The organism is Lelliottia nimipressuralis (assembly GCF_004115925.1).
GTDB lineage: Bacteria > Pseudomonadota > Gammaproteobacteria > Enterobacterales > Enterobacteriaceae > Enterobacter > Enterobacter nimipressuralis.
The window spans coordinates 288,358-401,943 of sequence record NZ_SDDX01000001.1 but is presented as its reverse complement, the minus strand read 5'-3'; the positions used below and the strand labels follow the sequence as shown (position 1 = coordinate 401,943).

Genomic DNA, 113,586 nt, shown 5'->3' with positions numbered 1-113,586 from the left:
AGCGGACGTGGCTTTGCGCGATACGCATCAGCATCGCGCCCGGCTCGTAGGTTTCGCGGGCAATCTGCGTATCGCTGGTCACGATGGATAAGGCGCGCGTGGTAGGAATACCAAGCGCATGCATCGCTTCTGAGGCGAGACTTTCGCGGATCGTCGAGCGCAACACCGCGCGTCCGTCGCCCATGCGGGAATATGGCGTGAGTCCGGCCCCTTTCAGGTGCCAGTCGACGGTCTGGCCGTTCGCAAGCTGCTGTTCACCCAGCAGAATGCCGCGACCGTCGCCGAGCTGACCGGCCCAGACGCCAAACTGATGACCGCTGTAGACCTGTGCCAAAGGCTGCATGCCTGGAAGCAGCGCTTCGCCGCCCCAGACGCCAGCGCCGGTCGCGGGCTGGAATAGCGATGGCGGAATGCCTAACTCGCTGGCAAGGCTGTCGTTATGCCAGATGAGCCGGGCGTTGGTCAGCGGCGTTGGATTAAGTGCGGTGTAGAAATCTGGCAGTTCATCGTGCCAGTGAGCAGTAAAAGACAGGGTCATAAGTCCTCCTGCCTCTAGTGTAGAGGGTTTACCCGTGCTTAAACACGGGCGAATGGCAGGGTTATCGTTGAACGAGCGTGGTGACCTGACTCGCGGGGACTGCAGACCACAAATTCCCCTGCATGGCACTAAAACGGAAAGGCATCACCCGTCGCAGAACCTCTTCATCATCCACTCCCGCGATCATCACCGACAGGCAGTACGGCGAGATCTGTGCAAGGATCGCGCGCATAAATGGCTCGAAGGAAAACTCCGCGACACGCTGCTGGATAAACCCTTTATCCAGCGCAACACGGGTAAACAGCCCGTCAAAAATGGCTTTATTCGACGCGGCACCGGCGCCGTAGTCGGCCAGCACCATCGGGAAATGGATCGCCATTCTTGCCAGCATAAGATCATCTTTGCCGTTATTTAAACCGGGATAATTCTCATTAACCGTGAACTCAAGAAAAGGATAACGATCTAATATTGCCCCGGCATTTCGGTCCGTTAAAAGATACTCACTAATGACCGGCGTAATATTTATCCATGCAATAAGCTGATGCTGCACAAAAAAAAGTTTGCAGGAATCCAGCAGGTCGAGTTTCTCTTTAAACAGCGTTAACTCGTCTTCTGCAGTGAGATGAGGCTTCACCAGCTCAGTGGGGATGCGGACGTCAGACCCCACGCTAACAAAGTTAGCCAGGATCTCTAAACCCTGTAGCTCCCCTGCGATATTGCGCGCCGGGAGTAATAACAGTTCAGATTGATAAGGATTATTCAGGGTGACAATCATAGAGCCTGCCCCGCGTTAACGACGATATCTTGCATCCTGGAGCAACGGCTAAAACAATTCAACTTTATTGATTTTAATAGAGTTAATTTCATTCTTTCCTTTTATATTTTAAGATTTTTCCCTCAATCTAAAAATAATCTTATCCTGGATATCAAATAATATCCAGTATTCACGAATTCAGGGACTTACAGAATTAATTAATGTTACGTAATGTATCAAAACAGCAATGAGTCAGAAAACAGCGCGACTTAACCAAAATCGCGCTTAAGAAAGAAGAGAGTGCGGCTATATACGGCGCGCCTGCCAGAAGTTTTTCCGCCAGTAAACATTATCTAAGGAAGACCTCATCACACCGCGACTGGTCGAGGCGTGAATAAACTGGTTGTCGGTATCATAAATGCCAACATGTAAGCCAGTTTCTCCCGACCCCGTTTTAAAGAATACCAGGTCACCGGGAAGCAGATCGTCTTTGTCTATTTCAGTGCCAATTTTAGCCTGCGTGCGTGTATCGCGCGGGAGTTGCAGATCGAATTTATCGCGGAATGTCATCAGCACAAAGCCAGAGCAATCCACCCCGCCCCGGCTCATGCCGCCATAGCGATAGGGTGTCCCGCGCCAGTTTTGCAACTGATCGTTCAGGTTGGCTATCACGGTTATTGAATCCGATAACCGTGGATTAGGGGGTGGCGCACGATGGCTACTGCATCCTGCAAGTAATAACATGCCCACGATCAGAAACCAGAATCGCATTTCCAGACGAATCCTCTGCTTTTTTTGTCCTCTCCGTAATTTAGCCTGTGATTACACAACCTTGCAAGAAACGCTTATTCCTGGACGGTAGAAATCAACATTCTGTGCCCTTCGATGTCCAGCCGACGGAAAGGCATCCCGTATGCTGTCGCCAGATTGGGCGGTGTAAGCACGGTGTCACGCGGGCCGCTGGCGAGCAGTTTTCCGCGCGCCAAAAGCCAAACGCGATGGGCGTGACGCAGCGTATGGTTCAGGTCATGGCTGCTCATCACCACGGCAATGCCCTTGCCAGACAGCAGGCTGAGCTGCTTATCCAGCGCCGCCTGCTGGGCGACGTCCAGACTGCTCATCGGCTCATCCAGCAGCAGCAGACTACCGTGCGGGTTTCCCGCCGGATGGATTTGCAGGATCACCGCTGCAAGCCGCACGCGCTGCCACTCCCCGCCGGAAAGCTGGTTGACGTTGCGCGTAAGCTTATCAGTCAGCCCAAGCGCTCCGGTGAGGTCATCCATAAGTGATGACGAGGATTTATCATGCTGATGCAGCGCGAGATAGTGCCAGACAGGCATGGCGAAGGGCGGCGTTTGCTGTTGCACCAGATAACTTCGCCGGTGCGCCAGCGACACAGGCGACCATTCATGAAGAGAATGCCCGTGTAAAATGATATCGCCCTCGCCTGACGTCAACCCGGCCATCCGCGCGAGCAATGTGCTTTTCCCGGCACCGTTTGGCCCCACGAGGTGCACGATCTCACCCGCGTGGATTTCCGCGCTGACCGGTTCCAGTCTTCCCTTCTCCGCGACGCCCGCGAGCTGCATCAGCTGAGTCATTACTTCGCTAGCGCCAGTTTAATGGACTCCATGACGATCGGATCTTCCGGCGTCATATCTGGTGCAAAGCGCTGCACCACCTGACCATCGCGGCCAATCAGGAATTTTTCGAAGTTCCACAAAATATCGTCTGGATAGAGCGGAGCGCGCCCTTTGCTCGCCATCCGCTCGTAGAAACCGCTGCCTTCCGGCGCGACGGCAGCAGGCGCTGCGGCGACCAGTTTTTCATACAGCGGATGGCGGTTTTCGCCGTTGACGTCGATTTTGCTGAACAGCGGGAACGTTACGCCATAAGTGGTGCTGCAAAAGGTTTTGATCTCGTCTTCGCTGCCCGGCTCCTGACCCAGGAACTGGTTGCAGGGGAATCCGAGGACCACAAATCCGTCTTTTTCCCAGGCTTTCTGGATGTTCTCCAGCTGTTCGTACTGCGGCGTCAGACCACATTTCGAGGCGACGTTGACCACCAGCAGAACCTTACCTTTGTAACTTTCAAGCGTCGTGTTTTCGCCATCAATGGTCGTGACTTCGGTATTCAAAATATCGTACTGCATAGCGTCCCCTTAGATTGTCTTACGGTTGGGCGGATCTAACGTCCGGCCTTTAATAGTAGCCAGATAAATACGGGCGCGCCCAGTGTTGCGGTCACGACCCCGATCGGCAGCTCGGCGGCACTCATGGCCAGGCGGGCAATAATATCGGCAATCAGCAGCGTTGCCGCGCCTGCGATGGCGGCGGCGGGCAGTAAAGTACGATGATCGGTAATCCCACCGAGGCGCAGCATATGGGGAATCACCAGGCCAATAAAACCTATGGCCCCGGCCAGCGCGACGCTGACACCAACCATCCAGCCGATAGCGACCACCAGCACATTGCGCCACAGGCCGATCGACAGGCCCAGCTGGCGGGCAGAGATCTCACCCAGCGCCAGCATGTTTAGCGGTTTCGCCTGGAAAGCGGCCCACAGTATCGCCGGAAACAGCAGCGCCATCAGCCAGCCCTGTCGCCAGTCCACGCCGCCAAAACCGCCCATCATCCAGTACATCAGCTGGCGCAGATCGAATGAGGTGGAGAAATAGACCGCCCAGGTCATTAAGGCGCTGCAGATAATCCCCAGCGCGACGCCGGCCAGCAGGAGACGGCTGGTCGATAAATGCCGTCTGGCGAAGCGCAGTAAAATCACGGTGATAAGCAGCGCACCGGCGATGGCGCTAAGGCTCACGCCCCAGCCAGAAAGACTTCCACTGCCCAGCATCGTAGCGGCGATAAGGCCGACGCCTGCGCCATTGGAGACGCCGAGCAGCCCCGGTTCCGCCAGTGGGTTTTCAAATAAGGCCTGCATGATGGTGCCACACAGCGCCAGCGCCGCACCAACCAGCACGACGGCTACCGTACGCGGCAGGCGAATTTGCCAGACAAACAGTTTGCCCTGATCGCTCAACCAGTGTTCTGGCCCGATCCACTGCTCTCCGGCGCACAGACTCACGGCAAAAATGGCGAGCAGAATTGTCATCAGTGCCAGCAGCCAGCGCAGATCGGAACGGTGTTGTTGACGGGCAAAATCGAGCATGGGTTCGGTTTTCGTGTGAGTGATGGTATTGATTTTACGGTGGGTATGCCTTCGCGCAAAGAAAAAAGGCCGCGATTGCGGCCTTTTTGGGTTAGTTCATATTACTCTGCTTTGGGCGTTGCGTTTTCGACACGGCTTTTTAACTTCTGGCCGGGTCTGAAGGTCACCACGCGGCGGGCTGTAATGGGAATATCTTCCCCCGTCTTCGGGTTACGACCCGGACGTTGGTTTTTGTCTCGCAAATCAAAATTGCCAAAACCGGAGAGTTTTACCTGCTCACCATTTTCCAGAGCACGACGGATCTCTTCGAAAAATAGCTCTACCAGCTCTTTGGCATCCCGTTTGCTAAGCCCAAGCTTATCAAACAGATATTCTGACATTTCAGCTTTTGTAAGCGCCATAGGTTCAATCCCTCAATGATGCCTGGAATCGCTCTTTTAATGCCTCTACACATCTGGCAACGGTAGCGGCAATCTCCTCTTCTTCGAGTGTACGGCTGGTATCCTGAAGGATAAGGCTAATAGCGAGGCTCTTAGAACCTTCTGCTACGCCCTTGCCGCGGTACACGTCAAATAAGTTTACGCCAACTACCTGATTTACGCCAACTTTCTTACATTCGGCCAAAATATCTGCTGCGGGCACATTTTCAGCGACCACAACGGCGATATCGCGGCGGTTCGCCGGGAAGCGCGAAACGTCCTGAGCCTGAGGAACCACGCGGTCTGCGACCTTGTTCCACTCCAGCTCAAACACCATGGTGCGGCCATTCAAGTCCAGTTTGCGTTCCAGCTCAGGATGAACAACACCAACGAAACCAACGCGTTCACCGTGTAAATAAATGGCAGCGCTCTGGCCCGGATGCAGGGCTGGAATGGCTTCTGCGCGGAACTCAATTTCAGAAAGTTTACCGGTCAGTTCGAGAACTGACTCCAGATCGCCTTTCACATCGTAGTAATCAACGCTGTTTTTGGTCAGATCCCAGTGCTCTTCATAGCGGTTGCCGCAGATAGCGCCAGCCAGCATCAGATCCTGACGGATACCGAGATTTGCCTGGGTATCAGGCACAAAGCGCAGACCGGTTTCGAAGATACGTACGCGGCTCTGCTGACGGTTCTGGTTATACACGATGGTGCCAAGCAGACCGGTCCACAGAGAGAGGCGCATCGCGGACATTTCGCTGGAGATCGGGCTTGGCAGAATCAGGGCTTCCTGACCTGGGTGGATCAGCTGCTGCAGTTTCGGATCCACGAAGCTGTAGGTGATCACTTCCTGATAGCCTTTGTCATTCAGCATGGTTTTCACACGCTTCAGGGACAGGTTGGCTTCGCGATGGGTGCCCATCATCAGGCCGGCCTGTACAGGCTCGTCAGGGATGTTGTTGTAGCCGTAAATACGAGCCACTTCTTCCACCAGGTCTTCTTCGATTTCCATATCGAAACGCCAGCTTGGTGCAACGGCCTGCCACTGGTCCTGGCCTTCGGTAACCTCACAGCCCAGACGGCGCAGGATATCACTCACCTGCGCATCCGCAATGTGATGGCCAATCAGACGATCCAGCTTGCTACGACGCAGCGTGATAGTCGCACGCTGAGGCAGCGCAGACTCATTGGTCACATCAATCACTGGACCCGCTTCACCGCCGCAGATATCGATCAGCAGGCGAGTGGCACGTTCCATCGCTTTGTACTGCAGTGCCGGATCAACACCGCGCTCGTAGCGGTGAGAGGCGTCCGTATGCAGACCGTGGCGACGCGCGCGGCCGGTAATGGACAGCGGGCTGAAGAATGCACACTCCAGCAGAACATTTTGCGTATCGTCGTTAACGCCAGAGTGCTCGCCACCGAAGATGCCGCCCATGGCCAGCGCTTTGGTGTGGTCGGCAATGACCAGCGTATCGGCATTCAGTTTGGCTTCGCTGCCGTCCAGCAGAACCAGCGTTTCACCCTCTTTCGCCATACGCACGACGATCCCGCCTTCGATACGATCTTTATCGAATGCGTGCATCGGCTGGCCGAGTTCAAGCAGAACGTAGTTAGTCACGTCAACCACCGCATCGATAGAACGAATTCCGCAGCGACGCAGTTTTTCTTTCATCCACAGCGGGGTTGGCGCTTTGACGTTGATGCCTTTAACCACACGGCCAAGGTAGCGCGGGCAGGCGTCAGCAGCTTCGACCTGAATCGGCAGCGTGTCGGTGATGGTTGCCGCAACGGGTGCGATGTCCGGCACGTTCAGTTCGGTCTGGTTCAACACCGCAACGTCGCGCGCCACGCCGATAATCCCTAAGCAATCGGCACGGTTTGGCGTCACGCTGATTTCGATGGTGTTGTCATCCAGCTTCAGGTATTCGCGGATGTCAGTGCCAATCGGGGCATCAACGGGCAGTTCGATAATACCGTTGTGATCGTCGGAAATACCCAGCTCGGAAAACGAGCACAGCATGCCTTCTGACGGCTCGCCGCGCAGTTTGGCTGCTTTAATTTTGAAATCGCCCGGCAGAACCGCGCCGACAGTGGCGACAGCCACTTTCAGACCTTGTCGGCAGTTTGGTGCGCCGCAGACGATATCCAACAGACGCTCGCCGCCAACGTTCACTTTTGTCACGCGCAGTTTGTCGGCGTTAGGGTGCTGGCCGCACTCGACCACTTCACCGACAACCACGCCGTTGAATGCGCCGGAAACCGGCTCAACGCCGTCCACTTCAAGGCCAGCCATGGTGATTTGGTTAGAGAGCGCTTCGCTGTCGAGCGTGGTGTTCACCCATTCGCGTAACCACAGTTCACTGAATTTCATTGTTCTGTCCTGCCCTTATTTAAACTGTTTGAGGAAACGCAGATCGTTTTCGAAGAATGCGCGCAAATCGGTCACGCCGTAACGCAGCATAGTCAGACGCTCCATGCCCATACCGAAGGCGAAGCCGGAATAGACTTCCGGATCGATACCCACGTTACGCAGGACGTTTGGATGCACCATGCCGCAGCCAAGCACTTCGAGCCATTTGCCGTTTTTCCCCATCACGTCCACTTCCGCAGAAGGTTCGGTGAACGGGAAGTAGGACGGACGGAAACGAATCTGCAGATCTTCTTCAAAGAAGTTACGCAGGAAGTCGTGCAGCGTGCCTTTCAGGTTGGTAAAGCTGATGTTCTTATCAACGATCAAGCCTTCCATCTGATGGAACATCGGGGTGTGCGTCTGGTCGTAATCGTTACGATAGACGCGGCCCGGCGCGATGATGCGGATCGGCGGCTCTTGCTCTTTCATCGTGCGGATCTGCACGCCAGAGGTCTGGGTGCGCAGCAGACGGGTGGCATCAAACCAGAAAGTGTCGTGGTCAGCACGTGCCGGATGATGGCCAGGAATGTTCAGGGCATCGAAGTTATGGTAGTCATCTTCGATTTCCGGGCCAGTCGCCACGGTAAAGCCGAGCTCACCGAAGAAACTTTCAATGCGGTCGATGGTGCGCGTGACCGGGTGCAGACCACCATTCTCAATGCGACGACCCGGCAGGGAGACGTCAATGGTCTCTTCGGCCAGACGGGCATTCAGCGCGGCGCTTTCTAAATCGTATTTGCGCGCATTCAGTGCCTGTTGAACCTGCTCTTTGGCTTCGTTAATCACCGCACCCGCTGCCGGGCGCTCTTCTGGCGGCAATTCACGCAGGGTGGTCATTTGCAGGGTCAGATGCCCTTTCTTGCCCAGATATTCGACGCGGACATTGTCTAATGCGGCAACATCTGAGGCCTGATTAATGGCTGCCGTTGCACTGGCAACCAGCTCTGCGAGATGTGACATGGTTTTCCTCGTTATGTGGCGATATTCATAAGCGGTAGAAACAAAAAAAGCCTCCATCAGGAGGCTTTCTGGCGCTGTTTTTCGTTTCATCTTTCACGCGCAAGCCCCCTGAATTCAGGTGCTAAAGTAAAAGAAGAAGCGGAAAATAGCAGCATTCATGCTTGCGTTACCTTATGTGTTCATTCATCCCGAAGGGGGTGGAAATGAAAGAGGGAGCAAAGCCCCCTCTCTCAACTGGCTTATGCCAGTGCTGCTTTCGCTTTTTCGACCAGAGCGGTGAACGCTAATTTGTCGAATACTGCGATGTCAGCCAGGATCTTACGGTCGATTTCAACAGAGGCTTTTTTCAGGCCGTTGATGAATTTGCTGTAAGAAATACCGTTCTGACGTGCTGCTGCGTTGATACGCGCAATCCACAGTTGACGGAACTGACGCTTACGTTGACGACGGTCACGGTAAGCATACTGACCAGCTTTGATAACAGCCTGGAAGGCAACGCGGTATACGCGAGAACGCGCACCGTAGTAGCCTTTAGCTTGTTTCAAAATTTTCTTGTGACGTGCACGGGCAACTACACCACGTTTTACGCGAGCCATATGTGCTCTCCTGTATCTATTCTAAGTTAAAAAAGGTTAATAAACGTTTACGACTTATGCGTACGGCAGGCACGCGATTACCAGGCCCAGATCGCCTTTGGAAACCATGGCTTTAGGACGCAGGTGACGTTTACGCTTGGTAGCTTTTTTAGTCAGAATGTGACGCAGGTTAGCGTGCTTGTGCTTAAAACCACCTTTACCGGTTTTTTTGAAGCGCTTAGCAGCACCGCGTACGGTCTTAATTTTTGGCATTTTAATAACTTCCACTTCGCATTGTTAATAAACGAAACATAGGCGAACAAAACCTGCGAAGCCCGTAGGCTCCACAGGAATTGCTACTTGAAGGCCTTACTGTTTCTTCTTAGGAGCGAGCACCATGATCATCTGGCGGCCTTCGATCTTCGATGGGAAGGATTCGACCACTGCCAGTTCACTCAGATCGTCACGGACGCGATTAAGCACTTCCATACCGATCTGCTGGTGAGCCATCTCACGACCGCGGAAACGCAGCGTGATCTTAGCTTTATCACCCTCTTCCAGAAAGCGTACCAGGCTGCGGAGTTTTACCTGGTAATCGCCATCGTCGGTGCCAGGTCGGAATTTGATTTCCTTAACCTGAATAACTTTTTGCTTTTTCTTCTGTTCCTTAGAAGACTTGCTCTTTTCATAGAGGAATTTGCCGTAATCCATGATACGACAAACTGGCGGCTCGGCGTTAGGGCTGATTTCGACCAAGTCTACTCCGGATTCTTCAGCTTTTTCCAGAGCTTCTCTCAGACTCACAATACCAAGCTGCTCGCCTTCCAGACCTGTTAAGCGAACTTCTTGCGCGCGAATTTCGCTGTTGATACGATTCGGGCGCGCCGTTTGAACTCGTTTTCCGCCTTTAATACCTTATTCCTCCAGTTGTTGAAGACTGCGGCTGCGAATCTCTTGTCGCAGCTTCTCAATCACTTCACTTACGTCCAGGCTACCCAGGTCTTTACCACGGCGGGTGCGAACGGCAACTTTGCCTGCTTCCACCTCTTTATCACCACAGACCAACATGTAAGGTACCCGACGTAAAGTGTGCTCGCGGATTTTAAAGCCAATCTTCTCATTTCTCAAGTCCGCTTTTACGCGAATGCCCGCATTTTGCAGTTTCTGCGTCAATTCTTTAACGTAATCGGCCTGAGAATCGGTGATATTCATGACCACGACCTGCACCGGCGCGAGCCAGGTTGGGAAGAAGCCTGCAAACTCTTCAGTCAGAATGCCGATAAAGCGTTCGATAGACCCAAGAATTGCACGGTGAATCATTACCGGCACCTGACGCTCGTTGTCTTCGCCCACATAGGAGGCGCTTAAACGCTGCGGCAAGGAGAAGTCCAGCTGGACTGTTCCGCACTGCCATGCGCGATCGAGGCAGTCATACAGTGTAAATTCAATTTTCGGACCGTAGAATGCGCCTTCACCCACCTGATACTCAAACGGGATATTGTTCTCTTCCAGCGCAACTGCCAGATCCGCCTCTGCACGATCCCAGGTCTCGTCGCTACCGATACGTTTTTCCGGACGAGTTGAGAGCTTGACGACGATTTTCTCGAAGCCAAAGGTGCTATACATATCGTAGACCATACGAATACAGGCGTTGACTTCATCACGCACCTGATCTTCGGTACAGAAAATATGCGCATCATCCTGAGTAAAGCCACGAACACGCATCAGTCCATGCAGTGCGCCTGATGGCTCATTACGATGGCAGCTACCGAACTCCGCCATACGCAGCGGCAGATCGCGGTAGGATTTCAGACCCTGGTTGAAGATCTGAACGTGGCCCGGGCAGTTCATTGGCTTGATGCAGTATTCACGGTTCTCAGAAGAGGTGGTGAACATCGCATCTTTGTAGTTGTCCCAGTGGCCTGTTTTTTCCCACAGTACACGGTCCATCATGAACGGGCCTTTCACTTCCTGATACTGGTACTCTTTCAGCTTGGAGCGCACGAAAGTTTCCAGTTCACGGAAGATAGTCCAGCCGTCGTTATGCCAGAAGACCATACCCGGCGCTTCTTCCTGCATATGATACAGGTCGAGCTGCTTACCGATTTTACGGTGGTCGCGTTTTGCGGCCTCTTCCAGACGCTGCAGGTAGGCGCTCAGGGCTTTCTTATCTGCCCACGCGGTACCATAAATACGCTGCAACATTTTGTTGTTGCTGTCGCCGCGCCAGTAAGCGCCAGCGGTTTTCATCAGTTTGAAGTGATGACAGAAACGCATGTTCGGCACGTGCGGTCCACGGCACATGTCGACGTATTCTTCGTGATGATACAAGCCAGGCTTGTCATCATGCGCGATGTTCTCATCAAGAATAGAAACTTTATAGTTCTCGCCACGCTTCACGAAGGTTTCACGCGCTTCGTGCCAGCTGACTTTTTTCTTGATGACATCGTAGTTAGTCTCGGCGAGCTCGTGCATACGTTTTTCGAGCGCGTCGATATCTTCCTGGGTCAGGGTGTGGTCAAGGTCAACGTCATAATAGAAGCCGTTGTCGATCACCGGGCCGATCGCCATTTTGGTGTTTGGCCAGAGCTGTTTGATGGCATGGCCTAACAGGTGCGCACAAGAGTGACGAATGATCTCAAGACCTTCATCGTTCTTCGCGGTAATGATGGAGAGCTGAGCGTCGTTTTCAATCAGATCGGAGGCATCAACCAGTTCACCATTAACACGGCCAGCGATGGTCGCTTTTGCGAGTCCAGGACCAATGTCCAGGGCAACATCCATCGGGCTAACGGCGTGGTCGTAATGGCGTTGGCTGCCATCAGGAAGAGTAATTACAGGCATTTTATATCCTTATTTGCAGTGATGCCCCACACATAAGAGCATATACAAAGAAAATAATCGTATTTTATCAATAGATTGCGAAACCATCTAACCAACAATCGTCAAATTGGCTCGCAGTCTGGAACAGTGACGAATCAGACAAAGGCTGATTTACGTTCTGCACCCTGATGGTAACACTAAAAAAAGGGTGAATGCACCCTCTGCGACCAGATTGATGTCTCTCATACATTTGTATGAGTTTTAGGGGGTAGCGCTCGCAATCCCATTTTGCTGAGCTAATCTTGAACTGGTCCTGACAACGTAAGGGGCGTTACATGAATGTTTCCAGTAGAACTGTAGTGGTACTGAATATTGTTTCAGCAGCGGCGCTGGTCATGATCCTGGCTGATAAGTTTCACTGGTTTTGACCCCCAAGGCTGACACTGCATAACAGCTTTTGATAGACTCACGTTATCAACTGACGAGGGAACGGGTTATGCCAACAAAACGCTTTGCACAAAAACACTGGAAAATGGTGGTGGTATTAATCGCCATCTGCGGTGCGATGCTTTTATTACGCTGGGCAGCAATGATCTGGGGCGTGTAGCGTGCTGGGGTATTAATTCACGTTAGTGACGTGTAGTGAGTAACATGCAGTGGTGCGGCATTTATTAATATGACAGCAATATTGTCCATTCGCCTGTAAGCGCTGTTTCCGACATAAAATAATTTTCAGGTTCGCATAATGCGAAAAACCGGTACATCTTCATCCGGTTTTTTCACTGCTGGCGTGATCCAATAATATTAAGACCACTCACCCGCAACCAGTTTGTGCACATCAAAGGCGTCATTCATTGACTGACCGGTAGACTGAGAGCCCGGCGCGATGTTAGAACCCGCTTCAACATCAGAAGCGCGGGTGATACCGATTTGGTTGGTGGTGTCACTGGCAGGTTGGGTTACTGAATCAGCAGCAAATACACCAAATGACAGTGCGGAGAGCACCATTGCTGCTGCAGCATTTTTGATTTTATTCATAATGATTCTTCTCTATATCTGAATTAATGCAGTACAACGTGAGGCAATTAATGCCTGTATCCACAGTGTAGATCTGGATCACACTTTTGCCTAGTCAATTTATTTATCAAATCGTGTCAAATAAATTGAATGTATATCGCTGAGGGGAATTATGAAGAAATTATGGAGAATAACGCTGAGGTATTAATTTAAAACGCTGTTCAATATTTAATAGCACGCTTTGTTAAAATAAAAATACGGGCCGATAATATATCGGCCCGCGAATATTACATTTTATAGCCTAAAGAAACGGTCGTTCTGCGATCGGTATGTTCTGGTGCGGAAGCCGGTGGCTCCGAGTTCCAGGTCACGTTGTACGCCACTTTTAAACCAAAGTGTTCGTTGATCGCCACGTTCAGCGCGGTTTCAGAGTTCAGTGTCGTATCATCAGCACCAAACACGGAGACGCCCTGGGTAAATTTGGCGTTATCGGTGAACTGCCAGGCATAGGTGCCGGATGCATAACCCAGCGGCTGCGTTTTGGTATCGCCGTCAGTGTACTCGTCGTAACGTACACCCGGACCGAATTCAAAACGGAAGCTGTGGACCGGGCCATTCAGGAACTGACGACCATAACCCGCAGTGAAGACGTCACGCTGGCGATAGCCATTGTAGCGGTCAGTTAACCAGCTTGCCTGGCCGAAAAGATAGTCATAATCCGTCATGTTGTAACGGCTACGGCCACCCACTGCATATTTCTCAGAGGAGCGCTCGTCATTAGATGAGGTGTTACTGGCGTTACCCCACAGGGACCAGGCGGTGGTATTGCCGTACCAGGTCATCGTGGTGTCTGCGGTCAGGGAGGAGCTTTTAGTGTTACCTGATTGCGCCAGATAGCCAGCGTTAAGGTTACCTTCAAACGGTTTCTGCGCAGTGGATGGGTCATCCATGACAGTAAAAACGGTATCGTCAGCGGCTGCGTACATCGAGGCAAACACGCCACCCGCCAGCATCAATGCGGCAGGTACTGTCTTCAAGAGCTTCATTTATAAAGGAGTCCGTACAACAAAAAAAGAGACCATCACGGTCTCGGAAACTTTCTTGAGGATCAATGACAAGGCATCCATAGAAAGGTAACAAATTATAAAAAGGCTCATATAACATAGCAATGATTTCTTATTTCATTTTTTGAATAAGAACGATCTCAAATCGTTAATTAATTCATATTAAAAACGCACATAACGTCTAAACATTTATATTTAAAATCATACTGTTATTTACTTTCCCTTCTCGCCTTTTGTGCCATGCTTACCTGAGCCAATGCTAAAAGGAGGTCACAATGGTCAAGATTTATACACTGACGCTCTCCCCTTCCCTCGACAGCGCCACCCTCACGCCGCAGATTTATCCTGAAGGTAAACTCCGCTGTAGCACCCCCGTCTTCGAGCCTGGCGGCGGGGGTATTAATGTGGCGCGCGCCATTACCCATCTTGGTGGTCAAGCCACAGCGATCTTCCCGGCGGGCGGTGCTACCGGTGAACATCTGGTGGCGCTGCTGGCGGATGAACAGGTGGCCGTCGATACCGTCGACGCAAAAGACTGGACGCGCCAGAACCTGCATGTCCACGTCGAATCCAGCGGCGAGCAGTACCGTTTCGTCATGCCCGGCGCCATGCTCGATGACGATGAATTCCGTCAGCTGGAACAGAAAGTGCTCGCCATTGAAAGCGGTGCCCTGCTGGTGATTAGCGGCAGCCTGCCCCCTGGCGTGCAATGTGAAAAACTGACCCAGCTGATTCGCGCGGCGAAAGACAAAGGCTTGCGCTGCATCGTCGACAGTTCGGGCGATGCGCTGACTGCCGCTCTGGAATCCGGCGGTCTGGAACTGATCAAACCGAACCAAAAAGAGTTGAGCGCGCTGGTCAAGCGCCCGTTAACGCAGCCCGATGATGTTCGCTCCGCCGCCCAGGAGCTGGTGCGCAGCGGGAAAGCGCATCGCGTGGTGGTCTCATTGGGGCCGCAGGGTGCCCTCGCCGTCGATGAAACCGGTTCGGTGCAGGTCGTTCCACCGCCGATGAAAAGCCAGAGCACCGTGGGTGCCGGTGACAGTATGGTCGGTGCGATGACCTTAAAACTGGCGCAAGGCGCATCGCTGCTGGAGATGACGCGCTACGGCGTCGCGGCGGGTAGCGCGGCCACCATTAATCACGGCACGCGCCTGTGCTCCCTCGAAGACACGCAAAAAATCGTGAATTACCTCTCCCAGAGCTAAAAATGGCTTCCCTCCATAACGGAGGGAAGCGCATTAAGTCGCCAAACTGGCGCGATCGGCTATGCTAAGAAAACTTTCAAGATAACAAAGAGGTGAAATATGAGCAGTGGTGACATCACCCGCTACGTCGTGACCATCAAATTTCATGAAGACTCGCTGACCGAACTCAACGAGATCAATAACCACCTGACGCGTGGCGGCTTCCTGCTGACGCTGACGGATGACGAAGGCAACGTCCACGATCTGGGCACGAATACATTCGGGCTGATCAGTCCCCTCAGCGTTGATGAAGTGAAAGCGCTGGCAAGTGGTCTGATTGAGAGTGCGATCGGTAAACAAGCAGACATTGACGTGAAAACCTGGGAAGAGTGGCAAAAAAGAGAACAATAAATGCCCTAAAGTGATCCTGACGGCTCAGGTGTGCGTTAGCTCGTATTATTGAACAGCGTTTATGCGCTAACTTTATGATCTGGCGGACAACATGGGAGAATCATCATGTGGCAGGCTATCAGTCATCTTTTAAACGAGCAACTGGGCGACGGGGAGATCGAGCAGCGTAACGAGCTGCCAGGCGGTGAGATCCACGCTGCATGGCATCTGCGCTTCGCGGGACGCGATTTCTTCGTGAAATGTGATGAACGGGAATTGCTTCCCATCTTCACCGCCGAAGCCGATCAGCTGGAATTACTGTCGCGCAGCAAAACCGTCTCCGTGCCTCAGGTCTGGGCGCTGGGCAGCGATCGCGATTACAGCTTTCTGGTGATGGATTATCTCCCTGCCCGTCCGCTGGACGCGCACAACGCCTTTTTATTAGGTCAACAGATTGCCCGCCTGCATCAGTGGAGCGATCAGCCACAGTTTGGTCTCGATTTTGACAACGACCTGTCGACGACCCCTCAGCCCAACGCCTGGCAGCGTCGCTGGTCCACTTTCTTTGCCGAGCAGCGTATCGGTTGGCAGCTGGAGCTTGCGGCGGAGAAAGGGCTAGAGTTTGGCAATATTGATGCGATTGTGGAGCATGTCCAGCAGCGCCTGGCTTCTCACCAGCCGCAACCGTCGCTGTTGCATGGCGATCTGTGGTCAGAAAACTGTGCGCTGGGGCCGAACGGGCCTTATATCTTTGATCCTGCCTGCTACTGGGGCGACCGCGAATGCGATCTGGCTATGCTGCCGCTGCATCCGGAACAGCCTCCGCAAATCTACGACGGCTATCAGTCCGTTTCGCCCCTGCCGTCAGGCTTCCTCGAAAGACAGCCTCTTTATCAGCTCTATACCCTGCTGAACCGTGCAATTCTGTTTGGCGGTGAACATCTGGTGAATGCGCAACGAGCGCTGGAGCGTGTTTTAGCGGCGTAGCAGCGTATACGGGTGGCCAAGGCCACCCGCAGCGCGTTACAGAAAACCGAGTAACGAGAAGAAGAAGTAACCGCAGACGATGATAATCACCGGCAGTACGTACAGCGGGAAAATCTGCAGCAAAATGGTGTGATGCGGAACCACGATTCGCGATTCAATCTGCTCGCGGGTCAGCCCTTCAGTGCCCTTCGCCTGTTCCAGTATCAGCTGATCTTCCACCCCTTCACGCAGAAAACGCGTCTGACGGCTCATTCGCGCGCCGGAGGCCTGCAGGGCGAGCGCGATAAAGATCAGCGCAAAGATTATCCAGAACGCGATGTTCAGGCTTTGGTGAAAATTGGGCGTCGGCGAGTTGTACCAGAAGAAGTTAAGAAATGGCGTGTTAAAGCGCATCATCTCAATCATAACATGAGCAAAATCAAGCATAACCGCATTGATACCTGCCTGCTTTTCGCTGTGCTCATACATGAATTTCAGCACGGAGATTAGCGTGGAAATCACCGCCGGAATAAAAATTACCCATCCGGCAATACGTTTTAGCACCGCGATGCGTCCAGCTTGTTGATACGTCATCAGTTCCCCTTCAGTAAGACGCTCACTTAGAGCCTAAGTTTACCTTCTGCTTACGAATTTCGCCCGTTCTTTAAGGCCAATTATGCTAAATTGCTGCTTAACTTTAGAGTGACTTTATGCTGAAAACGTATGAATGGAGATAGCGTTATGACGACCCCGCGCCAGATTGTTGCTGCCATTTTCGATATGGATGGATTGTTAATCGATTCCGAACCGCTCTGGGATCGTGCTGAACTGGATGTTATGGCCAGCATTGGCGTGGATATTAGCCGCCGTAACGAGCTGCCGGATACGCTGGGGCTGCGCATTGATATGGTTGTTGAACTGTGGTTTGCCCACCAGCCGTGGAATGGCCCAAGCCGTCAGGACGTCACCGACCGCATTATCACCCGCGCCATTGCCCTCGTTGAAGAGAGCCGCCCCCTGCTGCCGGGCGCGCGCGAAGCTGTCGCATTATGTAAAGCTCAGGGGCTGAAAGTGGGCCTGGCGTCCGCATCACCGCTGCACATGCTGGAAAAAGTGCTGGAGATGTTCGACCTGCGCGACAGCTTCGACGCGCTGGCCTCGGCGGAAAAACTGCCGTACAGCAAGCCCCATCCGCAGGTTTATATGGACTGCGCTGCAAAACTGGGCGTCGACACACTCGCGTGCGTGGCGCTGGAAGATTCCGTTAACGGCATGATTGCCTCGAAAGCAGCCCGTATGCGCTCCATCGTGGTCCCTGCCGAAGAAGGCCAGCACGATCCACGCTTTGCACTGGCGGACGTCAAACTGGCCACCCTTGCCGATTTGACCGCAGAGCATCTGCGCGGGTAATCCCTTAGGTTCGGGCAACGCCCTGTTGCCCGAAAACATGACCACCATAATATTTTTGAAACATCATTTCATTTTTATTTGTAATTCCTGCCAGCGGCTCCTATTCTTATCTTCAGAACGACAATAACCCTACACTCTGAGGTTGATATGATACTGGATGCCTTTAATCTGGCGGGAAAAGTGGCCATCGTCACTGGCTGCGATACCGGTTTAGGCCAGGGAATGACGCTGGGACTGGCGCAGGCGGGATGTGACATCGTGGGGGTGAACCGTAAAATCCCCGAAGAGACCGCAGAAAAAGTCAAAGCCCTGGGCCGCCGCTTTATGGCGATTCAGGCCGATCTAAGCCAGCAGGACGCGATTGAAACGATTGTGACAAAAGCGGTCGCCGAAATGGGCCGTGTCGATATTCTGGTCAACAATGCCGGAACCATCCGCCGGGAAGATGCGCTGTCATTCAGCGAAAAAAACTGGGATGACGTGATGAATCTGAACCTGAAATCGGTCTTTTTCCTCTCTCAGGCGGTTGCGCGTCAGTTTATTGCTCAGGGCGAAGGCGGCAAAATTGTGAATATCGCCTCGATGCTCTCCTTCCAGGGCGGGATCCGCGTCCCGTCTTATACCGCTTCAAAAAGCGGTATATTAGGGGTTACGCGCCTGCTGGCAAACGAGTGGGCCGCGCACGGGATCAATGTCAATGCGATTGCGCCGGGGTACATGGCGACCAACAATACTCAAGAGTTGCGTGACGACGACAAGCGCAGTAAAGAGATTCTGGATCGTATTCCTGCTGCGCGCTGGGGAAATCCTGAAGACCTGCAAGGCCCGGTGGTTTTCCTTGCCTCAAAAGCCTCTGACTATATCAATGGCTATACGCTCGCCGTCGATGGGGGCTGGCTGGCGCGCTAGCGCCAGTTTGTGACAAAGAGTTACACCGTAACCTCTTCCGCCTACTGTACAAAAACCCTATACTGTATGAATTGACAGTTTCGTGGGTTTTATCATGACGGCGGAAGGCCACCTCCTTTTTTCTATTGCCTGCGCAGTGTTTGCTAAAAACGCTGAGCTTACCCCTGTTCTGGCACAGGGCGACTGGTGGCATATTGTTCCTTCTGCGGTCCTCACCTGTTTACTGCCAGATATTGATCATCCCAAGTCGTTTCTCGGCCAGCGCCTGAAATGGATCGCCAAACCCATCGCCAGAGCCTTCGGTCATCGCGGGTTCACCCACAGCCTGCTGGCAGTCTTTATTCTGCTGACCTTTTTCTATCTTAAGATCCCTGAAAGCTGGATTGTTCCCGCCGACGCGATTCAGGGGATGGTGCTCGGCTACCTAAGCCATATTCTGGCCGATATGTTAACCCCCGCCGGCGTTCCGCTGCTCTGGCCCTGCCGCTGGCGTTTCCGTTTTCCGATTCTGGCCCCGCAAAAAGGCAACCAGCTGGAGCGCGTCTTGTGCATGGCGCTCTTCGCCTATTCCGTCTGGATGCCTCAGACCCTGCCCGAAAATGGTGCAGTTCGCTGGTCGTCACACATGATCAATTCCCTGCAATTTCAGTTCAATCGCTTTATTCATCACCAGATTGAACAATAAACAGACAAAATAGTTGCATTTGTCATAATCCATTCCATTTGGATATAAGCGCCACATCACACTTCTGATAATCTTGCGCCAACATGATCGGAATATACCGGTCGGATTATAAATCAGGAGAACGGGGATGAATTTTCCACTTATCGCGAACATTGTGGTGTTCGTTGTCTTGCTATTGCTGCTGGCGCAGACGCGTCACAAGCAGTGGAGCCTGGCAAAAAAAGTACTCGTCGGTCTGGGAATGGGTGTGGTATTTGGTCTGGCACTGCAGGCGATCTACGGCTCTGATAACCCGGTTCTGAAAGATTCTATTCAGTGGTTTAACGTGGTCGGTAACGGCTATGTACAGCTGCTGCAAATGATCGTCATGCCGCTGGTCTTCGCCTCTATTCTGAGCGCGGTTGCTCGTCTGCATAACGCCTCTCAGCTGGGTAAAATCAGCTTCCTGACCATTGGCACTCTGCTGTTCACCACGCTTATTTCCGCGCTGGTCGGTGTGCTGGTCACCAATCTGTTTGGCCTGACCGCAGAAGGTCTGGTACAGGGCACCGCGGAAACCGCGCGCCTGGCCGCTATTCAGACCAACTACGCCGGTAAAGTGGCCGATCTGAGCGTGCCTCAGCTGCTGCTCTCCTTCGTGCCGAAAAACCCGTTTGCCGACCTGACAGGCGCAAACCCGACGTCCATTATTAGCGTCGTGATTTTTGCTGCCTTCCTGGGTGTGGCCGCGCTGAAACTGCTGAAAGACGATGCGCCAAAGGGCCAGCGCGTACTGACCGCCATCGACACTCTGCAGAGCTGGGTGATGAAGCTGGTGCGTCTGGTTATGCAGCTAACGCCGTACGGTGTGCTGGCTCTGATGACCAAAGTGGTTGCCGGTTCTAACCTGCAGGACATCATCAAACTGGGCAGCTTCGTGGTCGCTTCTTACCTCGGCCTGATGATCATGTTTGTCGTCCACGGCATTCTGCTGGGTGTGAACGGTGTTAGCCCACTGAAATTCTTCCGCAAAGTGTGGCCGGTGCTGACGTTTGCCTTCACCAGCCGCTCCAGCGCCGCGTCTATTCCGCTGAACGTTGAAGCGCAGACCCGTCGTCTGGGTGTACCAGAATCAATCGCGAGCTTCTCCGCCTCTTTCGGCGCGACCATTGGTCAGAACGGCTGTGCGGGTCTGTACCCGGCAATGCTGGCAGTCATGGTTGCTCCTACCGTCGGGATTAACCCGCTCGACCCAATGTGGATTGCGACCCTGGTCGGTATTGTCACCGTAAGCTCCGCTGGTGTGGCCGGTGTTGGCGGTGGTGCTACCTTCGCCGCGCTGATCGTGCTGCCTGCGATGGGCCTGCCGGTGACGCTGGTCGCACTGCTGATCTCCGTCGAACCGCTGATCGACATGGGCCGTACCGCGCTCAACGTCAATGGTTCTATGACTGCCGGAACGCTCACCAGCCAGTGGCTGAAGCAGACCGACAAAGCTGTCCTCGATAGCGATGAGAACGCCGAACTGGCGCATCGTTAATCGTTTACCGCACCCAATAAAAAAACCGCCTCTGGCGGTTTTTTTTATCTCTGCGTTTACTCAATATCCCCATCCTGGCGGATTTGCATGGCCCAGCGCTGGGCCGATTCCGGAACCGTAAACGTCGGGGAACGGCGAAAATGCTCCCCCATCAGGACAAAGGCCACGTATTTTCCCCGCAGCTGCCAGACGTCGCGAAAACCATCCACTTTCAGGGCATGGTCTGGCGGCGCTGGTTCGACGCGGGGTACGTAGCTGATGACACGACGGTTTTGTTGACGAAATGGTTTCATAAGCACTGGTTCACTAAAGCAAATTCTGGAAGCAGGAAATTCCTATCATAGCCGATTCCCCCCTGACGCGTCGCGCTTTGGATGCGGTATGCCCGCTCTCGCGGTGCCTTTAACCCGAAAAGTCTCAGTCTGGCAGGTTGTTTGTCACATTGTTCTATAGTTAATGGGGCTTTTCGCCACAACGACCGTATTTCAGCAATGAAACCCAGGAGACGAGTGCAATGTCGCATCAAAAAGACAAGACCGATAAACATCATCAGTCACCGATCCACGGCGACGAAGAATCAAAACCCGGTATGGACTCGCTGGCCCCGGAAGATGGCTCCCATCGCCCTTCGCCGTCGCCGTCAGCCCCAGGAGAGCAACCTACCGCGCCGGGTAGCCTCAAATCCCCGGATACGGGCAACGAAAAACTGCATTCACTGGAGCCGCATCGCAAAGGCGGCGAGAGTTTCCCGCTCACCACCAATCAGGGCGTGCGCATCGCCGATGACCAGAACTCCCTGCGTGCAGGAAGCCGTGGCCCGACGCTACTGGAAGATTTTATCCTGCGGGAGAAAATCACCCACTTTGACCACGAGCGTATCCCGGAACGTATTGTTCACGCCCGCGGTTCTGCCGCCCATGGCTATTTCCAGCCCTACAAAGACCTGAGCGATATTACCAAAGCGGATTTCCTCTCCGACCCGGATAAAGTGACCCCGGTCTTCGTGCGATTCTCCACGGTACAGGGCGGCGCTGGTTCAGCCGACACCGTGCGCGATATCCGTGGTTTCGCCACCAAATTCTATACGGAAGAAGGTATTTTTGACCTTGTCGGCAACAATACCCCGGTGTTCTTCATTCAGGACGCCCACAAGTTCCCGGACTTCGTCCATGCGGTCAAACCTGAGCCGCACTGGGCTATTCCGCAGGGGCAAAGTGCCCACGACACCTTCTGGGACTATGTTTCGCTCCAGCCGGAAACCCTGCACAACGTGATCTGGGCGATGTCCGATCGTGGTATTCCCCGCAGCTACCGCACCATGGAAGGCTTCGGCATTCACACCTTCCGCCTGATTAACGCCGAAGGCAAAGCAACGTTCGTGCGTTTCCACTGGAAGCCGGTAGCGGGTAAAGCCTCTCTAGTGTGGGACGAAGCGCAAAAGCTGACCGGGCGCGATCCCGATTTCCATCGTCGTGAACTGTGGGAAGCCATCGAAGCGGGCGATTTCCCGGAATACGAACTGGGGTTACAGCTGATTCCGGAAGAGGATGAATTCAAGTTTGATTTTGATCTGCTCGACCCTACCAAACTGATCCCCGAAGAATTGGTGCCCGTGCAGCTGGTGGGCAAAATGGTGCTCAACCGCAATCCAGATAACTTCTTTGCGGAAAACGAACAGGTGGCGTTCCATCCAGGGCATATCGTCCCAGGGCTGGATTTCACCAACGATCCTCTGCTGCAGGGGCGTTTGTTCTCCTATACCGATACGCAAATCAGCCGTCTCGGTGGGCCGAACTTCCACGAAATTCCGATTAACCGCCCGACCTGTCCGTACCATAACTTCCAGCGCGACGGGATGCACCGCCAGGATATCGACACCAACCCGGCGAACTATGAACCGAACTCGATCAACGATAACTGGCCGCGCGAAACCCCGCCAGGGCCAAAACGCGGTGGCTTCGAGTCCTATCAGGAGCGCGTGGAAGGGACCAAAATCCGCGAGCGCAGTCCATCGTTTGCCGAGTATTACGCCCATCCTCGCCTGTTCTGGAACAGTCAGACGCCCGTTGAGCAGGAACATATCATCGGCAGCTTTAGCTTTGAGTTAAGCAAAGTGGTGCGTGAATACATTCGTGAACGGGTGGTCGATCACCTGGCGCATATCGACATTAAGCTCGCCCAGGGCGTGGCGGATAATTTAGGGCTAACCCTCACCGATGAGCAGCGCAATACGGCGCCGCCGAAAGAGGTTAACGGCCTGAAAAAAGATGCCTCCCTGAGTCTTTATGCCGTGCCGGGCGGAACAATTAAGGGCCGCGTGGTGGCGGTACTGCTTAACGACAAACCCATCGCCAAAGATGTGCTGGCGATCCTGAAAGCGTTGAAGTCGAAAGGCGTGCACGCGAAACTGCTCTACTCTCGCATGGGCGAAGTGAAGGCTGACGATGGCTCTGTCCTGCCCATCGCCGCGACGTTCGCCGGATCACCGTCCCTCACCGTGGATGCAGTGATTGTGCCGGGCGGCGACATTAAGAGCCTGCTCACCAATGGCGATGCGGCCTACTATCTGCTGGAGGCTTATAAACACCTGAAACCAGTCGCGCTGGCGGGCGATGCGCGTCAGTTTAAATCGCTGCTGAAAGTGGCAGAAAAAGGTGAAGAAGGGATTGTCGAAGGCGATAAAGTCGGCGCACCGTTTATGGATCAGCTGTTCGATCTGATGGCGGCGCACCGGGTGTGGTCACGAAGCGCTAAAATTTCAGCGATTCCGGCATAACAAACCACCGGGTAGGCTGATGCCTACCCGGCTATTTTTACAAATCGCTAAACGTCCCTAAACGATACCCACGTTCCGCAATCGCATACTTCAGCGAGGGCGACGTCAGCACGTCCAGTTCCGCCAGACGCGGCCAGCAATAGGCGCTTTTGCGCACCGTATTATCGACAAACGCCGGATGCGCCATGATCTCCAGCGAACGTTCACCGCGCGAAGCCGAGCCATCCAGTACCTGCAACAGCAGCGCTTCGCTGATCGCATCGCCATAAAACTCGCTGCTGAAACCCTCGGTAGTCGGCGCACGGCCGAGCGGCAAATCGTGCAGGGCCAGCACCTGACGGTCCACACGCATCGCCACGCCCTTACGCGCCGCAAATTCGGCTACCAGCGGGAAAATCGCCGGGATCATATGCACATGATGATGGCTGTCGAGATGCGTCGGTTCGCGGCCAAAGAGATCGACGAAGCGATTGAACTGACAATCCAGTTCGCGGGCGATTTCGTCGAGCGGCAGCGCCCCCTGCTCTGCCATCTCCCAAATCCATTTCCCCAGCACCCCGTCGCGCGTTAGCCCCGGCATGGGTGAGAGCGGCATCCCGAGCGTCAGCACGAAATGCATCCCTACGCCCAGCTTCGGCAGATCGCGGCTTAACGCTGCGGCATGTTCAATCGCCTCGCCGTTGACCAGCGCGGTGGTCGATGTGACCACCCCGTGGCGACAGGCTTCGATGATGCCGTAGTTTTGCCCTTTGGAGAGTCCAAAATCATCGGCATTCACGATCAACAGATTTTCCATCTCTGTTCCTCTCAGCGTTGTTTAAGCTTCTCAGCCGTGGCCGCAAAGTTTGGCAGCCATTTTTCATGGGCGAGAATCATTTCGCGGGCCAGGGATTCTGCGTCGCGGTCGGAGTGGACCAGCGGACTCAGGTTCAGGGCCAGCAACACGTCGTTAAATTCCCCGCTTAGCGCCGCATGGCTGGCTGCGATTTCGAAACCTTTGATGGTGTGAATCAGGCCCATCACTTTGTCGTCGAAATGGGTGATGCGAGAGTGCGGTTTCGCCCCGTCGCGCCCAAGAATACAGGTCATTTCAACCGCCCAGTCTGCCGGGATGTTGTCGATATGCCCGTGGTGCGGCACGTTCACGTAATGCTCAGCCTGTTTGTCATTGTAGATGGCGTTAATGACTTCACAGGCCGCATCGGAGTAATACGCCCCGCCGCGCTGCTCAAGCTCTTTCGGTTTGACGTTAAGATGAGGATCTTTATACAAATCAAAGAGCTGTTTTTCGACTTTCTGCACGACCTGCGCGCGAGCCCCGCCTTTATAATACTCGCCCATTTCGATGGCCAGCATCTCTTTCTGCTTGAAGTAGTAGAGCAGATACGAGCACGGCAGCAAATTCAGGGAGCGAATCAGCCCTTCGCTGAATGGCAGATCGAAGATGTTTTTCACCGAGCCGGCGGTCAGTCGGCCCGAGGCCACGCCGTCCAGCAGTTCGGCAAAGCGTGACTCTCCGTTGACGATCACATCTTTGATAAAGACCATGTGGTTCAGGCCGAAAAGATCGATGGAGAGATCGTCGCTGTCGGTCAATTTCAGCACATCGCGGATAAACATTTTCATGCCAATCGGAATGTTGCACACGCCGATGAAACGTTTGAATCCGGTGTGGCGATAGACCGCTTCCGTGACCATCCCGGCCGGGTTGGTAAAGTTGATCACCCACGCCTGCGGGCAGATCTCTTCCACATCTTTGATGATGTCAAAAATCACCGGAATGGTGCGCAGGCCTTTAAACAGACCGCCCGCACCGTTGGTTTCCTGCCCCAGATAACCGTGGCTCAGCGGAATACGCTCATCCAGTTCGCGGGCTTTCAGCTGGCCAACGCGCAGCTGGGTGGTGACGAAGTCGGCATCTTTCAGCGCCTGACGACGATCTAACGTTTTATGTACGGTTAACGGGACACCGGCTTTCTGCACCATGCGCTGGCACAGCTCGAAAATAATATCGAGCTTCTCCTGCCCTTCTTCCACATCCACCAGCCATAATTCGCTGACCGGCAGTTCATGATAACGTTTCAGAAAACCTTCGAGCAATTCTGGGGTATAACTGCTGCCGCCGCCGATGGTTACGACTTTCAATTTCTTTTGCATAATATCTCCCTTAGCGTATCAGGTTAACCGCCTGCAAAGTATAGCGTGGCATTCCCGCTATTTTGGGCAAGCGTTTAAGTCAATATTCCTGGCGAGTTAATTCGCCGTGAGTCAATTAATTATTCATTACCGTCAAATTTTTACGGTAGCTGTTAGGCGTGAATGAAGTGAATTTCTTAAAGGTTTTAATAAACAGGCTCGGGCTACTGTAACCCGATTCATAAGCAATATCGGTGACCGAATAGTTGGTTATTTCCAGCTGTTTTTTGGCGAAATTAATACGAATACCGTTAATGATTTGCACCGGTGTTTTTTGGTAATAACGCTGGGTGGCGCGGGTGAGATATTCCTGCGATTTACCCGACAGGGCAATCATGTTCTCCAGCGCATTATCGCCAAACTGATGTTTGTCGTGCATTAACTCTACGGTAGTCCGCAGCCACTGCGGGATATCATCGATCACCTGCTGCTCATCGCGATGGTGGCGCAGGCGGTTCATCACATAAAACGTGACCGTTTCAATAAACTCATCGAATTCGCTGTCCCGGAAGTTCAGCGAGGCGATAACCGTTTCGATCCAGGTCATAAACTCGTTTTTAATGCGATACACCTGCGATGCCACGAAGCAGAACGGCACCAGGGGTAAGTAGTGTTTCTCGAAGAAACGTCTGCTCACACCGACGTTCAGAATGCGCGTCGCCCCGAATTCATAAAAGCTCTGGTGATACGACCCCATCGGCAGAAACACAAAGTCGCCGCGCTCCAGCAGCACACGCTTGCCGTTGATCTCCTGGTAGTAGCGCCCGGTCAGAACAATTGTGAACTCGTAGTAGTCATGCTGATGCAGACCGCTCACGCTTTCCGTTTTGTTGTAGATAACCACGTGAAAATTCTTGCCGTTAAACAGTTGCTGCTCAAGTGCGGTTTTAATTTCCATCGTGTTTACCTCCGGCGGCCTGACTTATTGCATCTTCTCGTGAAGCTCAATGAGCTCAGCCACCAGCTCGCGAGCCAGCATTGAGGTCATCAAATGATCCTGGGCGTGAACCAGCACCAAACTCACCTTCATTTTACCTTCTCCCTGGTCGCCTTCAATCAGCTTAGTTTGTACCAGGTGTGCTTCGTTCAACGCCGTGCGCGACTGATCCATCATGCGTTTCGCTGCGGCGAAATCGCCCTGCTTGGCTTGTTTGAGTGCGCCGTACGCCAGGCTGCGTGCCTGTCCGGAGTTAATGATAAGCCCCATCACTACTTCTTCAAGATCGTTCTCAACGGCCTCGTCTGCCACGATAGTATCCAAATCAAACATCATTTCTCTCCTTTTACAGGCGCGGGTTTCCCCGCGCCGGACCTCTTAGAATTTCAGTGCGTTAGCGATGTCTTCTTCGCTTTCTTGCTCATCAATGACCGCCTGAGCCTTGTTCGACACCGCCACGAATGGCAGGTAAACCAGCGTCGATACACCCAGGTTGAACAGTGCCACGCAGAGTGCGGCGATGCTGCCGTTACTGTTGAAGAAGGCGCCAAGACCGGTTGGCATCGTCCACGGTGCCAGGTTCGTTACCGGCGGGATAATACCCATCGAGTAAGCAGCCAGCGTAATAGCGGCCAGAATCGGCTGAATCAGCACGAACGGGATAAACATGACCGGGTTCATGATGATTGGTAAACCAAACAGAATCGGTTCGTTAATCTGGAAGATACCTGATGGCAGTGCCAGTTTCGCTACCTGACGATGATCCGCGCGGCGTGAGCCGATGAAGATAGCGATAATCAAACCGAGCGTCGCCCCTGAACCACCCAGCAGGATGTAGGAATCCAGCATCGGTTTCGCCCAGAAGTGGAACTCTTTACCGGCGGCAATCGCCGCTTCTACAGAGCCGTACTGGTTATACAGTGCGATGTTTTCCAGCGCCCATGGGGTCATGATGCCGTTATCCAGCGCGGTGAGCGCCAGTGAGCCGTGCACACCGAAGAACCACAGCAGGGAGTTAAAGATAACGTAAGCCCAGCCCACTACGCTGCCCATTGATGCCAGCGGCGTGGAGATAGAGTCCATGATGATCTGGTGGAAGTTGCTGCCGTGGTTGGCCAGCAGCCAGGAGAGCACACCGAAAATGGACAGGATCAGGAAGCCTGGGATTAACGCCGAGAAAGAACGCGATACGGAAGACGGCACGCTATCTGGCAGGGTAATGACCCAGTTGCGACGAATCACGAAGGTGAACATTTCCGCCACGATCAGGCCAATCACCATCCCGGAAATAATGTTCTGACCGCCCAGCCAGTTTGCACCGACGGCATAGGCTTCACCAACGCTGTAAGGTGTCACAGTCATAAAGGCCGCCACAGCCAACAGACCGGCTGCCATTGGGTCGACTTTACGCTCTTCCGCTAACGCTGAACCAATGAAAAAAGGCGCCATCAGCGACATAATGCCCAACGTACCGTTGTACACGTTGCCGCCGATGGCTTTAAAGCCATTCAGGGTTTCAATGGTGGAAGCGTCTAACCGAATGCCCATAGAATAGAAAAACGAGCCTTCGCCAAAACTTAAAAAGACGTTATTAATTAATACGAACATGGCACCGGCCAGGGTCAACGGCATTAATTTAATAAAGCCATTTTTAATCGCATTAATGTGGGGCTGCTTTCCTATTTTAACAGCAAAAGGAAGGAGTACCTTTTCAAGAGAGCTAATAACTTGACTCATAGAAATTACCCTTAAATGCCGCAACAAATATTGCGGCGTAAGTGTGTGAAATAACTCTTTGACGGGAAAAATTTAAATTTAAATTTTAATTAGCGGCAGCTTTTTTAATTGAGGCGACTGCAGCTTTAAGTACACCTAAACCATCAATTTTGCCGTACAGCACAGAATCGATCACTTCTACAGGTTTGTTCGGTAATAAACGCTGGATTTCTGGCAACATATACGCAATCTGTGGACCCAGTAAAATCACGTCCGCGGCCTGACCTTTTTCGCCTGCCAGCGTTTCGGGAAACGCTTCGATAACGACAGGAACTTCATACTTTTCTGCCTGCGCACGCATCTTGGAAACCAGTAGTGACGTTGACATGCCCGCAGAGCAGAACAGGTAGATATGTTTCTTTTCCATAGCAACTTCCCTCTTGTATGACCCTCACCATCGCCCTTCAGCCCGCTGATGAGTGTTACTTTTGTTTGTCATTGAATGGAGTATACGGCAAGGCATAGGGAGCGGATAATTCAGCACGAGTCACAATTGTCTCTCCTTGACCTGTCGTTTTGACTGCCCTCACAGTTTAGGCAAATAATTCGCGCAAAGAAATAAGATTATTGCAGGCATAAAAAAACCGGCACATTGGCCGGTTTGTTACATCGCTCAGGCAAGCAGGTTATTGCGCCTTAGGTGCCTGCGGGTCGGTGTCGTACTCAGCACAGGTCTGATAACCTGAATTGATCACGTGTCCTGTATCGTCCAGAGCCACAAAGTAGGTCTCTGCTTTACCATCACGTTGACCCAGAATATAGGTCTGGCAGGTCCCACGTGCGTGGATCATAGTGACTTCGGAAGAAGGTTTGCCAGCCACCTGCGCTACCTGCGCACGGCTCATCCCTTTCTTCACATCTTTAACTACCGGCTGTGTGAACTGATCGGTTGTACGATCGTAAGCTGTACAGCCCGCCAGCATAGTCAATACCGCCGCTGCACTTAAAATTCCCGCTACATTCTTGTTCATTTTCCGTCCTCTTGTTTATCAGCGTGTTATCTAAGCATGGGATAAAAAATTCGATTCTTCAACTTTGTCTGCGAAGCGGGATGTTTTTCGGAAAATTCTAATAAAACAACGATAACCTGCTAAATCGTCGCAATTTGCCGCACTCGAAACTGTGATCCTTGTCGTTTTACGCCCAAAGGGTTAGTTTTAACGGATACTCATTCTGCTTCGTTTTTGCTAATGGAGGGCGTAATGGCTCTGCAACAAGAGATTATTCATGCGCTTGGCGTAACGCCTGCGATAGATGCTCATCAAGAAATCCGCCGCAGCGTCGATTTTTTGAAATCCTATCTGAAAACGTATCCGTTCCTGAAGTCACTGGTTCTTGGCATCAGCGGCGGTCAGGACTCCACCCTGACCGGCAAACTGTGCCAGCAGGCGATCTCAGAATTACGTCAGGAAACGGGTGACGACGCGCTGCAGTTTATCGCCGTGCGCCTGCCTTATGGCGTCCAGGCCGACGAGCAGGATTGCCAGGATGCAATCTCCTTTATCCAGCCCGATCGCGTGCTCACCGTGAACATCAAAGGCGCGGTATTAGCCAGCGAACAGGCGCTGCGCGAGGCCGGCATTGAGCTGAGCGATTTCATTCGCGGCAACGAAAAAGCCCGCGAGCGCATGAAAGCCCAGTACAGCATCGCCGGAATGACCAAAGGCGTGGTGGTCGGCACCGATCATGCGGCGGAAGCGGTCACCGGTTTCTTCACCAAATACGGCGACGGCGGTACCGATATCAACCCGATTTTCCGCCTCAATAAACGCCAGGGTAAGCAACTTCTTGCCGCGCTGGGCTGCCCGGAGCACCTCTATAAGAAAGCGCCGACCGCCGATCTGGAAGACGATCGTCCTTCCCTGCCAGATGAAGCGGCGCTGGGAGTGACGTATGACAATATCGACGATTATCTGGAAGGCAAAACGCTCGATGAGAGTATCGCCCGCACTATTGAAGGCTGGTATCTGAAAACCGAGCACAAGCGACGCACGCCGATTACCATCTTCGACGACTTCTGGAAACGCTGATTCCCCAAGCGCATTGCCGGGTGGCGCTACGCTTACCCGGCTGTTTTTATCCCTGCGATGGCCGTAAGCCCTACGCACACAGCCCGCCAGACGAAGCCGCCTCTTTTTTAACCACTCACTCTTTGCTACACTGTATGCCTGAACAGTATCAGGAGTCTTTTGTGAGCAGGCGTCAATCTGCCCCGCGTCTTGAATTTGAAGCGGGGGCTATCTACGAATATCCCGAACATCTTCGCCCCTGGCTGGAGGCTCTGCCGAAACAGCCTGGCGTCTATTTCTTTCATGGCGAAAGCGAAGCGATGCCGCTCTATATCGGTAAAAGCGTCAATATCCGCAGCCGGGTGTTATCGCATTTACGCACGCCCGACGAGGCCGCGATGCTGCGCCAGTCGCGGCGCATCACCTGGACGCAAACCGCCGGGGAGCTGGGCGCGCTGCTGCTCGAAGCCCGGTTGATCAAAGAACAGCAGCCGCTGTTCAATAAACGTCTGCGCCGCAACCGCCAGCTGTGCTCGCTGCAAATCACCGACGGCAAACCGCAGGTGGTTTACGCCCGTGAGATTGATTTCTCCCACGCGCCGAATTTATACGGCCTGTTTGCCAACCGCCGCGCGGCGTTGCAGGCGCTGCAATCTCTCGCTGATGCAGAGAAACTTTGCTACGGGTTATTAGGCCTGGAGTCGCTTACGCGCGGGCGCGCCTGTTTTCGTTCCGCGCTGAAGCGCTGCGCCGGGGCGTGCTGCGGCAAGGAGAGTGTGGAAGATCATCAGATGAGATTAAAGGCCGGGCTGGCGGCGATCAGCGTGACCTGCTGGCCGTGGCAAGGCGCCATTGCGCTGAAAGAGACCAGCAACACCATCACCCACTACCACATTATTCACAACTGGCTGTGGCTGGGGGCCGTCGACACGTTAAACGACGCCGCGGCCCTGCTGCGCACGCCTGCCGGGTTTGATCAGGACGGCTACAAAATTCTCTGTAAGCCGCTGCTCTCCGGGCAGTATGAAATCATTGAACTTAGTGACCCGGCAGCCACGTAATCTCACTGAACAGCAGCGTTCCTTCTGATTCCAGTAAGCGCAGGGTGTGAATGCCATCCTGCCAGCTGGCGCCCTGATCGGCGGTGAGGAATTTGTCACCCAACTGCCAGGCACCGCTCAGAACGAACACCACACCGCCGCGCGAGGCGAAGGTGGTAAAGGTACGATCCGCCACCCGCACGTTGGCCTTGCAGCGATCGCGCTTCGTCATGATATTGAAATCCATCGACATCTGCCCTTCCGTGAGCTTCGCCTTCACCGGATGGTCGCCCGCAAAACTGAATGGCTGATGACGCTTCAGGGTATGACAAAAGGTCTGGCCCGCATCGAGGGTCACTTCGCCGCCCTCAATCAGGGTAATCACCCGATCGACGCCCGGAAAGAGAGAGAATTCGCCGTTGCTGGCGATAGAAGCAATACTGGCGCGCCAGTGAAAATCACGGGTCGCAGTGGGAAAGCAACAAATCTCACGGGTTTCACCCGCCCCATTACGCCAGAGATTCACCGGCATTTTGCGGATATCAAAAAACTCCATCACCACTCCTGAAAGGCGCAATCGCACCAGAGCGACAATATCAATAGCGTCGCTGTCTTGATTGTTATCGTTAGGTAATCACAGACGTATTATCGGCAGCAATGCAAAGGGGCCTTAGGCTCATGGTGAAAAAAACTCTAACGCCCTGACTCTGTTAAGCATTCTCTGAACCGACTACAGGAGCATACCGTGATGGCAGCGCGAGACAAGAGGGTGTGAAAGAAAAAACCGCCGGACCTGTCCACAGCGAATGCGCTTTTGTGAACAGGTTTCCGGCGGTCTTAATATGTTGTGCTGTTATTCAGCAGGCGGAGCCATTTTACCTTCTGGCGCCGGACGTTCTGTCAGACGCTTCTCAAAATTGGCATTAAATTGCTTTTTCTGTTCCGGGGTCAGAATGTTGTAGATCTTGTTCTGAGTTTCCATGCGGGCCAGCATACCGGCTTTGTGCTGCTCGGCCATTTTGTCGATCTGCGCTTCGGCTTTCGCTTTATCGAAGCTGTCGCTGGCAATGATGTCATGCATTGCGCGGCGTTCTTCCAGTGGCGGACGTTTCATCTGGTCGCGCTGGCTTTTCATGATGTCACGCACCTGCTGTTTCTGTGCATCCGTCAGGTTCAGATCTTTAAACATCATGTCGTGATGCATACCCGGCTTGCCTTTGTGATGCATCATTTTGCCTTCAGCAGGTGCAGCGGTCGTGGTCGCGGTATCCGCAGCGAACGCCATGCTGGTAGCGCCCAGAGCCAGGGTAGAAGCAACAAACAGTGCAGTTAATTTACGCATAATTGTTTTCCTTACTTTCAGTTATTCTTCGGCGCTATGCCGTGTTGACGAGATTAACTTTACGGGGTTTATCGTCAATTAGTCAGAGCAACGGTAAAACAATGAAAGTGTAAAAAACAATTTATAACCAAATGTGGAGGAATTAAGGATAAAGCGTGGAGAGTTGAAACAAAAATATTCAATTGGCTGATTTTAAAGAGATTGTGAAAGAGTATAGCGAACTGGAGATTAATAATAAAGCAGGTATCCAGGAATAATCTGTAAACTTTACGCGATCGCCATAATAGATAATTTCCCGCCCCCCTGTCAGACGCGGGAAATTATGCCTCAGCCTATTTTTTCCAGCATCAATCCCGCCCGCAAACCAAAGGCCACAGACGGATTGGGGAACAGCACGTACTCCGTCGTTTTCTGCACCTCGTAGCGCTCATCGCCATCTTCTGCCAGCAAAATCCCCTGGCGGAACGGCGTGAAGTTTAGGGTATGCGCCGCCATGTGCAGCCGGAACGCGTCGCTGCGACGGGTGATTTGCTGCACCACCCGATAGCGCTCAACCACTTCAGCATGCGGCTCAGGCTCAACGCCCGCGAGCAGCGCCCGCAGCGCCAGATGCGTTGGGGCAAATCGCGTCAGATCGTTATGGCCAAACGGCAGCGCTTTGCCCAGTTCCAGCGTGCAGGCCAGCGCGCCGAAATGCTCACAGGTGAAATGAGTAAAGGTTCCGCCCGGCGACTGATGGAACACCAGCGCTTCGAGTCCTGCATCGCCCAGCCATTGCAGGAACCGTTCATCCCAGGGCTGCTCGCGCTGGGGCAACACGCCAAAGCGCACGTGATACGACGCCCGAATAGCAGTGTGCAGATCCAGATGCCAGCGTTCCGGGCCGGCTGCCGCGTAGAACTCCCTTACGGCGTTTTCCAGCACCGGCACGCGTGCCGTCTCCTCACAGGGTGCAAACTGCGCCGCGCGACCGCCAAACATCCGGTTGATATCACTCTCCAGATAGCGTTTGTTTTGCGCCAGCGCCGCAGGGTTCCCGAGCACCACCAGCACACGGCAGCGCAGGGGGATATCCCCGTGAAACAGCGCGCGGGTAAGCAGATCGACAATCTCCACCGGCGCGGTTTCGTTGCCGTGAACACCTGCCGAGAGCACCACCGCGCGGCCGCTCTCTTCAAACGGGGTCAGTTCCAGCAGCCCGCGCCCATGCCATTTCCAGTGAAACGACGCCCCTTCACCCTCTTTTTCAGCGGGCGTTTCATCGGCCAGCGTCAGCGCCAGTAAATTCTCCATGCTCTCTCCTTAGCGCTGGAACGGATAAACCGAACCGAGCTGCAGGATCGTGGTCAGGGCATCCAGCGCCTCGCGCCCTTCGCGCAGCAGCTGCGGATCGACCAGATCCGCCTGCGTCAGCTGGTCGCGGTAATAGCGGTCCACCCAGTTGTTCAGCGTGTTAAACAGCGCGTCATTCATCATTACTGCGGGGTTTACTGCCTGCATCTCTGCCTGTGTCAGGACGACGCGCAGACGTAAACAGGCTGGTCCTCCGCCGTTGGCCATACTTTCACGCAGATCGAAAACCTTCAGCTCACTGATGGGATTATCGGCCTTGACCAGCTCGCTCAGATAGCGCCATACACCCTGATGGTTGTGCGACTCTTGCGGCAGCACCAGCATCATGCTGCCATCCTCACGGCTCAACAGCTGGCTGTTAAAGAGATAGGTTTCCACCGCATCCTGCACGCTCACAGCGTGCGTCGGGACCTGAATCGGCGTAAAGCCCGGAACGCGCTCCGCAAGATTTGCCAGCAATTTATCCTGCTGAGCAAACGCCTGTTCATGACAGAACAGCACCTGACGGTTCGACACGGCGATCACGTCATTGTGGAACACACCCTGATCGATCACCTGAGGATTCTGCTGGGCAAACACCACCTGCCCCGGATTCACCTGATTGAGACGCGCCACCGCCTGGCTTGCCGCCAGCGTCTGCCGCGCCGGGTAGCGCACGGGGGCATGGTGACCGCTTTCGTCGCGGCCATAGATAAACAGCTGCGTTGCCGGGTCGCCATAATTGCCGCCCAGACGGTTATGGTTGGCCGCCCCTTCATCGCCAAACATGGCGACCTGCGGCAGTGCCTCATGGACGCTAAAACGTTCCGCATCGCTGAAAATGGCGCGCAGCACGCGCTCGGTGGTCACCGCCTCCGTCGCGCGATGGAATTTGTTATTGAGGTTGGCGACGGTGAGATGCACTTTGCCATCCAGGGTATCCGCTGAGGGCGCGACGGTGGCCGCGTTAGCGACCCACATCGACGACGCCGAACTGGCCGCCGACAGCAGATGCGGCACCTGAGTACCGGCTTTTTCCACCACCTGTTCATCGCTGCCGCTAAACCCAAGCTGGCGCAGGACCTCGACGTTCGGGCGCTCCTGCGGCGGGATCACCGCCTGCGGGAAACCGGCATCGGCCAGGGCTTTCATCTTTTGCAGCCCCTGCTTCGCCGCAAGCTTTGGGTTCGACACCTGGAAGCGGTGTTTCGTCGAGGCTTCGTTACCAAACGACAGCCCGGCATAGTGGTGGGTCAGTCCCACCAGCCCATCAAAGTTGACCTCACGCGCTTTCATGGCCATCCCCTTTGCTAAAATCAAGCCCCGGATTGAGGGTTTCTGGCAGAGTCAGCGCAGAGGTTTCGAGGCTCGCCATCGGCCAAGCGCAGTAATCTGCCGCATACCAGGCGCTGGCGCGATGGTTGCCGGAGGCGCCCACGCCGCCAAACGGCGCAGTGCTCGCCGCACCGGTCAGGGGTTTATTCCAGTTCACAATTCCGGCGCGCGCTTCAATCAGCAGCGTGTCGAATTTCTCGCGATCCGGTGAAATCAGGCCGCTCGACAGGCCATAGCGCGTATTGTTCGCAAGCGAAATCGCGCTGTCGAAATCGTCATAGCGCCAGACGCACAGCAGCGGCCCAAAGGTCTCTTCATCCGGCACATCGCTCGCCGCGCTCATTTCCACAATCCCCGGGGTCAGTAGCGACGTGCCTGGCTGGATAAGCTTTGGCTCGAGCAGGCTTTTCCCGCCGCGCGCCACGTGATCGCGCCAGGCGTTGACCACGTTCTGCGCCGCCTGTTCGGAGATCAGGCCGCCGATAAACGGCTGCGGCTCGGCGTCCCACGCATCAGGTTTTAGCCGCGCGCTCACTTCCACTAAGCGCGCCAGAAACGCATCGCCCTGCGCGCCGCGTTTAACCAGCAGACGGCGCGCACAGGTGCAGCGCTGCCCGGCGGTGACAAACGCCGACTGGATAGCCAGATGCACGGCGGCGTCGATATCATCAGGATCTTCAACGATCAGCGGATTATTGCCGCCCATTTCCAGTGCCAGAATTTTTTCCGGCTGGCCCGCCAGCTGGCGATGCAGCTGATAGCCGGTCCCCGCGCTGCCGGTAAACAGCAGCCCGTCGATATCGCTCAGCGCGCTCAGCGCCTGACCGGTTTCACGCCCGCCCTGCACCAGGTTCAGCACGCCCGGCGGCAGACCCGCCTGTTCCCACAGTTTGACCACCGCTTCGCCACTCCAGGGCGCCAGCTCGCTGGGTTTGAAGATCACGGCGTTTCCCGCCAGCAACGCAGGCACAATGTGGCCATTCGGCAGATGGCCGGGGAAATTATAGGGGCCGAAGACTGCCAGCACGCCGTGCGGGCGATGGCGCAGAGTGGCCGAACCGTCGGCCATCTCCGTGTGCTGCTCGCCGGTGCGGGTGTGATACGCCTTCACCGAAATCGCGATTTTGTTGATCATCGCCGTGATTTCCGTCGCCGCTTCCCAGCGCGGTTTGCCGGTTTCACGGGCGATAATGCTGGTCAGCTCGACTTTATTGGCCTCCAGCAGTGACGCGAATTTCTCAACGACCGCCTGACGCAGGCTAAACGGCTGTTTGGCCCACGCCGGGAACGCAGCGCGTGCGGCTTTGCAGGCCTGTTCCACCTGCGCGGCGCTGGCATCTGACCCCGTCCACAGCGCCTCTTTACCCACCGGGTTGGTTTTCACGCGGCGTTCGCCTTCACCCGTCACCCAGTCGCCATTAATCCATAAACTCATGCTGTTTTCTCCTCGGGGCAGAGTCGCACCAGGCGCACTGTGTCGCCTGCGCTACATTTCAGGGCATCAAGCTGGGCTGCGGTCAGCACCAGTCGTTCACATTTTGGATTCGCGTGCACCAGCATGGCGCGAAAATGGTCGTATTGTTCATTCGCCACCAGGCAGGCTGGTAATTCGCCTGGCGCAGGCTGCCCTTCGGCGACCGTCACCAGACGGCTTTTACGGATGGCGCGAACGCGATCGATATCGCACTCCAGCGTCGGGCCACCGTCAAAAATATCGACATAGTTCCGATAGCGGAAACCCTCTTTCTCCAGCACCGCGCGCGCGGGTGCCGTCTGCGGATGGACTTCGCCAATCACCGCCTGCGCTTCGGGGGTGAGGAAATGGGTGTAGATCGGATGTTTCGGCATCAGCTCGGCGATAAACGCCTTCTGCCCGGTGCCGCACAGATAGTCCGCGCGGCTGAACTCCATCGAGAAGAAGCGCTCGCCGAGGCTTTCCCAGAACGGGGAGTAGCCGGTTTCGTCAATCACGCCGCGCATCTCCGCCACCACTTTTTCATTAAAGCGGTCGCGGAAGGCAGCCATAAACATAAAGCGCGATTTAGAGAGCAGATAACCGTTGCCCTCTTTGCGCCAGGCCGGGTCGAGAAACAGGGTGCAGAGTTCGCTGCTGCCGGTGTGATCGTTGCTCAGTGAAAGCGTCGGCAGCGCGTTATAAATATTCAGCTCTTTCGACGCGTGAACCAGCGTCCCCACGCGATAGTTGTACCAGGGTTCATTCAGGCCGACCGCCACTTCAATGGCGCAGATCCCGGCCACGGTTCCTGTATCCGTCTCTTCCAGAACAAAGACGTATCCCTGTTCGCTTTTCGGTACCGTCCCTTGCCAGGTATGGATGGCGCGCTCGATGCGCGCCGACAGCGTTTTTTCGTCGGCAGGAAGCGAGGTCAGCCCGCCTCCCGTCTTACCGGCAAGCTGCATAAGCCCGGCGAGATCGCCGCGCTCTACGGGACGGATGACCATCATGATGACACCCCGGATTTCACCTGTTCACAGGCCACCGCAAAGCGGTCCAGGCCGGTGGTGATCTCTTCTTCACTGACAATCAGCGCCGGGGCAAAACGCACCACGTTCGCGCCTGCGATCAGCACCATCACGCCCGCTTTTGCTGCTTCCTGTGAAATAAGTTTAGCTTTTCCGGCAAATTCAGCGGTCAGTTCGCAGCCAATTAACAGCCCCAGCCCACGAATGTCTTTGAACATGCCGACCTTGCTGTTGATGGCATTCAGGCGCTCAACAAACCAGTCGTGACGCTGCTTCACGCCGTTTAACACCGCTGGCGTATTGATGATATCCAGCACCTGGCCCGCCACTGCGGATGCCAGCGGGTTACCGCCGTAAGTAGTGCCGTGGGTGCCGACGACCATCACGCTGGCACATTTATCGGTGGTGAGCAGCGCACCAATCGGGAAGCCACCGCCCAGCGCTTTCGCCGTCGACAGCACATCCGGCGTGACGCCGTAGTGCATGTAGGCGTAAAGCTCGCCCGTACGGCCAACGCCCGTTTGCACTTCATCAAAAATCAGCAGCGCGTTGTGCTGATCGCACAGCTCGCGAAGCCCCTGCAGGAATGCTTTATCTGCCGGAACCACACCGCCCTCGCCCTGCATCGGCTCGACGATCACCGCACAGGTGTCGTCATTAATCAGCGCTTTGGCAGACTGCAGATCGTTAAACACCGCGTGACGAATGTCCGGCGGTAACGGGGCAAAATCCTGGGAGTAAGCGGGCTGCCCACCGGCGCTGACGGTAAACAGCGTGCGACCGTGGAAGGCATTTTTGAACGCCACGATCCCGCTTTTCTGCGCGCCGAAATGGTCGTGGGCATATTTGCGCGCCAGCTTCAGGGCCGCTTCGTTGGCCTCAGCACCGGAGTTACAGAAGAAAATTTTCTCGGCAAAGGTCGCGTCGATCAGCTTTTTCGCCAGACGCAGCGCAGGCTCGTTGGTGTAGCCGTTACCGGTATGCCAGAACTTCGCCGCCTGATCGTTGAGGGTCTGACGCAGCGCCGGGTGTGCGTGCCCCAGCGCGTTCACGGCAATACCGCCCGCAAAATCAATATACTCTTTACCCTGCTGATCCCACAGGCGTGAGCCTTCCCCGCGTACCGGAATAAAAGCCGCCGGAGCGTAAACCGGCATCATCCATTCATCAAAATTTTCACGCGTAATTGACAGAGACATAGCGACCTCATCCGGTAAATAATAAGTTGTTTAAATGTTAAATATTTGAGTGTTTGCACTGTGAATGTAGATTGCAGAGTTCGTGCCAGCCAGCGATAAAAATGCATAAACGGATTGCCGGGACAGAATATCAATGAGTTAGGATATGGAGTTATTCACTGTTAATGCATATTAAGTGAATATTTTTACGATAAGCGGCGGTTCGCGGGACGAAAACGAGAAATATTATTCACAAGCAAAATATAATTCTGGAATTGTGATCGCTCGCGAAATTTATTGACCGTTTACGCCCCTTTTGAGGGCAAGGCGCGTCGAAATGGTGCAAAAATTGCACCGTCGGCAGGATCTGTTGCAGTTATTGGTCTAACCCGGTAACAGGCGGCGCAAATTCTGCTACCATCCATGCACTATTCACCTTGCACTGGCAGCGACTATGAAATTTGTCTCTTTTAATATCAACGGCCTGCGCGCCCGCCCTCACCAACTGGAAGCCATTGTTGAACAACATCAACCTGACGTGATCGGCCTGCAGGAGACAAAAGTTCACGACGATATGTTCCCGCTGGAAGACGTTGCGAAGCTGGGTTACAACGTCTTTTATCACGGTCAGAAAGGCCATTACGGCGTGGCGCTGTTAACCAAAGAGACGCCTGTCTCGGTCCGCCGCGGCTTCCCTGGCGATGACGGTGAAGCACAGCGCCGCATTATCATGGCCGAGATCCCGTCCCCGCTGGGTAATATCACCGTTATTAATGGCTACTTCCCGCAGGGCGAAAGCCGCGACCACCCGACCAAATTCCCGGCAAAAGCGAAGTTCTATCAGGATCTGCAGGATTACCTGAACACCGAGCTGAACAAAGAAAATCCGGTATTGATCATGGGCGACGTGAATATCAGCCCGACGGACCTGGATATTGGCATTGGCGAAGACAACCGCAAGCGCTGGCTGCGCACCGGTAAATGCTCCTTCCTGCCGGAAGAGCGCGAGTGGATGGATCGCCTGATGAGTTGGGGCCTGGTAGACACCTTCCGCACCGCCAACCCGGAGACACAGGATCGCTTCTCATGGTTTGATTACCGCTCAAAAGGCTTCGACGATAACCGTGGCCTGCGCATCGACCTGCTGTTGGCAAGCCAGCCTCTGGCCGAGCGCTGCATCGAAACCGGGATCGACTACGATATTCGCAGCATGGAAAAACCGTCCGATCACGCGCCGGTCTGGGCGAAATTCAAGCTGTAAGTGCCGGTGAACGCGTCAAAAATCCTCTTCCTGTGCGCCCTGTTGGGCGCATTTGCTTTGCTCATCACGCAACTGCCGCCGGAATTTCTCTCCCTGGATGCGATCCGCGCCCATCGGCTGATGCTGCTGGATAACGTCGACCGCGCCCCGGTGCAAAGTGCCGCGCTCTATTTCGCCCTGTATGTGCTGATTTCCGCCTTTTCGATTCCTGGTGCGGCGCTGTTAACGCTGCTTGGCGGCGCGTTATTCAGCTTCTGGGAGGGGATGGTGCTGGTCTCTTTTGCCTCGACGCTGGGGGCGACACTGGCGATGCTCGCCAGCCGCTATGTGCTGCGCGACTGGGTGCAACGCCGCTTTGCGAAACCGATGCAGACGGTGAATGAAGGGGTGAAACGCGATGGCGCGTTTTACCTTTTTGCCCTGCGCCTGATGCCGGTGTTCCCGTTTTTTCTGGTTAATCTGCTCTGCGGGCTGACCTCTCTCGGCGTGGCGCGTTACTGGTGGGTGAGCCAGCTGGCGATGCTGCCGGCGACGGTGGTTTTCCTCAACGCCGGGCGCGAACTGGGGCAACTGACCTCTCTGCGCGATATTCTGTCGCCGGGAGTGCTGATCGCCTTTACACTGTTAGGGTTATTGCCGCTGATCGCTCGCTGGCTGTTTTCTCGCTTCACCCCTTCATCTCATTAACAGGGAGGCATTATGCGCCGTGTGCGTTATTGCGTGTTTCTGACCGGGCTGCTGCTGGCAACCCCCGTGCTCGCCGCCAGCGACTGGCAAACCGTTCAACAGGAAGCCAAAGGGCAGACCGTCTGGTTTAACGCCTGGGGTGGCGATCCGGCGGTGAATCGATATCTCGACTGGGTAAGCGATGAGATGAAAACTCACTACGCCATTACCCTCAACATCGTGCATCTGGCGGATGCCGCCGATGCGGTCAAACGTATCCAGACGGAATCCCGCGCCGGGCGGACCACCAAAGGTTCGGTCGATTTATTGTGGGTCAACGGCGAGAACTTCCGCACGCTGAAACAGGCGAATCTGCTGCAAAGCGGCTGGGCGCAAATGCTCCCCAACTGGCGGTATGTCGATACCACCAAACCGGTGACTGAGGATTTTGCCATCGCCACCGACGGCGCCGAATCTCCGTGGGGCGCAGCACAACTGACGTTTATCTCGCGACAGACTTTGCTGCCTGAGCCACTGCGCGATCCTTCCGCCCTGCTCGGGTACGCGAAACAGCATCCCGGTAAAGTGACCTATCCGCGCCCGCCCGATTTTACTGGCACCGCGTTTCTGGAACAGCTGTTACTTAACCTGACGACTACACCCGATGCGCTAAAAACCGCGCCCGATCCCCATACATTTGACGCGGTAACCGCCCCTCTGTGGCGCTATCTCGACCAGCTTCATCCCCTGCTCTGGCGCGAAGGCAAAGATTTCCCGCCGTCACCGGCACGAATGGATGCCCTGCTCGCCAGCGGCAATCTGAATCTCTCCCTGACCTTTAACCCGGCGCATGCCCGGCAGAAGGTGGTCAGCGGCGAGTTACCTGCTGACAGCATAAGCTTCGGCTTTGCCAGCGGAATGATTGGCAATGTTCATTTCGTGGCGATTCCTGCCAACAGCAGCGCCAGCGCCGGAGCAAAAGTGGTGGCGAATTTCCTGCTGTCACCACCCGCGCAACGTCGCAAAGCCGATCCGAAAATCTGGGGCGATCCGAGCGTGCTGGACCCGCAAAAACTGCCCGCTGAGCAGGCTCACGCCCTGCGCCAGTTTATCCCGGTCGGTTTACCCGCCATGCTGCCTGAGCCGCACGCGGCGTGGGTGAATGCTCTGGAGCAGGAATGGCTGCGTCGCTACGGCACCCGCTAGGCTGGCTGGTGTGGCTGGCAATGGCGGCCATTTACGCGCCGCTGTTTCCCGCCACCGCCATGCTCCTGTCCCCTGCATTTTCTGCCGCCGGGTGGCAATCCCTGTTTCGCGATCCGCAGCTGCCGCAGGCGCTGATCGCCACCCTGGTTTCAACGACCCTCGCCACCCTCGGTTCGCTTTTTATTGCGCTTTGTATCCTGTCTGCCCTCTGGCCCGGCAAGCGCTGGCAGCAGATGAATGGCCGCCTGCCATGGTTACTCGCCGTGCCGCATGTCGCCTTCGCCACCAGCGTGCTGCTGCTTTTTGCCGAAGGCGGTGCCGTTTATCAGCTTTGTAGCGCCTGTTCGCCAGTGCTTGATCCCTATGGAATAGGCCTTGGTGCGACAATGGCGGTGAAAGAGAGTGCCTTCGTGCTGTGGGCGATTTACGCATTGCTACCGGAAAAGACCCTGGCGCAGAAAATGGTGGTGCTGCAAAGCCTCGGTTATTCCCGCATTCAGGGGCTGTTCTGGCTGGTTCTGCCGACCATTGCCCCGGCACTGGGCGCAGTGATGTTGGCGGTGGTGGCCTGGTCCCTGTCGGTGGTGGATATCGCCATCATTCTCGGGCCGGGTAATCCGCCGACACTGGCAGTGCTGGCCTGGCAGTGGCTGAGCCAGGGCGATGCGGAGCAGCAAATCAAAGGCACGCTGCTGTGTCTGGTTTTGCTGCTCCTGCTGGCATTGTTTGCCGCGGTGGGCTTTGCGCTCTGGAAAGCCTGGCGACGCACGCTGCCAGCCACGTCCGGTCACCGCAACAACGCCGGTCCGCCCGTCACGGGAACGGCACTTGGCTGGCTGCTGCCGCTCTGTGGGCTGCTGTGTGCCGGAGCGCTGCTCCTGCTGGCGCAGTACCGCGAATTTGATCTCGCGCCGTTTCACGCCAGCCTCTCGTTTGCTCTGTTTTCCGCCCTGATTGCACTGGCGATTATTTTGCTCTGGCTGGAGTGGGGTCCGTCACGCGGAGCGCTCTGGCTGTGGCTGCCGCTGGCATTGCCCGCCCTGCCTCTCGTCGCCGGGCAATACCGTCTGGCGCTCGCGCTGGGCTTTGACGGCGGCTTTCTGGCGGTGCTGTGGGGGCATCTGCTGTGGGTAGTGCCCTGGACGCTGCTGGTGCTGCAGCCGGCCTGGCGCAGGCTCGATCCGCGCCTGCTCCTGATCGCTAAAACCCTCGGGCTGTCGCGCAGTCAGCTGTTTTTTAAAATCAAATGCCCGCTGCTGGTGCGCCCGATCCTGATTGCTTTTGCCACCGGATTTTCCGTGAGCATGGCGCAGTATCTGCCGACGCTGTGGCTCGGCGCCGGACGATTTGCCACGCTGACCACCGAAGCGGTGGCCCTTAGCAGCGGCGGCAGCAGCGCTATTCTGGCGAGCCAGGCCTTATGGCTTCTGGCGCTTACCGCCGCCGCATTTGGACTGGCGGCCGGTTTATCGCGGCTCGCTGGCTACTATCGACAGGGGTTACGGTAATGTTGACGGTCAAAAATCTCACCCTCGAACCACTGCTGCGCAATGCCAATTTCAGCGTTGCGCGCGGGGAAATTCTGACGCTGATGGGCCCCTCCGGCAGCGGAAAATCGACCCTTTTTGCCTGGCTGGTGGGCGCCCTCTCCACCGATTTTCACGCTCATGGCGAGCTGTGGCTTGGCGATCAGCGGCTCGATACGCGCCCGGTTGAAAAACGGGAGATCGGCATTTTGTTCCAGGACGCGCTCTTGTTCGATCACTTTAGCGTCGGACAGAACCTGATGCTGGCGCTTCCCGCGCAGATCCGCACGGCGCGGCGCGAGCGGGTTGAACAGGCGCTTGCCAGCGCCGGTCTGGCCGGGTTTTATGCCAGCGATCCGGCCACGCTGTCGGGAGGTGAACGCAGTCGCGTCAGTTTGCTGCGCGCCCTGCTGGCGCAGCCGCGCGCGCTATTGCTGGATGAGCCTTTTAGTCGTCTGGATAAATCCCTGCGCGTGACGTTTCGGGAGTGGGTATTCGCTGAGGTTCGTGCCCTGAATATTCCGGTAGTGCTGGTCACGCACGATGAAGAGGACATTCCGGCGGGCGGACGTGTGATTCAGCTGTCCGACTGGCATTAAACCCTGTGCTAACGCAAGGAATTCTGTTTAGGGGGAGACGAAAATGACGCACCTTTTATATGATGTCAGGTTTTTCGATGAAACGTGTTTCTCAACTGACCGCGCTGGCGCTCTGTCTTGCCAGTGTTTCTCCTTTTGCCGCTAATATGGCCCCTTCTCTGACGCTTGCACAGCTGCAACAGCAGCACGGCGCGGTGATCGATACCCGCGCCAGCGCATTTTTTAACGGCTGGCCGCAAACCCTGTCTGGCACCTCCGGGCATGAGCCCGCCGCACTGAATCTGTCAGCCAGCTGGCTGAAGGTGATGAGCGATGAGCAGCTCAGCGACTGGGCAAAACAGCATAACCTCACCCCGACAACCGCTATCGCCCTGTACGGCAGCGATACCGACAACCAGGCCGTGAAAGCGCGCCTTGCCAAAGCCGGTTATTCACACATTTCAGTGCTTGGCGATGCGCTGCAAAGTGCCGATCGTCTGCAACGTCTTCCTCATTTCGAGCAACTGGTCTATCCCGAATGGCTGCACCAGCTGATGCAGGGCAAAAAGGTCGCGGCGGCGCCTGCGGGCGATTATAAAATTATCGAAGCCGCCTGGGGCGCACCGAAATTTTATCTGCTGAATCACATTCCGGGCGCGGGTTATATCGATACTAACGACGTCGAAAGCGAGCCGCTGTGGAATAAAGTCTCCGACGACAAACTGAAAGCGCTGCTGGCAAAACAGGGCATTCGCCACGACACCACCGTGATCCTCTACGGTCGCGACGTCTATGCGGCGGCGCGCGTCGCGCAGATCATGCTCTACGCGGGTGTGAAAGATGTGCGTCTGCTGGATGGCGGCTGGAAAACCTGGTCCGACGCCGGTCTGCCGGTCGAGCGCGGATTGCCTGTGAAAGAGACGCCAGCGAATGATTTCGGCGCACCGATCCCAGGGCAGCCGCAGCTGATGGTAGATATGGAACAGGCGCGCGGGATGTTGCATCGCCAGGATGCCTCGCTGGTGAGTATTCGTTCCTGGCCGGAATTTACCGGCGAAACCAGCGGCTACAGCTACATCAAGCCAAAAGGTGAAATCGCAGGCGCGCGCTGGGGCCATGCGGGCAGCGATGCGACGCATATGGAAGATTTCCACAACCCGGACGGCACCATGCGCAGCGCCGAGGATATCGCTGCGATGTGGAAAGCGTGGAACATCCTGCCGGATCAGCACGTCGCCTTTTACTGCGGCACCGGCTGGCGCGCGTCAGAAACCTTTATGTACGCCCGCGCCATGGGCTGGAAAAACGTCTCGGTTTACGACGGCGGCTGGTACGAGTGGAGCAGCCATCCACAAAATCCGATCACCACGGGTCCGCTGACGCCGGAAAGCACGCTTTAAGATTTCAGGGTTTTCAGCGTCTGATACCCGCTCCAGATACGCGTTGTGGTGGTGAGCCAGCACAACGCGCCAAAGATCCAGGCGAACAGCGCAAAGTGCGCCGGGAACAGGCAGCAGAGCATAAACAGCGCGATGGTCTCCGTCCCCTCCGTTAATCCCCCGATGTAATAAAACGACTTATGCGCATAGCCTGGGTTGTCGATATTGTGTTTCGCCGCCAGCGCCGCAAACGCCAGAAAACTGCTCCCGGTACCGATAAACGCAAACAGCAGCCAGGCGGCGGCGAGTGCGTTTTCCATTGGTGCCGCCAGCGCAAAGCCAAAAGGGACCAGGGCATAGAACAGAAAATCGAGGGCGATATCGAGAAAACCGCCCGCGTCCGTCAGGCCGCGACGCCGCGCCAGTGCGCCATCCAGCCCGTCGAACAGGCGGTTCAGCACAATCGCGACCAGCGCCGCCGGGTACCAGCCGAGGGCCAGAAACGGCAGCGCCAGCACGCCGAGGGCAAAGCCCGCAAGCGTTACGCCATCCGGCGTGATAAATGGCTTATCGATGACTGCCACCAGGCGGTTAAGCGCAGGTTTAACGCGTGGATGCAGATGTCTGTCAAGCATGAGGCTGACCTTTGAAGGCGTCACAAAGCCCCTGTGACGGGATCTCCAGCGCAGCGTTAAAACGCGCCGAGAGATTCTGAAACGCAATCAGGGCCGTCATTTCGGTAATGGTTTCGTCGTTGTAAAAGCGCTTTAGTTCGGATTTTATCGCTTCCGTCACCTGCGGCGGCGTGGCCGTCGTCGCCTCGGCATAGTCCAGCGCAGCACGCTCTTCTGCCGTGAATAACGTGGATGTACGCCACTCGCTGACCGCCTGGACTTTATCCAGCGCGCCGCAGCGCTCGGCGAGGCGCAGGCTGTTAGCGTCGATACAAAATGCGCAGTGGCAGAGCTGCGAAATGCGGGTCATCAGCAGTGCGCGCAGGGCCGGGTTCAGGCGCGCCTTTTTTCTCTCCAGGAAACCGACAAACAGCGCGACCAGCCAGAAAAGACGCGGCATTCTTCCCCACCAGCGGGTGGGATTGAGCACCACGCCAAAGTGTTTTTTCTGCATGGCGGCGATGGGTTTCAGACTGGCGGGAAGGGATTCTACGGGCTGGACCCAGGCGGATGTTTCTTTCACCGGACTCTCCTGATGGCTGGACTCTTTGAAAGGCGACGATAATATGTCGTTTTTCAACTGTAATTATTGACGACCATGCTGAAAACTCTCGAGGTTGTTGCCGCTATTCTTGAAAAGGATGGCAAAATTCTCCTCGCGCAGCGCCCCGCGCAGGCCGATCAAGCGGGAATGTGGGAGTTCGCCGGAGGTAAAGTCGAAGCCGGTGAGACGCAGCCCGAGGCGCTGATCCGCGAGCTGCGCGAAGAGCTGGGGATTGAGGCACTCCCTGTGCAGTATGTTGCCAGCCACCAGCGCGAAGTGTCCGGGCGGCTGATTCATCTCCACGCCTGGCACGTTCCGTCCTTTAGCGGCGACGTGGTCGCGCACTATCACAGCCGTCTGGTGTGGTGTACGCCGCAGGAGGCGTTCGCCTATGATTTAGCGCCCGCCGATATTCCCCTGCTGGAAGCCTTTATCCTTTTACGCGACGCCACACCAGCGGGTTCGTGCTGATGGTTTTTTCATCACGCTGACACTGCAGCAACACGCCGTCGGCCTTCACCACCGCACCTTCCGAATAGTTTTGATCCTGATAGATGCAGCACTGATTGCAGGGCTGCGCACGCTGACCGCCGGAGCTGAACACCTCTGGCGGCACATTGACCTCCACGTCCGGGCGAATACGATCAGCCTGGGCCCCTGCGGATAACAGAGCAAACAGAGCGGTTACTAGGTAGCGGTTCATAAAGATTCCTTTTATCTGCTGATCATGACTATACACAAAATCATTCAAGTTGCATCAAGCCAGCAAACCTGAGCATACCCAGGGCTGACTCGTGTAGGTGCCTGAAGGATGATCTGTATATAACGGTTGTTTGCCGCTGAATCTTTAGCGCATCATCGTTTTTAGTTATGACACAAGGCCGCTGATTAATTTCACTTTCCCGGTAAATTTTCCCTTGCCACGCAAAGCGGTACGGGTGGTATAGTCGAAAACGACCACAAATCACCCACACAACACACAAAATTAAAAAAATCGTCATAAGAGGCTCTTATCGCTATGGAACAGACACGCTCTCTGGAATCATTTCTTACCCATGTTCAACAACGCGACCCGCATCAGAGCGAGTTTGCACAGGCCGTTCGTGAAGTCATGACCACCCTGTGGCCATTCCTCGAAGAAAACCCGCGTTACCGTCAGATGTCTCTGCTCGAGCGTCTGGTTGAACCTGAACGTGTGATTCAGTTCCGCGTGGTCTGGGTCGATGACAAAAATCAGGTGCAGGTGAACCGCGCGTGGCGCGTACAGTTCAACTCCGCCATCGGCCCGTTCAAAGGCGGAATGCGTTTCCACCCTTCCGTGAACCTGTCGATCCTGAAGTTCCTCGGCTTTGAGCAGACCTTCAAAAACGCCCTCACCACCTTGCCGATGGGCGGTGGCAAAGGCGGCAGCGATTTTGATCCGAAAGGCAAAAGCGAAGGCGAAGTGATGCGTTTCTGCCAGGCGCTGATGACGGAGCTGTATCGTCACCTCGGCCCTGATACGGACGTGCCAGCGGGCGATATTGGCGTGGGCGGGCGCGAAGTGGGCTTTATGGCCGGGATGATGAAAAAACTGTCCAACAACAGCGCCTGCGTGTTTACCGGCAAAGGGCTGTCCTTTGGCGGGAGTTTGATTCGCCCGGAAGCGACGGGTTACGGGCTGGTGTACTTCACTGAAGCGATGCTCAAACGCCACGGTCTGAGCTTTGAAGGGATGCGCGTGGCGGTGTCCGGCTCCGGTAACGTCGCGCAGTATGCCATTGAAAAAGCGATGCAGTTTGGTGCGCGCGTGGTGACAGCTTCCGACTCCAGCGGCACGGTGGTGGATGAAGCCGGTTTCACGGCGGAAAAACTGGCGCGTCTGTGCGAAATTAAAGCCAGCCGCGACGGTCGCGTCGCCGATTACGCCCGCGAGTTTGGCCTGACCTATCTGGAAGGCAAGCAGCCGTGGTCGGTGCCAGTAGACATCGCCCTGCCGTGCGCCACGCAGAACGAACTGGATGTGGACGCCGCCCGCACGCTTATCAAAAACGGCGTGAAAGCTGTGGCGGAAGGCGCGAATATGCCGACGACCATCGAAGCGACCGATCTGTTCCTGGAAGCCGGTGTGCTGTTTGCGCCAGGTAAAGCGGCTAACGCCGGTGGCGTGGCGACGTCTGGCCTGGAGATGGCGCAGAACGCCGCGCGTATGGGCTGGAAAGCTGAAAAAGTGGACGCCCGTCTGCACCACATCATGCTGGATATTCACCACGCCTGCGTGGAGTACGGCGGAGAAGCGGAGCAGACAAACTACGTGCGCGGCGCGAATATCGCCGGGTTTGTGAAGGTCGCGGATGCAATGATCGGGCAAGGGGTGATTTAAACCGTTACTGGCCTGGTTGATAAAAGTAAAACGGCAACAGAGTTGCCGTTTTTTATATCTTCGCCCGCGTCTTGTGAGAGGGCGTCAGGCCGCACTCTTCTTCTTAAACTTTTTCTTCGCATCCCCACCGCCCGGCGCCACCATTCCTCTGAAGGATTTCACCGGCGTATTGCGCGCCTGATTGATCAGCTCAAACAGCGTACCAACCAGCGGCTGCATAAAGTCCTGATAGCGGCACTGCTTCTCGCTGATTTGGGTCAGGATAGATTCCCAGTGCGCCGTCATATCCGGTCGCGCAGCCAGCTCAGGCAGCGAGTGAATCAGCGCCCGGCCCGGATCCGTCGAGTGGATATAGCGCCCTTTTTTGACCAGGAAACCGCGCTTGAACAGCAGCTCAATAATCCCCGCGCGCGTCGCTTCTGTACCCAATCCGTCGGTCGCTCGAAGGATCTTTTTCAGATCTTTATCCTGCACAAAGCGGGCAATCCCGGTCATGGCAGAGAGCAGCGTGGCGTCCGTAAAGTGGCGCGGCGGCTGCGTTTGTCGCTCAATCACTTCGCCCTTTTCGCACAGCAGTTCGTCATCTTTTGCAACCACGGGCAGCGGCGTGCCGTCGTTCTCTTCATCGCGCTCTTTATTGCCGAGCAGCGTGCGCCAGCCCGCTTCCGCCAGAAAACGCGCTTTGGCGACGAACTTACCTTTGGCGATCTCCAGCTCAATCACGCATTTGCGGAACACTGCGTCCGGGCAAAATTGCATCAGATACTGGCGCGCCACGAGGTTATAGACCTTCGCTTCGTTCTCGCTCAGATTGACATTGCTGGCGCGCGCCGTCGGGATAATCGCGTGGTGCGCGTCGACTTTTTTATCATCCCAGCAGCGGTTGCGCGTTTCCGGGTTCACGGCCGGTTGCGGGAGCAGGTCTGGGGCGTGAACGCCGATGGCATTCAGCACCGCATGTCGCCCGGCGAAATGCTCTTCCGGCAGGTAGCGGCTGTCTGAACGCGGATAGGTAATCAGCTTGTGGGTTTCGTACAGCTTCTGGCAGATATCGAGCACGTTCTGCGCGCTCATACCAAAGCGCTTAGCCGCTTCAATCTGTAACGACGACAGCGAAAACGGCAGCGGCGCGGGTTCTGATTCCCGTTTATCGTTATAGCTGGTGACCATCGCTGGCTGGCCGCTGATGCGGTTGACCACGTGATCCGCCAGCGGACGATGCAGCAACCGCCCCTCTTCGTCCTGGTAAGATTCACAGGCGTCGCTCGGCTGCCAGGTCGCAGTAAAACGTTCATCCTTCGGGGTGACGATATGCGCTTTAACCTCGAAGAAATCTTTGGCGACGAAGTTTTCGATCTCTTCGTCGCGACGCACAACCAGGCCCAGCACCGGCGTCTGAACGCGCCCGACGGAGAGCACGCCCTGATACCCGGCGTTACGCCCGAGAATGGTGTAGGCGCGCGTCATGTTGATGCCATACAGCCAGTCGGCGCGGGCACGCGCCAGGGCAGACACGCACAGCGGGATGAACTCACTGTTGGCGCGCAGACGCGTAATGGCGCGCTCCACCGCCTGCGGGTTAAGATCGTTAATCAGACACCGCTGCACCTGCTGACGCTTTTCCGGCGCCAGCTCAAGGTAATCGAGCACTTCGTCCACCAGCAGTTGCCCTTCCCTGTCCGGGTCACCCGCGTGAACTACTTCTTGCGCGTCATGCAGAAAACGTTTGATGACGTTGAGCTGTTTGGTGACCGAAGGACGTGGCTGCAGTTTCCACTTCTCCGGCACGATCGGCAGATCGTTGAGATTCCAGCGCGCATAGCGGCTGTCGTAGACATCCGGCTGCGCTTGTTCCAGCAGGTGACCGATACACCAGGTGACCACCTGCCCGTTACCGCATTCGATAAAGCCGTCGCCCTTGCGATGCGGTTTGGGCAGCACATCGGCAATGGCTCGGGCGAGACTCGGCTTTTCCGCAATAAACAAACGCATCGAATTAACGTATCTCAATCATCGGACGGCCGCCGCGCGCGCTGACCAGCTCGCCGATGGCGCTCAGGGTAATGCCAAACTCCGCGGCGGTGGCTTTGACATCGGCTTCCGCTTCAGGCGTGACCGCCAGCAGGAGGCCGCCGGAGGTTTGCGGATCGCACAGCAGATCGCGCCACTCCGTCGGCATATCGCCCATCAGATGACCGTAGCTGGCAAAGTTACGCTGCGTACCGCCCGGCACCGCCCCCTGTGCGATGTACTCTTCCACGCCCGGCAGTTTTGGAATGTCCTGATACCAGAGCTGTGCCTGCACGCCCGCGCCCTGGCAAACTTCGCTCAAGTGGCCGAGCAGGCCAAAACCGGTGACGTCGGTCATCGCTTTTACGCCGTCGATATTCGCGAACGCCGCACCCGCCAGGTTCATCTGACACATCACGTCGGTGGCAAGACCGATATGCTCGGGCTTGAGCAGGGATTTTTTCTCAGCGGTGGTGAGCACGCCAATGCCCAACGGCTTGGTAAGGAACAGTTTGCACCCTTCCTGCGCGGTGCTGTTGCGCTTCACGCGTTCGGTCGGTACGACGCCGGTGACGGCGAGGCCGAAGATCGGTTCCGGCGCATCAATAGAGTGCCCACCCGCCAGAGCGATCCCCGCCTGCTGGCAGGCAAAGCGGCCGCCCTCGATGACGTCGCGGGCAATTTCCGGCGCCAGGGTGTTGATCGGCCAGCCGAGAATAGCAATCGCCATGATCGGTTTACCGCCCATCGCGAAGATGTCGCTGATGGCGTTGGTCGCCGCGATGCGCCCGAAATCAAACGGGTTATCGACAATCGGCATAAAGAAGTCGGTGGTGCTGATAATGCTGGTGCCGTTTCCTAAATCGTATACCGCTGCATCGTCACGCGTTTCGTTGCCGACAAGCAGGTTCGGGTCGACAAACTTCGCCTGTTCGCTGTGCAGAATGGTTTCCAGCACTTTGGGAGAAATTTTACAACCGCAACCCGCTCCGTGGCTGTATTGCGTTAAACGAATGGTTTGCTCGCTCATGGACATCTCCTGTCATTGCAATCGCGCTATGGTAGCGCTCATTCCGTGATGAGGTAAGTATGACTGTCTGAATTATGCGACGCTTGCTCATAATCCAGACAGTTTAGTGCGATTATCAGAAACGGGTGACGAACGGGGCGGTATCGGGTGCTGTAATGGTGGTCGAGGCTTTCAGCTGCGGCGTACCTAAGTAGAGGAAGCCAACGATTTTATCGTGCTGGGCGCAGGAGAGCCCTTCGCGCACCACCGGGCTGTCGGTCAGCGGGCCGGTGCGCCAGATGCCGTTAAAGCCCTGAGCCACAGCCGCCATTTGCATCGCCATCACCGCGCAGCCTGCAGACATCTCCTGCTCCCAGACCGGCACTTTATGTTCCGGCTGACATTTCGCCACCACCGCAATGATCATCGGCGCGCGAAACGGCGCATTGCGCGCTTTATCAATCGCTTTTTCATCCTGCTCGGCGGCCATCGCCCCATTCTCAAGCAAGGTGCTGAAACGGTCGCGCCCTTCGCCTTCAATAATAAAGAAGTGCCACGGCGAGAGCGTACCGTGATCCGGGGCGCGCATACCGGCGCGCAGAATGTTTTCCAGCTGTTCGCCCGCAGGCGCAGGTTCCGCCAGGCGAGAAGCGCTACGACGGTTAACAAGCAGTTCAAGTGCGTCCATTGATTCACTCCTGTCTTCAAATTTGCTCACAAAATTAACACGACAGCAGAATTTGTTACAGCGCAGTGGGCGATTCCTGCTGACAAGTGACGGTTGGGTCATTACGATAACCCCACATTGCCGTCCAGTCGCGACGGAAACGGTCATTATCTGGTTTGGGAGAATACATGCGAACCCTTTGGCGAATTTTTGCCGGTTTCTTTAAATGGACGTGGCGGTTGCTCAATTTTGTCCGCGAACTGGTGATGAATATCTTCTTCATCTTCCTGATTCTGGTGTGTGTGGGCCTGTGGATGCACATCAGCAGCAGTAACCAGGCGCAGCATTCCGAGCGCGGCGCGCTGCTGCTCGACATCACCGGTGTGATTGTCGATAAGCCGTCCACCAGCAATCGTCTGGGCGTGATTGGCCGCCAGCTGCTTGGCTCCACCTCCGATCGTATGCAGGAAAACTCCCTGTTTGATATCGTCGACGCTATTCGTCAGGCGAAAGACGATCGCAATATTACCGGCATCGTGCTGGACCTGAAAAACTTCGCCGGGGGCGATCAGCCGTCGATGCAGTACATCGGTAAAGCGCTGCGTGAATTCCGCGACAGCGGTAAACCGGTGATTGCCGTGGGCGACAGCTACAGCCAGGGGCAATATTATCTGGCGAGCTTTGCCAACAAGATTTGGCTCTCCCCGCAGGGTACCGTCGATCTGCACGGTTTTGCCACCAACGGGCTGTACTACAAATCGCTGCTGGATAAGCTGAAAGTGAGCACGCACGTGTTCCGCGTCGGTACCTATAAATCGGCCGTTGAGCCGTTTATTCGCGATGATATGTCCCCTGCCGCCCGTGAAGCGGACAGCCGCTGGATCGGCGAGCTGTGGCAGAACTATCTGGCTACCGTGGCCGCGAACCGTCAGATCACCCCTGAGCAGGTCTTCCCGGGCGCACAGGCGATGCTGGATGGCCTGACTAAAGTCGGCGGCGATACGGCGAAATATGCGCTCGATAACAAGCTGGTCGACACCCTCGGCTCCAGCGCAGAGATCGAAAAAGCGCTGACCAAACAGTTTGGCTGGAGCAAAGAAGACAAGAACTACAGCGCCATCAGCCTCTACGATTACACGCCGAAAAAACCGAACGAGACGGGTGACAGCGTGGCCGTGGTCTTTGCCAACGGCGCGATCATGGACGGTGAAGAGACGCCGGGGAATGTGGGCGGTGACACGACCGCGTCGCAGATCCGCGATGCGCGTCTGGACCCGAAAGTGAAAGCCATTGTCCTGCGCGTCAACAGCCCTGGCGGCAGCGTCAGCGCCTCGGAAGTGATCCGTGCGGAACTGGCCGCTGCGCGTGCTGCAGGCAAACCGGTGGTGGTGTCGATGGGCGGTATGGCGGCATCCGGTGGTTACTGGATCTCCACACCAGCGAACTACATCGTGGCAAACCCGAGTACGTTAACCGGCTCTATCGGTATCTTCGGCGTTATTAATACCGTTGAAAACAGCCTTGATTATCTGGGTGTGCATACGGATGGCGTTGCGACGTCACCGCTGGCGGATGTGGCCGTGACCAAATCCCTGCCACCGGAAGTGTCGCAGATGATGCAGCTCAGCATTGAGAACGGTTATAAGCGCTTTATCACACTGGTGGCGGATTCCCGTAAATCCACGCCGGAGCAGGTGGATAAAATCGCGCAGGGCCATGTGTGGACCGGCCAGGACGCGAAGAACAATGGGCTGGTCGACAGCCTGGGCGACTTCGATGACGCCGTCGCGAAAGCCGCCGAACTGGCAAAACTGAAACAGTGGCACATTGCGTATTATCAGGATGAGCCGACGTTTGTGGATATGATGATGAACAGCATGTCCGGCTCAGTGCGCGCGATGCTGCCTGCTGCAATTCAGGCCTATCTGCCTGCGCCAGTGGCGAGCGCGGCAAGCGTCGTAAAAGCCGAGAGCGATAAGCTCGCCGCCTTTAACGATCCGCAAAACCGTTACGCGTTCTGCCTCACCTGCGCTAACGTTCGCTAAAAACCCTGTCCCCTCTTCTCGCGAAGGGGGGATTTTTCTTTGAAGCACAAGAACACACTATCATGCAGAAGAAATCGATTTATGTGGCGTATACCGGCGGGACCATCGGTATGCAGCGCTCTGAAAATGGCTATATTCCCGTCTCCGGCCATCTCCAGCGCCAGCTCGCGCTGATGCCCGAGTTCCACCGCCAGGAGATGCCAGACTTCACCATTCACGAGTACGATCCGCTGATGGACTCCTCAGATATGACGCCGGAAGACTGGCAGCATATCGCAGAAGATATCAAAGCCCATTACGACGAGTACGATGGCTTTGTGATCCTGCACGGCACCGACACCATGGCGTTTACGGCCTCTGCGCTCTCCTTCATGCTGGAGAACCTCGGCAAGCCGGTGATCGTGACCGGCTCGCAGATCCCGCTGGCGGAGCTGCGCTCCGACGGGCAGATCAATCTGCTCAACTCCCTGTATGTCGCCGCCAATTACCCGATCAATGAAGTGTCGCTGTTCTTCAACAACCGACTTTATCGCGGGAACCGCACCACCAAAGCGCACGCCGACGGTTTTGATGCCTTTGCGTCGCCAAACCTCCAGCCGCTGCTGGAGGCGGGTATCCATATTCGTCGTCTGGGCACACCACCGGCACCGCACACGGCGGGCGAGCTGATTGTTCACCCGATCACCCCACAGCCGATTGGCGTGGTGACGATTTATCCGGGGATTTCTGCCGACGTGGTGCGCAACTTCCTGCGCCAGCCGGTGAAAGCGCTGATCCTGCGTTCCTACGGCGTGGGCAATGCGCCGCAGAACGGCGAGTTCCTGAAAGAGCTACAGGAAGCGAGCGATCGCGGCATTCTGGTGGTTAACCTCACCCAGTGCATGTCAGGAAAAGTGAATATGGGGGGATATGCCACGGGCAACGCGCTGGCGCATGCCGGGGTGATCAGCGGGTTCGATATGACGGTCGAGGCCACCCTGACTAAACTTCATTACTTACTCAGTCAGGATCTGGACGTGCAATCGATGCGTACCGCGATGATGCAAAACCTGCGCGGCGAACTGACGCCGGACGAATAAGGAGAGTGTTATGAAGCAACGTGCCCTGCTGCTGGTCGATCTGCAAAATGATTTTTGCGCCGGTGGCGCGCTGGCGGTGGCCGGTGGCGATAGCACCGTGGATGTTGCCAATACGCTGATTGCGTGGTGTAAAGCACGCGGTGAGGCGGTGGTGGCAAGCCAGGACTGGCATCCGGCGGATCACGGCAGCTTTGCCAGCCAGCACAATGTCGAGCCGTTTACCCAGGGCGAGCTGGACGGTCTGGCGCAAACCTTTTGGCCCGATCACTGCATTCAGCAGACCGAAGGGGCCGAACTGCATCCGCTGCTGAATCAAGCGGCCATCGATGCGGTGTTTCATAAAGGCGAAAATCCGAATATCGACAGCTACAGCGCCTTTTTCGACAACGGCCATCGACAGAAAACCGCGCTCGATGAGTGGCTACGCCATCATGAGATCGGCGAGCTGATCGTGATGGGGCTGGCGACGGATTACTGTGTGAAGTTCACCGTCCTCGATGCGCTAAAACTGGGGTATAACGTCAGCGTCATCACCGATGGCTGTCGCGGCGTGAATATTCAGGCGCAGGATAGCGCGCTGGCGTTTATGGAGATGTCGACGGCTGGTGCGACGCTGTACACCCTCTCCGACTGGCAAGAGACGCAGGCGTAAGCGCGGTTCCCATTTTTTATCTTATTCAGGAGGGCCACTCTTATGGCTTTTATCCCAAAAAACTATGCCCGGCTTGAAGTCGGTTACCGTGAAAAGGCACTGAAGCTTTTTCCGTGGGTATGCGGTCGCTGTAGCCGCGAATTTGTCTATTCCAACCTGCGTGAGCTGACGGTTCACCATATCGATCACGATCACTCCAATAACCCGGAAGACGGCAGCAACTGGGAGATGTTATGCCTGTTCTGCCACGATCATGAGCATTCCAAATACACGGAAGCCGACCTGTACGGTTCCACCGTCGTCGCGGGTGAAGATGCGCAGAAGAGCGTCGGGGAAGCGAAATACAACCCGTTTGCCAATCTGAAAGCGATGATTGATAAGAAGTAATCCTGCACTGATGGCCGGGCATGACAACGCTGCCCGGCCAAATTTCCTACGCCTCACCGTTTCCCACGCCTCACGATAGCTTTAGTCGCCCTTTACGCTTTCGGACAGTTACGCGCTGCGTTTCCTGCCGTTAACAGCCTTTTGTTTCCCGTATAACAAAAATTCAACCTCTCTCGCAGTTTCAGCGAAGCGGCACTGCTATCCTCATTTGGCTATTTTTTGTCACATCCCTGATGTGACGTACTTTTTTTTAGTCAAAGAGGATACGTTATGAAGCTATTGCCTGTGATGGCAGCCTTACCCCTGCTCTGCGCTCCAGCCCTTTTTGCGGCTGACCTGATGTCCGTCGGCTACTTCAACGGTGGCGGCGATGTCACTGCCGGGCCGGGAGGTGACATTGATAAGCTGGATGTTCGCCAGATTACCCATCTCAACTACTCGTTTGGTCTTATCTATAACAACGAAGCGGGTGAAACAAACGCCGCGCTGAAAGACGCCAGTAAGCTGCACCAAATCTGGCTCTCGCCGAAGGTAACCGCCGATCTGCATAAAATCCCTGAACTGCGTAAGCAAAACCCACAGCTTAAAGTCTTGCTCTCTGTTGGTGGCTGGGGCGCGCGCGGATTCTCCGGCGCAGCGGATAGTAAAGAGAGCCGCGCCGTGTTTATTCGCTCCGTGCAGGAGATCGTCACGACCTACGGACTTGATGGCATCGATCTCGACTGGGAGTACCCGGTGAACGGTGCGTGGGGTCTGGTGGATAAGCAGCCCGCCGATAAAGACAACTTCACCGCCCTGCTGAAGGAGATCCGCGAAGCGCTGCCGAAAGAGAAGCTGGTGACTGTCGCCCTGGGGGCAAATGCGGAAAGCCCTAAAAGCTGGGTCGACGTCAAAGCGATCGCGCCATATCTGAACTACATCAATCTGATGACCTACGATATGGCCTACGGCACGCAGTATTTTAACTCGAATTTGTATGACTCCACTAAGTGGCCGACTGTGGCCGCAGCGGACAAATACAGTGCTGATTTTGTAGTCAACAACTACCTCGCTGCCGGGCTGAAACCTGAGCAGATGAATTTAGGGATTGGTTTTTACGGGCGCGTGCCAAAACGCAGCGTGGAGCCTGGAATCGACTGGACAAAAGCAGATGCTGAGAAAAATCCGGTGACACAGCCGTACTTCGGTGCTCAGGAGATCGGATTGTTCAAGGCGTTGGGCTATGACCTCACCAAAGATACCTACGTGAAGTACAACGATATTGTCAGCAAGCTGATTAACGATCCGCAGAAACGCTTTACCGAGCACTGGGACGATCAGGCGAAAGTGCCGTGGCTGTCGGTGAAATCGGCGGAGGGCAAGGAACTGTTCGCTCTGTCGTACGAAAACCCGCGTTCGGTCGACCTGAAGGCGCAGTACATCAAAGAGAAAGGTCTGGGTGGCGCGATGTTCTGGGAGTATGGCGCGGACGACCACAACCAGCTGGCGAAGCAGTTAGCGACGTCGTTAGGGATTAAGCACTAACCCCATTGCCGGGCAGCGTTGGCGCTTGCCCGGCCTGTGGTTACTGCATTTTCATCGTCGCAATCGGTTTTGGCGTGATGCCAAAGTCTTCCTTCAGCTCGCGCTTACTCTTCATCACCATCTGGCCTTTCGTGTCGATGGTCATGTGCTGTGCGTCGCTGTTATTGCGCGCCTGCCACAGCATCACCAGCTGCAGGCTGTTCTCTTTTTGCTCTGCCGTGAGCGCCACGCCATCCGGCCATTTCCCCAGTTCTACGGCTGTCACCAGACGCTGATACACGTCCGGCGTCATACTGTTAATCATGTCATCAATATTCATGAGAAATCCGCTGTGATGGAATAATTTGCTGAATCGGTTTTTCAACCTTTGGTCTGGTCGCCATTTTCGTCATCAGAGAAGCTCATCGACGCCGAATTTACACAGAAACGCTCACCCGTAGGCTGTGGTCCATCCGGGAAAACGTGTCCGAGATGAGCATCGCAGTTTCCGCAGCGGATTTCTGTGCGCTGCATACCGTGTGAAGAGTCCGTTAAATAGCGGATGGCCTCGTCGCTGACAGGCTCGTAAAAGCTCGGCCAGCCGCAGCCAGAATCATATTTTGACTGGGAATTAAACAGCGGTGCATCGCATACCAGACAGTGATAGACGCCATCGCGCTTATTGTGCAGCAAACGCCCGGTGAATGGGGGTTCAGTTCCGTGGTTCTGCGTCACGTAGAACTGCATTTCTGTTAGATTTTTTTTGAGTTCGTCAGGGTTACGTTGATTCGACATATGCTCAGATCTCGCTGTAGAAACAGATACCTTTCATCGCGAATTCTAACAAAACATTAACACTGAAGTGTGAACTTTTGTTCTAAACTTATGCGTTGCGGTACGGCAGTCAGGCAATTGTGATCTTGCTCACATATTTATCCTGATAGCCCTTTAAAATCCCGGGCGCAGCCCCCATGTGGTTGCTAGCTCAAAGGGAAAGTGAGGCTGTCAGTCGCACAAAGGTTATGCGCAGGATTGATTTGTCGCAATGATTGACACGATTCCGCTTGACGCTGCGTAAGGTTTTTGTAATTTTACAGGCAACCTTTTATTCACTAACAAATAGCTGGTGGAATATATGACTATCAAAGTAGGTATCAACGGTTTTGGCCGTATCGGCCGTATTGTTTTCCGTGCTGCTCAGGAACGTTCTGACATCGAAATCGTTGGTATCAACGATCTGTTGGACGCTGAATACATGGCGTACATGCTGAAGTACGACTCAACTCACGGTCGTTTCAATGGCACCGTTGAAGTGAAAGACGGCCACCTGGTTGTTAACGGCAAAACCATCCGTGTTACTGCTGAAAAAGATCCAGCTAACCTGAAGTGGAACGAAATCGGTGTTGATGTTGTTGCTGAAGCAACGGGTATCTTCCTGACCGACGAAACTGCGCGTAAACACATCACCGCTGGTGCGAAGAAAGTTGTTCTGACTGGTCCTTCCAAAGACAACACGCCTATGTTTGTTAAAGGCGCTAACTTTGACAAATACGAAGGACAGGACATCGTTTCTAACGCATCCTGCACCACCAACTGCCTGGCTCCGCTGGCAAAAGTTATCAACGACAACTTCGGCATCATCGAAGGTCTGATGACCACTGTTCACGCGACCACCGCAACTCAGAAAACCGTTGATGGCCCGTCTCACAAAGACTGGCGCGGCGGCCGCGGCGCAGCTCAGAACATCATCCCATCCTCTACCGGTGCTGCTAAAGCAGTAGGTAAAGTACTGCCAGAACTGAATGGCAAACTGACTGGTATGGCGTTCCGCGTTCCAACTCCAAACGTATCCGTTGTTGACCTGACCGTTCGTCTGGAAAAAGCAGCGTCTTACGAAGAAATCAAGAAAGCTATCAAAGCCGCTTCTGAAGGCGCAATGAAAGGCGTTCTGGGTTACACCGAAGACGACGTTGTTTCTACCGACTTCAACGGCGAAGTGTGCACTTCTGTGTTCGATGCTAAAGCAGGTATCGCACTGAACGACAACTTCGTGAAACTGGTTTCCTGGTACGACAACGAAACTGGCTACTCTAACAAAGTACTGGACCTGATCGCTCACATCTCCAAATAAGTTGAGATGAGATACTGATCCAAAAAGGCGACCTCGGTCGCCTTTTTTTATGCTTAAAGACAGAGGATTGCGTAATGATTCACAAAATTTTTGCACTTCCAGTAGTCGAACAACTTACCCCTGTACTCTCCCGCCGCCAGATTGATGGCGCGGATATTATTGTCGTCGATCACCCGCGCGTGAAAGCCTCTGTGGCCCTCAATGGCGCCCACCTGCTCTCGTGGAAACCAGAAGGCGAAGAAGAAGGCCTGTGGCTGAGCGCAGCGACCTCTTTCAAGAAAGGGGCGGCGATTCGCGGTGGCGTACCTATCTGCTGGCCGTGGTTCGGCCCTGCCGCTGAAGCAGGCCTGCCAGCGCACGGTTTTGCCCGTAACCAACAGTGGACGCTGAAAGCGCACAACGAAGATGATAACGGCGCCGTGCTGACCTTCGAACTGCAAAGCAACGACGAAACCCGCGCGCTGTGGCCGCATGACTTCACGCTGTATGCCCGCTTCAAACTGGGTCAAACCTGTGAAATTGAGCTGGAAGCACACGGTGAGTTTGAAACCACCTCTGCCCTGCACACCTATTTCAACGTCGGTGACATTGCGGATGTGAAAGTGAGCGGCTTTGGCGATCGCTTTATCGATAAAGTGGATAACGCGAAAGAAGGTAAACTGAGCGACGGTGTGCAGACCTTCCCGGATCGTACCGACCGCGTCTATCTGAACCCGGAAGCCTGCAGCGTGATCCACGATGCGGCGCTCAACCGTGGTATTGAAGTGGTTCACCACCATCACAGCAATGTGGTGGGCTGGAACCCAGGCCCGGCGCTCTCTGTGAGCATGGCTGATGTACCGGACGACGGGTATAAAACCTTTGTCTGCGTCGAAACCGCGTGCGTCACCGCACCGCAGAAAACCAGCGCGGATAAACCATCCCGCCTGGGTCAGACCATCAAAATCGTTAAACGCTAATCCCGTATCCCCTCTCTGCCCAGAGAGGGGAAATTTCGTTACACCACCTCCAGTGCTGTTTTACGTCCCGGCGCCGGAAACGCCGCATCCAGCCGCGCAAGTTCTTCAGCCGAAAGCGTTAACGCCAACGCGCCTGCATTCTCTTTCACATGTTCAATCGACGCCGCTTTTGGAATAGCGATAACACCCTGATGGCTAATCACCCACGCCAGAAGCACCTGTGCGGCGCTGGCATGATGATGTTGCGCGATGTCATTCACGGCGGGATGATTGAGCAGGCCAGAGCGTAACCGTCCGGCTTGCGCCAGCGGGCAATAGGCCATCACCGGCATCAACTGCTGCTGACACCAGGGAAGCAGATCGTATTCAATGCCACGCGAGGCCAGATGATAAAGCACCTGATTGGTGGCACACTCCGCACCGCCGTCGACGCCCCACAGCTCCTGCATATCGTCATGGTCGAAATTGGACACACCCCAGCGGCCAATTTTGCCCTGCTGTTGCAATGTCTGCATCAGCTCAACGGTCTCGTCCAGACCGTAGTTTCCGCGCCAGTGCAGTAGGTAAAGGTCGATGTAGTCGGTGCCGAGACGACGGAGGCTGGCCTCGCAGGCCGCTATCCCCTTTTTCCCGCCCGCATTCCACGGATAGATCTTGGAGACCAGAAAGACGCGATCGCGCTGGCCGTTGATCGCCTCGCCCACCACCTCCTCGGCTCGGCCATCTGCATACATTTCGGCGGTGTCGATGAGCGTCAGCCCCATATCGATGCCCACTCGCAGTGCAGCCACTTCGTTTTGCCGCTGACCGGAGTTTTCCCCCATATACCAGGTTCCCTGCCCCATCGCCGGCAAGGTAAAACGGTCAGCAAAAGTCACGGTTTTATCTGACATGTTTCTCTCCTGTTTTTCCGCACCACCATAAAGCAAACGGGGCGCAAGCGCCCCGTTGTCATGCACAGAATGCACCGTAAAAGTGCACAATCAGAAGCTGTAGGTCACGCCCGCAGAGAACAGACCGGCCCAGGATTTATCAACCATTGGGCTGTCTTTCACTTCATCGCTAAGACGGGTGTAACGGGTAGAGGCGTACAGGTTCCAGTCGCTGGCAAACTTGTAGCTTGCGGTCAGTTCCAGGTACGGGTTCCAGCCATCATCCGCGTCATAGCTGCTCAGGCCACTACGTTTAGACTCTTTATGGGACACCCCATAATAGTAGTCATTGTAGTTTTCGCTGCTGTACTCCACACCGATACCCGGCGTCAGCGTGATGCCACCGTTGGTGTAGCGGTACAACCAGGCCAGATCCCAGATAAACCCGTTGCTGTTGTCCAGCGTATCGCCCGCAAGCGCAGTGCGCAGGAAGCCATACTGGGTGTTGTGAACATAGGAAAGCCCCGCCATCACGCTGCTTCTTCGTTTATCGAGCTGACGCAGCGCACGGCTGTCACTGTCACCCGGTTTGAAGTGCATCGGGTTGTAGTACGCCATAATGGAGAGCTTATCTGTGTTGTCATTCCACAGGTAGTAACCACCACCCAGGCCGCGGAACCAGAAGTTATCGCCTTCATAAGTGATCACTGGCACCGGATAAACGTCGCGATCGTACTGTTTATACGGGCTGTTGATAACGCCGACGCCTGCGCCAACGGACCACTGTTCGGCCGCGTGAGCGGTGCTAACGGACGTGGCGACAAGTACGCCCAATGCCAGAAGTTTGAGTTTGGTCACAATCCATTCTTTCCTGTAGTCAAATAATCAGCGAGTGAAGTGTAACCGCCCTGCCCACACATCCCAAAATTTTTTGCCCGCTAATGAGTTTAATTAACCGATTATTTTCATCATTTAAGATGACGGGAGGCTTTCATTTATGTGACGAGGCAGTGAAAGTCGACGTTTTATCCTGAATCTCGCCGCAGATTTTTTGGATGAGTTATTGATATGTCATTGAAATTAGATTCTGGAGGCATGCAAGTTTTGCAAATGCCATCTACGCTTAATTTTAGGAAGATGAATTGCTGTACGCCCGGCGGTTGAGAGCGCAAGACCTGGCACACGGGTTGCTGCTCTGGTACTGAGGTGCGGGGGTGAAGACGCTTCCAGGAGCCTCCACTATTCATACGAACGGCTCTTTTCCTGTGCTAAAAAACGAAAGGACGGCATGCCATGAATATATTCGATCACTATCGCCAGCGCTATGAAGCTGCCAAGGACGAAGAGTTCACACTGCAGGAGTTTCTTGCTGTCTGTAAGCAAGATCGCAGTGCCTATGCCAATGCGGCAGAACGGCTATTGATGGCTATCGGTGAGCCAAACATGGTCGACACTGCCCTCGAACCACGGCTCTCCCGTCTCTTTTCGAATCGTGTGGTTGCACGATACCCCGCTTTTGAAGAATTTTATGGCATGGAAGACGCCATCGAGCAGATTGTTTCGTACCTGAAACACGCGGCTCAGGGTCTGGAAGAGAAGAAACAGATCCTTTACTTATTAGGCCCGGTCGGTGGCGGTAAATCGTCCCTGGCAGAGCGCCTGAAATCACTGATGCAGCGCGTGCCGATCTATGTTCTTAGCGCCAACGGAGAACGCAGCCCGGTTAACGATCATCCGCTGTGCCTGTTCAATCCGCAGGAAGATGCCCAAATTCTGGACAAAGAGTTTGGCATTCCGAACCGCTATCTCGGCACGATCATGTCGCCGTGGGCGGCGAAGCGCCTGCATGAGTTTGGCGGCGACATCACCAAATTCCGCGTGGTAAAAGTCTGGCCGTCCATTTTGCAGCAGATTGCGATTGCCAAGACCGAGCCGGGCGATGAGAACAACCAGGATATCTCCGCGCTGGTCGGTAAGGTCGATATCCGTAAACTGGAACACCACGCGCAAAACGATCCGGATGCCTATGGCTATTCCGGCGCGCTGTGCCGTGCCAACCAGGGTGTGATGGAGTTCGTCGAGATGTTTAAAGCGCCAATCAAGGTGCTGCATCCGCTGCTGACCGCCACCCAGGAAGGGAACTACAACGGCACGGAAGGTATTTCCGCCCTGCCGTTTAACGGGATCATTCTGGCACACTCGAACGAATCAGAGTGGGTCACCTTCCGTAATAACAAAAACAACGAGGCGTTCCTTGACCGTGTGTACATCGTCAAAGTGCCTTATTGCCTGCGGATCTCCGAAGAGATCAAAATTTACGAAAAACTGCTTAACAACAGTGAGCTGGTGCATGCCCCTTGCGCGCCGGGAACCCTGGAAACGCTGTCGCGCTTCTCGATTCTCTCGCGTCTGAAAGAGCCAGAAAACTCCAGCATCTATTCGAAGATGCGCGTCTACGATGGCGAAAGCCTGAAAGATACCGATCCGAAAGCGAAGTCCTATCAGGAGTATCGCGATTACGCCGGTGTCGACGAAGGGATGAACGGCTTGTCCACGCGTTTCGCGTTTAAAATCCTCTCCCGCGTGTTCAACTTCGATCACGCCGAAGTGGCGGCCAACCCGGTACATCTGTTCTACGTTCTGGAGCAGCAGATTGAGCGCGAGCAGTTCCCGCAGGATCTGGCGGAACGGTATCTTGAGTTCCTCAAAGGCTATCTGATTCCGAAATACGCCGAGTTTATCGGCAAAGAGATCCAGACCGCCTACCTTGAATCCTATTCCGAATACGGGCAGAACATTTTCGACCGTTATGTCACCTATGCGGACTTCTGGATCCAGGATCAGGAATACCGCGACCCGGATACCGGCCAGCTGTTTGACCGTGAATCCCTGAACGCGGAACTGGAAAAAATTGAGAAGCCGGCCGGGATCAGTAATCCGAAAGACTTCCGTAACGAGATCGTGAACTTCGTGCTGCGCGCCAGAGCGCATAACAGCGGACGTAATCCGAACTGGACCAGCTACGAAAAACTGCGCACGGTTATTGAGAAGAAAATGTTCTCGAATACCGAAGAGCTGTTGCCGGTCATTTCGTTTAATGCCAAAACCTCAACTGACGAGCAGAAAAAGCACGACGATTTTGTCGATCGCATGATGGAGAAAGGCTATACCCGCAAGCAGGTTCGTCTGCTGTGCGAATGGTATTTGCGCGTACGTAAATCGTCTTAACAAAAGTGCCCGGTGGCTTCTCGCCATCGGGCCGACAACGACAACCTTCCGTTAGCCGAATAAGCGCAGCGCATCCGGCAAACAGGGAGTGCAAAAGTTGGCAATGCAGTACGGGGGGCATATGACCTGGTTTATTGACCGGCGTCTTAACGGCAAAAACAAGAGCACGGTGAACCGCCAGCGCTTCTTGCGCCGTTATAAAGCGCAAATTAAACAGTCGATCTCCGAGGCCATCAACAAACGTTCGGTGACCGATGTGGATAGCGGCGAGTCCGTCTCTATCCCGACGGATGATATTAGCGAACCGATGTTCCATCAGGGACGGGGCGGCTTGCGCCATCGCGTACACCCAGGTAACGACCATTTCGTCCAGAACGATCGCATTGAACGCCCGCAGGGCGGCGGCGGTGGTTCAGGAAGCGGTCAGGGGCAAGCAAGTCAGGACGGTGAAGGCCAGGATGAGTTCGTCTTCCAGATTTCCAAAGATGAGTATCTCGATCTGCTGTTCGAGGATTTGGCGCTGCCAAACCTGAAAAAAAATCAGCACCGTCAGCTTAACGAGTACAAAACCCACCGCGCCGGTTATACCGCCAACGGCGTTCCGGCGAATATTAGCGTAGTGCGTTCCCTGCAAAACTCGCTGGCCCGACGCACCGCGATGACGGCGGGTAAACGTCGTGAACTGCGCGAGCTGGAGGTCAGCCTTAAGACCGTTGAAAACAGCGAGCCTGCGCAACTGCTGGAGGAAGAACGGCTGCGCAAAGAGATTGCCGAACTACGGGCAAAAATCGAGCGTGTGCCGTTTATTGACACCTTTGACTTGCGTTACAAGAACTACGAGAAACGTCCGGAACCTTCCAGCCAGGCGGTAATGTTCTGCCTGATGGACGTCTCCGGCTCGATGGATCAAGCCACCAAGGATATGGCGAAGCGCTTTTATATTCTGCTCTACCTGTTCCTGAGCAGAACCTATAAGAACGTGGATGTCGTCTATATCCGCCACCATACGCAGGCCAAAGAGGTGGATGAGCACGAGTTCTTCTACTCTCAGGAAACCGGCGGGACCATTGTCTCCAGCGCCCTGAAGCTGATGGATGAAGTGGTGAAAGAGCGCTACGACCCGGCGCAGTGGAATATTTATGCCGCGCAGGCGTCCGATGGCGATAACTGGGCGGATGACTCCCCGCTCTGTCACGAAATTCTGGCGAAGAAAATTTTGCCGGTGGTGCGGTATTACAGCTACATCGAAATTACCCGTCGCGCGCATCAAACGCTCTGGCGGGAATATGAACACCTGCAGGCGATGTTCGATAACTTTGCCATGCAGCATATCCGCGATCAGGATGATATTTATCCGGTCTTCCGCGAACTGTTCCACACGCAAAGTACCAGTAATGCATAAACAAACAGCCAGCGCCCAAACGCTGGCTGTTTTATTTACTGACTCACATTAATACAGTCGAGGGTTTTACCCCTCGGCATAATGCACACCATTATTCCCGAGATAAGCGTCCTATCCGCCCTCTCACTCATGCATAGCCTGTTAAATGTCCGTATCTATCATGTCCCTCGTAAATATCAAGCAGACGTAAAAATAGCCCCACGCGTGAGCATTATCGGTTTCTTGAAATTAATGCTCTTAAAATACACTGTGCTAATGTAGTCGCACGACTTAACAACCCGAGGGAAATAACAATCATGTCAGACGAGATAAAAGGTACTGCCACCCACCAGCAGCTGATCGCACTGTTATCTGACCAGGGCGCGCAATATCGCGTGGTGGAACATGCGGCGGTAGGAAAATGCGAAGCGGTGAGCGAGATTCGCGGCACGGCGCTTGGCCAGGGGGCGAAAGCGCTGGTGTGTAAAGTTAAGGGTAACGGGGTGAAAAAACATGTGCTGGCGATTCTGGCGGCGGATCAGCAGGCCGATTTGAGTCAATTAGCCAGCCATTTTGGCGGCAGCAAAGCTTCGCTTGCAAGCCCGGCAGAAGTGGACGTTTTAACCGCCTGCGTCTTCGGGGCAATTCCCCCGTTCAGCTTTCATCCGGACCTGACGCTGGTTGCCGATCCCTTGCTGTTCGAGCGTTACGATGAGATTGCCTTTAACGCCGGTCTGCTGGAAAAATCGGTCATTATGAATACCCATGACTACCTGCGCATCGCCCAGCCTGAGCTGGTGGCGTTTCGTCGCGCCTGAGTTTCCCGGCTGGCAGTTCTGTCAGCCGCGTTTTTCCAGAAACATCACTGAGGCCACCAGTATTATCGCAATGGTAAAAAACGACGACGAGATAATCAGCGTTTCAACAAACATGTGATCGTTCATGTTGATTCCCCTTTTGCTACGTTTGTCCCTTTTTAATCCCCACAGATGACAATGATATGACAGATTCAGGTCAGCCCGATGAATACGATTAAGCTGAAACGATTCTGGTGAAAATAATCCCTTCGCGATAAATACAACCCACATCACAATAATTTGTTACCGGTATCACGAAAAAGGATTTCCATAAGTCCATTGCCAAATCTCGTAATTGTTAACCCCACCTGCCTGCTTAACACTGCATACAAGAACACCCTCAAATAAACCTTACACTGGCAAGGTGAATAACATGAGCAATACAATTTCCCGTAAAGAGAAAATCAGTTATGGGTTAGGTGATATGGCGAGCCATATTGGGCTGGATAACGTTATTATCTTTCTGACCTTTTATTATACGGACGTCGTCGGTCTGCCCGCCGCCTTTGTCGGAACCATGTTTCTGCTGGCAAGAACGGCAGATGCGATTATCGATCCGGCGATGGGCTATATTGCCGATCGCACCCGCACCCGCTGGGGTAAATTCCGCCCGTGGATGCTGTGGCTGGCCCTGCCGTTTGGTGCCAGCTGTCTGCTCACTTATGCCGTCCCGGAGTCGCTGGATCTGCACGGCAAAATGATTTTTGCCACCATCAGCTACACGGTGATGATGCTGATGTATACCGCCATTAATATCCCCTATTGCTCAATGGGCGCGGTGATTACCCCGGACAACGAAGCGCGTATTTCCCTGCAATCGTATCGCTTTTTCCTCGCCACCCTCGGCGGTGCGTTATCCACCTTCTTTATGATGCCCCTGGCCGAATTTCTCGGCGGCGACGATAAATTACTCGGCTATCGCTGGGCGATGGCAATAATGGCGACGATTGCGGTCATTATGTTCTGGATCTGTTTTGCTAATACCCGCGAGCGTATTAACGCGCCTGCGACGCACAATAATTATCTGGCTGAATTACGCGATTTATTGCGTAACGATCAGTGGCGCGTGGTTGCCGTTCTGGTATTAACCAATATTGGTTTTGGGGTTATTCGTCTAGGGGCGATGATGTATTTCGTCACCTATTATCTCGGCAGCGCCAGCTATTTTATGTGGATGCTCGGCGCGCATATTCTCGGTAAAGCGGCGGGCAGCGCGCTGGCAAAACGCCTGACGCGCAACTACAGCAAAGTACAGATGTTTGGCTACTGCGCGGTGCTGGCGGGCGTGCTGAGTATCGCCCTGTTCTTCGCGCCGAAAATGGTCGTCGTACTGGTGCCCCTCACCTTCATTATCTCCACCCTTTATCAGGCCACCACCACCTTAATGTGGGTGATGATGGCTGACGTCGCCGATTACGGCGAATGGAAACAGGGCAAACGCATGGACGGCGTGATCTTCTCGACCTTCCTCGCTGTGCTCAAACTGGGAATGGCCATCAGCGGTGCCATCGTCGGCTGGACGCTGGGCTTCAGCGGCTATGTGGCTAACGCGCCGGAGCAAACCTCCACCGCCATGTACTGCATCATCGCCCTCTTTACCGTGGTGCCGGGCATTCTCTCCCTGTGCGCATTTGCCACCCTGCGCTGGTATAAGCTCGACGACCGCACCATGCAATCCATCAACCTTGCCAAACACAGTCTTTCGTAAAAGGACGCATTAACCATGAGTGAACTCATTCAACATACCAATAGTATCGAGTGGCGCTTTGAGCGGCAGATCCTGCGCATCGAACCGTGGGGTAAAAACAGCCTGCGCGTGAGAGCCACCTGCTCACCGGACTTCAGCGAAGCGTTACAGGCTCTCCTGCCAGCTGCTCCTTGCACCGCGGAGATCACCGCGGAAAACGAAAGCCTGACGCTGCGCAACGGCAACATCACCGCCACCCTGAATCTGAAAGGCCAGTTGGCATTCTATAACCAGCGCGGTGAGCTGCTGCTGGAGGAGATGTGGCGTCAACGCTCAACGGTGGGGATTGGTGCCAGCGAAAAGAGCCAGGATAAATACGTCAGCGCCCTGAAACTCGACGGACGCGAATTCAAACCGCTGGCGGGCGGCAAGTATCAGCTCACCGTGCGCTTTGAATCACGCCCTGAGGAGCGGATTTACGGTATGGGTCAGTATCAGCAGCCCTGGCTGGATCTCAAAGGCTGTACCCTCGAACTGGCCCAGCGCAACTCTCAGGCCAGCGTGCCTTTTATGCAGTCGAATCTGGGCTACGGCGTGCTGTGGAATAATCCGGCGATTGGGGAGGTCAGCTTTGCCAAAAACCAGACCGAATGGCGCGCCCGCGTCACCGGGGAGATGGACTACTGGATCACCGCAGGCGACAGCATTGCGGAGATCACCCGCCAGTATGTCACCGCCACCGGCACTCCGCCGCCTGCCCCGGCCTTTATCAGCGGCCTGTGGCAGTGCAAATTGCGCTACCGCACCCAGCAGGAGGTGCTGGAAGTGGCGCGCGAATATCGCCGTCGCAACCTGCCGCTCGCTGTGATGGTGATTGATTTCTTCCACTGGCCGAATCAGGGCACCTGGTGTTTCGACCCGGTCGACTGGCCCGACCCCAAAGCGATGGTGGACGAACTCACTGAGATGGACATCGAGCTGATGGTCTCCGTCTGGCCGACCGTTGAAGCGCGCAGCCCACTGTTCCCGCAGATGAAAGCCAAAGGCTGGCTGGTCAGCAGCGAGCGCGGCGTGCAGGTGAATCTCGACTTTATGGGCAACACCACCTTTTTCGACGCGACCCATCCGCAGGCGCGTGAATTTGTCTGGGAGACCGTTAAGAAAAACTACTACGATCTGGGCATCAAACTGTTCTGGCTGGATGAAGCCGAGCCGGAGTACCGCGCCTACGATTTTGATAATTATCGCTATCACGCCGGCCCGGTGCTGGAGGTGGGCAACCGCTATCCGCGCGATTTTGCGCAGGGCTTCTACGACGGCTTAACCGCTAACGGCGAGCGCGATATCGTCAATCTGGTGCGGTGTTCCTGGGCGGGCAGCCAGCGCTATGGCGTGTTGGCGTGGTCCGGCGATGTGCATTCATCCTTCCACGCGTTTCGCAACCAGCTGGCCGCCGGGCTGAATATGGGGCTGGCGGGCATTCCATGGTGGACCACGGACATCGGTGGATTCCAGGGCGGAAACGTCAACGATCCGGCATTCCACGAGCTGCTGATTCGCTGGTTCCAGTGGGCGGTCTTCTGTCCGGTACTGCGCATGCACGGCTATCGTGAGCCGCAAATCCAGCCGCCAGAGCGCTATCGCGACGGCATTCCTCTGTGCAACAGCGGCTCGCCCAACGAGCTGTGGAGCTACGGCGAAGCGAACTTCGCTATCATGCAGCACTGGCTGTCAGTGCGTGAAAAACTGCGCCCGTACATTGATGCTCTGTATGAGAATGCCCATCAGCACGGCGACCCGCTGATGCGCCCCCTGTTCTGGCACTATCCGCAGGAAAAACAGAGCTGGGAGACGGAAGATCAGTATCTGTTCGGTGAAGATCTGCTGGTAGCCCCCGTGATGCACGCCGGGCAGCGCCAGCGTGACGTCTGGCTTCCCGCTGGAAATCACTGGATCGCTTTAAACGGTGAGCGATATCGCGGCGGCGAACGCGTGACGGTCGACGCGGCGCTGGAGACGATTCCGGTGTTTATTCGCGACGGTAGCCCGCTGGTGAAGGTGTTAGTGAGCTAGCCTCGGGCAGCTGCCCAAAAATGGGGGATTTGTCGATAAAAGCCTGTTTACGCTCGCCTTTGCGGGTAAAGTAAGCAGGCTTACTTTTTTCTGGCAAGGATACCCCTCATGTTTGACCCTACCCTGCTGATCCTGCTGGCGCTGGCTGCGCTGGGCTTTGTCAGCCACAACACCACGGTGGCCATTTCGATCCTGGTGTTAATTATCGTACGCGTAACGCCGCTCAACACTTTCTTCCCGTGGATAGAAAAACAGGGCCTGAGCATCGGGATCATCATTCTGACCATCGGTGTGATGGCTCCCATCGCCAGCGGTACGCTACCGGCCTCGACACTTCTACACTCCTTTGTGAACTGGAAATCGCTGGTGGCTATCGCCGTGGGGGTGTTCGTCTCCTGGCTCGGCGGGCGCGGGGTAACGCTGATGAGTTCGCAACCCTCTCTCGTCGCCGGTCTGCTGGTCGGGACGGTGCTCGGCGTGGCGCTGTTCCGCGGCGTGCCGGTCGGCCCGCTGATCGCCGCCGGGCTGGTGTCCCTGTTTATTGGGAAGTCGTAGACAGGCTGGCGATATAGCGTGCGGGGGTCTGCCCCAACCCTTTTTTGAACATCGTAATAAACGCGGTGGTGGAGTCATATCCCAGTGACTGCGCCGCCTGCTGGACCGATTTGCCGCCGATCAACAGCTGTAGCGCGACGATTAACTGCAGCTGATGACGCCAGCGGCGAAAACTCAGGCCCGTCTCCTTCACCACCAACCGCGCCAGATTGCGCTCGCTCATGGCAAAGTGGCTCGCCCACTGGGCCAGCGTCTGCCACTCGGCGGGTTGCTCAGCCATGGTTTCGCTCATCATGCGGATTTTAGGGTGCGGCGAAACCGGCAGCTGGAGCTGCTCCTGCGGCTGCTGCGGGACTTCATCAAACAGCACATCAACCAGCCGGGAGGTGGACGGGAGCAACAGCTGCTCGCGGGTTTTGCTCGCCAGCGTCAGGATCAGTTCGCGCACCAGCGGGGAGATTTTTAGCGTACAGCAGCGTTCCGGAAGCGTCACCGCGCCCGGCTCAATAAACAGAAAACAGAGCTGCGCACCGGGCGTGGCTTTGTTGCTGTGAGGGATTTGGCCTGGGATCCACACCGCGTACTGCGGGGGCACCATCCACATGGCGTTTTCCACTTCGCAGGTGATGGCCCCGCGCAGGGCAAGGATCAGCTGACCTTTACGGTGCTGGTGGCGCGGAATGCGCTGTTCGTCTTCCACCACGCGGATGCGAAACGCCACGGCCGCATCGTGCTGACTGTCGGGATCGTAGCCGTCAAGTCCGAGACCTTGCATAAAGTTGTCCGATATTAGCGATAAAGTGTCATTTTAGCTTGATTTAAACAGGGTGGAAAACGGGTATTGTGTGCCCTCGTTACGTTGTCAGAGAAAACCATGACTACTGCTATTCCCTCTTCCGGCAAAGATCGCCTGCTGTTGATTGCCGGTATTTTGATGATTGCCACCACTTTGCGCGTCACCTTTACCGGTGCGGCGCCTTTACTGGACATGATTCGTCACGACTACGGCCTGACGACTGCCCAGACTGGCCTGCTGACCACTCTGCCGCTGCTGGCATTTGCGCTGATTTCCCCTCTCGCCGCCGGTGTGGCGCGGAAGATCGGCATGGAGCGCAGCCTGTTTTTCGCCATGCTGCTCATCTGCGCGGGCATTGGCCTTCGTTCGCTGCCCTCCGCTGCGCTGCTGTTTATCGGCACCGGGGTGATCGGCTGCGGAATTGCGCTGGGTAACGTTCTGCTCCCCGGCCTCATTAAGCGTGATTTTCCAGGCCAGGTGGCAAAGCTTACCGGTGCCTACTCCCTGACCATGGGCGCGGCGGCGGCGCTGGGTTCAGCGATGATCGTACCGCTGGCCCTGAGCGGCGCGGGCTGGCACGGCGCGCTGCTGATGCTGATGGTGTTCCCGCTGTTAGCCACGCTTCTGTGGCTGCCCCAGTGGCGACAAAAACATACCGCCTCCTTAAGCAATGCGCGGGCGCTGCACAACCGTGGCATCTGGCGCTCGGCTCTGGCCTGGCAGGTGACGCTGTTTCTCGGCATTAACTCGCTGATTTACTATGTGATTATCGGCTGGCTACCGGCGATTTTGCTCAGCCACGGCTACAGCGAAACCGAGGCCGGATCGATGCACGGTTTGCTGCAGCTGGCGACCGCAGCGCCGGGGCTTGCCGTGCCGCTGCTGCTGCATAAACTGAAAGACCAGCGCGGTATCGCCGGGTTATCGGCACTGATGTGCGCGGTGAGTCTCGCCGGGTTCTGGTTTGTGCCGGATCAGGCCGTGCTCTGGACGATTGTCTATGGATTTGGTTCCGGCGCGACGATGATTCTGGGCCTGACCTTTATCGGACTGCGTGCCAGCTCGGCGCACCAGGCGGCGGCACTTTCCGGAATGGCGCAGTCGGTCGGGTATCTGCTGGCGGCCTGTGGTCCACCGCTGATGGGGAAAATTCACGACACCGCCGGTGACTGGCGAATCCCGCTTATCGCCTGTGCGCTGGCTGGCGTGGTGATGGCGGTCTGCGGTGTGCTTGCCGGGCGCGACCGCGAGATCACGCCCCACTGAGTTTGACGGCAGGCCGAATGGCCTGCCCGTTTAGCTGCGAGCGGCGTGCAGCATGGCCTGTACCAGCGGTACAGGACGCCCCGCCAGCGCACCGCGCTCGTGCTGGAACAGCGTGGCGACGAAGAACGGATGCGTTACCAGTTCTACCGCGCGGATCTCGCCTTGTTCATCCCAGCCCGTTACGCGCATATCGCCGCTTTCCAGCTCTTTCGCGAACGCCGGAGAAACGCCGTAGTTGCAGTGATACCCCTCTTCGATCTCTTCCCGGCCATAGGCTTTAGCGATAATCGTGTTAGCACGAAGTTCGATGGTGTCGGTTTTCTCCACCAGCGAGCAGGTCAGAGGGGCAATCACCATTCTGCCGTCGGTATCGGTTTCCGCATGCGCCGCATCGCTCCAGCCCAGCACGTTTCGCGCATATTCAATAAGCGCATGCTGGAACCCGCCGCAGGTTCCTAGAAACGGAATACTATTTTCACGCGCAAAACGCGCAGCAATAAACGCCCCGTCGACATTTTTATATGGACTTGCCGGTACCAGCCAGATCGCGTCGTAGCCCACTAAATCTTCCGGGCTGGTCAGCTCGGTGGTGGCGATCCAGTCGTAATCCGCCGTTAAATCCAGCACGGCCGCCGCATCATCGATGGATAACGGAATGGCCTGGTGAGCAATGACATCAGGGTTGTAGTCACCAACAAGTGCAATGCGAAGTGTGTCTTTTACCGGGGAGAGTTCCATGAGAGGTTCCATATGCCAAAGAATTATCAGATAACATAAGGAACCTCAGCCTACCGATCTTTTGCAGGGTTCACAATACCTTAAATTGGAGGGGCAAAAATTCAGGTGGTATAGTGATAGCGTATTATCCCCCCTTATTTCGGGTAGTCTGAAACCTCATGAAAACCAAAATTCTGGTCAGCGCGTGTCTGATGGGCCACAAGGTTCGCTATAACGGCAGCGAGAAAGCGGCTATTTCTGACACCCTCAGGCGCTGGCAGCAAGAACAACGACTGGTGACGCACTGCCCGGAGCTGGCAGCAGGATTGTCGATCCCGCGTTTACCCGCAGAGATTGTGGCAGGCGGCGGGAATGAGGTGATGGCGGGCCGCGCGCGCATTCTGGAAAGTGACGGTCGCGATGTGACTGCGCATTATCAGCTTGCCGCCTGGCTTGCGCTACGTGCAGCCCAGGAGGGGAACTGCCGCGCCGCCCTGCTGACCGACGGCAGCCCTACCTGCGGCAGCGAGCTGATTTACGACGGCAGCTTTCGCGGGCAAAAACGCGCAGGGTTGGGCGTCGCCGCTGCGTTGTTACGTGAACACGGTATTCAGGTATTTTCCGATAACCAGCTTGCTGAGCTGATCGCCTGGGTTGAGGAGAGAGACAATGATTCAGTGTAAACGGGTGTATGACGCACCAGCCGAAAACGATGGCTATCGCATTCTGGTCGACCGGCTCTGGCCGCGCGGCATCAAGAAAGAGGCGCTGGCTTTTGATGAGTGGTGCAAAGCCCTGACGCCCTCCGGCGAATTACGCAAAGCCTTTCACAGCGAAACCATTGATTTCGCCGCTTTTCGCGAGGCCTATCTGCAGGAGCTGGCGCAGCATCAGGACGAAGGGCAACGCGTGGCTGCCCTGGCGAAAAACCAGAACCTGACGCTGCTCTACGGCGCGAAGAACACCCGGCAGAACCACGCCCTGGTCCTGGCCGACTGGCTGCGCCAGTTAGCTGAAGGTTAATTCGTCGAGGATATGTGACGCATCATCAGGCGTCAGCGGCAGCAGATGCTCCGGGCGCACAAAGGCAAAACCATGCTGATTGTCAACGGCATAAACATCGCCGGTGACCAGCCACAGGGCGCGATCGGCGCTGGCAGGCAGCTCGGTCATCACGCCGTTAACGGGGTTCAGGAAACGCAGGCCGGGCTTGCAGAGCGCAAAAAGCTCTACGGATTTGCCGATATTGCGCCGCCCGGCGGCGGTGCGGGCGCCGATGACCATACACAGGCTGCCCGGTTTTAACTGAAACATACTTCTCTCGCGGTCTCTGTTATCAGCCACAAGGACTGAGATAATTCTTAAAGAGAAGTGTATCGCAGTCGCTCCTGCCCTGTCACGCAGCAGGCGTTGGGTGATCGCGGCGGAACAACTCCCACTCATCAATCACTTCGCCGCCCGGCAGTTTGCACTCGGTGCGCACGCCCTGCGGACTTTGTACCGGAACGCGCTCTCCGCCCTTCTTCACACAGTACACGGCAGCAGGATTAGCCATACCGATTTGCGGAGGTTTCGGCGCGTCAGGTGGGGTCGAACAGGCGGCCAATGGCAGAGCCATCGCCAGCAGCAGGTATCGCATGGGGTTGTCCTTTCTGTTTACAAAGTCTAAAGCGTACCGGGACTTCGCCGTTTTCTCCATGATTTCTCCATTAAACCTGCACTTTTTCACCCTATAGTGGCTGCGTTCTCAATGACCAGAGAACATCATTCCGTAATCAAGATGTCTTTGCCCCGCACGCCTGTGCGGGGCTTTTTTTCGCCTGCCCTACCACGCGTACCGCGACAATATATAAAATTTCCTGTATTCGTGTTTTACTATGCCCCAGCCGAAAAATTCAGCACAACATGCAGTTACTGGCGTCTTCTGCATGGGAGTTTACCCACGTCATGTCGGATATTATTCTTGCCCGTGTTTCAGAAACCCTTGCAACAGAACAATCCCTTGAAAGCCTGGTTCGACAGCTCCTGGAAATGCTGGAGATTGTCACCGAGATGGAGTCGACCTATCTGACGAAAGTCGATATCAATGCGCGTTTGCAGCATATACTTTACGCCCGCAATAGTAAGCAGATGCAGATCCCAGAAGGGCTGAGCGTGCCGTGGGGCGATACGCTGTGTAAGCGCGCCATCGATAGCAACTCTTTTTTCAGTAATGAGGTCGCGGAACGCTGGGCCGACTGCGACGCCGCCAAAGCGCTGGGCATCACGACCTACGTGAGTATTCCTATTCATCTGGCTGATGGGTCGTTGTACGGCACCCTCTGTGCGGCCAGCACGCAAAAACAGACCTTAAGCGACCGGGCCGAGCAGGTCCTGCAGCTTTTTGCCGGGCTGATTGCGCAGTACATTCAAAAAGAGTCGCTGGTTATCCAGCTTCGCGAGGCGAACGCGGCGCTGATCGCGCATTCTTATACGGATGCGTTAACCGGTTTACCCAACCGCCGGGCGATTTTTGATAATCTCAATACCCTGTTCTCGCTGGCGCGCCACCTCAAACGCAATGCCATCATCGCCTACATCGATCTTGATGATTTTAAGCTCATCAACGATCGCTACGGCCATGAAACGGGCGATCAGTTTTTGGTTGAGGTCGGTAAACGATTGATCGACGGCCAAACCGAAGACGACATCGTCGGGCGGCTCGGCGGCGATGAGTTTTTAGTGGCCTGCCTGAGTAAGGGTGAAAAAGCGGTCGATAACGCGCAAATCAATATTCTGCGCACGCAGCTTGGCGCGTCGATTGCCGGAGAGTACTGGCTTGGAAACGTACACCTGGTCTACCCTGGCGCGAGCCTGGGCGTGGTGGCAGTGGATCCTGCCAGTACCGATGCTGACAGCGCGTTGCGCGCGGCGGATACGGCCATGTACCTGGATAAAAAAGGCAAAAGCAAAACACGCTTTCTCCCGGATGAGTAACCCCGTACACTCTGCGGGCAAGGAAACCTTAGAGGTGATGTGATGAGGATCGGAATTGTTTTCCCGGTCGTTATTTTTATAACGGCAGTGGTTTTTTTAACGTGGTTTTTTGTCGGCGGTTACGCCGCGCCGGGGGCATAAATGCGTAAGACAACCATCATTATGTTGATCGTCGCGGTCGTGGCGGTGGCGGGTACCCAGCTCGGCTGGTGGTGATCCCGAAAACTAAAAAGGCTGCCCTTTGGCAGCCTTTTTTGATGGTGAACGCTGTTAGCTTTTGATTTTTCTGTAGATAAACAGAACTACCAGCGCACCCACTACCGCAACAGCAAAGCTGCCGATATTGAAGCCATCGACTTTACCAAAACCGAACAGGGTGCTGATCCAGCCGCCGACCACGGCGCCCACGACCCCCAGTATTACTGTCACGAAGAACCCACCGCCATCTTTGCCCGGCATGATCCACTTCGCCAGAATCCCCGCAATAAGCCCAAAGATAATCCAGGATAAAATTCCCATAGCTTTCCTCTCTGTATGGTTTTTTGTCATTAAATCAACGACACAGAAAAGGATAGCACAGGATCACCAAAATGATATTTGTGATAGGGATCACGCTGCCTGTTTGCACAATTTATCAGCACTTAAAAAAATCACGCACCACACAAAAGATGGGGTTGCAACTTCAGTTGAGAAAGATTATCTTTCTCAATACTGAATAGTTGAGCAAATCACTCAGGTATTCAGTACGACATTGCTCACATTGCTTCCAGTATTTCTTGCCCACTTTTTAGTGGGCTTTTTTTTGCGCCGTTGCCCTCCTCACCTGGGATACGCATCCGGATCATCAAGTTTAAATATCGCGTTTCCCCTCAGAAAAAACAGTAAACATCATATTTTGGTTTTGGACTGATTTTGATGTTTCTCTCAATCAAGCCCCTTTTACCCCTGCCGATAACCCTTCCAACATTGATGGTATTTCGTTACAGGTTATAAAGGGGTTTACTGTGAAAAATATTAAAATCAGAGTCGGGCTGTTGATCGTTCTGACGACTTTTACGCTTATGCTCATTCTTTCCAGCGGGCTGGGACTCTATTTCCTCCACCGCAGCAATAATGATATTCAGACATTGAGTTATAACGCCGGAGAACAGAAAGCGCTCAACAACGTGCGTAATGCCATTTTGCGCGCGCGGGTGATTATTGATTCAGCCTCGCAAGCGAAAACCCACGGCGACGATATTGATGAGCCGGCGATTCAGGCCAGTATCCGCAAAGAGATGCAGACCGCCGCTGAGCAATTCCAGCTGTTTGTGCAAATCCCGGGGCTTTCCACCATTCATCCGGAAGTGGGTGCAAGAATGAAAGACCGTTACGACCAGCAAATAGCCGTCATTGCTCACAACTCCGGCCTGCTGATTAATATTAATGATCCGCAGGAACTGAAACTGGCGCTCGCGAAATATCTCGACACCACCCTGCAGGTGCGTCAGGCCTGGGATGATGAATATCACTCTTATATTGATACCACGCAGCGTAATCTGGATGGCGTCATTAGTTACAGCAACAGTTCTTATCAATTTGCCCTGTATGTGATGATCGCCTTGCTGATTCTTGCCGCCGTGTTGTTCTTTGTTATCAACGCCTGGATGCGGAAAATGTTAATCCTGCCGCTGCAGGAAGTGGCTGAGCATTTTGAATTTATCGGTAAAGGCGATCTGACCGGAGATATCCACGTCGCTAACAATAATGAAATTGGCTTGCTGTTCGCCTCCTTACAAACCATGCAGGCTGAACTGAACTCGACGGTGGTCTCTATCCGTCAGGGCGTTGAGTCCATCAATATTGGCACGCAGGAGATTTCATCCGGCAACAACGACCTTTCTCGTCGTACCGAAGAGCAGGCCGCAGCCGTTGTGGAAACCGCGGCGAGCATGGAACAGATCACCTCCACGGTGAAAATGAATACCGATAATGCCCTTGAGGCGGCACAGATGGTGCAAAACGCCGCCGGAATTGCCAACGAAGGCGAAGAGCAGATGCGGGGCATGATGAAAAAGATGGACGCCATCAGTCAGAGCGCTCAGAAGATGGTTGAGATCATCAGCGTTATCGACAGCATTGCCTTCCAGACCAACATTCTGGCCCTGAACGCCGCCGTAGAAGCGGCGCGTGCAGGCCAGTCCGGGCGCGGTTTCGCCGTAGTCGCAGGCGAAGTCAGAAACCTCGCCCGTCGCTGTACGGACTCTGCAAAAGAGATCACCACGCTCATCAACGAATCGCGCCTGTATATTGAAGAAGGGGCTGAACTGGCCAATAAAACCAGCCAGACCATGCTGGATATCAGCGGAGCCGTCAGTAAGGTCAATGTGATGATGGAAAACATCGCGCTGGCGTCGGAAGAGCAAAGCCGTGGGGTGGAGCAAATTCGTATCGCAATCACCCAGATGGATCACGTCACGCAACAAAACGCCGCGTTAGTGGAAGAAGTGGCGACCACCGCGTCGGGGGTCAACGAGCAGGCAAACTTGCTGTCACACTCAGTGTCGCTTTTCAAAGTGAAAGAGGTTTACTAAGACGGGCTGTCCGGGAGCGGAAGCTCCCGGATCCAGCAAGAGACATCATGATGGATGATACGATGAGCAGAATATTGAAGCTCAGTGATGGTGAATTTCGCCATTGCTGTGCTTAGGCCCTATTCGTCCTGCTTCAATTAAGATTTCCTCAATTAACTCCTCAAGACACTCTCGCCCGTGATGATCGCAGACCAGGTGTACCTGTCGGGAAATCTCGTCAGTATTCATACCATCGCATAATGCCGATTTCAGCATTATCGATGCCCACCGTTTGGCTTCAGAATGAGTCAGCATAACCCCTCCCGATATCGGTTACCTGTTTAAGCGTAGCTAGCCGGGAGTGATTCACCAGGGTTTTTGATCAGTAAAATGCAACACGTTTTTACAGAGGGGTGGATGCTCTTGACCACCTTCCTGCATCAAACATATGCGCACGACGCCGCATCGCTTTCACCGCCTGAGATTTTCGTGTTTTGCTGATCCCTAATTTGCTGTTCTCTTCAGCATATCTGTTGCGCGGCAAACGTAATGCAATTAATATCCGACCGGATGTTTAAATAAATAGGGTGAATGATGGGACGCAGAAAAGAGATCAGTACCGACAGCATTCTCGATGCGGCGGAAGCGGTAATGGCCCGAATCGGCGTGGCTAACCTGACGATTGACGCCGTCGCGCATCAGGCAGGGATTAGCAAGGCCAGCGTGTTGTACGTGCATAAAACCAAACAGGCGCTGCTGGAAGCGCTGGTGACACGCGCAATGAAGCGTGATGACAGCATTCATCAGGACGCGGAGTTGCAGTTGGGGGACATCGACAGCTTAGCGCTAAAAGGCCGTATTGAGGTCGCTAAAACGCCACCGCCAGAGGAGTTCCGGCCGGTCGCGTTAAACCTCAGTTCTGCGCTGATTCTGAATCCTGAACTGCGAAAAACCATGCAACAGCATCAGGATGACGTTATTCAACGCATCATTACGACCTCTGCCCAGCCTCGCGGTGCGCTATTGGCCTATCTGGCGCTTGAAGGTTTTAAGTTTCTCGATTTTCTCGATTTCCATAAATGGACCGACGTAGAACGGGCGCAAATCCTCGAGGAACTCAGCTGGCTCGCGGAACAAAATGTACCTTCTTCGCCACACCCGGAGACTTCAGATGACTAAACATCCGCACGATTTAAATGCCGCCATGGCCCAACGCCGAGTATTCGTCACCGGCGGCAGTGGTTTTGTCGGCAGAAACATCATTCGCCATTATCTCGAAGCGGGGGCAGATGTCCGGGCGCTGGCCAGAAGCGAGGCTGCAGCCGAAATCATTCGCCACGTGGGTGGAGCGCCAGTCTACGGTTCATTGTGCGAAACAGACCTGGTGGATTCCCTCACGGGTTGCGACCTTCTCATTCACGCGGCTGCCGATACGTCACATGGATATGAATCGGCAGAACAATGGCAGGTCAACGTTGAAGGGACCGAAAAGCTGTTTACGGCAGCACGCCAGGCGGGCGTTACGCGAGCTGTACACATCAGTACCGAGTCGGTTTTATTGACTGGTGCGCCGCTGCAAATGGCCTCTGAGACACATCCCCTGCCACAAAAATTTGCCGGGGCGTATAGCCGAAGTAAAGCAGCCGCCGAGCAGGCAGCCTTTGCGCAGGCAAATGAAAATTTCTGCGTCAGCGTGGTGCGCCCACGATTTGTCTGGGGAAAAGGCGACACTACCGCTCTGCCACAGCTTGTCGCGGCGGCCTCCTCCGGGAAATTTGCCTGGATAGACGGCGGCAACTACCTGACTTCAACGACCCACATTGATAATCTCTGCGATGGCATCAGCCGTACAGCCGAATACGGCAAAAGCGGAGAGGTGTATTTCCTCACCGACGGTGAACCTCATATTTTTCGTGATTTCGTCAGCCAACTGCTCGCCACTCAGGGCATAACGGCTCCGGATAAGCGCGTTCCGCGCAGTCTGGTCAGGATACTTGCCCATTTGGGGGACGGCTTATTCCGCCTCACCAGGGGCCGTGTTACCAGCCCGTTAAATCTGCAAACCTACGCCACCTCTGCCGTTGAAGTGACCCTCGACATTAGCAAAGCGCGAAGGGAGCTGGGTTATAACCCTCAGATTACGTTGCATGAGGGAATGATGAAGCTGGATTCCATATAACAGGCCAGCCCCTCATCGGATCGTTCGTCCACCCGTGAAAGCGTTTTTGCGCTCAGCACCATGGAGTGGTGCTGCCCGCCCTGCCTTGGCCGTTATAAGAAAAAATCATGATCTCTTTTGATAATGAATGTTGGTAACCGTGTTAATTCGAAAAAAAACGGGAGCCCATCGGCTCCCGCTTTCTTTTAACCCAGAATCTGGATTACATGTTCGCGATAATCGCGTCGCCAAACTCTGAACATTTCAGCAGTTTAGCGCCTTCCATCAGACGTTCGAAGTCATAGGTGACGGTTTTGGCGTTAATCGCGCCTTCCATACCTTTAACGATCAGGTCTGCGGCTTCGAACCATTCCATATGACGCAGCATCATTTCTGCGGAAAGGATGATGGAACCTGGGTTCACTTTATCCTGGCCTGCATACTTAGGTGCTGTACCGTGGGTTGCTTCGAACAGTGCGCACTCGTCACCGATGTTTGCGCCTGGGGCGATACCGATACCGCCAACCTGGGCTGCCAGGGCGTCGGAGATGTAGTCACCGTTCAGGTTCATACAAGCGATTACGTCGTATTCAGCTGGACGCAGCAGGATCTGCTGCAGGAACGCATCGGCGATCACGTCTTTGACCACGATCTCTTTGCCGGTATTTGGGTTTTTGATTTTCACCCATGGGCCGCCGTCGATCAGCTCACCGCCGAACTCTTCACGCGCTAACTGGTAACCCCAGTCTTTGAAAGCGCCTTCGGTGAACTTCATGATGTTGCCTTTGTGAACCAGGGTCACGGAATCACGATCGTTGGTGATAGCGTATTCGATGGCTGCACGAACCAGGCGTTTAGTGCCTTCTTCGGAGCACGGCTTGATACCGATACCGCAATGTTCAGGGAAACGAATCTTCGTTACGCCCATCTCATCACGCAGGAATTTGATCACTTTTTCAGCTTCGGCGCTGTCGGCTTTCCACTCGATACCCGCATAGATGTCTTCGGAGTTTTCACGGAAGATAACCATGTTGGTCAGTTCAGGGTGTTTCACCGGGCTTGGCGTGCCTGCGTAGTAGCGCACCGGGCGCAGACAGACGTACAGGTCAAGCTGCTGGCGCAGTGCCACGTTCAGGGAACGAATACCGCCACCGACCGGGGTAGTCAGCGGGCCTTTGATGGCAACGCGGTAATCACGAATCAGGTCCAGCGTTTCTTCTGGCAGCCAGACATCCTGGCCATACAGTTGGGTAGATTTTTCGCCGGTATAGATTTCCATCCAGGAAATTTTCCGCTCGCCCTTATAGGCTTTCTGCACGGCGGCATCCACCACTTTAATCATGGCTGGCGTCACATCCACACCGATACCATCACCTTCAATGAAAGGAATGATTGGGTTGTGAGGGATGTTCAGTTTGCCATCTTGTAGGGTGATCTTCTTACCTTCCGCCGGAACGACTACTTTGCTTTCCATTAACCTCTCCTTCGAGCGCTTCTGGTTTTTTGTTAATGAGTTGTAATATGCGACCTCATACTACTCGAATATCTGGCTCGCGCCAATCACTCATGAATTTCCGTTATAATGCGTGAATACATTCATTCTGAAAACACTATGAACAAAACTTCTTTTAGAAATCACCAAGTTGAACGATTCAGCACCCGACGCAACGCCAAAAAAAAGCCTGACACTGGACCGAAGCGGCTGGTTATCTTCAATAAACCCTATGATGTTCTGCCGCAGTTCACAGACGAGGCGGGACGCAGCACGCTAAAAGATTACATCCCGTTACAAGGAATTTATGCCGCAGGCCGTCTGGACCGCGACAGCGAAGGGCTGCTGGTGCTCACCAATGACGGTCAGCTCCAGGCGCAGCTGACTCAGCCAGGCAAACGTACCGGCAAAATTTACTACGTGCAGGTAGAAGGCGAGCCGACGCAGGACGCGGTAGAGGCTCTGCGCAATGGCGTTACGCTCAATGATGGTCCCACTCTGCCCGCAGGCGTCGAACGGGTCGAGGAACCGCAGTGGTTGTGGCCGCGCAATCCGCCCGTTCGCGAGCGCAAAACTATCCCCACCAGCTGGTTGAAAATCACCTTATACGAAGGACGGAATCGACAGGTGCGACGCATGACGGCGCATGTCGGTTTTCCAACCTTACGTCTGATACGCTATGCGATGGGTTCCCTGACGCTCGACACGCTGGCGTCCGGTGAGTGGCGAGAGATCCCGATCGATTCAATCTAAGGAGAACAGATGTTTAAACCACACGTTACCGTCGCCTGCGTAGTTCACGCCGAAGGAAAATTTCTGGTCGTAGAAGAGACCATCAACGGCAAAGCGCTGTGGAACCAGCCTGCAGGCCATCTCGAAGCCGACGAAACCCTGGTGCAGGCCGCCCGCCGTGAGCTGTGGGAAGAGACCGGCATTCATGCCGAGCCGCAGCACTTTGTTCGTCTGCATCAGTGGATCGCCCCCGATCGCACCCCCTTCCTGCGCTTTTTGTTCGTCGTCGAACTTAACGAAATGTGCGCCACTGAGCCGCACGACGACGACATCGATCGCTGCCTGTGGGTCACTGCTGAGGAGATCCTGAATGCCCCAAACCTGCGCTCACCGCTGGTTGCCGAAAGTATTCGTTGTTACCAGTCCGGCAGCCGCTTGCCGCTTGAGGTGATCGCGGAATTTAACTGGCCGTTTACAGAGGGTGCCAACACCGGGGGCGCGTGATAGAATACGCCGCCTTTAAGTTCAATGTCGTGAGTATTCCATGTCAGATAACAGCCAGAAAAAAGTAATCGTCGGCATGTCCGGCGGTGTCGATTCCTCCGTTTCCGCCTACCTGTTGCAACAGCAGGGTTATAAGGTGGAAGGCCTGTTCATGAAGAACTGGGAGGAAGATGATGGCGAGGAATATTGCACGGCTGCGGCGGATCTTGCGGATGCGCAGGCCGTGTGCGACAAACTCGGCATTGAGCTGCATACCGTAAACTTTGCTGCAGAGTACTGGGACAACGTGTTCGAACTCTTCCTCGAAGAGTACAAAGCGGGCCGCACTCCGAACCCGGATATCCTCTGCAACAAAGAGATCAAATTCAAAGCGTTCCTCGAATTCGCCGCCGAAGATCTGGGCGCGGACTTTATCGCGACCGGCCACTACGTGCGTCGTGCCGATGTGGATGGCAAAAGCCAGCTGCTGCGCGGTCTCGACGGTAACAAAGATCAGAGCTACTTCCTCTACACCTTGGGCCACGAGCAGATTGCGCAAAGCCTGTTCCCGGTCGGTGAACTGGAAAAACCGGAAGTGCGTAAAATCGCTGAAGACCTGGATCTGATTACCGCGAAGAAAAAAGACTCTACCGGCATCTGCTTTATCGGCGAACGTAAATTCCGCGAATTCCTCGGCCGCTATCTGCCTGCGCAGCCGGGCAAAATTATCACCGTTGACGGCGATGACGTCGGCGAGCATCAGGGTCTGATGTATCACACCCTCGGCCAGCGTAAAGGGCTGGGCATCGGCGGCACCAAGGATGGCAGCGAAGAGCCGTGGTACGTGGTCGATAAAGACGTTGAAAACAATATTCTGGTTGTGGCTCAGGGGCACGAACATCCGCGTCTGATGTCCGTCGGCCTTATTGCCCAGCAGCTGCACTGGGTCGATCGCGAACCGTTCACCGGCACCCTGCGCTGCACGGTGAAAACCCGCTATCGTCAGACTGATATCCCTTGCACCGTAACGGCTATTGATAACGAACGCATCGAAGTGCGTTTCGACGAGCCTGTCTCTGCCGTTACGCCTGGCCAGTCCGCCGTCTTCTACAGCGGCGAAATCTGCCTCGGCGGCGGGATCATTGAACAGCGTCTACCGCTGGCCGCTGTTTAAACCGATTGCACACCAAAAGGAGCCTGTGTGGCGAAGAATTATTATGACATCACCCTGGCACTGGCAGGAATTTGCCAGTCAGCCCGTCTGGTGCAACAGCTGGCGCATCAGGGTCATTGCGATGCTGACGCGCTGCATGTTTCGCTCAACAGCGTTATCGACCTTAACCCCGGCTCTACGCTCGGTGTGTTCGGTGGCAGTGAAACGAATCTTCGCCTCGGTCTCGAAACCCTGCTCGGCGTGCTCAATGCCAGCAACCGCCAGGGGCTGAATGCAGAACTGACCCGCTACACGTTGAGCCTGATGGTGCTGGAGCGTAAGCTGAACAGCGCGAAAGGTGCAATGGATACGCTCGGCAACCGCATTGCCGGGCTGCAGCGTCAGCTCGACCATTTTGATTTGCAGTCCGAAACCCTGCTGAGTGCGATGGCCGCGATTTATGTCGATGTCATCAGCCCACTTGGGCCACGCATCCAGGTCACCGGCTCCCCTGCCGTGCTGCAAAGCCCGCAGGTACAGGCGAAAGTTCGCGCCTCGCTGCTGGCCGGGATTCGTGCCGCCGTGCTGTGGCAACAGGTTGGCGGTGGCCGACTGCAGTTAATGTTCTCTCGTAATCGCCTGACGACTCAGGCAAAACAAATTCTTGCTCATTGTTAACCTCCCGGAGTTGCGAATTATGGAATTATCCTCACTGACCGCCGTTTCCCCTGTCGATGGACGTTACGGCGATAAAGTCAGCGCGCTGCGCGGGATCTTCAGCGAATATGGTCTGCTGAAGTTCCGTGTACAGGTTGAAGTGCGCTGGCTGCAAAAGTTAGCTACCCAGGCAGCAATCAAGGAAGTTCCTGCTTTTGACGCCCAGGCAAACGATTACCTTGATAAAATCGTCGCGGAGTTCAGCGAAGAAGACGCGGCGCGTATTAAAACTATCGAGCGCACCACCAACCACGACGTAAAAGCGGTTGAATACTTCCTGAAAGAGAAAGTAGAAAGCGTTCCAGCGCTGCACGCGGTGTCTGAGTTCATCCACTTCGCCTGCACCTCAGAAGATATCAACAACCTGTCTCACGCGCTGATGCTCTCTACCGCGCGCCAGGACGTGGTGCTGCCTTACTGGCGCAAAATCATCGACGCGGTGAAAGACCTGGCCGTGCAGTACCGTGATATTCCACTGCTCTCCCGTACCCACGGTCAGCCAGCCACACCGTCGACGATGGGTAAAGAGATGGCAAACGTGGCCTACCGCATGGAGCGCCAGTATCGTCAGCTGGAGCAGGTTGAGATCCTCGGTAAAATCAACGGCGCGGTCGGCAACTACAACGCCCACATCGCCGCGTATCCTGAAGTGGACTGGCACCAGTTCAGCGAAGAGTTCGTGACCTCTCTGGGCATTCAGTGGAACCCGTACACCACCCAGATCGAGCCGCACGACTACATCGCCGAGCTGTTTGACTGCATCGCGCGCTTCAATACCATCCTGATCGACTTCGATCGCGATGTGTGGGGCTACGTGGCGCTGAACCACTTCAAACAGAAAACCATCGCGGGCGAAATCGGCTCTTCCACCATGCCGCATAAAGTGAACCCGATTGACTTCGAAAACTCCGAAGGCAACCTGGGTCTGGCGAACGCCCTGCTGCAACACATGGCGAGCAAACTGCCGGTCTCCCGCTGGCAGCGTGACCTGACGGACTCCACCGTGCTGCGTAACCTCGGCGTCGGCATCGGCTATGCGCTGATCGCCTACCAGTCCACCCTGAAAGGTGTGAGCAAACTGGAAGTGAACCGTGACCGTCTGCTGGACGAACTGGATCACAACTGGGAAGTGCTGGCAGAGCCGATTCAGACCGTGATGCGTCGTTACGGCATTGAAAAACCTTACGAAAAACTGAAAGAGCTGACCCGCGGCAAGCGCGTGGACGCCGAAGGCATGAAGCAGTTTATCGACGGTCTGGATGTGCCAGAAGAAGAGAAAACGCGTCTGAAAGCAATGACGCCGGCGAACTACATCGGTCGCGCCATTGCTATGGTTGATGAGCTGAAGTAATTCCCCTCACCCTCTTTCCGCCCGGAAAGAGGGTTCCTTCCTCTGCGGTTTACTCAATGTTTATCCCCAAAACAACATAATCAGCGTTAAACTATTCATACCATTAATTTTAGGGAGAAGAGATGATGCGCGTATTGGTTGTTGAGGATAATGCATTGCTACGTCATCACCTGAAAGTTCAGCTTCAGGAAATGGGGCATCAGGTCGACGACGCGGAAGACGCAAAAGAGGCGGATTATTATCTCAATGAGCACCTGCCCGATATTGCCATCGTCGATCTGGGCCTGCCGGACGAAGATGGTCTGTCGCTGATCCGCCGCTGGCGCAGCCATGATGTCTCCCTCCCGGTGCTGGTCTTAACCGCCCGCGAAGGCTGGCAGGACAAGGTCGAAGTGCTCAGCGCGGGCGCCGACGATTACGTGACCAAGCCGTTCCATATCGAAGAAGTGTCTGCCCGTATGCAGGCCCTGATGCGCCGTAACAGCGGTCTGGCGTCACAGGTAATCTCTCTTCCTCCGTTCCAGGTCGATCTCTCGCGTCGCGAATTCTCCATCAACGATGAAGTCATTAAGCTGACGGCGTTTGAATACACCATTATGGAAACGCTGATCCGCAACAGCGGTAAAGTAGTGAGCAAAGATTCTTTAATGCTCCAGCTCTATCCTGACGCCGAACTGCGCGAGAGCCACACCATTGATGTGCTGATGGGCCGTTTACGTAAAAAAATCCAGGCGCAATATCCGCAGGATGTCATCACCACGGTCAGGGGTCAGGGATACCTGTTTGAACTACGCTAAATGAAGAAAATCCTTCGCCATTTACTGCCGCTGTCGCTGCGGGTCCGCTTTTTACTGGCTACCGCCGCGGTGGTGCTGATCCTCTCCCTCGCCTACGGCATGGTGGCGCTGGTTGGCTACAGCGTCAGCTTTGATAAAACCACCTTCCGCCTGCTGCGCGGCGAGAGCAATCTCTTCTACACTCTGGCCAAATGGGAAAATAATCGCATCAGCGTGGAGATGCCGGAAAACCTGGACCGGCAAAGCCCGACGATGGCGCTGATCTACGACGAGAAAGGCAAACTGCTGTGGGCGCAACGACATGTCCCGTGGCTGGAGAAAAGTATTCGTCCGGAGTGGCTAAAAACCAACGGCTTTCACGAAATAGAGGCCGACCTGAATTCCACCAGCTCCCTGCTCGGCAACGATGCCTCCATGCAGCGTCAGCTCGACGAAATCCGCGCGGATGACGACGATACAGAGATGACGCACTCGGTGGCGATCAATCTCTATCCGGCGACCATGGATATGCCGCAGCTCACGATTGTGGTGATCGACACCATTCCCGTTGAGCTGAAACGCTCCTATATGGTCTGGAGCTGGTTCGTGTACGTTCTGGCAGCTAACCTGCTGCTGGTGATCCCGCTGCTGTGGATCGCCGCCTGGTGGAGCCTGCGCCCTATTGAATCGCTGGCGAAAGAGGTTCGCGAACTCGAAGAGCACAACCGGGATAAGCTCAATCCGCAGACCACCCGCGAGTTGACAAGCCTGGTGCGCAACCTTAACCGCCTGCTGAAAAGTGAGCGTGAGCGTTACGATAAATACCGCACCACGCTGACGGATCTCACTCACAGTCTGAAAACACCCCTTGCCGTGATGCAGAGCACGCTGCGATCCATGCGCAGCTCAAAGCTCAGCGTGGACGACGCCGAGCCGGTGATGCTGGAGCAGATCAGCCGTATCTCCCAGCAGATTGGCTATTACCTGCACCGCGCCAGTATGCGCTCGGGCAGCCCGTTGCTCAGCCGCGAACTGCACCCCGTCGCCCCCCTGCTGGACAGCCTGACGTCAGCGCTGAACAAGGTCTATCAACGTAAAGGGGTGAACATTAGCCTCGATATTTCGCCTGAGATCAGTTTTGTCGGCGAGAAGAATGACTTTATGGAAGTAATGGGCAATCTGCTGGATAACGCCTGCAAATACTGCCTGGAGTTTGTCGAAGTTTCCGCCCATCAGACCGATGACGAGCTGCACATTATCGTCGAAGATGACGGCCCCGGCATTCCGCAAAACAAACGCGACGTGGTTTTTGATCGTGGCCAACGCGCCGACACGTTGCGTCCTGGTCAGGGCGTGGGGCTTTCCGTCGCGCAGGAGATTGTCGATCAGTATGCCGGGCGCATCGAAACCAGCGACAGCCTGCTGGGCGGCGCGCGGATGGTGGCGATTTTTGGGCGTCAGCACCCCTCCTCTGACGATAGTTAGTACTGAATGTGAAAAAAGCGAGATTCTCGCGCGCAGGCTCTTACGCTTCCGTTATAATCCGAGTCAGTAAGAGCCTGCGGAAATATAATTATGGATTATCACTTAACACTTAACTGGCCCGAGTTTATCGAACGCTATTGGCAAAAACGCCCTGTCGTTCTGAAACGCGGGATCAGCAATTTTGTCGACCCCATCTCCCCGGATGAACTGGCCGGCCTGGCCATGGAAAACGAAGTCGACAGCCGCCTGGTGAGCCACCAGGATGGAAAATGGCAGGTCAGCCACGGTCCTTTTGAGAGCTACGATCACCTCGGCGAGACCAACTGGTCACTGCTGGTGCAGGCCGTGAACCACTGGCATGAGCCGACCGCAGCCCTGATGCATCCGTTCCGCGCCCTGCCCGACTGGCGCATGGACGATCTGATGATCTCCTTCTCTGTACCAGGCGGTGGCGTTGGCCCGCACCTCGATCAGTACGATGTGTTTATCATTCAGGGAACTGGCCGCCGTCGCTGGCGCGTGGGCGAGAAAGTGCCGATGAAACAGCACTGCCCGCACCCGGACCTGCTCCAGGTCGACCCGTTTGAAGGTATCATCGACGAAGAGATGGAGCCGGGCGATATCCTCTATATCCCGCCAGGATTCCCGCACGAAGGGTATTCCCTGGAAAACTCCCTTAACTACTCAGTGGGTTTCCGTGCGCCGAGCGGGCGCGAGATGATCAGCGGCTTTGCTGATTATGTTCTGCAGCGCGAGCTGGGCAGCCATCGCTACAGCGATCCGGATGTTCCTGCGCGCGAGCACCCTGCCGACATTCTGCCGCAGGAGCTGGATAAACTGCGCGAGATGATGCTGGGCCTGATTAACGAGCCGGAGCATTTCCGTCAGTGGTTTGGGGAGTTTGTCAGCCAGTCGCGTCACGAGCTGGATGTCGCTCCTGCCGAGCCGCCTTATCAGCCAGATGAGATTTATGATGCCCTGCAGCAGGGTGATTCGCTGGTCCGTCTGGGTGGGTTGCGCGTACTGCGCATTGGCGACGATATCTTCGTCAATGGCGAGAAGCTCGATTCCCCGCACCGTCCTGCGCTGGAAGCGCTGGCGAGCCATATGGTTCTGAATGCTGAAACCTTCGGCGATGCGCTGGAAGATCCGTCATTCCTCGCCATGCTGGCGGCGCTGGTGAACAGCGGGTACTGGTTCTTCGAGGATTGAGTGCACGAGTGCCCGGTAGCACTTTGCTTACCGGGCACTGTTTTTCTCACTGCTTCGCCGTCAGCTCCGCAATTCGCACAATCACTTTTACCGCTTTCTCCATCCCTTCCAGCGTAACAAACTCGTGCTTGCCGTGGTAGTTATAGCCGCCGGTAAACAGGTTCGGGCACGGCAATCCCATGAAGGAGAGCTGCGAGCCGTCGGTGCCGCCGCGAATGGGTTTGAGCTGTGGTTCGATGTCGCAATCGCGCATCGCCTGCTGGGCGATATCCAGGATGTGCGGATGCTCCATCACCTTCTCGCGCATATTGTAGTAGCTGTCCTCGATGATCAGCTCAATGTAGCAATCCGGGTGCAGCCCTTTGCCGACCTTTTTGGCGATTTCCATCATCTTACGCTTACGCGCTTCGAACGCCTTGCGGTCAAAATCGCGAACGATGTAGTGCATCTGCGCACTGTCCACCGTGCCTTTGATACTGGTGAGATGATAGAAGCCTTCATAGCCTTCGGTCTGCTCCGGGCTCTCCTCAGCGGGCACTTCCGCATGAATCCGCGAGGCCAGCGACAGCGCGTTGACCATCACCCCTTTCGCCGACCCCGGATGCACGTTGTTGCCGACAATTTTGATGGTCACCGAAGCCGCGTTAAAGTTTTCAAACTCCAGCTCTCCAACGCCGCCGCCATCAACGGTGTAGGCCCACTTCGCGTTGAAAGCCTCAACGTCGAAATGTTTCGCCCCTTTGCCCACCTCTTCGTCTGGCGTAAAGGCCACACGGATATCGCCGTGGGGAATGTTTTTGCCTTTCAGCACCGCCAGCGCCGTCATGATCTCCGCGACACCGGCTTTATCGTCGGCGCCCAGCAGCGTTTTACCGTCGGTGGTGATCAGCGTCTGGCCCAGCAGCTGATGGAGCACCGGGAACATCACCGGCGAGAGCACCTCATCGCCGATACCAAGTGCGATATCGCCGCCACGGTAGTTTTCGACAATCTGCGGATTAACGTTCTTTCCGCTAAAATCAGGTGACGTGTCGACGTGAGAAATAAAGCCAATCGCCGGAACCGAACCTTTAACGTTCGACGGCAGCGTCCCCATCACAGTGCCCTTTTCGCTTAAGGTCACATTGACCAGACCAAGCTCTTCCAGCTGATCCTTCAGCAGGTTTAAAAGCTTCCACTGGCCCTCGGTGCTCGGCACCTGTCGGACACCCGCTTTAGATTGGGTATCCAGCGAAACGTACTGTAAAAAACGCTCAAGTAATTTTTCCATGCAGTCACCCTCACTTTTTGTGACAACATTATCAGTAAGCATCAAAACCCAAATATTGCGTCAGGTCACTTTTATCCCGTAAACGAGAATATTTTCGATTTTGTCGTGATTCGTTAATAAATGTAGCTTATCAATCAGTCACAAGGATTGGTGATTTCAGTGGTTTGCCGTAGAATGACCGCCCTCATTAAGAGTCACCAAGGTGGTTACACACAAACCCCGCAGTCGGTAAACCCACCGACGCGTTTATATGGGACAGCGCCAAAAATTGAATACACAACCGGGAACACTGTCACCGCTGGTTCTTCTGTCGGGGATCAGCAAAAGTTTCGATGGTAAAACCGTCATTGACGATCTTAACCTGACTATCAATAACGGTGAGTTTCTCACGCTGCTAGGCCCCTCGGGCTGCGGCAAGACAACCGTTCTGCGCCTGATTGCCGGACTGGAAAGTGTCGACAACGGCCATATTCATCTCGAAAATCAGAACATCACCGATGTTCCCGCTGAACATCGTCACGTTAATACCGTCTTCCAGAGCTACGCCCTTTTCCCGCACATGACCGTGTTCGAAAACGTGGCATTCGGCCTGCGCATGCAGAAAACCCCTGCCGATCAGATAACACCGCGTGTGAACGATGCCCTGCGGATGGTTCAGCTCGACGAGTTCGCCCAGCGCAAACCGCATCAGCTCTCCGGCGGGCAGCAACAGCGCGTCGCCATTGCGCGCGCCGTGGTCAACAAACCCCGCCTGCTGCTGCTGGATGAGTCCCTCTCCGCGCTCGATTACAAGCTGCGCAAACAGATGCAGAACGAGCTGAAAGCGTTGCAGCGTAAGCTCGGCATTACCTTTGTGTTCGTCACCCACGATCAGGAAGAGGCTCTGACCATGTCGGACCGTATCGTGGTGATGCGCGACGGTAAGATTGAGCAGGATGGCACGCCGCGTGAAATCTACGAAGAGCCGAAAAACCTGTTTGTGGCCAGCTTCATTGGCGAGATCAATATCTTTGACGCTACGGTCATTGAGCGTCTCGACGAGCAGCGTGTGCGCGCCAGCGTCGAAGGCCGCGAGTGCAATATTTACGTTAATTTTGCGGTCGAAAAAGGCCAGAAGCTCAATGTGATGCTGCGCCCGGAAGATCTGCGCGTCGATGAAATCCACGACACCGCTGATGCGGAAGGCCTTATCGGCTACATCCGCGAGCGTAACTACAAAGGGATGACGCTGGAGTCGGTGGTTGAGCTGGAAAACGGCAAAATGGTGATGGTCAGCGAGTTCTTTAACGAGGACGATCCGGACTTTGACCATCCGCTCGATCAGAAAATGGTCGTTAACTGGGTAGAGAGCTGGGAGGTTGTGCTGGCCGATGAAGAACACCAGTAAATTCCAGAATGTGGTGATCGCCACGATCGTGGGTTGGCTTGTGTTGTTTGTTTTCCTCCCCAACCTGATGATCATTGGCACCAGTTTTTTGACCCGCGACGACGCCAGTTTCGTCAAGCTGGTCTTTACGCTGGATAACTACGCACGCCTGCTGGACCCGCTCTACTTTGAGGTCCTGCTGCATTCACTCAACATGGCGCTGATTGCGACCCTCGCCTGCCTGGTGCTGGGCTATCCCTTCGCCTGGTTTCTGGCCCGGCTGCCGCAAAAAGTCCGTCCGCTGCTGCTGTTTCTGCTGATTGTTCCCTTCTGGACCAATTCGCTGATTCGCATCTACGGCCTGAAGATTTTCCTCAGTACCAAAGGCTATCTGAACGAGTTTCTGCTGTGGCTGGGAGTGATTGATACGCCGATCCGCATCATGTTTACCCCGAGCGCGGTGATTATCGGTCTGGTCTATATTCTGCTGCCGTTTATGGTGATGCCGCTCTATTCCAGTATCGAAAAGCTCGACAAACCGCTGCTCGAAGCGGCACGCGATTTGGGTGCCAGCAAACTGCAAACCTTCCTCAGGATCATCATCCCGCTGACCATGCCGGGCATTATTGCTGGCTGTCTGCTGGTTATGCTCCCGGCGATGGGGCTGTTTTACGTCTCCGATCTGATGGGCGGTGCGAAAAATCTGCTGATCGGCAACGTGATAAAAAGTCAGTTCCTGAACATTCGCGACTGGCCGTTCGGCTCTGCCACCAGCATTACGCTGACGGTAGTGATGGGCCTGATGCTGCTCGTCTACTGGCGCGCCTCCCGCTGGCTGAATAAACAGGGAGATCTCGAATGATCGGTCGTCTGCTGCGTGGCGGTTTCATGACCGCCATTTACGCCTATCTTTATATTCCGATTATCATTTTGATCGTGAACTCGTTTAACAGTTCACGTTTCGGGATCAACTGGCAAGGCTTTACCACCAACTGGTACAGCCTGCTGATGAACAACGACAGCCTGCTGCAGGCGGCACAGCACTCTCTGACGATGGCGATCGCGTCGGCGACCTTCGCCACGCTGATTGGCTCACTGACCGCCGTGGCGCTCTATCGCTACCGTTTTCGTGGTAAACCCTTCGTCAGCGGGATGCTGTTTGTGGTGATGATGTCACCGGATATCGTGATGGCGATTTCACTGCTGGTGCTGTTTATGCTCATCGGCCTGCAGCTTGGCTTCTGGTCGCTGCTCTTTTCGCATATCACCTTCTGCCTGCCCTTCGTGGTGGTGACGGTTTACTCGCGTCTGAAGGGCTTTGACGTGCGAATGCTCGAGGCGGCGAAGGATCTGGGGGCGAGTGAGATGACCATTCTGCGCAAAATCATTCTGCCGCTGGCAATGCCTGCGGTCGCTGCCGGATGGCTTTTGAGCTTCACGCTGTCGATGGACGACGTGGTGGTCTCATCCTTTGTCACCGGGCCGAGCTATGAAATTCTGCCATTGAAAATCTACTCAATGGTGAAAGTCGGTGTGTCACCGGAGGTGAACGCGCTGGCGACGATTCTGTTGGTGTTATCGCTGGTGATGGTGATTGCCAGCCAGATTATTGCTCGTGATACAACGAAATCTCAGGGGACGTTAAAATGAAAAAATGGTCACGCCACCTGCTCGCGGCAGGTGCTCTCGCAATCGGCATGAGCGCCGCGCACGCGGACGACAGTAAGACGCTCTACTTCTACAACTGGACCGAGTATGTGCCGCCAGGCCTGCTTGAACAGTTCACCAAAGAGACGGGGATCAAGGTGATCTATTCGACCTACGAGTCGAATGAAACCATGTACGCCAAGCTCAAAACCTACAAAGACGGCGCCTATGATGTAGTAGTGCCGTCCACCTATTTCGTCGACAAAATGCGCAAAGAGGGCATGATCCAGAAAATCGACAAGACGAAATTAACCCACTTCGGCAACCTCGATCCGGAGATGCTGAACAAGCCGTTCGACCCGAATAATGATTACTCTATCCCCTACATCTGGGGCGCAACCGCCATCGGTGTAAACAGCGACGAGATCGACCCGAAAACCGTCACCAGCTGGGCTGACCTGTGGAAACCGGAGTACAAAGGCAGCCTGCTGCTGACGGACGATGCGCGCGAAGTGTTCCAGATGGCGCTGCGCAAACTGGGCTATTCCGGTAACAGCACCGACCCGAAAGAGATCGAAGCGGCCTATAACGAGCTGAAAAAGCTGATGCCAAACGTAGCAGCGTTTAACTCCGATAACCCGGCTAACCCGTATATGGAAGGCGAAGTGAATCTGGGGATGGTGTGGAACGGTTCTGCGTACGTCGCGCGTCAGGCCGGTACGCCGCTTCAGGTCGTCTGGCCGAAAGAAGGCGGGATCTTCTGGATGGACAGCCTTTCGATTCCGTCTAACGCTAAAAACGTCGACGGTGCGATGAAGCTGATTAACTTCCTGCTGCGCCCTGAAGTGGCAAAACAGGTGGCGGAAACCATTGGCTATCCGACGCCAAATCTGGCGGCACGCAAGCTGCTCAGCCCTGAAATGGCGAACGATAAATCACTGTATCCGGATGCGGAAACCGTGAAGAAAGGCGAATGGCAAAACGATGTGGGCGACGCGAGCCGCATTTATGAAGAGTATTATCAGAAGTTAAAAGCAGGCCGATAGCGTTAACCGGCCCTCTTCCCTACGAAGAGGGCCGGGAAAATTACAATCCCTTCAAGAGCTTTTCGACAAAATCTGGCACCACAACGCTCGCCAGACCATATTGCTTCTCTTCAAACTCGCTGCCGACCTGGCTCGGTTCCAGATTCAGCTCAACCGTGTGCGCACCGTGCAGCCGTGCTTCATGCACAAAACCCGCCGCCGGATAGACATGCCCTGACGTGCCAATCGCAATAAATACATCTGCCATCGCCAGCGCGCTGTAGATCTCGTCCATACCCAGCGGCATTTCGCCGAACCACACCACGTGTGGACGCAGAGGTGACGGGAACTGACAGCAATGGCACTTGTCATCAAGCGTGATATCACCGGTCCAGTCGAGAACCTGACCGCTCCACGCGCAGCGCACTTTCAGCAGCTCGCCGTGCATGTGGATGATATTGTGATTCCCGGCGCGTTCATGCAGGTTATCGATATTCTGCGTCACCAGCAGAAAGCGGTCGCCCAGTGCCTCTTCCAGCTTCGCCAGTGCCAGATGCGCTGCATTGGGCGCAATCTCCGGCGACTGTAGCTGACGGCGGCGGTCATTATAGAACGTCTGCACCAGCTCAGGATTACGGGCAAAGCCTTCCGGCGTTGCTACGTCTTCGACGCGATGTTCTTCCCACAATCCATCCGTGGCGCGAAACGTCCGGATCCCGGACTCGGCGGAGATCCCCGCCCCGGTCAGTACCACGACTCTTGGCTTTTCCATACCTTCTGGCATCACCCTGTCTCTGAAAAAAATCCGCTGGCGCAAGCGCTCACGCAGGCGGCGTTTATTTTTGCGAAAACGGCTCAGTCGACCTAACCGACGCGACAGCATAGAAACCTCGTATACTAACGGGTGAGATGAAGGAATGCCGCACCGCGCATGCCTCCGGCATCCCCATGACGCGCACGTTCAATACGCGGTACGCGGGCGACCGGCAGCAAATGTCGGGGCAGTCGCCCGGACAAATGCTCCGTGATCGCCGAAAAGTTCGATAACCCGCCACCGATCACCAGTAAATCGGGATCGACAATGGTCAGAATATTGCCCAGACACACCGCCAGCAGATCAAGATAGCGCTCAACGTGTTCGCGGGCCTGTTCATCGCCCTGCTCCCACAAGGTGATGATTTCCGGCGCTTCACGTTTCTGATGATAGAAGTGTTCGTAAAGCCATGCAAACCCGCGACCGGAAAGATAATTCTCAATGCAACCGTGCTGCCCACAGCCGCAGCGGGTCAGGGGAAAATCACGCCCGACCACCTCCAGCGCATCCACCGGCAGGCGGATATGGCCGAACTCACCGGTAATATAACTGCGACCGGTAATCGGCTTGCCGTTAATGATAATCCCGCCGCCGACGCCCGTTCCCAGAATCAGCCCCATGACTAAAGGGTACTGACGGAACTCATCGTCCCAGGCTTCGGAGAGGGCAAAGCAGTTGGCATCGTTGTCGAGACGCACATCGCGTTCAAGGAGAGCAGAGAGATCGGCGCGCAACGGTTTGCCGCTGGCGGCTGGCACGTTGGCGGCGTAGAGCGTACCGTCGTCGGTTTCCGGCATCCCCGGAATACCAATCCCCACGGAGCCTTTCACGCCAAAACGGGTATCTGCGTCGGTCACCAGGGCGGCGATCGCGTTCAGAAAGTCGTCGTAACTGTCGCGCGGCGTGGGAACACGGGTTTCCCACTGCAATTTGAGCTGTTCATCAAATACGCCGAGCGCAATTTTAGTGCCGCCAATATCAAATCCATAATACATAACGCATTCCTCTTTCTGATTTGGCGGCCCGAAAACCGCTAAATCATGACGTAATTACTGGCCACTTAGCACCCTCGCCGGATCAATTCGGCTTGCGCGACGCGCTGGATACCAGCTTGCCAGCAGACTCAGTAAAAGTGCTGTAACCAGCACATAAATAACGTCCAGCCAGTGCAATTCAGACGGCAGGAAGTCAATAAAATAGATGTCACCCGACAGGAATTGATGTCCAATCAGCTTTTCAATGCCGTTGATAATCGGCGTCAGCTGCAGGGAAACCACCACGCCGATCACCACGCCGCAGAGGCTGCCAAACAGACCCGCCAGCAGACCATACCAGACGAAAATGGCACGAATAAGACCGTCTTTCGCGCCCAGCGTGCGCAGAACGGCAATGTCGCTGCTCTTGTCTTTAACGGCCATCACCAGCGTCGAGACGATGTTAAAACAGGCCACGCCAATCACCAGCACCATCGCCAGATACATAATGGCGCGGATCATCTGGATATCGCGATACATATAGCCGTATGTGCCAATCCAGCTTTTGATATAGACATAGTTGTTGGTCACACCACCGGCGTCGCGCACCAGTTTATTCGCTTTGAAGACGTCGTTGACCTTAATGGCGATACCGGTGACGCTGTCCGCCATATCCAGGTACTGACGCGCATCGTCGAGCGGGACCATCGCAAAGCTATGATCGAGCTGACCGCTCAGGGCTAAAATCCCGGTCACGTGCAGACGCACGCGCTTCGGCTGCTGGAGTTTGTGATCGGCACTGGCGTTCGGGATCATGATTGACACCCAGTCGCCCTGCTTCACCTTCAGCGCATCCGCGACACCTTTGCCGATGATAATCTGCTGCTCACCCGCTTTAAAGTTCGCCCACGCGCCGTTCTGCACAAACTGTGGCAACGCGCTCAAACGCGCTTCCTGCTGCGGGTTCACCCCTTTGACCTGAATGGCGCGCAGATTCGCACCGCTCTCCACCAGGCCGGTAAAGTTGATGTACGGTGCAGCGGCCACAATGCCCGGCACCTTTTCCACTTTCGTGAGCGCCTCACTCCAGTGGGTCCACGGCTGATTCACCGGTTCAATTTCGCCGTGCGGAACGACCGCCAGAATGCGGTTATTCAGCTCACGTTCAAAGCCGTTCATCGCGCTTAAGCCGACGATCAGCACCGCCACGCCGAGCGCGATACCCACGGTAGAGATCACGGAAATCAGCGACACCATGCCGCCGCGACGGCGGCCACGGCTAAAGCGCATACCGATCAATAAGGATAACGATGACGCCATTACTCGGCTCCCATCAGGGTCAATTCCGCCGTCAGACGACCATCACGCATCTCCAGCTGACGGCTCATGCGTCGCGCCAGCTGCAGATCGTGGGTCACCACCAGGAACGCCGTTCCCTGGGAGGCGTTCAGTTCCCCGAGGAGCTGGAAAATGCTGTCTGCGTTGCGCGCATCAAGGTTACCGGTCGGTTCGTCCGCCAGCACCAGACGCGGGTTATTCACCAGCGCACGGGCAATCGCCACACGCTGGCGTTCGCCACCGGAAAGTTCAGACGGACGATGATTCCCGCGATGGCCGAGGCCAACGGCTTTCAGCATGTCGCTGGCGCGGGTGTTGATCTCTGCCGGTTTCTTTTTGCCAATCAGCAGCGGCATCGCGACGTTTTCCAGCGCGGTGAAATCAGGCAGCAGGTGGTGGAACTGGTAGATAAAGCCAAGAGACTGATTACGCAGATCGGCTTTCGCCGTCGACGTCATTTTGCTCATCGGCTGGCCGGAGAAGATCACATCGCCGGAGGTCGGCGTATCCAGCCCGCCCAGCAGGTGCAGCAAGGTACTTTTGCCCGAGCCGGAGCTACCGACAATCGCCATCATCTCGCCTTCGCCTACGCTGAAACTGACCTCATGCAGGACATCGGTCTGCACGGTGCCTTCCTGATAGCGTTTGGACAGGTTGTCGCATTGCAACAGGATCTTATTCATAACGTAAAGCCTCAGCGGGTTGAGTGGCGGCGGCGCGCCAGGAAGGATAAAGCGTAGAGAGCAGCGCAATGGCCATCGCGACCAGCGCAATACCCACGACCTGCAGCGGCTCGATCGCCACCGGCAGCGCGGCACCGTCGAGCAGAATACCGATAATCGGCATCAAATTATTGAGCTGGCTGGCGAGCAGCGCACCCAGTACGGCACCCAGCAGCGCCCCGATAATACCAGCGCTCGCCCCCTGAACCATAAACACCGCCATAATCTGGCGCGGCGTCAGCCCCTGGGTTTGCAGGATCGCCACTTCGCCCTGCTTTTCCATCACCATCAGGCCAAGCGACGTGATGATGTTAAACGCGGCCACGGCGACGATCAGGCTTAGCAGCAGGCCCATCATGTTCTTTTCCATGCGCACGGCCTGGAACAGCTCGCCTTTACGCTCGCGCCAGTCCTGCCATTTGGTGCCTTCCGGAAGTTTTTGCTCGCTCAGAACGTCCACTTTCAGCGGTTCGTTGAGCCACAAACGCCAGCCGCTGATGTTACCCAACGGATAACGCATCAGGCGGGAGGCGTCCTGAATATTCACCAGCATTTGATAGCCGTCGACTTCGCTGTTAGCGGCGAAGGTGCCGATCACGTTGAACAGGCGCTGGCTCGGCAAGCGCCCCATCGGGGTGAACTGGCTGGCTGACGGCACCATCACGCGCAGCTGATCGCCACGGTTGACGCCAAGCTGTCCGGCGAGCTGCTCGCCGAGAATAACGTTGTATTTGCCCGGCTCAAGATCGGTCTGTTTGACGTTAACCAGATACGGAGTGAGGGGATCTTTCTGCGCCGGATCGATGCCCAGCATCACCCCCACCGACACGCTGCGCGCGCTTTGCAGCACCACGTCACCCGTTGTCAGCGGCGCAATACGGCTGACACCCTGTAACTTCACGGCGCTTTCGGGCAGCTGTTGCGGATTAATGGAGCCCTGAGAAGAAGAGAGAACCGCCTGCGGCATCAGTCCCAGGATGTTGTTTTGCAGCTCGCGCTCGAAGCCATTCATCACGGACAGAACCGTCACTAAAGCCATCACGCCAAGCGTAATGCCAATAGTGGAAAGCCAGGAGACAAAGCGACCGAAGCGGTCCGCGGCGCGCCCACGCATGTAACGTAAGCCTATAAAGAGTGCGACAGGTTGGTACATGAAATCCGTCTGGTTGCTGATAGCAGACCCACGAGTATATAAGCGAATCCGTTAAGCGTAAATGACTGAAACCGTAAGCTTTGGTAATGATTTTGGCGAAAAAACAAGAAAAATCATCAGGCTAGTTGTCGATCGGCCTCTCATTACACCCGCGCCCTTCTCCACCTTTTCTGAAAATCGTCCTGATACAGACTCTTACTGATTACATCTAACGCCGGTTCGCCCAGGATTAACGCCTTCTTTATGGCAAAACAGGTATCAAAGACCGATGAAACAAAAAGCATTATGGATTAATCAGATAAAAGGGCTGTGCATCTGCCTGGTGGTGATTTACCACTCGGTGATCACCTTTTATCCTCATCTAAGCGGGCTACAGCATCCGCTTTCCGGTCTGCTCGCCAAATGCTGGGTCTATTTCAATCTCTATCTCGCACCGTTTCGCATGCCGGTGTTTTTCTTCATTTCGGGCTATTTGATTCGTCGCTACATTGATGACGTCGGCTGGCGGATCAGCTTCGATAAGCGGATCTGGAGCATCGTCTGGGTACTGGCGCTGTGGGGCGTGTTGCAGTGGCAGGCGCTGAGCCATATCAACGCCTGGCTCGCGCCGGAGCGTGAATTAGCCACCTCTTCCAACGCCGCCTACGCCGGTTCGATAAGCGAATTTATTCGCGGCATGCTCACCGCCAGCACCAGCCTCTGGTATCTGTATGCGCTGATCGTCTATTTCACCCTCTGTAAATTGCTCAGCCGCTGGAAACTGCCGGTGCTCGCGGTGCTGGCCCTGGCGAGCGTGGCGATCAACTTCCTGCCGCTGCCCTGGTGGGGAATGAACAGCGTGGTGCGTAACATGATCTACTACAGTCTCGGTGCCTGGTACGGCGCGCAGCTGATGGAGTGGATGAAAGGGATGGTGATACGCCGCTACTGGCTGCCGATAGTGGCGTTCGGTGGGATCTCCGTGGTGCTGTGGTTTGCCAACGTTCCCCTGCTGCTGTCGCTTCTGTCGATTCTGCTGATTATGAAACTGTTTTACAGCATCGAGCAGCGTTACGCCGTCCACCCGAATAATCTGCTGAACGTCGTCGGCTCGAACACCATTGCGATCTACACCACGCATCGCATTTTGATCGAAGGTTTTAGCCTGTTCCTGATTGGCGAACTTAACGGCGGCAACTGGCCGGTCTGGGCGGAACTGACCCTGATTCTGGTCTATCCGTTCGTCAGCCTGCTGGTCTGTACGCTGTTCGGACTGGGCGCGCGAAAAGTCTCCAGCGCGCTGTTTGGCGACCTTTTCTTTGCCCCTCCCGCCCGTCTCGCACCGGTTGAGGCGACCCGATAATGCTTCCCCTCGCCCTCATTCGAGGGCGAATTCACCCTGTGTGCGGTTCCGGTTTGCTAATGTAAAACGATCAAGGATAATAAAGACATTGCGTATCAGTGATATGCCCCAATACTGTGTTTAGGGTATATATCCATAAGAGATTCTGACAAAGCCATGCCTGAACAATACCGTTATTCCCTGCCCGGCAAAGCGGGTGACCAGCGCCAGCTAGGCGAACTGACGGGCGCCGCCTGCGCCACGCTGGTCGCAGAGATCGCTGAGCGCCACGCGGGCCCGGTGGTGCTGGTTGCCCCCGATATGCAAAACGCGCTCCGTCTGCACGACGAGATCCGCCAGTTTACCGACAGCCTGGTGTTTAACCTGGCCGACTGGGAAACCCTGCCCTACGACAGTTTTTCCCCCCATCAGGAGATTATCTCCTCGCGCCTCTCCACCCTCTATCAGCTGCCGTCGATGCAGCGCGGGGTGTTGATCGTTCCGGTGAATACCCTGATGCAGCGCGTGTGTCCGCACAGCTACCTGCACGGCCACGCGCTGGTGATGAAAAAAGGCCAGCGCCTGTCGCGCGATGCCCTGCGTACGCAGCTCGACAGCGCAGGCTATCGCCACGTCGACCAGGTGATGGAGCACGGCGAATACGCCACGCGCGGCGCACTGCTGGATCTCTACCCGATGGGCAGCGATCAGCCGTACCGTCTGGATTTCTTTGATGATGAAATCGACAGCCTGCGGGTATTCGACCCGGACACCCAGCGCACGCTGGAAGAGGTTGAGGCGATCAATTTACTGCCTGCCCACGAATTCCCGACGGACAAAACCGCCATCGAACTGTTCCGCAGCCAGTGGCGCGATAAGTTCGATGTGAAGCGTGACGCCGAGCATATCTATCAGCAGGTGAGCAAAGGCACCCTGCCCGCAGGCATTGAATACTGGCAGCCGCTGTTCTTCAGCGAGCCGCTTCCGGCCCTGTTCAGCTATTTCCCGGCCAAAACCCTGATCGTCAATACCGGCGATCTCGACGCCAGCGCCACCCGCTTTGAGAGCGAAACCCGTGCCCGTTTTGAAAACCGTGGCGTCGACCCGATGCGCCCGCTGTTGCCGCCGGAGCAGCTGTGGTTACGCACCGACGAGCTGTTTTCAGAGCTGAAAAAATGGCCGCGCGTACAGCTCAAAACGGAGAGTCTGCCGGACAAAGCCGCGAACACTAACCTGGCGTTTAAGACGCTGCCGGACCTGTCCGTTCAGGCGCAGCAAAAATCGCCGCTGGATAATCTGCGCAAGTTCCTCGAATCCTTTACCGGCCCGGTGATTTTCTCGGTCGAAAGTGAAGGCCGTCGCGAGGCGCTGGGCGAACTGCTGGCGCGCATCAAAGTGTCGCCAAAACGGATCCTGCGTCTCGACGAAGCTGCCGATAACGGCCGCTATCTGATGATTGGCTCTGCCGAGCACGGTTTTATCGATACCCTGAATAATCGGGCGTTGATCTGCGAAAGCGATCTCCTTGGCGAGCGCGTGGCGCGTCGTCGACAGGACAATCGTCGCACCATCAACCCGGACACGCTGATTCGCAACCTGGCCGAGCTGCACGTCGGCCAGCCGATTGTGCATCTCGAGCACGGCGTGGGGCGCTACGCGGGAATGACCACCCTCGAAGCGGGCGGGATCACTGCCGAATATCTGATGATCACCTATCTCGGTGACGCAAAACTCTATGTTCCGGTCTCCTCTCTGCATCTGATCAGCCGCTACGCCGGTGGCGCGGAAGAGAGTGCTCCGCTACATAAACTGGGCAGCGATGCCTGGACCCGCGCGCGGCAGAAAGCCGCCGAAAAAGTGCGTGATGTGGCGGCCGAGCTGCTGGATATTTACGCCCAGCGCGCAGCGAAATCCGGCTATGCCTTCAAACACGATAAAGACCAGTATCAGCTGTTCTGCGACAGCTTCCCGTTTGAAACCACGCCGGATCAGGCTCAGGCCATCAACGCTGTCTTAAGCGATATGTGTCAGCCACTGGCGATGGACCGTCTGGTGTGCGGCGACGTCGGCTTCGGCAAAACCGAAGTGGCGATGCGCGCGACCTTCCTCGCCGTCGAAAACAACAAACAGGTTGCTGTGCTGGTGCCCACCACGCTACTGGCGCAGCAGCACTACGACAACTTCCGCGACCGCTTTGCCAACTGGCCGGTGCGTATTGAGATGCTGTCGCGTTTTCGCAGCGCCAAAGAGCAGACGCAGATTCTGGAGCAGGCCAGCGAAGGTAAAATCGACATTCTGATCGGCACCCACAAACTGCTGCAAAGCGATGTGAAGTGGAAAGATTTGGGCCTGCTGATTGTCGATGAAGAGCACCGCTTCGGCGTGCGTCACAAAGAGCGCATTAAAGCGATGCGCGCGGATGTGGATATCCTGACCCTCACCGCGACCCCGATCCCGCGTACGCTGAATATGGCGATGAGCGGGATGCGCGATCTGTCGATCATTGCCACTCCACCGGCCCGTCGTCTGGCAGTGAAAACCTTTGTCCGTGAGTACGACAGCCTGGTGGTACGCGAGGCGATCCTGCGTGAAGTCCTGCGCGGCGGCCAGGTGTACTACCTCTATAACGACGTGGAAAATATCCAGAAAGCGGCGGATAAGCTGGCGGAACTGGTGCCGGAGGCGCGTATTGCCATCGGCCACGGCCAGATGCGCGAGCGCGAGCTGGAGCGGGTGATGAACGATTTCCATCACCAGCGTTTCAACGTGCTGGTCTGTACCACCATTATCGAAACCGGGATCGACATTCCGACGGCGAATACCATCATTATCGAACGGGCCGATCACTTTGGCCTGGCACAGCTCCACCAGCTGCGCGGTCGTGTCGGGCGTTCTCACCATCAGGCCTACGCCTGGCTGCTGACGCCACACCCGAAAGCGATGACCACTGACGCGCAAAAGCGTCTGGAAGCCATTGCTTCGCTGGAAGATCTGGGTGCAGGTTTTGCACTGGCGACCCACGATCTGGAGATTCGCGGCGCAGGCGAGCTGCTCGGCGAAGACCAGAGCGGATCGATGGAAACCATCGGGTTCTCGCTTTACATGGAGCTGCTGGAAAATGCCGTCGATGCGCTGAAAGAGGGACGCGAACCGTCGCTGGAAGATCTCACCAGCCAGCAAACGGAAGTGGAACTGCGGATGCCATCCCTGCTGCCGGACGATTTTATCCCGGACGTCAACACGCGGCTGTCATTCTACAAACGCATCGCCAGTGCTAAAAATGAGGCGGAGCTTGAGGAGATCAAAGTCGAGCTGATCGACCGTTTTGGCCTGCTGCCGGATGCAGCGCGCAATCTGCTGGATATCGCGCGCCTGCGCCAGCTGGCTCAGAAACTGGGCATTCGCAAGCTGGAAGGCAATGATAAAGGCGGTGTGATTGAGTTTGCCGAGAAGAACCACGTCGACCCAATGTGGCTCATCGGCCTGCTGCAGAAGCAACCGCAACACTTCCGCCTTGATGGCCCGACGCGTCTGAAGTTCATGCAAGAACTGAGCGACCGCAAAACGCGGATGGAATGGGTCCGTAACTTTATGCGCCAGCTCGAAGAGAACGCGGCGGCGTAACCCTGTGGCCGGGCGGCGATATCACCGCCCGGCCATTAATTTACAAACTCTTTGCACTTCTCCTGATTTCCCGACACGCCCCCTGGTCATAATCATCAATTAACTTTTGAATAACAATAACCTTAGTATTTCCATGGAATTGAGTGATGATGACTCTGCGTTTTACTCGCTGGATAACCCTGATTGCCCTCGCGGCGACCGTCGCCCTCGCCCTGCCCGCGCGTGCGAATACCTGGCCGCTGCCCCCTGCCGGAAGTCGTCTGGTGGGCGAAAACCGTTTTCACGTCGTAGAAAATGACGGCGGTTCGCTGGAGGCGATAGCCAAAAAATATAACGTCGGTTTTCTGGCGTTACTGCAGGCTAACCCGGGCGTTGATCCCTACGTGCCACGCCCTGGCAGCGTGCTGACTATCCCGTTGCAAACCCTGTTACCTGACGCGCCGCGCGAAGGTTTGGTGATTAACCTCGCCGAACTGCGCCTCTACTATTACCCGCCGGGTAAAAACGAGGTGACGGTCTACCCTATCGGAATTGGTCAGTTGGGCGGCGACACCTTAACGCCGACCATGGTGACCACCGTTTCGGATAAACGCGCCAACCCAACCTGGACGCCGACGGCCAATATCCGCGCGCGCTATAAAGCCCAGGGCATTGATCTGCCCGCTGTGGTTCCGGCAGGTCCGGATAACCCAATGGGCCATCACGCGATTCGCCTCGCGGCCTACGGCGGCGTCTATTTGCTGCATGGAACCAACGCGGACTTTGGCATCGGCATGCGCGTCAGCTCAGGCTGCATTCGCCTGCGCGACGGCGATATTGAGACGCTCTTCCGCGTGATTACCCCAGGCACGAAGGTCAATATCATCAATACGCCGATAAAAGTGTCGGAAGAGCCGGGCGGGAAACGTCTGGTGGAGGTCCACCAGCCGCTGTCGAAAAACATTGGCGACGATCCGCAAACGCTGCCGATTGTCCTGAACGCAGCGATGCAAAACTTCAAAGCGCGCGCGGACAGCGCGGTGATGGAAAAAGCGATGGACGTGCGCTCGGGTATGCCGGTGGATGTGACGCCGCATCACGACGTGGCTCAGCAAGCGCTTTAAAGCACAAGAGACAAAAAAGGCCCTGCGAAATCGCAGGGCCTTTTTTTTAGCAGTGGCTTTATGAGGGTTAAGCCAGGCTTATTTGTAGATAACCGCAGTACCGTGCAGGGTGTTCGGACCGGTCACAGAGGTGATGCGGAAAGATTTCGCGCCCATGGCGTCGGCTTTCTGCGCTAACTGATCTTCCAGTGAACTCAGGTTGGTCCCTGCGTTGGCAGAGATGGTGCCCACTTTCTGCTGGTCAGCAGGGGTGGATTGCACTTCGACAGCCGCGAAGCTGGCAAATGACAGAGAACTCAGTACAGCAGCAGCGATGAGGGTATTGATGGTTTTCATGATAATTAGCCTTTAACAGATGAATTTGGGAGGTCGTTAGTTATTTACTTAACGATCGATAGGTAAATGATAGTTGTGATCCAGGTCACACGTCAACATAATTTTATAACGACCATTAAATTAATTTTAAACCTCTTATTTTTCATACCCATATGATTAATTTATTTTTGTGAAATGAGTGCTGGTCGGCGCAGGCTATTATTTTTATAATGATCATTCAACAAACCAACAAAGGTACAACGGCACATGACAACCGACGTCACGAGTTGCGCAAAAAAAAGCCGTGGCCGACCGAAAGTGTTCGACAGGGATGCGGCGCTCGATAAGGCCATGACACTCTTCTGGCAGCATGGGTATGAAGCCACCTCGCTCTCCGACCTGGTCGAAGCCACAGGTGCGAAAGCCCCCACGCTGTATGCAGAATTCACCAATAAAGAAGGCCTGTTCCGCGCAGTGCTGGATCGCTATATCGCGCGCTTTGCGGCCAAACATGAAGCTCAGCTGTTCTGCGAAGAGAAAACCGTTGAACAGGCTTTGCAGGATTATTTCGCGGCTATCTCCGCCTGCTTTACCAGCAAAGACACGCCTGCGGGCTGCTTTATGATTAACACCTCCGCCACGCTTGCCGCCGCGTCGAAAGACATTGCGAATACCGTGAAATCGCGCCACGCCATGCAGGAAGAGACTCTGGGCGCTTTTTTAAGCCAACGCCAAAAGCGGGGTGAAATTCCGGCGCACTGCGATACCGTGGAACTGACGCAATTTTTAAGCTGCGTCCTGCAGGGGATGTCCATCAGCGCGCGTGAAGGCGCAAGCCTTGAAAAGCTGCAAAGCATTTCTCGCACCACGCTGCGCCTGTGGCCTGAACTGCTGAAACTCTGATTGTCAGGGCGGGCAACCGCCCTTTTCTTTTTCCTTCCCCCTCTCGTTTTCACGTTCGCGCCTGTAAACCCTCTTATTTCAGCGGGTTGATAATGAGACTCTTTATCGGCAAAATTCGCGTTTACATTTGTTTCACAATGTTTCCATTGTGTGATTTGACCTGCCGATAACAAAGAGCAAAAGCTCAACAAGGAATGATGATGAAAAAGAGCCTCTGGGTGCTCAACCCTGTCCTGCTGGCCATCGCGATGCCGCTGTATGCAGAACAAAAGAGCGAAGAAAATCTGGTTGTCAGCGCCAACCGCAGCCACCGCACCGTCGCCGAAATGGCGCAGACCACGTGGATCATTGAAGGTCAGGAGATTGAACAGCAGGTTCAGGGCGGGAAAGAGTTTAAAGATATTCTCGGCCAGTTGATCCCAGGGATGGATGTCAGCAGCCAGGGGCGCACCAACTATGGCATGAACATGCGTGGTCGCGCGATCGTCGTGCTGATTGACGGCGTACGGCTGAACTCCTCGCGAACCGACAGCCGCCAGCTCGATTCCATTGATCCGTTCAATATTGAGCATATCGAAGTCATCTCCGGCTCGACGTCACTCTACGGCGGCGGCAGTACCGGCGGGCTGATCAATATCGTCACCAAAAAAGGCCAGCCGGAGACCCAGGTTGATCTGGAACTGGGCGGAAAAAGCGGCTTTAACAACAGTGACGATCGCGACGAGCGCGTGGCGGCGGCCGTCAGCGGCGGCAATGATAACGCCTCGGGCCGTCTGTCTGTGGCGTATCAGCGCTTCGGCGGCTGGTACGATGGCAATGGCGATGCGCTGACCTTCGACAACACCCAGACGGGTTTGCAGCACTCCGATCGTCTGGATGTGATGGGAACCGGCACCATTGAAATTGACGAGACCCGTCAGCTGCAGCTGGTGACCCAGTATTACAAAAGCCAGGGCGACGACGATTACGGGCTTTATCTGGACAAGAACATGAGCGCCGTCACCGGGAACGGCACGGCCCGCACGTCCAAAGGCTTTAGCTCAGATCGTATTCCTGGCACCGAGCGTCATCTCATCAGCCTGCAATATTCCGATACGGATTTCTGGGGCCAGGAGCTGGTCGGGCAGATCTATTATCGCGACGAATCCCTGCGTTTTTACCCGTTCCCGACGGTGGCCAAAGGTGACATTACCAGTTTCTCCGCCTCCGAGCAGAACACGGATCAGTACGGCGCGAAGCTGACCTTAAACAGCACTCCGCTTGACGGCTGGCAGCTCACCTGGGGTATTGATGCCGACCATGAAACCTTCGATTCCAACCAGATGTTCTTCGACCTCGCCGATTCCGTCCCTTCCGGCGGGATGAATAATCAGTCGGCCTACAGCACCGGGCGCTATCCGGGCTACAGCATCACCAATTTTGCTCCGTTCCTGCAAAACAGCTATGACATCAACGAGGTGTTTACCCTCAGCGGCGGCGTGCGCTATCAGTGGACGGAAAACCGCGTCGATGATTTCATCGGCTATACACAGCAGCAGACCATTGCCAAAGGCGGCGCGCGCTCTGCGGATGCCATCCCGGGCGGGAAAACGGATTACGATAATTTCCTGTTTAACGCCGGGATCCTGGCACACCTGACCGAGCGTCAGCAGGTCTGGTTTAACTTCTCTCAGGGCGTGGAACTGCCGGATCCGGGAAAATATTACGGTAACGGCAGCTATAGCAAACCTGATGCCCAGGGCCATCTGGCGCTGCTGAAAAGCGTTAACCCGAACGATGCGAAGCTTGAAGGGATTAAGGTCGACTCCTACGAGCTGGGCTGGCGTTTTACGGGCGATCAGCTGCGCACACAGATTGCGGCCTATTACTCCTTGTCGGATAAATCCATTGATATCAACCGCGCCGACATGACTATCGACGTGAATCCGCAGAAGCGGCGCATCTACGGTGTGGAAGGCGCAGTGGATTACTTTATTCCTGAGAGCGACTGGAGCCTCGGCGGGAATGTTAACGTTCTGAAGTCAGAGATTAAAACCAACGGTTCCTGGGAAAAATGGGATGTGACTCAGGCGTCGCCATCCAAAGCGACGGCCTACGTCGGCTTGGCACCGGAGCCGTGGGCGCTGCGCCTGCAAACGCAGCAAGCCTTTGATCTGAGCGATGCGGCGGGCAATAAGCTGAACGGTTATAACACCGTTGATTTCATCGGCAGCTACCAGCTTCCGCTCGGTAAACTGTCGTTTAGCGTCGAAAACCTGCTGGATAAAGAGTACACCACCGTCTGGGGACAGCGCGCTCCGCTGCTCTACAGCCCAACCTACGGGAATGCGGCGCTGTACGAGTATAAAGGCCGTGGACGCACCTTCGGTCTGAACTACGCCCTGACCTTCTGACAGGTAAAAAAAAGGCTCCTCAGCCTGAGCGTTTGAGGAGCCAAATTAATAATACCGCTTTTTTTACACCTTGTTATTCAGAACCAGCTGACCGTTACTGTCGAGTGGGATCTGCGTGCCAGGATCTTTATCCATGCGGATTTTCCCCTGCTGATCGCCAATCTTGTAGGTCACATCGTAGCCAAGCATTTTTTCTGATTTGTCGTACACCGTTTTACAACGCTGCTGCGTCGTGGTGTAGGTGTCGTTGTCCTGCATCGCGCCCTGAACCTGGTGACCGGCATAGCCGCCACCCAGTGCGCCGACGACGGTCGCGACATCTTTCCCGCGTCCCCCACCGAACTGATGACCAATCACACCACCCGCAACCGCACCCAGCACTGAGCCTGCGATACGGTTTTCATCCTGTACCGGACGACGGTGAGTCACCGCCACGTTGCGGCACTCCTGACGAGGGGTTTTCACCGACTCGGTAATCGGGGTGGCAGAAACAACCTGAGCATACTGCGGGCCGCGTTCGAACACGTTCAGACTGGCCACTGCTGCCACGCCCAGCGCTGCAGCCACGCCAATCCCTATACCCGCCAACATAGATTTATTCACGGGGCTTCCTCCTTTGTTGCTATTGGTAACAATTTTGCAGTCGAAGAGTGTGTTCGCCAATCGGAATAACGCTCAAAAAGAGAGAGGTAAAATGAAAAGGGGCTCGTTTCAGAGAACTCTTAAGTACTCTGACGAAGATTGTCAGCAGGAAATGCTAAAAAGTCCCTCCGGGAGCCGGAGGGACTGAAAGATTAGTGCAGTTTGAGGCGAGGACGGATCACGCGGTTGATACTGCCTACCAGCATCATTAGCCCGGTCTTGAAGTAACCGTGCAGCGCGACCTGATGCATACGGTACAGCGAGATGTAAACGAAGCGCGCGATACGCCCTTCAACCATCATCGAGCCGCGCATCAGGTTACCCATCAGACTGCCCACGGTGGAGAAGTTAGACAGGGAGACCAGCGAGCCATGGTCTTTATAGACGTAGGACTTCATCGCTTTGCCTTTGGTCTGCGCCAGAATGTTGTGCAGCGCCAGGCTTGCCATCTGGTGCGCGGCCTGCGCGCGCGGCGGCACGAATCCACCTTCAGGACGTGCGCAGGAGGCGCAGTCGCCGATGGCGAAGATGTCCGGATCGCGTGTGGTCTGAAGCGTCGGCTCCACTACCAGCTGGTTGATACGGTTGGTTTCCAGCCCGCCAATCTCTTTCATGAA

Annotated in this window: 116 protein-coding genes, 1 pseudogene and 1 other annotated feature (2 of these 118 cut by a window edge); of the genes and pseudogenes, 59 read left to right on the top strand and 58 right to left on the bottom strand. The window is 55.3% G+C overall.

Annotation, left to right across the window (positions count from 1 at the left end):
* The 14 genes from selO to thrS form a co-directional block, all read right to left on the bottom strand.
* Positions 1-538, bottom strand: the 5' portion of a protein-coding gene (selO, locus tag ETG88_RS01945; RefSeq protein ID WP_129034422.1) for a protein adenylyltransferase SelO. Its footprint begins 905 nt before the window's first position; only the first 538 of its 1,443 coding nucleotides appear in the window; the start codon lies at positions 536-538; its stop codon lies beyond the left edge, outside the window.
* Positions 539-599: 61 nt separating this feature from the next.
* Positions 600-1,313, bottom strand: coding sequence for an EAL domain-containing protein (locus ETG88_RS01940; RefSeq protein ID WP_100780470.1), 714 nt, complete (start codon positions 1,311-1,313; stop codon positions 600-602).
* 285 nt (positions 1,314-1,598) lie between these two features.
* Positions 1,599-2,063 (bottom strand): C40 family peptidase, encoded by a 465-nt coding sequence (locus tag ETG88_RS01935; RefSeq protein WP_129034421.1) that lies wholly within the window; start codon positions 2,061-2,063, stop codon positions 1,599-1,601.
* Between the two features lie 74 nt (positions 2,064-2,137).
* Entirely contained in the window at positions 2,138-2,893 is a 756-nt protein-coding gene (btuD, locus tag ETG88_RS01930) for a vitamin B12 ABC transporter ATP-binding protein BtuD (protein WP_129034420.1), read from the bottom strand.
* A complete protein-coding gene (locus ETG88_RS01925) occupies positions 2,893-3,444 on the bottom strand; it encodes a glutathione peroxidase (protein ID WP_129034419.1) in 552 nt (183 codons plus the stop codon). Before ETG88_RS01925 ends, btuD begins: the two co-directional genes overlap by 1 nt.
* A gap of 35 nt (positions 3,445-3,479) precedes the next feature.
* A complete protein-coding gene (gene btuC / locus ETG88_RS01920) occupies positions 3,480-4,460 on the bottom strand; it encodes a vitamin B12 ABC transporter permease BtuC (RefSeq protein ID WP_129034418.1) in 981 nt (326 codons plus the stop codon).
* 101 nt (positions 4,461-4,561) lie between these two features.
* The gene (gene ihfA, locus ETG88_RS01915; protein ID WP_003857805.1) at positions 4,562-4,861 is read right to left on the bottom strand and encodes an integration host factor subunit alpha; all 300 of its coding nucleotides are present in this window, start codon (positions 4,859-4,861) and stop codon (positions 4,562-4,564) included.
* 4 nt (positions 4,862-4,865) lie between these two features.
* The gene (gene pheT / locus ETG88_RS01910; RefSeq protein WP_100780475.1) at positions 4,866-7,253 is read right to left on the bottom strand and encodes a phenylalanine--tRNA ligase subunit beta; all 2,388 of its coding nucleotides are present in this window, start codon (positions 7,251-7,253) and stop codon (positions 4,866-4,868) included.
* 15 nt (positions 7,254-7,268) lie between these two features.
* Positions 7,269-8,252, bottom strand: coding sequence for a phenylalanine--tRNA ligase subunit alpha (gene pheS / locus ETG88_RS01905; RefSeq protein WP_100780476.1), 984 nt, complete (start codon positions 8,250-8,252; stop codon positions 7,269-7,271).
* 40 nt (positions 8,253-8,292) lie between these two features.
* Positions 8,293-8,416, bottom strand: a sequence feature (Phe leader region).
* Complete coding sequence (gene pheM, locus ETG88_RS01900) at positions 8,367-8,411, bottom strand: pheST operon leader peptide PheM (protein ID WP_001386830.1); 45 nt, start codon at positions 8,409-8,411, stop codon at positions 8,367-8,369. It overlaps the preceding feature by 45 nt.
* Before the next feature lie 75 nt (positions 8,417-8,491).
* Entirely contained in the window at positions 8,492-8,848 is a 357-nt protein-coding gene (gene rplT, locus ETG88_RS01895) for a 50S ribosomal protein L20 (RefSeq protein WP_012017122.1), read from the bottom strand.
* A gap of 54 nt (positions 8,849-8,902) precedes the next feature.
* Positions 8,903-9,100: a 50S ribosomal protein L35 gene (rpmI, locus tag ETG88_RS01890; RefSeq protein WP_001124225.1), complete on the bottom strand. Its 198-nt coding sequence runs from the start codon at positions 9,098-9,100 to the stop codon at positions 8,903-8,905.
* Between the two features lie 96 nt (positions 9,101-9,196).
* Complete coding sequence (infC, locus tag ETG88_RS01885) at positions 9,197-9,739, bottom strand: translation initiation factor IF-3 (RefSeq protein WP_071818735.1); 543 nt, start codon at positions 9,737-9,739, stop codon at positions 9,197-9,199.
* Between the two features lie 3 nt (positions 9,740-9,742).
* Positions 9,743-11,671, bottom strand: coding sequence for a threonine--tRNA ligase (thrS, locus tag ETG88_RS01880; RefSeq protein WP_100780477.1), 1,929 nt, complete (start codon positions 11,669-11,671; stop codon positions 9,743-9,745).
* A gap of 314 nt (positions 11,672-11,985) precedes the next feature.
* Here thrS and yncL point away from each other — a divergent pair, with 314 nt between their 5' ends.
* Together yncL and yniD are read left to right on the top strand one after the other, a co-directional pair.
* Positions 11,986-12,078 (top strand): stress response membrane protein YncL, encoded by a 93-nt coding sequence (yncL, locus tag ETG88_RS01875; protein WP_102103511.1) that lies wholly within the window; start codon positions 11,986-11,988, stop codon positions 12,076-12,078.
* 68 nt (positions 12,079-12,146) lie between these two features.
* The gene (gene yniD, locus ETG88_RS01870; protein ID WP_100780479.1) at positions 12,147-12,257 is read left to right on the top strand and encodes a small membrane protein YniD; all 111 of its coding nucleotides are present in this window, start codon (positions 12,147-12,149) and stop codon (positions 12,255-12,257) included.
* A 197-nt stretch (positions 12,258-12,454) separates the two neighbouring features.
* Here yniD and ETG88_RS01865 read toward each other — a convergent pair whose 3' ends face one another.
* A complete protein-coding gene (locus tag ETG88_RS01865) occupies positions 12,455-12,688 on the bottom strand; it encodes a YdgH/BhsA/McbA family protein (RefSeq protein ID WP_100780480.1) in 234 nt (77 codons plus the stop codon).
* 266 nt (positions 12,689-12,954) lie between these two features.
* Positions 12,955-13,713 (bottom strand): DUF481 domain-containing protein, encoded by a 759-nt coding sequence (locus ETG88_RS01860; RefSeq protein WP_100780481.1) that lies wholly within the window; start codon positions 13,711-13,713, stop codon positions 12,955-12,957.
* Between the two features lie 293 nt (positions 13,714-14,006).
* Between ETG88_RS01860 and pfkB the strand changes: the two genes are divergently transcribed.
* The 3 genes from pfkB (at position 14,007) to ETG88_RS01845 (ending at position 16,295) form a co-directional block, all read left to right on the top strand.
* Positions 14,007-14,939: a 6-phosphofructokinase II gene (gene pfkB, locus ETG88_RS01855; RefSeq protein ID WP_129034417.1), complete on the top strand. Its 933-nt coding sequence runs from the start codon at positions 14,007-14,009 to the stop codon at positions 14,937-14,939.
* Positions 14,940-15,038: 99 nt separating this feature from the next.
* Positions 15,039-15,329: a type V toxin-antitoxin system endoribonuclease antitoxin GhoS gene (ghoS, locus tag ETG88_RS01850; RefSeq protein WP_100780483.1), complete on the top strand. Its 291-nt coding sequence runs from the start codon at positions 15,039-15,041 to the stop codon at positions 15,327-15,329.
* A 105-nt stretch (positions 15,330-15,434) separates the two neighbouring features.
* Positions 15,435-16,295: a fructosamine kinase family protein gene (locus ETG88_RS01845; protein ID WP_107703791.1), complete on the top strand. Its 861-nt coding sequence runs from the start codon at positions 15,435-15,437 to the stop codon at positions 16,293-16,295.
* A 36-nt stretch (positions 16,296-16,331) separates the two neighbouring features.
* On the opposite strand, the gene ETG88_RS01840 is transcribed toward ETG88_RS01845, so the two are convergent.
* On the bottom strand, positions 16,332-16,868 hold the full coding sequence (locus ETG88_RS01840) for a YniB family protein (RefSeq protein ID WP_100780485.1): 537 nt from the start codon (positions 16,866-16,868) through the stop codon (positions 16,332-16,334).
* Between the two features lie 147 nt (positions 16,869-17,015).
* Between ETG88_RS01840 and hxpB the strand changes: the two genes are divergently transcribed.
* From hxpB to ETG88_RS01820, 4 genes are all read left to right on the top strand, one after another.
* Entirely contained in the window at positions 17,016-17,684 is a 669-nt protein-coding gene (hxpB, locus tag ETG88_RS01835; RefSeq protein ID WP_102103507.1) for a hexitol phosphatase HxpB, read from the top strand.
* Positions 17,685-17,831: 147 nt separating this feature from the next.
* Complete coding sequence (kduD, locus tag ETG88_RS01830; RefSeq protein WP_129034416.1) at positions 17,832-18,593, top strand: 2-dehydro-3-deoxy-D-gluconate 5-dehydrogenase KduD; 762 nt, start codon at positions 17,832-17,834, stop codon at positions 18,591-18,593.
* A gap of 94 nt (positions 18,594-18,687) precedes the next feature.
* Complete coding sequence (locus ETG88_RS01825; RefSeq protein ID WP_100780488.1) at positions 18,688-19,278, top strand: metal-dependent hydrolase; 591 nt, start codon at positions 18,688-18,690, stop codon at positions 19,276-19,278.
* A 127-nt stretch (positions 19,279-19,405) separates the two neighbouring features.
* The gene (locus ETG88_RS01820; RefSeq protein ID WP_100780489.1) at positions 19,406-20,797 is read left to right on the top strand and encodes an L-cystine transporter; all 1,392 of its coding nucleotides are present in this window, start codon (positions 19,406-19,408) and stop codon (positions 20,795-20,797) included.
* Positions 20,798-20,853: 56 nt separating this feature from the next.
* On the opposite strand, the gene cedA is transcribed toward ETG88_RS01820, so the two are convergent.
* A complete protein-coding gene (gene cedA / locus ETG88_RS01815) occupies positions 20,854-21,090 on the bottom strand; it encodes a cell division activator CedA (RefSeq protein ID WP_123429053.1) in 237 nt (78 codons plus the stop codon).
* 221 nt (positions 21,091-21,311) lie between these two features.
* Between cedA and katE the strand changes: the two genes are divergently transcribed.
* Positions 21,312-23,573: a catalase HPII gene (katE, locus tag ETG88_RS01810; protein WP_129034415.1), complete on the top strand. Its 2,262-nt coding sequence runs from the start codon at positions 21,312-21,314 to the stop codon at positions 23,571-23,573.
* 37 nt (positions 23,574-23,610) lie between these two features.
* Here the strand turns inward: katE and chbG are convergent, their stop codons facing one another.
* The 7 genes and pseudogenes from chbG to osmE form a co-directional block, all read right to left on the bottom strand.
* On the bottom strand, positions 23,611-24,369 hold the full coding sequence (gene chbG / locus ETG88_RS01805; RefSeq protein ID WP_129034414.1) for a chitin disaccharide deacetylase: 759 nt from the start codon (positions 24,367-24,369) through the stop codon (positions 23,611-23,613).
* An 11-nt stretch (positions 24,370-24,380) separates the two neighbouring features.
* Complete coding sequence (locus ETG88_RS01800; protein WP_123429056.1) at positions 24,381-25,730, bottom strand: 6-phospho-beta-glucosidase; 1,350 nt, start codon at positions 25,728-25,730, stop codon at positions 24,381-24,383.
* A 115-nt stretch (positions 25,731-25,845) separates the two neighbouring features.
* Positions 25,846-26,679, bottom strand: a pseudogene (chbR, locus tag ETG88_RS01795) (transcriptional regulator ChbR); the annotation flags it as partial.
* A 12-nt stretch (positions 26,680-26,691) separates the two neighbouring features.
* The gene (chbA, locus tag ETG88_RS01790; protein WP_100780495.1) at positions 26,692-27,039 is read right to left on the bottom strand and encodes a PTS N,N'-diacetylchitobiose transporter subunit IIA; all 348 of its coding nucleotides are present in this window, start codon (positions 27,037-27,039) and stop codon (positions 26,692-26,694) included.
* A gap of 45 nt (positions 27,040-27,084) precedes the next feature.
* Complete coding sequence (gene chbC / locus ETG88_RS01785; RefSeq protein WP_100780496.1) at positions 27,085-28,443, bottom strand: PTS N,N'-diacetylchitobiose transporter subunit IIC; 1,359 nt, start codon at positions 28,441-28,443, stop codon at positions 27,085-27,087.
* A gap of 85 nt (positions 28,444-28,528) precedes the next feature.
* Complete coding sequence (gene chbB, locus ETG88_RS01780; protein ID WP_100780497.1) at positions 28,529-28,849, bottom strand: PTS N,N'-diacetylchitobiose transporter subunit IIB; 321 nt, start codon at positions 28,847-28,849, stop codon at positions 28,529-28,531.
* Positions 28,850-29,108: 259 nt separating this feature from the next.
* Positions 29,109-29,453 (bottom strand): osmotically-inducible lipoprotein OsmE, encoded by a 345-nt coding sequence (osmE, locus tag ETG88_RS01775; protein WP_100780498.1) that lies wholly within the window; start codon positions 29,451-29,453, stop codon positions 29,109-29,111.
* A gap of 231 nt (positions 29,454-29,684) precedes the next feature.
* On the opposite strand from osmE, the gene nadE reads away from it, so the two are divergent.
* Positions 29,685-30,512, top strand: a complete 828-nt coding sequence (gene nadE / locus ETG88_RS01770) for an NAD(+) synthase (RefSeq protein ID WP_100780499.1) — start codon at positions 29,685-29,687, stop codon at positions 30,510-30,512.
* A 161-nt stretch (positions 30,513-30,673) separates the two neighbouring features.
* Entirely contained in the window at positions 30,674-31,552 is an 879-nt protein-coding gene (cho, locus tag ETG88_RS01765) for an excinuclease Cho (RefSeq protein ID WP_206732571.1), read from the top strand.
* On the opposite strand, the gene ves is transcribed toward cho, so the two are convergent.
* The 7 genes from ves to astC form a co-directional block, all read right to left on the bottom strand.
* Positions 31,530-32,087: an environmental stress-induced protein Ves gene (ves, locus tag ETG88_RS01760; RefSeq protein WP_102103501.1), complete on the bottom strand. Its 558-nt coding sequence runs from the start codon at positions 32,085-32,087 to the stop codon at positions 31,530-31,532. The two genes, cho and ves, sit on opposite strands and share 23 nt — an antisense overlap.
* Positions 32,088-32,384: 297 nt before the next feature.
* The gene (gene spy / locus ETG88_RS01755) at positions 32,385-32,873 is read right to left on the bottom strand and encodes an ATP-independent periplasmic protein-refolding chaperone Spy (RefSeq protein ID WP_123429060.1); all 489 of its coding nucleotides are present in this window, start codon (positions 32,871-32,873) and stop codon (positions 32,385-32,387) included.
* 327 nt (positions 32,874-33,200) lie between these two features.
* A complete protein-coding gene (gene astE, locus ETG88_RS01750) occupies positions 33,201-34,166 on the bottom strand; it encodes a succinylglutamate desuccinylase (protein ID WP_129034413.1) in 966 nt (321 codons plus the stop codon).
* Positions 34,167-34,175: 9 nt separating this feature from the next.
* Entirely contained in the window at positions 34,176-35,501 is a 1,326-nt protein-coding gene (astB, locus tag ETG88_RS01745) for an N-succinylarginine dihydrolase (RefSeq protein WP_129034412.1), read from the bottom strand.
* Positions 35,488-36,975, bottom strand: coding sequence for a succinylglutamate-semialdehyde dehydrogenase (gene astD / locus ETG88_RS01740; protein WP_129034411.1), 1,488 nt, complete (start codon positions 36,973-36,975; stop codon positions 35,488-35,490). The genes astB and astD overlap by 14 nt, the downstream gene beginning before the upstream one ends.
* Positions 36,972-38,006, bottom strand: coding sequence for an arginine N-succinyltransferase (astA, locus tag ETG88_RS01735; RefSeq protein WP_100780505.1), 1,035 nt, complete (start codon positions 38,004-38,006; stop codon positions 36,972-36,974). The genes astD and astA overlap by 4 nt, the downstream gene beginning before the upstream one ends.
* Entirely contained in the window at positions 38,003-39,223 is a 1,221-nt protein-coding gene (astC, locus tag ETG88_RS01730; RefSeq protein WP_129034410.1) for a succinylornithine/acetylornithine transaminase, read from the bottom strand. The genes astA and astC overlap by 4 nt, the downstream gene beginning before the upstream one ends.
* Before the next feature lie 433 nt (positions 39,224-39,656).
* Here astC and xthA point away from each other — a divergent pair, with 433 nt between their 5' ends.
* The 6 genes from xthA (at position 39,657) to ETG88_RS01700 (ending at position 45,839) form a co-directional block, all read left to right on the top strand.
* Positions 39,657-40,463, top strand: a complete 807-nt coding sequence (gene xthA, locus ETG88_RS01725) for an exodeoxyribonuclease III (RefSeq protein WP_123429066.1) — start codon at positions 39,657-39,659, stop codon at positions 40,461-40,463.
* A 6-nt stretch (positions 40,464-40,469) separates the two neighbouring features.
* Positions 40,470-41,150, top strand: coding sequence for a TVP38/TMEM64 family protein (locus tag ETG88_RS01720; RefSeq protein ID WP_129034409.1), 681 nt, complete (start codon positions 40,470-40,472; stop codon positions 41,148-41,150).
* A 21-nt stretch (positions 41,151-41,171) separates the two neighbouring features.
* The gene (locus ETG88_RS01715; protein WP_233446106.1) at positions 41,172-42,335 is read left to right on the top strand and encodes an ABC transporter substrate-binding protein; all 1,164 of its coding nucleotides are present in this window, start codon (positions 41,172-41,174) and stop codon (positions 42,333-42,335) included.
* A complete protein-coding gene (locus tag ETG88_RS01710) occupies positions 42,308-43,843 on the top strand; it encodes an ABC transporter permease family protein (protein WP_129034407.1) in 1,536 nt (511 codons plus the stop codon). The genes ETG88_RS01715 and ETG88_RS01710 overlap by 28 nt, the downstream gene beginning before the upstream one ends.
* Positions 43,843-44,460 carry an ATP-binding cassette domain-containing protein gene (locus tag ETG88_RS01705; RefSeq protein ID WP_129034406.1) on the top strand — a complete coding sequence of 206 codons (618 nt, stop codon included), beginning with the start codon at positions 43,843-43,845 and terminating at the stop codon, positions 44,458-44,460. The genes ETG88_RS01710 and ETG88_RS01705 overlap by 1 nt, the downstream gene beginning before the upstream one ends.
* A gap of 77 nt (positions 44,461-44,537) precedes the next feature.
* Positions 44,538-45,839: a sulfurtransferase gene (locus tag ETG88_RS01700; RefSeq protein ID WP_129034405.1), complete on the top strand. Its 1,302-nt coding sequence runs from the start codon at positions 44,538-44,540 to the stop codon at positions 45,837-45,839.
* Here ETG88_RS01700 and ETG88_RS01695 read toward each other — a convergent pair.
* Positions 45,836-46,453 carry a CDP-alcohol phosphatidyltransferase family protein gene (locus ETG88_RS01695; RefSeq protein ID WP_129034404.1) on the bottom strand — a complete coding sequence of 206 codons (618 nt, stop codon included), beginning with the start codon at positions 46,451-46,453 and terminating at the stop codon, positions 45,836-45,838. The two genes, ETG88_RS01700 and ETG88_RS01695, sit on opposite strands and share 4 nt — an antisense overlap.
* Positions 46,446-47,015, bottom strand: coding sequence for a carboxymuconolactone decarboxylase family protein (locus ETG88_RS01690; RefSeq protein ID WP_129034403.1), 570 nt, complete (start codon positions 47,013-47,015; stop codon positions 46,446-46,448). The genes ETG88_RS01695 and ETG88_RS01690 overlap by 8 nt, the downstream gene beginning before the upstream one ends.
* A gap of 75 nt (positions 47,016-47,090) precedes the next feature.
* Here ETG88_RS01690 and ETG88_RS01685 point away from each other — a divergent pair, with 75 nt between their 5' ends.
* Positions 47,091-47,507, top strand: coding sequence for a pyrimidine (deoxy)nucleoside triphosphate diphosphatase (locus tag ETG88_RS01685; protein WP_129034402.1), 417 nt, complete (start codon positions 47,091-47,093; stop codon positions 47,505-47,507).
* Here ETG88_RS01685 and ETG88_RS01680 read toward each other — a convergent pair.
* On the bottom strand, positions 47,467-47,739 hold the full coding sequence (locus ETG88_RS01680) for a YnjH family protein (RefSeq protein ID WP_102103489.1): 273 nt from the start codon (positions 47,737-47,739) through the stop codon (positions 47,467-47,469). The two genes, ETG88_RS01685 and ETG88_RS01680, sit on opposite strands and share 41 nt — an antisense overlap.
* A 315-nt stretch (positions 47,740-48,054) precedes the next feature.
* On the opposite strand from ETG88_RS01680, the gene gdhA reads away from it, so the two are divergent.
* Entirely contained in the window at positions 48,055-49,398 is a 1,344-nt protein-coding gene (gene gdhA / locus ETG88_RS01675) for an NADP-specific glutamate dehydrogenase (RefSeq protein WP_123429072.1), read from the top strand.
* 84 nt (positions 49,399-49,482) lie between these two features.
* On the opposite strand, the gene ETG88_RS01670 is transcribed toward gdhA, so the two are convergent.
* The 3 genes from ETG88_RS01670 to ETG88_RS01660 form a co-directional block, all read right to left on the bottom strand.
* Complete coding sequence (locus ETG88_RS01670) at positions 49,483-51,390, bottom strand: DNA topoisomerase III (RefSeq protein ID WP_129034401.1); 1,908 nt, start codon at positions 51,388-51,390, stop codon at positions 49,483-49,485.
* Positions 51,391-51,394: 4 nt separating this feature from the next.
* Positions 51,395-52,438, bottom strand: coding sequence for a selenide, water dikinase SelD (gene selD, locus ETG88_RS01665; RefSeq protein ID WP_102103486.1), 1,044 nt, complete (start codon positions 52,436-52,438; stop codon positions 51,395-51,397).
* A gap of 115 nt (positions 52,439-52,553) precedes the next feature.
* The gene (locus ETG88_RS01660) at positions 52,554-53,105 is read right to left on the bottom strand and encodes an NAD(P)H nitroreductase (RefSeq protein ID WP_100780518.1); all 552 of its coding nucleotides are present in this window, start codon (positions 53,103-53,105) and stop codon (positions 52,554-52,556) included.
* Positions 53,106-53,272: 167 nt separating this feature from the next.
* Between ETG88_RS01660 and sppA the strand changes: the two genes are divergently transcribed.
* From sppA to chiD, 5 genes are all read left to right on the top strand, one after another.
* Positions 53,273-55,129 carry a signal peptide peptidase SppA gene (gene sppA / locus ETG88_RS01655; RefSeq protein WP_129034400.1) on the top strand — a complete coding sequence of 619 codons (1,857 nt, stop codon included), beginning with the start codon at positions 53,273-53,275 and terminating at the stop codon, positions 55,127-55,129.
* 62 nt (positions 55,130-55,191) lie between these two features.
* Positions 55,192-56,208, top strand: a complete 1,017-nt coding sequence (ansA, locus tag ETG88_RS01650) for an asparaginase (protein ID WP_100780520.1) — start codon at positions 55,192-55,194, stop codon at positions 56,206-56,208.
* 10 nt (positions 56,209-56,218) lie between these two features.
* Positions 56,219-56,860 (top strand): bifunctional nicotinamidase/pyrazinamidase, encoded by a 642-nt coding sequence (gene pncA, locus ETG88_RS01645; protein WP_100780521.1) that lies wholly within the window; start codon positions 56,219-56,221, stop codon positions 56,858-56,860.
* A 42-nt stretch (positions 56,861-56,902) separates the two neighbouring features.
* A complete protein-coding gene (yajD, locus tag ETG88_RS01640) occupies positions 56,903-57,247 on the top strand; it encodes an HNH nuclease YajD (protein WP_100780522.1) in 345 nt (114 codons plus the stop codon).
* A gap of 270 nt (positions 57,248-57,517) precedes the next feature.
* Entirely contained in the window at positions 57,518-58,771 is a 1,254-nt protein-coding gene (chiD, locus tag ETG88_RS01635) for a chitinase ChiD (protein WP_129034399.1), read from the top strand.
* Positions 58,772-58,811: 40 nt separating this feature from the next.
* On the opposite strand, the gene ETG88_RS01630 is transcribed toward chiD, so the two are convergent.
* Both ETG88_RS01630 and msrB read right to left on the bottom strand, forming a co-directional pair.
* Positions 58,812-59,090 carry a YeaC family protein gene (locus tag ETG88_RS01630; protein ID WP_100780524.1) on the bottom strand — a complete coding sequence of 93 codons (279 nt, stop codon included), beginning with the start codon at positions 59,088-59,090 and terminating at the stop codon, positions 58,812-58,814.
* 41 nt (positions 59,091-59,131) lie between these two features.
* Positions 59,132-59,545 carry a peptide-methionine (R)-S-oxide reductase MsrB gene (gene msrB / locus ETG88_RS01625; RefSeq protein ID WP_100780525.1) on the bottom strand — a complete coding sequence of 138 codons (414 nt, stop codon included), beginning with the start codon at positions 59,543-59,545 and terminating at the stop codon, positions 59,132-59,134.
* A 340-nt stretch (positions 59,546-59,885) separates the two neighbouring features.
* Here msrB and gapA point away from each other — a divergent pair, with 340 nt between their 5' ends.
* On the top strand, positions 59,886-60,881 hold the full coding sequence (gene gapA, locus ETG88_RS01620; RefSeq protein WP_100780526.1) for a glyceraldehyde-3-phosphate dehydrogenase: 996 nt from the start codon (positions 59,886-59,888) through the stop codon (positions 60,879-60,881).
* Between the two features lie 74 nt (positions 60,882-60,955).
* Positions 60,956-61,840, top strand: coding sequence for a D-hexose-6-phosphate mutarotase (locus ETG88_RS01615; protein WP_100780527.1), 885 nt, complete (start codon positions 60,956-60,958; stop codon positions 61,838-61,840).
* A 38-nt stretch (positions 61,841-61,878) separates the two neighbouring features.
* On the opposite strand, the gene ETG88_RS01610 is transcribed toward ETG88_RS01615, so the two are convergent.
* Positions 61,879-62,733 carry an aldo/keto reductase gene (locus ETG88_RS01610; RefSeq protein ID WP_129034398.1) on the bottom strand — a complete coding sequence of 285 codons (855 nt, stop codon included), beginning with the start codon at positions 62,731-62,733 and terminating at the stop codon, positions 61,879-61,881.
* 90 nt (positions 62,734-62,823) lie between these two features.
* Positions 62,824-63,570 carry a MipA/OmpV family protein gene (locus tag ETG88_RS01605; protein ID WP_129034397.1) on the bottom strand — a complete coding sequence of 249 codons (747 nt, stop codon included), beginning with the start codon at positions 63,568-63,570 and terminating at the stop codon, positions 62,824-62,826.
* A gap of 435 nt (positions 63,571-64,005) precedes the next feature.
* Between ETG88_RS01605 and yeaG the strand changes: the two genes are divergently transcribed.
* From yeaG to ETG88_RS01590, 3 genes are all read left to right on the top strand, one after another.
* Entirely contained in the window at positions 64,006-65,940 is a 1,935-nt protein-coding gene (yeaG, locus tag ETG88_RS01600; RefSeq protein WP_100780530.1) for a protein kinase YeaG, read from the top strand.
* A 121-nt stretch (positions 65,941-66,061) separates the two neighbouring features.
* Positions 66,062-67,342 carry a YeaH/YhbH family protein gene (locus tag ETG88_RS01595; RefSeq protein WP_102103479.1) on the top strand — a complete coding sequence of 427 codons (1,281 nt, stop codon included), beginning with the start codon at positions 66,062-66,064 and terminating at the stop codon, positions 67,340-67,342.
* A gap of 296 nt (positions 67,343-67,638) precedes the next feature.
* Positions 67,639-68,139: a YbaK/prolyl-tRNA synthetase associated domain-containing protein gene (locus ETG88_RS01590; RefSeq protein ID WP_129034396.1), complete on the top strand. Its 501-nt coding sequence runs from the start codon at positions 67,639-67,641 to the stop codon at positions 68,137-68,139.
* A gap of 21 nt (positions 68,140-68,160) precedes the next feature.
* Here ETG88_RS01590 and yoaI read toward each other — a convergent pair whose 3' ends face one another.
* On the bottom strand, positions 68,161-68,265 hold the full coding sequence (yoaI, locus tag ETG88_RS22405; protein WP_228483420.1) for a small membrane protein YoaI: 105 nt from the start codon (positions 68,263-68,265) through the stop codon (positions 68,161-68,163).
* A 286-nt stretch (positions 68,266-68,551) separates the two neighbouring features.
* Between yoaI and ETG88_RS01585 the strand changes: the two genes are divergently transcribed.
* The 3 genes from ETG88_RS01585 to ETG88_RS01575 all read left to right on the top strand — a co-directional run bounded on the left by ETG88_RS01585 (position 68,552) and on the right by ETG88_RS01575 (position 72,493).
* Positions 68,552-69,886, top strand: a complete 1,335-nt coding sequence (locus tag ETG88_RS01585; protein WP_107703850.1) for a glycoside-pentoside-hexuronide (GPH):cation symporter — start codon at positions 68,552-68,554, stop codon at positions 69,884-69,886.
* A 15-nt stretch (positions 69,887-69,901) separates the two neighbouring features.
* A complete protein-coding gene (locus tag ETG88_RS01580) occupies positions 69,902-71,938 on the top strand; it encodes a glycoside hydrolase family 31 protein (RefSeq protein WP_129034395.1) in 2,037 nt (678 codons plus the stop codon).
* 108 nt (positions 71,939-72,046) lie between these two features.
* Positions 72,047-72,493, top strand: coding sequence for a DUF441 domain-containing protein (locus ETG88_RS01575; RefSeq protein ID WP_063163243.1), 447 nt, complete (start codon positions 72,047-72,049; stop codon positions 72,491-72,493).
* Here the strand turns inward: ETG88_RS01575 and ETG88_RS01570 are convergent.
* On the bottom strand, positions 72,477-73,268 hold the full coding sequence (locus ETG88_RS01570) for an AraC family transcriptional regulator (RefSeq protein WP_100780535.1): 792 nt from the start codon (positions 73,266-73,268) through the stop codon (positions 72,477-72,479). The genes ETG88_RS01575 and ETG88_RS01570 overlap by 17 nt on opposite strands.
* Before the next feature lie 99 nt (positions 73,269-73,367).
* Between ETG88_RS01570 and ETG88_RS01565 the strand changes: the two genes are divergently transcribed.
* Positions 73,368-74,555 carry a CynX/NimT family MFS transporter gene (locus tag ETG88_RS01565; protein WP_100780536.1) on the top strand — a complete coding sequence of 396 codons (1,188 nt, stop codon included), beginning with the start codon at positions 73,368-73,370 and terminating at the stop codon, positions 74,553-74,555.
* A gap of 30 nt (positions 74,556-74,585) precedes the next feature.
* Here the strand turns inward: ETG88_RS01565 and ETG88_RS01560 are convergent, their stop codons facing one another.
* Positions 74,586-75,293: a CTP synthase C-terminal region-related (seleno)protein gene (locus tag ETG88_RS01560; protein ID WP_123429086.1), complete on the bottom strand. Its 708-nt coding sequence runs from the start codon at positions 75,291-75,293 to the stop codon at positions 74,586-74,588.
* Positions 75,294-75,451: 158 nt separating this feature from the next.
* Here ETG88_RS01560 and ETG88_RS01555 point away from each other — a divergent pair, with 158 nt between their 5' ends.
* Positions 75,452-75,955: a 2-thiouracil desulfurase family protein gene (locus tag ETG88_RS01555; protein WP_107703853.1), complete on the top strand. Its 504-nt coding sequence runs from the start codon at positions 75,452-75,454 to the stop codon at positions 75,953-75,955.
* Complete coding sequence (locus ETG88_RS01550) at positions 75,942-76,295, top strand: DUF488 domain-containing protein (protein WP_129034394.1); 354 nt, start codon at positions 75,942-75,944, stop codon at positions 76,293-76,295. The genes ETG88_RS01555 and ETG88_RS01550 overlap by 14 nt, the downstream gene beginning before the upstream one ends.
* On the opposite strand, the gene ETG88_RS01545 is transcribed toward ETG88_RS01550, so the two are convergent.
* On the bottom strand, positions 76,281-76,586 hold the full coding sequence (locus ETG88_RS01545; RefSeq protein WP_100780540.1) for a hypothetical protein: 306 nt from the start codon (positions 76,584-76,586) through the stop codon (positions 76,281-76,283). The two genes, ETG88_RS01550 and ETG88_RS01545, sit on opposite strands and share 15 nt — an antisense overlap.
* A gap of 82 nt (positions 76,587-76,668) precedes the next feature.
* Positions 76,669-76,911, bottom strand: a complete 243-nt coding sequence (locus ETG88_RS01540) for a putative hemolysin (protein WP_100780541.1) — start codon at positions 76,909-76,911, stop codon at positions 76,669-76,671.
* A 308-nt stretch (positions 76,912-77,219) separates the two neighbouring features.
* On the opposite strand from ETG88_RS01540, the gene ETG88_RS01535 reads away from it, so the two are divergent.
* Genes ETG88_RS01535 through yoaJ form a run of 3 tightly spaced genes read left to right on the top strand, consistent with a single transcriptional unit; the run spans position 77,220 to position 78,464 of the window.
* A complete protein-coding gene (locus ETG88_RS01535) occupies positions 77,220-78,248 on the top strand; it encodes a sensor domain-containing diguanylate cyclase (RefSeq protein WP_100780898.1) in 1,029 nt (342 codons plus the stop codon).
* A gap of 42 nt (positions 78,249-78,290) precedes the next feature.
* Entirely contained in the window at positions 78,291-78,389 is a 99-nt protein-coding gene (locus ETG88_RS01530; RefSeq protein WP_041689378.1) for a YoaK family small membrane protein, read from the top strand.
* Positions 78,390-78,464 carry a protein YoaJ gene (yoaJ, locus tag ETG88_RS22555; RefSeq protein WP_107704291.1) on the top strand — a complete coding sequence of 25 codons (75 nt, stop codon included), beginning with the start codon at positions 78,390-78,392 and terminating at the stop codon, positions 78,462-78,464. It abuts the gene before it with no gap.
* A gap of 54 nt (positions 78,465-78,518) precedes the next feature.
* Here the strand turns inward: yoaJ and ETG88_RS01520 are convergent, their stop codons facing one another.
* Positions 78,519-78,767 (bottom strand): GlsB/YeaQ/YmgE family stress response membrane protein, encoded by a 249-nt coding sequence (locus tag ETG88_RS01520; protein ID WP_100780542.1) that lies wholly within the window; start codon positions 78,765-78,767, stop codon positions 78,519-78,521.
* 485 nt (positions 78,768-79,252) lie between these two features.
* Between ETG88_RS01520 and ETG88_RS01515 the strand changes: the two genes are divergently transcribed.
* The 3 genes from ETG88_RS01515 (at position 79,253) to ETG88_RS01500 (ending at position 82,979) form a co-directional block, all read left to right on the top strand.
* On the top strand, positions 79,253-80,821 hold the full coding sequence (locus ETG88_RS01515) for a methyl-accepting chemotaxis protein (RefSeq protein WP_233446104.1): 1,569 nt from the start codon (positions 79,253-79,255) through the stop codon (positions 80,819-80,821).
* 570 nt (positions 80,822-81,391) lie between these two features.
* On the top strand, positions 81,392-81,979 hold the full coding sequence (locus ETG88_RS01505) for a TetR/AcrR family transcriptional regulator (protein ID WP_206732570.1): 588 nt from the start codon (positions 81,392-81,394) through the stop codon (positions 81,977-81,979).
* A complete protein-coding gene (locus ETG88_RS01500) occupies positions 81,972-82,979 on the top strand; it encodes an NAD-dependent epimerase/dehydratase family protein (protein ID WP_187469890.1) in 1,008 nt (335 codons plus the stop codon). The genes ETG88_RS01505 and ETG88_RS01500 overlap by 8 nt, the downstream gene beginning before the upstream one ends.
* Positions 82,980-83,181: 202 nt before the next feature.
* Here the strand turns inward: ETG88_RS01500 and icd are convergent, their stop codons facing one another.
* Positions 83,182-84,432, bottom strand: a complete 1,251-nt coding sequence (icd, locus tag ETG88_RS01495; protein WP_102103468.1) for an NADP-dependent isocitrate dehydrogenase — start codon at positions 84,430-84,432, stop codon at positions 83,182-83,184.
* A gap of 108 nt (positions 84,433-84,540) precedes the next feature.
* Here icd and rluE point away from each other — a divergent pair, with 108 nt between their 5' ends.
* The 8 genes from rluE to ETG88_RS01455 all read left to right on the top strand — a co-directional run bounded on the left by rluE (position 84,541) and on the right by ETG88_RS01455 (position 92,359).
* A complete protein-coding gene (gene rluE / locus ETG88_RS01490; RefSeq protein WP_100780545.1) occupies positions 84,541-85,203 on the top strand; it encodes a 23S rRNA pseudouridine(2457) synthase RluE in 663 nt (220 codons plus the stop codon).
* Positions 85,204-85,212: 9 nt separating this feature from the next.
* Positions 85,213-85,686 carry an NUDIX hydrolase gene (locus ETG88_RS01485; protein WP_100780546.1) on the top strand — a complete coding sequence of 158 codons (474 nt, stop codon included), beginning with the start codon at positions 85,213-85,215 and terminating at the stop codon, positions 85,684-85,686.
* 40 nt (positions 85,687-85,726) lie between these two features.
* A complete protein-coding gene (gene mnmA, locus ETG88_RS01480; protein ID WP_107703859.1) occupies positions 85,727-86,839 on the top strand; it encodes a tRNA 2-thiouridine(34) synthase MnmA in 1,113 nt (370 codons plus the stop codon).
* 27 nt (positions 86,840-86,866) lie between these two features.
* Complete coding sequence (gene hflD, locus ETG88_RS01475; protein ID WP_100780548.1) at positions 86,867-87,496, top strand: high frequency lysogenization protein HflD; 630 nt, start codon at positions 86,867-86,869, stop codon at positions 87,494-87,496.
* 19 nt (positions 87,497-87,515) lie between these two features.
* Complete coding sequence (purB, locus tag ETG88_RS01470; RefSeq protein WP_102103465.1) at positions 87,516-88,886, top strand: adenylosuccinate lyase; 1,371 nt, start codon at positions 87,516-87,518, stop codon at positions 88,884-88,886.
* A gap of 125 nt (positions 88,887-89,011) precedes the next feature.
* Positions 89,012-89,683: a two-component system response regulator PhoP gene (gene phoP / locus ETG88_RS01465; RefSeq protein ID WP_100780550.1), complete on the top strand. Its 672-nt coding sequence runs from the start codon at positions 89,012-89,014 to the stop codon at positions 89,681-89,683.
* Positions 89,684-91,147, top strand: a complete 1,464-nt coding sequence (phoQ, locus tag ETG88_RS01460; RefSeq protein WP_102103464.1) for a two-component system sensor histidine kinase PhoQ — start codon at positions 89,684-89,686, stop codon at positions 91,145-91,147.
* A gap of 90 nt (positions 91,148-91,237) precedes the next feature.
* Positions 91,238-92,359 carry a ribosomal protein uL16 3-hydroxylase gene (locus ETG88_RS01455; RefSeq protein ID WP_100780552.1) on the top strand — a complete coding sequence of 374 codons (1,122 nt, stop codon included), beginning with the start codon at positions 91,238-91,240 and terminating at the stop codon, positions 92,357-92,359.
* 46 nt (positions 92,360-92,405) lie between these two features.
* On the opposite strand, the gene pepT is transcribed toward ETG88_RS01455, so the two are convergent.
* Complete coding sequence (gene pepT / locus ETG88_RS01450; protein WP_100780553.1) at positions 92,406-93,629, bottom strand: peptidase T; 1,224 nt, start codon at positions 93,627-93,629, stop codon at positions 92,406-92,408.
* Positions 93,630-93,879: 250 nt separating this feature from the next.
* On the opposite strand from pepT, the gene potA reads away from it, so the two are divergent.
* From potA to potD, 4 genes are read left to right on the top strand one after another with little or no spacing between them, the layout of a single operon-like run.
* Entirely contained in the window at positions 93,880-95,016 is a 1,137-nt protein-coding gene (gene potA, locus ETG88_RS01445) for a spermidine/putrescine ABC transporter ATP-binding protein PotA (protein WP_107703861.1), read from the top strand.
* Positions 95,000-95,857 (top strand): spermidine/putrescine ABC transporter permease PotB, encoded by an 858-nt coding sequence (gene potB / locus ETG88_RS01440; RefSeq protein WP_102103462.1) that lies wholly within the window; start codon positions 95,000-95,002, stop codon positions 95,855-95,857. Before potA ends, potB begins: the two co-directional genes overlap by 17 nt.
* Positions 95,854-96,645 carry a spermidine/putrescine ABC transporter permease PotC gene (gene potC, locus ETG88_RS01435; RefSeq protein WP_100780556.1) on the top strand — a complete coding sequence of 264 codons (792 nt, stop codon included), beginning with the start codon at positions 95,854-95,856 and terminating at the stop codon, positions 96,643-96,645. The genes potB and potC overlap by 4 nt, the downstream gene beginning before the upstream one ends.
* Positions 96,642-97,688, top strand: a complete 1,047-nt coding sequence (gene potD, locus ETG88_RS01430) for a spermidine/putrescine ABC transporter substrate-binding protein PotD (RefSeq protein ID WP_129034393.1) — start codon at positions 96,642-96,644, stop codon at positions 97,686-97,688. The genes potC and potD overlap by 4 nt, the downstream gene beginning before the upstream one ends.
* A 40-nt stretch (positions 97,689-97,728) precedes the next feature.
* Here the strand turns inward: potD and cobB are convergent, their stop codons facing one another.
* The 5 genes from cobB to lolC are packed head-to-tail and all read right to left on the bottom strand — an operon-like array spanning position 97,729 to position 102,668.
* Positions 97,729-98,550 (bottom strand): Sir2 family NAD+-dependent deacetylase, encoded by an 822-nt coding sequence (gene cobB, locus ETG88_RS01425; protein WP_102103460.1) that lies wholly within the window; start codon positions 98,548-98,550, stop codon positions 97,729-97,731.
* Positions 98,551-98,564: 14 nt separating this feature from the next.
* The gene (gene nagK, locus ETG88_RS01420) at positions 98,565-99,476 is read right to left on the bottom strand and encodes an N-acetylglucosamine kinase (RefSeq protein ID WP_123429091.1); all 912 of its coding nucleotides are present in this window, start codon (positions 99,474-99,476) and stop codon (positions 98,565-98,567) included.
* Positions 99,477-99,530: 54 nt separating this feature from the next.
* The gene (gene lolE, locus ETG88_RS01415) at positions 99,531-100,775 is read right to left on the bottom strand and encodes a lipoprotein-releasing ABC transporter permease subunit LolE (protein WP_129034392.1); all 1,245 of its coding nucleotides are present in this window, start codon (positions 100,773-100,775) and stop codon (positions 99,531-99,533) included.
* The gene (gene lolD / locus ETG88_RS01410) at positions 100,775-101,476 is read right to left on the bottom strand and encodes a lipoprotein-releasing ABC transporter ATP-binding protein LolD (protein WP_100780561.1); all 702 of its coding nucleotides are present in this window, start codon (positions 101,474-101,476) and stop codon (positions 100,775-100,777) included. The genes lolE and lolD overlap by 1 nt, the downstream gene beginning before the upstream one ends.
* Positions 101,469-102,668 carry a lipoprotein-releasing ABC transporter permease subunit LolC gene (lolC, locus tag ETG88_RS01405; protein ID WP_100780562.1) on the bottom strand — a complete coding sequence of 400 codons (1,200 nt, stop codon included), beginning with the start codon at positions 102,666-102,668 and terminating at the stop codon, positions 101,469-101,471. The genes lolD and lolC overlap by 8 nt, the downstream gene beginning before the upstream one ends.
* Positions 102,669-102,936: 268 nt before the next feature.
* Between lolC and ETG88_RS01400 the strand changes: the two genes are divergently transcribed.
* The 3 genes from ETG88_RS01400 to ldtC all read left to right on the top strand — a co-directional run bounded on the left by ETG88_RS01400 (position 102,937) and on the right by ldtC (position 108,716).
* Positions 102,937-104,010: an acyltransferase family protein gene (locus tag ETG88_RS01400; protein WP_129034391.1), complete on the top strand. Its 1,074-nt coding sequence runs from the start codon at positions 102,937-102,939 to the stop codon at positions 104,008-104,010.
* Positions 104,011-104,166: 156 nt separating this feature from the next.
* Entirely contained in the window at positions 104,167-107,613 is a 3,447-nt protein-coding gene (gene mfd, locus ETG88_RS01395) for a transcription-repair coupling factor (RefSeq protein WP_129034390.1), read from the top strand.
* 143 nt (positions 107,614-107,756) lie between these two features.
* Positions 107,757-108,716, top strand: a complete 960-nt coding sequence (ldtC, locus tag ETG88_RS01390) for a L,D-transpeptidase LdtC (RefSeq protein ID WP_102103455.1) — start codon at positions 107,757-107,759, stop codon at positions 108,714-108,716.
* Between the two features lie 78 nt (positions 108,717-108,794).
* Here ldtC and bhsA read toward each other — a convergent pair whose 3' ends face one another.
* Complete coding sequence (gene bhsA / locus ETG88_RS01385; protein WP_100780566.1) at positions 108,795-109,052, bottom strand: multiple stress resistance protein BhsA; 258 nt, start codon at positions 109,050-109,052, stop codon at positions 108,795-108,797.
* A 246-nt stretch (positions 109,053-109,298) separates the two neighbouring features.
* Here bhsA and comR point away from each other — a divergent pair, with 246 nt between their 5' ends.
* A complete protein-coding gene (gene comR, locus ETG88_RS01380; RefSeq protein WP_100780567.1) occupies positions 109,299-109,934 on the top strand; it encodes a TetR family copper-responsive transcriptional repressor ComR in 636 nt (211 codons plus the stop codon).
* 200 nt (positions 109,935-110,134) lie between these two features.
* A complete protein-coding gene (locus ETG88_RS01375; protein ID WP_129034389.1) occupies positions 110,135-112,327 on the top strand; it encodes a TonB-dependent siderophore receptor in 2,193 nt (730 codons plus the stop codon).
* Between the two features lie 63 nt (positions 112,328-112,390).
* On the opposite strand, the gene ETG88_RS01370 is transcribed toward ETG88_RS01375, so the two are convergent.
* Together ETG88_RS01370 and ETG88_RS01365 are read right to left on the bottom strand one after the other, a co-directional pair.
* The gene (locus tag ETG88_RS01370) at positions 112,391-112,930 is read right to left on the bottom strand and encodes a glycine zipper 2TM domain-containing protein (protein ID WP_100780569.1); all 540 of its coding nucleotides are present in this window, start codon (positions 112,928-112,930) and stop codon (positions 112,391-112,393) included.
* A gap of 191 nt (positions 112,931-113,121) precedes the next feature.
* Positions 113,122-113,586 carry the 3' portion of an NAD(P)/FAD-dependent oxidoreductase gene (locus ETG88_RS01365; RefSeq protein WP_100780570.1) on the bottom strand. Its footprint extends 840 nt past the window's final position, so only the last 465 of its 1,305 coding nucleotides appear in the window; the start codon falls outside the window, past its right edge — the gene reads right to left on this strand; it ends in the stop codon at positions 113,122-113,124.

Coding starts and splice junctions, on each gene's coding strand:
- ETG88_RS01940 (WP_100780470.1), bottom strand. CDS start 1,313: ATGATTGTCACCCTGAATAATCCTTATCAATCTGAACTGTTATTACTC.
- ETG88_RS01935 (WP_129034421.1), bottom strand. CDS start 2,063: ATGCGATTCTGGTTTCTGATCGTGGGCATGTTATTACTTGCAGGATGC.
- btuD (WP_129034420.1), bottom strand. CDS start 2,893: ATGACTCAGCTGATGCAGCTCGCGGGCGTCGCGGAGAAGGGAAGACTG.
- ETG88_RS01925 (WP_129034419.1), bottom strand. CDS start 3,444: ATGCAGTACGATATTTTGAATACCGAAGTCACGACCATTGATGGCGAA.
- btuC (WP_129034418.1), bottom strand. CDS start 4,460: ATGCTCGATTTTGCCCGTCAACAACACCGTTCCGATCTGCGCTGGCTG.
- ihfA (WP_003857805.1), bottom strand. CDS start 4,861: ATGGCGCTTACAAAAGCTGAAATGTCAGAATATCTGTTTGATAAGCTT.
- pheT (WP_100780475.1), bottom strand. CDS start 7,253: ATGAAATTCAGTGAACTGTGGTTACGCGAATGGGTGAACACCACGCTC.
- pheS (WP_100780476.1), bottom strand. CDS start 8,252: ATGTCACATCTCGCAGAGCTGGTTGCCAGTGCAACGGCAGCCATTAAT.
- rplT (WP_012017122.1), bottom strand. CDS start 8,848: ATGGCTCGCGTAAAACGTGGTGTAGTTGCCCGTGCACGTCACAAGAAA.
- rpmI (WP_001124225.1), bottom strand. CDS start 9,100: ATGCCAAAAATTAAGACCGTACGCGGTGCTGCTAAGCGCTTCAAAAAA.
- thrS (WP_100780477.1), bottom strand. CDS start 11,671: ATGCCTGTAATTACTCTTCCTGATGGCAGCCAACGCCATTACGACCAC.
- yncL (WP_102103511.1), top strand. CDS start 11,986: ATGAATGTTTCCAGTAGAACTGTAGTGGTACTGAATATTGTTTCAGCA.
- yniD (WP_100780479.1), top strand. CDS start 12,147: ATGCCAACAAAACGCTTTGCACAAAAACACTGGAAAATGGTGGTGGTA.
- ETG88_RS01865 (WP_100780480.1), bottom strand. CDS start 12,688: ATGAATAAAATCAAAAATGCTGCAGCAGCAATGGTGCTCTCCGCACTG.
- ETG88_RS01860 (WP_100780481.1), bottom strand. CDS start 13,713: ATGAAGCTCTTGAAGACAGTACCTGCCGCATTGATGCTGGCGGGTGGC.
- pfkB (WP_129034417.1), top strand. CDS start 14,007: ATGGTCAAGATTTATACACTGACGCTCTCCCCTTCCCTCGACAGCGCC.
- ghoS (WP_100780483.1), top strand. CDS start 15,039: ATGAGCAGTGGTGACATCACCCGCTACGTCGTGACCATCAAATTTCAT.
- ETG88_RS01845 (WP_107703791.1), top strand. CDS start 15,435: ATGTGGCAGGCTATCAGTCATCTTTTAAACGAGCAACTGGGCGACGGG.
- ETG88_RS01840 (WP_100780485.1), bottom strand. CDS start 16,868: ATGACGTATCAACAAGCTGGACGCATCGCGGTGCTAAAACGTATTGCC.
- hxpB (WP_102103507.1), top strand. CDS start 17,016: ATGACGACCCCGCGCCAGATTGTTGCTGCCATTTTCGATATGGATGGA.
- kduD (WP_129034416.1), top strand. CDS start 17,832: ATGATACTGGATGCCTTTAATCTGGCGGGAAAAGTGGCCATCGTCACT.
- ETG88_RS01825 (WP_100780488.1), top strand. CDS start 18,688: ATGACGGCGGAAGGCCACCTCCTTTTTTCTATTGCCTGCGCAGTGTTT.
- ETG88_RS01820 (WP_100780489.1), top strand. CDS start 19,406: ATGAATTTTCCACTTATCGCGAACATTGTGGTGTTCGTTGTCTTGCTA.
- cedA (WP_123429053.1), bottom strand. CDS start 21,090: ATGAAACCATTTCGTCAACAAAACCGTCGTGTCATCAGCTACGTACCC.
- katE (WP_129034415.1), top strand. CDS start 21,312: ATGTCGCATCAAAAAGACAAGACCGATAAACATCATCAGTCACCGATC.
- chbG (WP_129034414.1), bottom strand. CDS start 24,369: ATGGAAAATCTGTTGATCGTGAATGCCGATGATTTTGGACTCTCCAAA.
- ETG88_RS01800 (WP_123429056.1), bottom strand. CDS start 25,730: ATGCAAAAGAAATTGAAAGTCGTAACCATCGGCGGCGGCAGCAGTTAT.
- chbA (WP_100780495.1), bottom strand. CDS start 27,039: ATGTTTGATTTGGATACTATCGTGGCAGACGAGGCCGTTGAGAACGAT.
- chbC (WP_100780496.1), bottom strand. CDS start 28,443: ATGAGTCAAGTTATTAGCTCTCTTGAAAAGGTACTCCTTCCTTTTGCT.
- chbB (WP_100780497.1), bottom strand. CDS start 28,849: ATGGAAAAGAAACATATCTACCTGTTCTGCTCTGCGGGCATGTCAACG.
- osmE (WP_100780498.1), bottom strand. CDS start 29,453: ATGAACAAGAATGTAGCGGGAATTTTAAGTGCAGCGGCGGTATTGACT.
- nadE (WP_100780499.1), top strand. CDS start 29,685: ATGGCTCTGCAACAAGAGATTATTCATGCGCTTGGCGTAACGCCTGCG.
- ves (WP_102103501.1), bottom strand. CDS start 32,087: ATGGAGTTTTTTGATATCCGCAAAATGCCGGTGAATCTCTGGCGTAAT.
- spy (WP_123429060.1), bottom strand. CDS start 32,873: ATGCGTAAATTAACTGCACTGTTTGTTGCTTCTACCCTGGCTCTGGGC.
- astE (WP_129034413.1), bottom strand. CDS start 34,166: ATGGAGAATTTACTGGCGCTGACGCTGGCCGATGAAACGCCCGCTGAA.
- astB (WP_129034412.1), bottom strand. CDS start 35,501: ATGAAAGCGCGTGAGGTCAACTTTGATGGGCTGGTGGGACTGACCCAC.
- astD (WP_129034411.1), bottom strand. CDS start 36,975: ATGAGTTTATGGATTAATGGCGACTGGGTGACGGGTGAAGGCGAACGC.
- astA (WP_100780505.1), bottom strand. CDS start 38,006: ATGATGGTCATCCGTCCCGTAGAGCGCGGCGATCTCGCCGGGCTTATG.
- astC (WP_129034410.1), bottom strand. CDS start 39,223: ATGTCTCTGTCAATTACGCGTGAAAATTTTGATGAATGGATGATGCCG.
- xthA (WP_123429066.1), top strand. CDS start 39,657: ATGAAATTTGTCTCTTTTAATATCAACGGCCTGCGCGCCCGCCCTCAC.
- ETG88_RS01710 (WP_129034407.1), top strand. CDS start 42,308: ATGGCTGCGTCGCTACGGCACCCGCTAGGCTGGCTGGTGTGGCTGGCA.
- ETG88_RS01705 (WP_129034406.1), top strand. CDS start 43,843: ATGTTGACGGTCAAAAATCTCACCCTCGAACCACTGCTGCGCAATGCC.
- ETG88_RS01700 (WP_129034405.1), top strand. CDS start 44,538: ATGAAACGTGTTTCTCAACTGACCGCGCTGGCGCTCTGTCTTGCCAGT.
- ETG88_RS01695 (WP_129034404.1), bottom strand. CDS start 46,453: ATGCTTGACAGACATCTGCATCCACGCGTTAAACCTGCGCTTAACCGC.
- ETG88_RS01685 (WP_129034402.1), top strand. CDS start 47,091: ATGCTGAAAACTCTCGAGGTTGTTGCCGCTATTCTTGAAAAGGATGGC.
- ETG88_RS01680 (WP_102103489.1), bottom strand. CDS start 47,739: ATGAACCGCTACCTAGTAACCGCTCTGTTTGCTCTGTTATCCGCAGGG.
- gdhA (WP_123429072.1), top strand. CDS start 48,055: ATGGAACAGACACGCTCTCTGGAATCATTTCTTACCCATGTTCAACAA.
- ETG88_RS01670 (WP_129034401.1), bottom strand. CDS start 51,390: ATGCGTTTGTTTATTGCGGAAAAGCCGAGTCTCGCCCGAGCCATTGCC.
- selD (WP_102103486.1), bottom strand. CDS start 52,438: ATGAGCGAGCAAACCATTCGTTTAACGCAATACAGCCACGGAGCGGGT.
- ETG88_RS01660 (WP_100780518.1), bottom strand. CDS start 53,105: ATGGACGCACTTGAACTGCTTGTTAACCGTCGTAGCGCTTCTCGCCTG.
- sppA (WP_129034400.1), top strand. CDS start 53,273: ATGCGAACCCTTTGGCGAATTTTTGCCGGTTTCTTTAAATGGACGTGG.
- ansA (WP_100780520.1), top strand. CDS start 55,192: ATGCAGAAGAAATCGATTTATGTGGCGTATACCGGCGGGACCATCGGT.
- pncA (WP_100780521.1), top strand. CDS start 56,219: ATGAAGCAACGTGCCCTGCTGCTGGTCGATCTGCAAAATGATTTTTGC.
- yajD (WP_100780522.1), top strand. CDS start 56,903: ATGGCTTTTATCCCAAAAAACTATGCCCGGCTTGAAGTCGGTTACCGT.
- chiD (WP_129034399.1), top strand. CDS start 57,518: ATGAAGCTATTGCCTGTGATGGCAGCCTTACCCCTGCTCTGCGCTCCA.
- ETG88_RS01630 (WP_100780524.1), bottom strand. CDS start 59,090: ATGAATATTGATGACATGATTAACAGTATGACGCCGGACGTGTATCAG.
- msrB (WP_100780525.1), bottom strand. CDS start 59,545: ATGTCGAATCAACGTAACCCTGACGAACTCAAAAAAAATCTAACAGAA.
- gapA (WP_100780526.1), top strand. CDS start 59,886: ATGACTATCAAAGTAGGTATCAACGGTTTTGGCCGTATCGGCCGTATT.
- ETG88_RS01615 (WP_100780527.1), top strand. CDS start 60,956: ATGATTCACAAAATTTTTGCACTTCCAGTAGTCGAACAACTTACCCCT.
- ETG88_RS01610 (WP_129034398.1), bottom strand. CDS start 62,733: ATGTCAGATAAAACCGTGACTTTTGCTGACCGTTTTACCTTGCCGGCG.
- yeaG (WP_100780530.1), top strand. CDS start 64,006: ATGAATATATTCGATCACTATCGCCAGCGCTATGAAGCTGCCAAGGAC.
- ETG88_RS01595 (WP_102103479.1), top strand. CDS start 66,062: ATGACCTGGTTTATTGACCGGCGTCTTAACGGCAAAAACAAGAGCACG.
- ETG88_RS01590 (WP_129034396.1), top strand. CDS start 67,639: ATGTCAGACGAGATAAAAGGTACTGCCACCCACCAGCAGCTGATCGCA.
- yoaI (WP_228483420.1), bottom strand. CDS start 68,265: ATGAACGATCACATGTTTGTTGAAACGCTGATTATCTCGTCGTCGTTT.
- ETG88_RS01585 (WP_107703850.1), top strand. CDS start 68,552: ATGAGCAATACAATTTCCCGTAAAGAGAAAATCAGTTATGGGTTAGGT.
- ETG88_RS01580 (WP_129034395.1), top strand. CDS start 69,902: ATGAGTGAACTCATTCAACATACCAATAGTATCGAGTGGCGCTTTGAG.
- ETG88_RS01575 (WP_063163243.1), top strand. CDS start 72,047: ATGTTTGACCCTACCCTGCTGATCCTGCTGGCGCTGGCTGCGCTGGGC.
- ETG88_RS01570 (WP_100780535.1), bottom strand. CDS start 73,268: ATGCAAGGTCTCGGACTTGACGGCTACGATCCCGACAGTCAGCACGAT.
- ETG88_RS01565 (WP_100780536.1), top strand. CDS start 73,368: ATGACTACTGCTATTCCCTCTTCCGGCAAAGATCGCCTGCTGTTGATT.
- ETG88_RS01560 (WP_123429086.1), bottom strand. CDS start 75,293: ATGGAACTCTCCCCGGTAAAAGACACACTTCGCATTGCACTTGTTGGT.
- ETG88_RS01555 (WP_107703853.1), top strand. CDS start 75,452: ATGAAAACCAAAATTCTGGTCAGCGCGTGTCTGATGGGCCACAAGGTT.
- ETG88_RS01550 (WP_129034394.1), top strand. CDS start 75,942: ATGATTCAGTGTAAACGGGTGTATGACGCACCAGCCGAAAACGATGGC.
- ETG88_RS01545 (WP_100780540.1), bottom strand. CDS start 76,586: ATGTTTCAGTTAAAACCGGGCAGCCTGTGTATGGTCATCGGCGCCCGC.
- ETG88_RS01540 (WP_100780541.1), bottom strand. CDS start 76,911: ATGCGATACCTGCTGCTGGCGATGGCTCTGCCATTGGCCGCCTGTTCG.
- ETG88_RS01535 (WP_100780898.1), top strand. CDS start 77,220: ATGTCGGATATTATTCTTGCCCGTGTTTCAGAAACCCTTGCAACAGAA.
- ETG88_RS01530 (WP_041689378.1), top strand. CDS start 78,291: ATGAGGATCGGAATTGTTTTCCCGGTCGTTATTTTTATAACGGCAGTG.
- ETG88_RS01520 (WP_100780542.1), bottom strand. CDS start 78,767: ATGGGAATTTTATCCTGGATTATCTTTGGGCTTATTGCGGGGATTCTG.
- ETG88_RS01505 (WP_206732570.1), top strand. CDS start 81,392: ATGATGGGACGCAGAAAAGAGATCAGTACCGACAGCATTCTCGATGCG.
- ETG88_RS01500 (WP_187469890.1), top strand. CDS start 81,972: ATGACTAAACATCCGCACGATTTAAATGCCGCCATGGCCCAACGCCGA.
- icd (WP_102103468.1), bottom strand. CDS start 84,432: ATGGAAAGCAAAGTAGTCGTTCCGGCGGAAGGTAAGAAGATCACCCTA.
- rluE (WP_100780545.1), top strand. CDS start 84,541: ATGCGTGAATACATTCATTCTGAAAACACTATGAACAAAACTTCTTTT.
- ETG88_RS01485 (WP_100780546.1), top strand. CDS start 85,213: ATGTTTAAACCACACGTTACCGTCGCCTGCGTAGTTCACGCCGAAGGA.
- mnmA (WP_107703859.1), top strand. CDS start 85,727: ATGTCAGATAACAGCCAGAAAAAAGTAATCGTCGGCATGTCCGGCGGT.
- purB (WP_102103465.1), top strand. CDS start 87,516: ATGGAATTATCCTCACTGACCGCCGTTTCCCCTGTCGATGGACGTTAC.
- phoP (WP_100780550.1), top strand. CDS start 89,012: ATGCGCGTATTGGTTGTTGAGGATAATGCATTGCTACGTCATCACCTG.
- phoQ (WP_102103464.1), top strand. CDS start 89,684: ATGAAGAAAATCCTTCGCCATTTACTGCCGCTGTCGCTGCGGGTCCGC.
- ETG88_RS01455 (WP_100780552.1), top strand. CDS start 91,238: ATGGATTATCACTTAACACTTAACTGGCCCGAGTTTATCGAACGCTAT.
- pepT (WP_100780553.1), bottom strand. CDS start 93,629: ATGGAAAAATTACTTGAGCGTTTTTTACAGTACGTTTCGCTGGATACC.
- potA (WP_107703861.1), top strand. CDS start 93,880: ATGGGACAGCGCCAAAAATTGAATACACAACCGGGAACACTGTCACCG.
- potB (WP_102103462.1), top strand. CDS start 95,000: ATGAAGAACACCAGTAAATTCCAGAATGTGGTGATCGCCACGATCGTG.
- potC (WP_100780556.1), top strand. CDS start 95,854: ATGATCGGTCGTCTGCTGCGTGGCGGTTTCATGACCGCCATTTACGCC.
- potD (WP_129034393.1), top strand. CDS start 96,642: ATGAAAAAATGGTCACGCCACCTGCTCGCGGCAGGTGCTCTCGCAATC.
- cobB (WP_102103460.1), bottom strand. CDS start 98,550: ATGCTGTCGCGTCGGTTAGGTCGACTGAGCCGTTTTCGCAAAAATAAA.
- nagK (WP_123429091.1), bottom strand. CDS start 99,476: ATGTATTATGGATTTGATATTGGCGGCACTAAAATTGCGCTCGGCGTA.
- lolE (WP_129034392.1), bottom strand. CDS start 100,775: ATGGCGTCATCGTTATCCTTATTGATCGGTATGCGCTTTAGCCGTGGC.
- lolD (WP_100780561.1), bottom strand. CDS start 101,476: ATGAATAAGATCCTGTTGCAATGCGACAACCTGTCCAAACGCTATCAG.
- lolC (WP_100780562.1), bottom strand. CDS start 102,668: ATGTACCAACCTGTCGCACTCTTTATAGGCTTACGTTACATGCGTGGG.
- ETG88_RS01400 (WP_129034391.1), top strand. CDS start 102,937: ATGAAACAAAAAGCATTATGGATTAATCAGATAAAAGGGCTGTGCATC.
- mfd (WP_129034390.1), top strand. CDS start 104,167: ATGCCTGAACAATACCGTTATTCCCTGCCCGGCAAAGCGGGTGACCAG.
- bhsA (WP_100780566.1), bottom strand. CDS start 109,052: ATGAAAACCATCAATACCCTCATCGCTGCTGCTGTACTGAGTTCTCTG.
- comR (WP_100780567.1), top strand. CDS start 109,299: ATGACAACCGACGTCACGAGTTGCGCAAAAAAAAGCCGTGGCCGACCG.
- ETG88_RS01375 (WP_129034389.1), top strand. CDS start 110,135: ATGAAAAAGAGCCTCTGGGTGCTCAACCCTGTCCTGCTGGCCATCGCG.